This is a genomic window from Neorhizobium sp. T25_13 (assembly GCF_002968675.1).
Classification (GTDB): domain Bacteria; phylum Pseudomonadota; class Alphaproteobacteria; order Rhizobiales; family Rhizobiaceae; genus Neorhizobium; species Neorhizobium tomejilense.
Map to the genome: position 1 here is coordinate 1 of NZ_PVBI01000015.1, position 114,065 is coordinate 114,065.

103 protein-coding genes, 1 pseudogene and 1 riboswitch (1 of these 105 running past the window's edge) are annotated in these 114,065 nt (G+C 62.3%); of the genes and pseudogenes, 37 read left to right on the plus strand and 67 right to left on the minus strand.

Annotation, left to right across the window (positions count from 1 at the left end):
* The 3 genes from C5J22_RS25990 to C5J22_RS26000 form a co-directional block, all read right to left on the minus strand.
* Positions 1-1,218, minus strand: a 1,218-nt coding sequence (locus C5J22_RS25990; RefSeq protein ID WP_105440593.1) for a GMC family oxidoreductase N-terminal domain-containing protein, incomplete at its 3' end; no start/stop codon positions are given.
* 12 nt (positions 1,219-1,230) lie between these two features.
* The gene (locus C5J22_RS25995; RefSeq protein WP_105440594.1) at positions 1,231-1,983 is read right to left on the minus strand and encodes a gluconate 2-dehydrogenase subunit 3 family protein; all 753 of its coding nucleotides are present in this window, start codon (positions 1,981-1,983) and stop codon (positions 1,231-1,233) included.
* Positions 1,984-2,131: 148 nt separating this feature from the next.
* A complete protein-coding gene (locus tag C5J22_RS26000) occupies positions 2,132-2,944 on the minus strand; it encodes an IclR family transcriptional regulator (protein ID WP_245440546.1) in 813 nt (270 codons plus the stop codon).
* A gap of 251 nt (positions 2,945-3,195) precedes the next feature.
* Between C5J22_RS26000 and C5J22_RS26005 the strand changes: the two genes are divergently transcribed.
* A complete protein-coding gene (locus C5J22_RS26005; protein WP_172746784.1) occupies positions 3,196-4,617 on the plus strand; it encodes a DHA2 family efflux MFS transporter permease subunit in 1,422 nt (473 codons plus the stop codon).
* A 225-nt stretch (positions 4,618-4,842) separates the two neighbouring features.
* Here the strand turns inward: C5J22_RS26005 and C5J22_RS26010 are convergent, their stop codons facing one another.
* The 3 genes from C5J22_RS26010 to C5J22_RS26020 form a co-directional block, all read right to left on the minus strand.
* Entirely contained in the window at positions 4,843-5,046 is a 204-nt protein-coding gene (locus C5J22_RS26010; protein ID WP_046635934.1) for a hypothetical protein, read from the minus strand.
* A 186-nt stretch (positions 5,047-5,232) separates the two neighbouring features.
* Positions 5,233-5,460: a hypothetical protein gene (locus C5J22_RS26015; protein WP_105440693.1), complete on the minus strand. Its 228-nt coding sequence runs from the start codon at positions 5,458-5,460 to the stop codon at positions 5,233-5,235.
* 10 nt (positions 5,461-5,470) lie between these two features.
* Positions 5,471-5,653 carry a hypothetical protein gene (locus C5J22_RS26020; protein ID WP_046665973.1) on the minus strand — a complete coding sequence of 61 codons (183 nt, stop codon included), beginning with the start codon at positions 5,651-5,653 and terminating at the stop codon, positions 5,471-5,473.
* Positions 5,654-5,798: 145 nt separating this feature from the next.
* Between C5J22_RS26020 and C5J22_RS26025 the strand changes: the two genes are divergently transcribed.
* A complete protein-coding gene (locus C5J22_RS26025; protein ID WP_105440596.1) occupies positions 5,799-7,493 on the plus strand; it encodes an alpha-glucosidase in 1,695 nt (564 codons plus the stop codon).
* A gap of 96 nt (positions 7,494-7,589) precedes the next feature.
* Here C5J22_RS26025 and C5J22_RS31780 read toward each other — a convergent pair.
* The 3 genes and pseudogenes from C5J22_RS31780 to C5J22_RS26040 all read right to left on the minus strand — a co-directional run.
* Positions 7,590-7,685 (minus strand): annotated as a pseudogene (locus C5J22_RS31780) (type II toxin-antitoxin system RelE/ParE family toxin); the annotation flags it as partial.
* A gap of 113 nt (positions 7,686-7,798) precedes the next feature.
* A complete protein-coding gene (locus C5J22_RS26035; protein ID WP_105440597.1) occupies positions 7,799-8,074 on the minus strand; it encodes a type II toxin-antitoxin system ParD family antitoxin in 276 nt (91 codons plus the stop codon).
* 72 nt (positions 8,075-8,146) lie between these two features.
* The gene (locus C5J22_RS26040; protein WP_105440598.1) at positions 8,147-10,504 is read right to left on the minus strand and encodes a heavy metal translocating P-type ATPase; all 2,358 of its coding nucleotides are present in this window, start codon (positions 10,502-10,504) and stop codon (positions 8,147-8,149) included.
* 114 nt (positions 10,505-10,618) lie between these two features.
* Positions 10,619-10,714: riboswitch (TPP riboswitch) on the plus strand.
* A 38-nt stretch (positions 10,715-10,752) separates the two neighbouring features.
* On the opposite strand from C5J22_RS26040, the gene thiM reads away from it, so the two are divergent.
* Genes thiM through thiD form a run of 3 tightly spaced genes read left to right on the plus strand, consistent with a single transcriptional unit; the run spans position 10,753 to position 13,000 of the window.
* Positions 10,753-11,565, plus strand: a complete 813-nt coding sequence (thiM, locus tag C5J22_RS26045; protein WP_105440599.1) for a hydroxyethylthiazole kinase — start codon at positions 10,753-10,755, stop codon at positions 11,563-11,565.
* A complete protein-coding gene (gene thiE / locus C5J22_RS26050; RefSeq protein WP_105440600.1) occupies positions 11,562-12,200 on the plus strand; it encodes a thiamine phosphate synthase in 639 nt (212 codons plus the stop codon). The genes thiM and thiE overlap by 4 nt, the downstream gene beginning before the upstream one ends.
* Positions 12,197-13,000 carry a bifunctional hydroxymethylpyrimidine kinase/phosphomethylpyrimidine kinase gene (thiD, locus tag C5J22_RS26055; RefSeq protein ID WP_105440601.1) on the plus strand — a complete coding sequence of 268 codons (804 nt, stop codon included), beginning with the start codon at positions 12,197-12,199 and terminating at the stop codon, positions 12,998-13,000. The genes thiE and thiD overlap by 4 nt, the downstream gene beginning before the upstream one ends.
* Positions 13,001-13,018: 18 nt before the next feature.
* Here thiD and C5J22_RS26060 read toward each other — a convergent pair whose 3' ends face one another.
* The 5 genes from C5J22_RS26060 to C5J22_RS26080 form a co-directional block, all read right to left on the minus strand.
* Complete coding sequence (locus C5J22_RS26060; RefSeq protein WP_256386170.1) at positions 13,019-16,120, minus strand: response regulator; 3,102 nt, start codon at positions 16,118-16,120, stop codon at positions 13,019-13,021.
* Positions 16,121-16,261: 141 nt separating this feature from the next.
* Positions 16,262-16,654, minus strand: a complete 393-nt coding sequence (locus tag C5J22_RS26065) for a type II toxin-antitoxin system VapC family toxin (protein WP_105440602.1) — start codon at positions 16,652-16,654, stop codon at positions 16,262-16,264.
* Positions 16,654-16,896 carry a type II toxin-antitoxin system VapB family antitoxin gene (locus C5J22_RS26070; RefSeq protein WP_105425371.1) on the minus strand — a complete coding sequence of 81 codons (243 nt, stop codon included), beginning with the start codon at positions 16,894-16,896 and terminating at the stop codon, positions 16,654-16,656. Before C5J22_RS26070 ends, C5J22_RS26065 begins: the two co-directional genes overlap by 1 nt.
* Positions 16,897-16,960: 64 nt before the next feature.
* Positions 16,961-17,476: an invasion associated locus B family protein gene (locus C5J22_RS26075; protein ID WP_172746788.1), complete on the minus strand. Its 516-nt coding sequence runs from the start codon at positions 17,474-17,476 to the stop codon at positions 16,961-16,963.
* Between the two features lie 309 nt (positions 17,477-17,785).
* Positions 17,786-18,571 carry a methyltransferase domain-containing protein gene (locus C5J22_RS26080; protein ID WP_105440603.1) on the minus strand — a complete coding sequence of 262 codons (786 nt, stop codon included), beginning with the start codon at positions 18,569-18,571 and terminating at the stop codon, positions 17,786-17,788.
* A gap of 115 nt (positions 18,572-18,686) precedes the next feature.
* Here C5J22_RS26080 and C5J22_RS26085 point away from each other — a divergent pair, with 115 nt between their 5' ends.
* The 3 genes from C5J22_RS26085 to C5J22_RS26095 are packed head-to-tail and all read left to right on the plus strand — an operon-like array spanning position 18,687 to position 21,652.
* Entirely contained in the window at positions 18,687-19,823 is a 1,137-nt protein-coding gene (locus C5J22_RS26085; RefSeq protein ID WP_105440604.1) for an ABC transporter substrate-binding protein, read from the plus strand.
* 6 nt (positions 19,824-19,829) lie between these two features.
* A complete protein-coding gene (locus tag C5J22_RS26090) occupies positions 19,830-20,906 on the plus strand; it encodes an iron ABC transporter permease (RefSeq protein WP_105440605.1) in 1,077 nt (358 codons plus the stop codon).
* On the plus strand, positions 20,900-21,652 hold the full coding sequence (locus C5J22_RS26095; protein ID WP_046665963.1) for an ABC transporter ATP-binding protein: 753 nt from the start codon (positions 20,900-20,902) through the stop codon (positions 21,650-21,652). Before C5J22_RS26090 ends, C5J22_RS26095 begins: the two co-directional genes overlap by 7 nt.
* Positions 21,653-21,698: 46 nt before the next feature.
* Here C5J22_RS26095 and C5J22_RS26100 read toward each other — a convergent pair whose 3' ends face one another.
* From C5J22_RS26100 to dctP, 13 genes are all read right to left on the minus strand, one after another.
* On the minus strand, positions 21,699-22,418 hold the full coding sequence (locus tag C5J22_RS26100) for an ABC transporter ATP-binding protein (protein WP_105425284.1): 720 nt from the start codon (positions 22,416-22,418) through the stop codon (positions 21,699-21,701).
* A complete protein-coding gene (locus C5J22_RS26105) occupies positions 22,415-23,164 on the minus strand; it encodes an ABC transporter ATP-binding protein (RefSeq protein WP_105435163.1) in 750 nt (249 codons plus the stop codon). Before C5J22_RS26105 ends, C5J22_RS26100 begins: the two co-directional genes overlap by 4 nt.
* Positions 23,164-24,201: a branched-chain amino acid ABC transporter permease gene (locus C5J22_RS26110; protein ID WP_105440606.1), complete on the minus strand. Its 1,038-nt coding sequence runs from the start codon at positions 24,199-24,201 to the stop codon at positions 23,164-23,166. Before C5J22_RS26110 ends, C5J22_RS26105 begins: the two co-directional genes overlap by 1 nt.
* Positions 24,198-25,055, minus strand: a complete 858-nt coding sequence (locus C5J22_RS26115) for a branched-chain amino acid ABC transporter permease (protein ID WP_105440695.1) — start codon at positions 25,053-25,055, stop codon at positions 24,198-24,200. The genes C5J22_RS26110 and C5J22_RS26115 overlap by 4 nt, the downstream gene beginning before the upstream one ends.
* Positions 25,056-25,305: 250 nt before the next feature.
* On the minus strand, positions 25,306-26,484 hold the full coding sequence (locus C5J22_RS26120) for an ABC transporter substrate-binding protein (RefSeq protein WP_105440607.1): 1,179 nt from the start codon (positions 26,482-26,484) through the stop codon (positions 25,306-25,308).
* A gap of 284 nt (positions 26,485-26,768) precedes the next feature.
* A complete protein-coding gene (locus C5J22_RS26125) occupies positions 26,769-27,980 on the minus strand; it encodes a LysR family transcriptional regulator (protein ID WP_105440608.1) in 1,212 nt (403 codons plus the stop codon).
* An 80-nt stretch (positions 27,981-28,060) separates the two neighbouring features.
* Positions 28,061-28,993 carry an MYG1 family protein gene (locus C5J22_RS26130; RefSeq protein ID WP_105440609.1) on the minus strand — a complete coding sequence of 311 codons (933 nt, stop codon included), beginning with the start codon at positions 28,991-28,993 and terminating at the stop codon, positions 28,061-28,063.
* A gap of 125 nt (positions 28,994-29,118) precedes the next feature.
* A complete protein-coding gene (gene greA, locus C5J22_RS26135) occupies positions 29,119-29,601 on the minus strand; it encodes a transcription elongation factor GreA (protein ID WP_105440610.1) in 483 nt (160 codons plus the stop codon).
* 197 nt (positions 29,602-29,798) lie between these two features.
* Positions 29,799-30,968, minus strand: a complete 1,170-nt coding sequence (locus C5J22_RS26140) for an ABC transporter substrate-binding protein (protein WP_105440611.1) — start codon at positions 30,966-30,968, stop codon at positions 29,799-29,801.
* Positions 30,969-31,441: 473 nt separating this feature from the next.
* Entirely contained in the window at positions 31,442-31,882 is a 441-nt protein-coding gene (locus C5J22_RS26145; protein ID WP_105440612.1) for a type II 3-dehydroquinate dehydratase, read from the minus strand.
* A 4-nt stretch (positions 31,883-31,886) separates the two neighbouring features.
* Positions 31,887-33,188 carry a TRAP transporter large permease gene (locus C5J22_RS26150; RefSeq protein ID WP_105440613.1) on the minus strand — a complete coding sequence of 434 codons (1,302 nt, stop codon included), beginning with the start codon at positions 33,186-33,188 and terminating at the stop codon, positions 31,887-31,889.
* Complete coding sequence (locus C5J22_RS26155) at positions 33,185-33,703, minus strand: TRAP transporter small permease (RefSeq protein ID WP_105440614.1); 519 nt, start codon at positions 33,701-33,703, stop codon at positions 33,185-33,187. Before C5J22_RS26155 ends, C5J22_RS26150 begins: the two co-directional genes overlap by 4 nt.
* 97 nt (positions 33,704-33,800) lie before the next feature.
* Positions 33,801-34,784 (minus strand): TRAP transporter substrate-binding protein DctP, encoded by a 984-nt coding sequence (dctP, locus tag C5J22_RS26160; RefSeq protein WP_046631907.1) that lies wholly within the window; start codon positions 34,782-34,784, stop codon positions 33,801-33,803.
* Positions 34,785-35,022: 238 nt separating this feature from the next.
* Here dctP and C5J22_RS26165 point away from each other — a divergent pair, with 238 nt between their 5' ends.
* Positions 35,023-35,697 (plus strand): GntR family transcriptional regulator, encoded by a 675-nt coding sequence (locus C5J22_RS26165; protein WP_046665951.1) that lies wholly within the window; start codon positions 35,023-35,025, stop codon positions 35,695-35,697.
* 71 nt (positions 35,698-35,768) lie between these two features.
* Here C5J22_RS26165 and C5J22_RS26170 read toward each other — a convergent pair whose 3' ends face one another.
* Positions 35,769-36,551 (minus strand): helix-turn-helix domain-containing protein, encoded by a 783-nt coding sequence (locus C5J22_RS26170; protein ID WP_105431036.1) that lies wholly within the window; start codon positions 36,549-36,551, stop codon positions 35,769-35,771.
* A gap of 119 nt (positions 36,552-36,670) precedes the next feature.
* Here C5J22_RS26170 and C5J22_RS26175 point away from each other — a divergent pair, with 119 nt between their 5' ends.
* Together C5J22_RS26175 and C5J22_RS26180 are read left to right on the plus strand one after the other, a co-directional pair.
* Positions 36,671-37,618, plus strand: coding sequence for a DUF6282 family protein (locus C5J22_RS26175; RefSeq protein ID WP_105440615.1), 948 nt, complete (start codon positions 36,671-36,673; stop codon positions 37,616-37,618).
* Positions 37,619-37,643: 25 nt separating this feature from the next.
* Positions 37,644-38,648 (plus strand): NAD(P)H-quinone oxidoreductase, encoded by a 1,005-nt coding sequence (locus C5J22_RS26180; RefSeq protein ID WP_105440616.1) that lies wholly within the window; start codon positions 37,644-37,646, stop codon positions 38,646-38,648.
* A 48-nt stretch (positions 38,649-38,696) separates the two neighbouring features.
* Here the strand turns inward: C5J22_RS26180 and C5J22_RS26185 are convergent, their stop codons facing one another.
* Both C5J22_RS26185 and C5J22_RS26190 read right to left on the minus strand, forming a co-directional pair.
* The gene (locus C5J22_RS26185; protein WP_245440548.1) at positions 38,697-39,545 is read right to left on the minus strand and encodes a hypothetical protein; all 849 of its coding nucleotides are present in this window, start codon (positions 39,543-39,545) and stop codon (positions 38,697-38,699) included.
* Between the two features lie 206 nt (positions 39,546-39,751).
* Positions 39,752-40,645: a 3-keto-5-aminohexanoate cleavage protein gene (locus C5J22_RS26190; RefSeq protein ID WP_105440618.1), complete on the minus strand. Its 894-nt coding sequence runs from the start codon at positions 40,643-40,645 to the stop codon at positions 39,752-39,754.
* Between the two features lie 218 nt (positions 40,646-40,863).
* Between C5J22_RS26190 and C5J22_RS26195 the strand changes: the two genes are divergently transcribed.
* The 9 genes from C5J22_RS26195 (at position 40,864) to C5J22_RS26235 (ending at position 49,892) form a co-directional block, all read left to right on the plus strand.
* Positions 40,864-41,637, plus strand: a complete 774-nt coding sequence (locus C5J22_RS26195; RefSeq protein ID WP_105440619.1) for an HpcH/HpaI aldolase/citrate lyase family protein — start codon at positions 40,864-40,866, stop codon at positions 41,635-41,637.
* 33 nt (positions 41,638-41,670) lie between these two features.
* A complete protein-coding gene (locus tag C5J22_RS26200) occupies positions 41,671-42,432 on the plus strand; it encodes an SDR family NAD(P)-dependent oxidoreductase (protein WP_105440620.1) in 762 nt (253 codons plus the stop codon).
* A gap of 236 nt (positions 42,433-42,668) precedes the next feature.
* Positions 42,669-43,130 (plus strand): tripartite tricarboxylate transporter TctB family protein, encoded by a 462-nt coding sequence (locus C5J22_RS26205; protein WP_105440621.1) that lies wholly within the window; start codon positions 42,669-42,671, stop codon positions 43,128-43,130.
* A gap of 18 nt (positions 43,131-43,148) precedes the next feature.
* Positions 43,149-44,654, plus strand: a complete 1,506-nt coding sequence (locus tag C5J22_RS26210; protein ID WP_105440622.1) for a tripartite tricarboxylate transporter permease — start codon at positions 43,149-43,151, stop codon at positions 44,652-44,654.
* A gap of 48 nt (positions 44,655-44,702) precedes the next feature.
* On the plus strand, positions 44,703-45,326 hold the full coding sequence (locus C5J22_RS26215) for a nuclear transport factor 2 family protein (protein WP_105440623.1): 624 nt from the start codon (positions 44,703-44,705) through the stop codon (positions 45,324-45,326).
* Between the two features lie 134 nt (positions 45,327-45,460).
* The gene (locus C5J22_RS26220; protein ID WP_105440624.1) at positions 45,461-46,435 is read left to right on the plus strand and encodes a tripartite tricarboxylate transporter substrate binding protein; all 975 of its coding nucleotides are present in this window, start codon (positions 45,461-45,463) and stop codon (positions 46,433-46,435) included.
* Between the two features lie 75 nt (positions 46,436-46,510).
* Positions 46,511-46,990: a (2Fe-2S)-binding protein gene (locus tag C5J22_RS26225; protein WP_105440696.1), complete on the plus strand. Its 480-nt coding sequence runs from the start codon at positions 46,511-46,513 to the stop codon at positions 46,988-46,990.
* Positions 46,990-49,095 carry a molybdopterin cofactor-binding domain-containing protein gene (locus C5J22_RS26230; protein ID WP_105440625.1) on the plus strand — a complete coding sequence of 702 codons (2,106 nt, stop codon included), beginning with the start codon at positions 46,990-46,992 and terminating at the stop codon, positions 49,093-49,095. The genes C5J22_RS26225 and C5J22_RS26230 overlap by 1 nt, the downstream gene beginning before the upstream one ends.
* A gap of 116 nt (positions 49,096-49,211) precedes the next feature.
* Positions 49,212-49,892, plus strand: a complete 681-nt coding sequence (locus tag C5J22_RS26235) for a glutathione S-transferase family protein (protein ID WP_105440626.1) — start codon at positions 49,212-49,214, stop codon at positions 49,890-49,892.
* A gap of 34 nt (positions 49,893-49,926) precedes the next feature.
* On the opposite strand, the gene C5J22_RS26240 is transcribed toward C5J22_RS26235, so the two are convergent.
* The 9 genes from C5J22_RS26240 to C5J22_RS26280 form a co-directional block, all read right to left on the minus strand.
* A complete protein-coding gene (locus C5J22_RS26240) occupies positions 49,927-50,364 on the minus strand; it encodes a CoxG family protein (RefSeq protein WP_105440627.1) in 438 nt (145 codons plus the stop codon).
* A 73-nt stretch (positions 50,365-50,437) separates the two neighbouring features.
* Entirely contained in the window at positions 50,438-51,142 is a 705-nt protein-coding gene (locus C5J22_RS26245; RefSeq protein ID WP_046629602.1) for an ABC transporter ATP-binding protein, read from the minus strand.
* Positions 51,135-51,890 (minus strand): ABC transporter ATP-binding protein, encoded by a 756-nt coding sequence (locus C5J22_RS26250; RefSeq protein WP_105440628.1) that lies wholly within the window; start codon positions 51,888-51,890, stop codon positions 51,135-51,137. The genes C5J22_RS26245 and C5J22_RS26250 overlap by 8 nt, the downstream gene beginning before the upstream one ends.
* Positions 51,887-52,885: a branched-chain amino acid ABC transporter permease gene (locus tag C5J22_RS26255; RefSeq protein WP_105440629.1), complete on the minus strand. Its 999-nt coding sequence runs from the start codon at positions 52,883-52,885 to the stop codon at positions 51,887-51,889. The genes C5J22_RS26250 and C5J22_RS26255 overlap by 4 nt, the downstream gene beginning before the upstream one ends.
* Positions 52,886-52,895: 10 nt before the next feature.
* Positions 52,896-53,771, minus strand: a complete 876-nt coding sequence (locus C5J22_RS26260; RefSeq protein ID WP_046610268.1) for a branched-chain amino acid ABC transporter permease — start codon at positions 53,769-53,771, stop codon at positions 52,896-52,898.
* Positions 53,772-53,792: 21 nt separating this feature from the next.
* Positions 53,793-55,043 carry an ABC transporter substrate-binding protein gene (locus C5J22_RS26265; protein WP_105440630.1) on the minus strand — a complete coding sequence of 417 codons (1,251 nt, stop codon included), beginning with the start codon at positions 55,041-55,043 and terminating at the stop codon, positions 53,793-53,795.
* Positions 55,044-55,078: 35 nt separating this feature from the next.
* Positions 55,079-57,448 (minus strand): xanthine dehydrogenase family protein molybdopterin-binding subunit, encoded by a 2,370-nt coding sequence (locus tag C5J22_RS26270; RefSeq protein ID WP_105440631.1) that lies wholly within the window; start codon positions 57,446-57,448, stop codon positions 55,079-55,081.
* Positions 57,445-57,942, minus strand: a complete 498-nt coding sequence (locus C5J22_RS26275; protein ID WP_105440632.1) for a (2Fe-2S)-binding protein — start codon at positions 57,940-57,942, stop codon at positions 57,445-57,447. Before C5J22_RS26275 ends, C5J22_RS26270 begins: the two co-directional genes overlap by 4 nt.
* Positions 57,939-58,799 carry a xanthine dehydrogenase family protein subunit M gene (locus C5J22_RS26280; RefSeq protein WP_105440633.1) on the minus strand — a complete coding sequence of 287 codons (861 nt, stop codon included), beginning with the start codon at positions 58,797-58,799 and terminating at the stop codon, positions 57,939-57,941. Before C5J22_RS26280 ends, C5J22_RS26275 begins: the two co-directional genes overlap by 4 nt.
* A gap of 263 nt (positions 58,800-59,062) precedes the next feature.
* Between C5J22_RS26280 and C5J22_RS26285 the strand changes: the two genes are divergently transcribed.
* Positions 59,063-59,686 carry a TetR/AcrR family transcriptional regulator gene (locus C5J22_RS26285; RefSeq protein ID WP_105440697.1) on the plus strand — a complete coding sequence of 208 codons (624 nt, stop codon included), beginning with the start codon at positions 59,063-59,065 and terminating at the stop codon, positions 59,684-59,686.
* A gap of 57 nt (positions 59,687-59,743) precedes the next feature.
* Here C5J22_RS26285 and C5J22_RS26290 read toward each other — a convergent pair whose 3' ends face one another.
* Genes C5J22_RS26290 through C5J22_RS26310 form a run of 5 tightly spaced genes read right to left on the minus strand, consistent with a single transcriptional unit; the run spans position 59,744 to position 64,325 of the window.
* Positions 59,744-60,475 (minus strand): ABC transporter ATP-binding protein, encoded by a 732-nt coding sequence (locus C5J22_RS26290; RefSeq protein ID WP_052754667.1) that lies wholly within the window; start codon positions 60,473-60,475, stop codon positions 59,744-59,746.
* The gene (locus C5J22_RS26295; protein WP_105440634.1) at positions 60,468-61,181 is read right to left on the minus strand and encodes an ABC transporter ATP-binding protein; all 714 of its coding nucleotides are present in this window, start codon (positions 61,179-61,181) and stop codon (positions 60,468-60,470) included. The genes C5J22_RS26290 and C5J22_RS26295 overlap by 8 nt, the downstream gene beginning before the upstream one ends.
* A complete protein-coding gene (locus C5J22_RS26300) occupies positions 61,178-62,128 on the minus strand; it encodes a branched-chain amino acid ABC transporter permease (RefSeq protein ID WP_105440635.1) in 951 nt (316 codons plus the stop codon). Before C5J22_RS26300 ends, C5J22_RS26295 begins: the two co-directional genes overlap by 4 nt.
* On the minus strand, positions 62,125-63,003 hold the full coding sequence (locus C5J22_RS26305; RefSeq protein WP_105440636.1) for a branched-chain amino acid ABC transporter permease: 879 nt from the start codon (positions 63,001-63,003) through the stop codon (positions 62,125-62,127). The genes C5J22_RS26300 and C5J22_RS26305 overlap by 4 nt, the downstream gene beginning before the upstream one ends.
* A gap of 53 nt (positions 63,004-63,056) precedes the next feature.
* Positions 63,057-64,325 (minus strand): amino acid ABC transporter substrate-binding protein, encoded by a 1,269-nt coding sequence (locus C5J22_RS26310; RefSeq protein WP_105440637.1) that lies wholly within the window; start codon positions 64,323-64,325, stop codon positions 63,057-63,059.
* 120 nt (positions 64,326-64,445) lie between these two features.
* Here C5J22_RS26310 and C5J22_RS26315 point away from each other — a divergent pair, with 120 nt between their 5' ends.
* The 7 genes from C5J22_RS26315 to C5J22_RS26345 all read left to right on the plus strand — a co-directional run bounded on the left by C5J22_RS26315 (position 64,446) and on the right by C5J22_RS26345 (position 70,805).
* The gene (locus tag C5J22_RS26315; protein ID WP_105440638.1) at positions 64,446-65,261 is read left to right on the plus strand and encodes an IclR family transcriptional regulator C-terminal domain-containing protein; all 816 of its coding nucleotides are present in this window, start codon (positions 64,446-64,448) and stop codon (positions 65,259-65,261) included.
* A 136-nt stretch (positions 65,262-65,397) separates the two neighbouring features.
* Positions 65,398-65,973: an NADPH-dependent FMN reductase gene (locus tag C5J22_RS26320; protein WP_105440639.1), complete on the plus strand. Its 576-nt coding sequence runs from the start codon at positions 65,398-65,400 to the stop codon at positions 65,971-65,973.
* Positions 65,974-65,994: 21 nt separating this feature from the next.
* Complete coding sequence (locus C5J22_RS26325; RefSeq protein WP_105440640.1) at positions 65,995-66,807, plus strand: citryl-CoA lyase; 813 nt, start codon at positions 65,995-65,997, stop codon at positions 66,805-66,807.
* Positions 66,808-66,816: 9 nt separating this feature from the next.
* Complete coding sequence (locus C5J22_RS26330; protein WP_105440641.1) at positions 66,817-68,001, plus strand: CaiB/BaiF CoA-transferase family protein; 1,185 nt, start codon at positions 66,817-66,819, stop codon at positions 67,999-68,001.
* Positions 68,002-68,040: 39 nt separating this feature from the next.
* Positions 68,041-68,901 carry an extradiol ring-cleavage dioxygenase gene (locus C5J22_RS26335; RefSeq protein WP_105435190.1) on the plus strand — a complete coding sequence of 287 codons (861 nt, stop codon included), beginning with the start codon at positions 68,041-68,043 and terminating at the stop codon, positions 68,899-68,901.
* Positions 68,898-69,281: a hypothetical protein gene (locus C5J22_RS26340; protein ID WP_105440642.1), complete on the plus strand. Its 384-nt coding sequence runs from the start codon at positions 68,898-68,900 to the stop codon at positions 69,279-69,281. The genes C5J22_RS26335 and C5J22_RS26340 overlap by 4 nt, the downstream gene beginning before the upstream one ends.
* Before the next feature lie 81 nt (positions 69,282-69,362).
* Positions 69,363-70,805, plus strand: a complete 1,443-nt coding sequence (locus C5J22_RS26345; protein ID WP_105440643.1) for an amidohydrolase family protein — start codon at positions 69,363-69,365, stop codon at positions 70,803-70,805.
* A 17-nt stretch (positions 70,806-70,822) separates the two neighbouring features.
* Here the strand turns inward: C5J22_RS26345 and C5J22_RS26350 are convergent, their stop codons facing one another.
* Together C5J22_RS26350 and C5J22_RS26355 are read right to left on the minus strand one after the other, a co-directional pair.
* Positions 70,823-72,052, minus strand: a complete 1,230-nt coding sequence (locus tag C5J22_RS26350; protein WP_105440644.1) for a flavin-dependent oxidoreductase — start codon at positions 72,050-72,052, stop codon at positions 70,823-70,825.
* Between the two features lie 53 nt (positions 72,053-72,105).
* Entirely contained in the window at positions 72,106-73,257 is a 1,152-nt protein-coding gene (locus C5J22_RS26355) for a DJ-1/PfpI family protein (protein ID WP_105440645.1), read from the minus strand.
* A 95-nt stretch (positions 73,258-73,352) separates the two neighbouring features.
* On the opposite strand from C5J22_RS26355, the gene C5J22_RS26360 reads away from it, so the two are divergent.
* Positions 73,353-74,285 carry a GlxA family transcriptional regulator gene (locus tag C5J22_RS26360; RefSeq protein ID WP_105440646.1) on the plus strand — a complete coding sequence of 311 codons (933 nt, stop codon included), beginning with the start codon at positions 73,353-73,355 and terminating at the stop codon, positions 74,283-74,285.
* Positions 74,286-74,318: 33 nt separating this feature from the next.
* Here C5J22_RS26360 and C5J22_RS26365 read toward each other — a convergent pair whose 3' ends face one another.
* Complete coding sequence (locus C5J22_RS26365; protein ID WP_105440698.1) at positions 74,319-76,241, minus strand: methyl-accepting chemotaxis protein; 1,923 nt, start codon at positions 76,239-76,241, stop codon at positions 74,319-74,321.
* A 347-nt stretch (positions 76,242-76,588) separates the two neighbouring features.
* Between C5J22_RS26365 and C5J22_RS26370 the strand changes: the two genes are divergently transcribed.
* Positions 76,589-77,629, plus strand: coding sequence for an SMP-30/gluconolactonase/LRE family protein (locus tag C5J22_RS26370; protein ID WP_105440647.1), 1,041 nt, complete (start codon positions 76,589-76,591; stop codon positions 77,627-77,629).
* Between the two features lie 545 nt (positions 77,630-78,174).
* Positions 78,175-80,466, plus strand: a complete 2,292-nt coding sequence (locus tag C5J22_RS26375; RefSeq protein ID WP_105440648.1) for an autotransporter outer membrane beta-barrel domain-containing protein — start codon at positions 78,175-78,177, stop codon at positions 80,464-80,466.
* 36 nt (positions 80,467-80,502) lie between these two features.
* On the opposite strand, the gene C5J22_RS26380 is transcribed toward C5J22_RS26375, so the two are convergent.
* Genes C5J22_RS26380 through C5J22_RS26390 form a run of 3 tightly spaced genes read right to left on the minus strand, consistent with a single transcriptional unit; the run spans position 80,503 to position 83,876 of the window.
* Positions 80,503-81,324, minus strand: coding sequence for a galactosyl transferase (locus C5J22_RS26380; protein ID WP_105440649.1), 822 nt, complete (start codon positions 81,322-81,324; stop codon positions 80,503-80,505).
* Between the two features lie 31 nt (positions 81,325-81,355).
* On the minus strand, positions 81,356-82,354 hold the full coding sequence (locus tag C5J22_RS26385; RefSeq protein ID WP_105440650.1) for a polysaccharide pyruvyl transferase family protein: 999 nt from the start codon (positions 82,352-82,354) through the stop codon (positions 81,356-81,358).
* A gap of 40 nt (positions 82,355-82,394) precedes the next feature.
* A complete protein-coding gene (locus C5J22_RS26390) occupies positions 82,395-83,876 on the minus strand; it encodes a lipopolysaccharide biosynthesis protein (protein WP_105440651.1) in 1,482 nt (493 codons plus the stop codon).
* Positions 83,877-84,399: 523 nt separating this feature from the next.
* Here C5J22_RS26390 and C5J22_RS26395 point away from each other — a divergent pair.
* Positions 84,400-85,353, plus strand: a complete 954-nt coding sequence (locus C5J22_RS26395) for a formylglycine-generating enzyme family protein (RefSeq protein WP_105440652.1) — start codon at positions 84,400-84,402, stop codon at positions 85,351-85,353.
* 73 nt (positions 85,354-85,426) lie between these two features.
* On the opposite strand, the gene C5J22_RS26400 is transcribed toward C5J22_RS26395, so the two are convergent.
* Genes C5J22_RS26400 through C5J22_RS26425 form a run of 6 tightly spaced genes read right to left on the minus strand, consistent with a single transcriptional unit; the run spans position 85,427 to position 93,896 of the window.
* Positions 85,427-87,088, minus strand: a complete 1,662-nt coding sequence (locus C5J22_RS26400; RefSeq protein WP_105440653.1) for a glycoside hydrolase family 3 protein — start codon at positions 87,086-87,088, stop codon at positions 85,427-85,429.
* Between the two features lie 12 nt (positions 87,089-87,100).
* A complete protein-coding gene (locus C5J22_RS26405; RefSeq protein ID WP_105440654.1) occupies positions 87,101-88,861 on the minus strand; it encodes a sulfatase-like hydrolase/transferase in 1,761 nt (586 codons plus the stop codon).
* Positions 88,862-88,864: 3 nt separating this feature from the next.
* The gene (locus C5J22_RS26410; protein WP_105440655.1) at positions 88,865-89,677 is read right to left on the minus strand and encodes an ABC transporter ATP-binding protein; all 813 of its coding nucleotides are present in this window, start codon (positions 89,675-89,677) and stop codon (positions 88,865-88,867) included.
* Positions 89,674-91,437, minus strand: coding sequence for a dipeptide/oligopeptide/nickel ABC transporter permease/ATP-binding protein (locus C5J22_RS26415; protein ID WP_105440656.1), 1,764 nt, complete (start codon positions 91,435-91,437; stop codon positions 89,674-89,676). Before C5J22_RS26415 ends, C5J22_RS26410 begins: the two co-directional genes overlap by 4 nt.
* A complete protein-coding gene (locus C5J22_RS26420; RefSeq protein WP_105440657.1) occupies positions 91,434-92,375 on the minus strand; it encodes an ABC transporter permease in 942 nt (313 codons plus the stop codon). Before C5J22_RS26420 ends, C5J22_RS26415 begins: the two co-directional genes overlap by 4 nt.
* 12 nt (positions 92,376-92,387) lie before the next feature.
* On the minus strand, positions 92,388-93,896 hold the full coding sequence (locus tag C5J22_RS26425; RefSeq protein ID WP_105440658.1) for an ABC transporter substrate-binding protein: 1,509 nt from the start codon (positions 93,894-93,896) through the stop codon (positions 92,388-92,390).
* Between the two features lie 170 nt (positions 93,897-94,066).
* On the opposite strand from C5J22_RS26425, the gene C5J22_RS26430 reads away from it, so the two are divergent.
* Positions 94,067-95,017, plus strand: coding sequence for a LysR family transcriptional regulator (locus C5J22_RS26430; RefSeq protein WP_105440659.1), 951 nt, complete (start codon positions 94,067-94,069; stop codon positions 95,015-95,017).
* A 131-nt stretch (positions 95,018-95,148) separates the two neighbouring features.
* Complete coding sequence (locus C5J22_RS26435; RefSeq protein ID WP_105440660.1) at positions 95,149-96,672, plus strand: sulfatase; 1,524 nt, start codon at positions 95,149-95,151, stop codon at positions 96,670-96,672.
* 9 nt (positions 96,673-96,681) lie between these two features.
* Here the strand turns inward: C5J22_RS26435 and iolB are convergent, their stop codons facing one another.
* The 5 genes from iolB to C5J22_RS26460 form a co-directional block, all read right to left on the minus strand.
* Complete coding sequence (iolB, locus tag C5J22_RS26440) at positions 96,682-97,491, minus strand: 5-deoxy-glucuronate isomerase (protein WP_105440661.1); 810 nt, start codon at positions 97,489-97,491, stop codon at positions 96,682-96,684.
* Positions 97,488-98,399, minus strand: a complete 912-nt coding sequence (iolE, locus tag C5J22_RS26445) for a myo-inosose-2 dehydratase (RefSeq protein ID WP_105440662.1) — start codon at positions 98,397-98,399, stop codon at positions 97,488-97,490. Before iolE ends, iolB begins: the two co-directional genes overlap by 4 nt.
* A 1-nt stretch (position 98,400) precedes the next feature.
* Complete coding sequence (gene iolD, locus C5J22_RS26450) at positions 98,401-100,224, minus strand: 3D-(3,5/4)-trihydroxycyclohexane-1,2-dione acylhydrolase (decyclizing) (RefSeq protein ID WP_105440663.1); 1,824 nt, start codon at positions 100,222-100,224, stop codon at positions 98,401-98,403.
* Positions 100,221-102,149: a 5-dehydro-2-deoxygluconokinase gene (gene iolC, locus C5J22_RS26455; protein WP_105440664.1), complete on the minus strand. Its 1,929-nt coding sequence runs from the start codon at positions 102,147-102,149 to the stop codon at positions 100,221-100,223. The genes iolD and iolC overlap by 4 nt, the downstream gene beginning before the upstream one ends.
* Positions 102,150-102,274: 125 nt before the next feature.
* On the minus strand, positions 102,275-103,087 hold the full coding sequence (locus tag C5J22_RS26460) for a MurR/RpiR family transcriptional regulator (RefSeq protein WP_105440665.1): 813 nt from the start codon (positions 103,085-103,087) through the stop codon (positions 102,275-102,277).
* Between the two features lie 166 nt (positions 103,088-103,253).
* Here C5J22_RS26460 and iolG point away from each other — a divergent pair, with 166 nt between their 5' ends.
* Together iolG and C5J22_RS26470 are read left to right on the plus strand one after the other, a co-directional pair.
* Positions 103,254-104,249 (plus strand): inositol 2-dehydrogenase, encoded by a 996-nt coding sequence (gene iolG, locus C5J22_RS26465; RefSeq protein WP_105425329.1) that lies wholly within the window; start codon positions 103,254-103,256, stop codon positions 104,247-104,249.
* Between the two features lie 239 nt (positions 104,250-104,488).
* Entirely contained in the window at positions 104,489-105,529 is a 1,041-nt protein-coding gene (locus C5J22_RS26470) for a LacI family DNA-binding transcriptional regulator (protein ID WP_105440699.1), read from the plus strand.
* Between the two features lie 3 nt (positions 105,530-105,532).
* On the opposite strand, the gene C5J22_RS26475 is transcribed toward C5J22_RS26470, so the two are convergent.
* From C5J22_RS26475 to C5J22_RS26500, 6 genes are read right to left on the minus strand one after another with little or no spacing between them, the layout of a single operon-like run.
* Positions 105,533-106,591: a carbohydrate ABC transporter permease gene (locus C5J22_RS26475; protein ID WP_105440666.1), complete on the minus strand. Its 1,059-nt coding sequence runs from the start codon at positions 106,589-106,591 to the stop codon at positions 105,533-105,535.
* 2 nt (positions 106,592-106,593) lie between these two features.
* Positions 106,594-107,589 carry a carbohydrate ABC transporter permease gene (locus C5J22_RS26480; RefSeq protein WP_105440667.1) on the minus strand — a complete coding sequence of 332 codons (996 nt, stop codon included), beginning with the start codon at positions 107,587-107,589 and terminating at the stop codon, positions 106,594-106,596.
* Positions 107,576-108,694 (minus strand): ABC transporter ATP-binding protein, encoded by a 1,119-nt coding sequence (locus tag C5J22_RS26485; RefSeq protein WP_105440668.1) that lies wholly within the window; start codon positions 108,692-108,694, stop codon positions 107,576-107,578. Before C5J22_RS26485 ends, C5J22_RS26480 begins: the two co-directional genes overlap by 14 nt.
* The gene (locus C5J22_RS26490; protein WP_105440669.1) at positions 108,682-110,046 is read right to left on the minus strand and encodes a glycoside hydrolase family 28 protein; all 1,365 of its coding nucleotides are present in this window, start codon (positions 110,044-110,046) and stop codon (positions 108,682-108,684) included. The genes C5J22_RS26485 and C5J22_RS26490 overlap by 13 nt, the downstream gene beginning before the upstream one ends.
* On the minus strand, positions 110,043-111,137 hold the full coding sequence (locus tag C5J22_RS26495; RefSeq protein WP_105440670.1) for a glycoside hydrolase family 105 protein: 1,095 nt from the start codon (positions 111,135-111,137) through the stop codon (positions 110,043-110,045). The genes C5J22_RS26490 and C5J22_RS26495 overlap by 4 nt, the downstream gene beginning before the upstream one ends.
* A 15-nt stretch (positions 111,138-111,152) precedes the next feature.
* Positions 111,153-113,672, minus strand: a complete 2,520-nt coding sequence (locus tag C5J22_RS26500; protein ID WP_105440671.1) for a hypothetical protein — start codon at positions 113,670-113,672, stop codon at positions 111,153-111,155.
* Between the two features lie 194 nt (positions 113,673-113,866).
* On the opposite strand from C5J22_RS26500, the gene C5J22_RS26505 reads away from it, so the two are divergent.
* Positions 113,867-114,065: the 5' end (the start) of an ABC transporter substrate-binding protein gene (locus C5J22_RS26505; RefSeq protein ID WP_105440672.1), read on the plus strand. Its footprint extends 1,079 nt past the window's final position; 199 of the gene's 1,278 nt are visible here — the first part of the coding sequence; the start codon lies at positions 113,867-113,869; the stop codon falls past the right edge of the window.

Here is a 114,065-nt window from a genome sequence, read left to right on the forward strand (position 1 = left end):
GGTTTGGATCGGCCGCCCGTTCGAGGGAATGCAGTTGATGCCCGCTCCGCCGACGAAATCGAGCGGCCCGTGGTCGAAGGCATCACCGTTAAAGTCGTCCACCGTCTGGCCGAGCGCGCCGGCGGCGACGAACGGATTGAAGTTCTTGTCGTCGAAGAACACCTGCGCGCCGGCATTGGTCTGGTAGCAATAGTTCCGCCCGACAGTCCCCTCGCCGGTATTCGGATCGTAGATCCCGCCGATACCGGAGAGCATCATCAGCCGGACATTATGGAGACCGTAGGCGCAAAGAAGCACGATATCGGCCGGCTGGAAGAATTCCTCGCCCGAGGTATTCACATAGGTGACGCCGCGGGCGTGTTTCTTCGAGATATCCAGATCCACATGCAGAACCTCCGAGTCGGTGCGGACCTCGAAATTCTTCTTTTTCATCAGTGCCGGGAGGATGGTCGTCTGGGCCGAGGATTTCGAATAGTTGGCGCAGCCGAAGCGTTCGCAGAAACCGCACATCGTGCATTGGCCCATGGCGATGCCGAGCGGGTTGATATAGTCCTTGGAAAGGTTGGCCGCCGGCGTCGGAAACGGATGCAGGTTCAGCGACCTGGTCACTTCGGCAAACAGCGTCGGCGCATAGGTCATCTGCAGCGGCGGCAGCGGATAGTCGCGCGAGCGCGGGTCCTCGAACGGATTGCCGCCCTCCTGGATATGGCCGTTGATGTTGCCCGCCTTGCCCGAAATGCCGGCGAGATATTCGAAGCGGTCGAAGGATTTTTCCATTTCCGCGCCGGTCACGCCCCAGTTCTGCAATTGCAGGTCCTGGATCCGGGTTGCGCCGTAGCGATCCCTCAGGTGGTCGGCGATCTGGAAGTCGCTGTCCCAGAACCGCCAGGTATGGCCGTTCCAGTGAACGCCGGCGCCGCCCACCCCGTTGCCAGGCAGGAAGGAGCCGTAATCGCGCATCGGCAGCGCCGTCTGCGAGGTGTTGTTGCGCATCGTCATCGCTTCGACCGCCGGCTGCAGGAAGAGGTCACGGCGGATGCCGTAGCGAAGTTCGTCCTGGGCATAACCGATGTTGAAATCGGTGGCTGTATCGCGCCACGGACCGCGTTCGATCGCCACGACGTCGAGCCCGTCCTCGGTCAGTTCATGGGCGAGGATCGCGCCTGTCCAGCCAAGGCCGACAATCACGGCGTCCTTGCGGGGTAGAATAGTGGTCATATTTTTCAGTCCCTACCTGGTCATCCATTCCGTCGAGCCTGCGATCGAAACCGGAGGCAGGGGATAGGGTTGGTTGTGTTTGGAAACGTGGTCGCGGTAATCGTATCGCGCGCCGGGAAAGCCCAGCATCTTCCACGAGGCCATGTCCTTGTTGCCGCCATAGATCGGGTCGGCGAAGAAGCCTTCCATCACGTTGGCGAGCATCAGGTTGAAGAAGGACTTGGCATCCACCTTGTTCGGCAGGGTAATCTTGCCGGCTTCGAGATCCTTCAGCACGGCGTCCTGCTCATCAGGGGCAAGCTCGGCAAAGCGCTTGCCGCCCTTGGTTTCGCGGGTGAACGCGTTCAGCACGGCAATCCCGGATCGGTAGCGCTGGGCCGGCGTGTCAGGCGCCTGGTACCCTTGCGTCGGCAGGCCGGGCATGAACGGGCCCTTGGTGTAGAGCCGGCTCGACGTGCCGTAGGATCCCACCAGCTGCCGGTCGAGATAAAGCACGCAGCCGGCATCCTTGCCGCCGAGCGACAGATCGTCCGCCGGCACCAGCCGGTCGGCGACCGCCTCCATCGTCTGCGCCTCTTCGAGCGTGAAGAACAGCCAGCCGCCGGGCTTGACCTGTACCGGCGGATCGGCGGAACGCGCCTCCCAAGGCAGGCTGCCGGAAATGCTGCGCGCCATCACCGGTGCGGCGCTGCTGGCGAGAACGGTAAAAGCGACGGAAGAAAGGAATTGGCGCCGCGTGGGGCGCTTAAGACAGTGGGTTTCCATAAGAGACCTCCCCGGAGAGAAAAGGTCGGTGACGCGCCGAAACGACGTGCGCCGATGTGATCGAACCGAACGGTTCAATCAGTGACCTAGAGCAGGTCCGACCCGAGGCAACCCTTCTGGAACATTAAATCGTCACCGCTGCTGTCCGTCAGGCGTCGCCGCCTGCGAGCGCGCCGCGATGCCCGAGGCGGGCAGAGATCGCCCGTGCCGCGACGAGCAGCGGTTCGGCAAAAGCGTTGAGATTCTTCAGCGACAGGCGCTGGACGGGGCCGGCGATGACGACCGCGCCGACCACGTCCGACTGGGCGTCGTGGATGGGTGCGGCGATGGCGCGCATGCCGAGTTCGTTCTCCTCGTCTTCCACCGCGAAACCGAGGCGGCGGACATTGCCGAGCAGTTTCTGCAGCTTGTCGGGATCGGTGACGGTTTTTGGGGTCCTTAGCGGCAGGGTAGCCCCGACAAGGGCAGCGATGCGATTTTCCGGCTGGAAGGCGAGAATTGCGCGGCCGGCAGCCGTCGAATGATAGGGCGCGCGCATGCCGATTTCCGCGCTGATGCGTACCGCCTGCCGGGAAGGCTGGACGCGGACATACATGATCTCCGGCCCGGCCGGCACGCCGAGCAGCACCGTCTCGTCCGTCTCCTGCCTGAGATCCATCAGCAGCGTGCGCGCTTCGGTGGAAAGGTCCATGCGGTTGCGCACCAGCGAACCAAGCCTGAAAAGTTCGAGCCCCAGCCGGTAGCGACCGGTCTCGCGATTCTGCTCGAGGAAGTCTTCGGCCATCAGCGTCACCACCAGACGGTGGACGGTGCTCTTGGCAATGCCGAGACGGCGGGCGAGCTCGGTGATGCCGATCTCTGCATCGTCGCCTTCAAAAGCCTTGAGGATGCGGATCGCCATCGAAACCGAAGAGAGGCGGCCCTTTTGCTGGTCCTCGTTCTGCACACCCGTGATCTTCATGTCCCCACCGTCTTCATTTCGGTTGCCGCTCCCGCGCAATCGGTAAGCGTGCATCATCAACGCGGCAACTGCAAAAGCGCCGTTGACAGCCCGATATCCGAGGGAATATTCTATTTTTGGACCGACATTCCATATAGAAGAACACATGACGACGACTGAAGCAAGCGGAAACACCATCGGTGGCCGCGTGGTTTGCTGGCCTGCCAGGAACCGGGCTTACCGAACAACGACTTGAACCGAAAGCGACCGAATTGGACACCCGCAAGACCGTGCCGTTGATCGTCGCATCGGCGCTCATCATGCAGCAGATCGATTCGACGGCAATCGCCACGGCCCTGCCGACGATTGCCGACGCACTCGGCGAGCCGCCGCTGGCGCTGCATTCGACGATCACCGTCTACGTACTCTCGCTGGGTGTCTTCCTGCCCTTGAGCGGCTGGCTCGCCGACCGTTTCGGCGCCCGGCGGGTGTTCTGCCTGGCAATCGCGCTGTTCACCCTCGCCTCGCTGCTCTGCGCCGCTTCGACCACCCTCACCATGCTGATCGCAGCGCGCGCGCTGCAGGGTTTCGGCGGCGCGCTGATGCTGCCGACGGCGCGGCTGATCCTGGTGCGCTCGGTGCCGCGCGAGGAACTGGTGTCGGCCATGGTGTTGATGAGCATGCCGGCCGTGGTCGGCCCGGCGATCGGCCCGCTGCTCGGTGGCTTCATCACCGGCGTCAGCTCTTGGCACTGGATCTTCTGGATCAACCTGCCGGTCGGCATCGTGGCGATCATCCTGACGATCACGCTGATCGAAAAAATCCCGCCGACGGAGCGCACTTCTTTCGATTTCCTCGGCTTCATCCTCACCGGTGCCGGCATCGGCGCTGTCATCTTCGGGTTCGATTCCTTCGCCCGCGGCATGAATTCCAGCGCATTGGTCCTGGTTGTGGGCGGCGTCGCCCTGCTCGGCCTCTACATCCGCCATGCGCGCAAAACGCAAAATGCCATCCTCGACCTCAAACTCTTTCGATATCCCACGTTCCGATCGAGCGTCACCGGCGGCTCGCTGTTCCGGATCAGCATGGGCGCCCTGCCTTTCATGCTGCCGCTGCTGATGCAGGAGGTTTTCCGCTATACGCCGCTGCAATCGGGCGCCATCACCTTCGTCTCGACGATCGGCGCCTTCGGCATGCGAACCATGACGAGGCGCATCCTGCGTCGTTTCGGCTTCCGCAGCGTGCTCTTCTGGAACGCATTAATCGCCAGTGCATCGATGGCGCTGCTCGCCACTTTCACCCCCGGCACGGCGCCGATGGTCATGGTGGCCATCATTCTGCTCGGCGGCTTCTTCCGGGCCTTGCAGTTCACATCGCTGAACACGCTGACATTCGCGGAAACCGAAGACTCGGAGATGAGCCACGCGACGTCGCTGTCGCAGATGGCGCAGCGCATCGCCCAGAGTACCGGTGTCGCGATGTCGGCCATGCTCCTGCACTATTTTTCCGGCGGCTCCGAGACGCTGAGCAACTTCGCCTTCGCGATGTCCTTCCTCATCATCGCAATCATTTCCGCATCCTCGTGCTTCTCATTCTTCCGCCTGTCCGAGACGGCCGGCGACGTGCTCGCGGGCCGCAAGAAGGAGGCCAAAGAGGAAACGATGGCGGCCGAGCAGGCCGATGCGGCAGAGTAACGATGCGGCCGCTTATGGGGCGTGGCGAATTGAAGCTCGCCGACATTGGCCGGCGAGCCCTCCGTGGCTGCGACCCCGTGTGTGATCGGTTGCAGCCAACGTGAGCAGGCGCGCGCGAACAGGCCATCGGCGGATCCGTCCATGGTTCATGGTCAAGGACGCGCTTGCGGGCCGCTCACGGCGATGAAAGGGTTTTCGCTCTCGGTCCAGTCCAGTCTGAGGGGACTATTGGATCAGCGAGGCGACGTTGCGTGTCGTTGGAGCTTTGGTAGGTTTTGCGTCGACCGGGACGATATCGACGACCTCCGAAAGCAGGAACTGCTTTGGAGAACCACAGATGGTGGCGTAGACGATCCGGTCTAATATTTTCAGGCTTTCGGACACGAAGGTCCGTTGGTCGCCATTGTCGAGCACCGATACAACGTACATGTTGATCCCACAGAGGTTAGGCGCGCAGTCATTCGCGCACCTGCATTTTTAGCCACCCATGGTTAACGGGAGGTTAAACCCGCCACGGCGCCAGTATGTCTCGGTCGCAACCGCCGGCCTATCAAACTAGAAGCGCCCTCCCGGCGCTCCAGGAGGGCGTTTCTTCATCCGGTCCGACGCGGCGGATCAGTGTGCCGTGTTGACCTGTCCGCCCTTCTTCTTCGCATCGTGGGTGTGGTGGCTGTCGCGTTCGCCGCCGCCGCCCGAGACCCGGCTCTTGGAGCGCAGGTCGTCGTCGGCCGGTGGCTTCTTCACGTCGAGCGACACACCCTTTTTCGCATCCGGGGCGTTTTCATGGGACGCGCCCGGCCCGCCCTGGCGGATGCTTGCGGGTGTCTTCTGCGATGTCGACATCATGAACTCCCTATCGGTCCTGCTGATAACCCTGGTGGGTCGTGTTGACCTTGGTATTGCCTTGCTGGCCCTGCTTGCCGGGATCGTTCGCCGCCTGCGGTTTGCCGCGCTTGATGTCGGACGCATGGGTCTGTTCGCCGGAGCCCTTGTGGCTCAAGTTTTCCGAGGGCGTCGGGGGAAGTTTGCTGCTCATGAAGGGTCTCCTTTTCTTGCGGTTTCCCACTGGTCTAACCCGCAGCGAGTCACGATGTTCCATCCGACGAGTTGTTGCCGCCGGGGTGAGGAACCCTGGCCGCACTCTCGCGTTCGAACAGGTTAAAGAGGCAGGGAGGGCTTCGATGAACGACTTTCAGGATCAGCTTGCCGCAGCGATCAAGCAGGCTGAATTGCCGATAGAACGCAAATGGTGGCACACCGCCACCGTCTACCAGGTCTATCCGCGCAGTTTCTGCGATCTCAACGGCGACGGCGTCGGGGATATCCCCGGCATCACCTCCAAGCTCGACTATCTGAAATCTCTCGGTATCGACGTGATCTGGCTATCGCCGATCTACAAGTCGCCGATGGACGACAACGGCTATGACATTTCCGACTACCAGGACATCGCCCCGGAATTCGGCACGCTTGCCGATTTCGACAGGCTGGTATCGGAGGCGCGGAACCGGGGCATGGGCATCGTCCTCGATCTCGTCGTCAACCACACGTCGGACGAACATCCGTGGTTTCTCGAGAGCCGCAAGGGGCCGGGCAACCCGTTCCGCGATTTCTACATCTGGCGCAAACCGGCGCCGGACGGCGGGCCGCCGAACAGTCTCAAATCCTCCTTCGGCGGGCCGGCCTGGACGCTCGATCCCCTGAGCGGCGAATATTACCTGCATCTGTTCTCCACCCGCCAGCCGGATCTCAACTGGGAAAACCCGGCGGTCCGGGCCGAGATCTACAAGATGATGAACTGGTGGCTGGAGCGCGGCATTGCCGGTTTCCGCATGGACGTCATCGATTATATCGGCAAACAGGTGGACCGGGAAATCGTCCACGACGGTCCGCACCTGCACGACTACCTGCAGGAAATGAACCGCAGAACATTCGGTAATCGCGATATCCTGACCGTCGGCGAGACCTGGAGCGCGACACCCGGTTCGGCTCTCCTCTATTCCGGCCGCAACCGCCACGAACTGTCGATGGTCTTCCAGTTCGAGCATGTGACCCAGCAATGGGATGAGATGTTCGGCAAATGGCGCTCGAAACCGTTCGACCTGGTGAAACTGAAATCGGTGCTCGGCAAGTGGCAATACGCGCTGTCGGACGACGGCTGGAATTCGCTCTTCTGGGGCAATCACGACCTGCCGCGCGCCGTCTCCAAATATGGCGATGCGACCGGTTATCCGGCAGAATCGGCCAAGATGCTGGCGACCGTGCTGCACCTGATGAAGGGCACGCCCTTCATCTACCAGGGCGAGGAGATCGGCATGACCAATGTGCCGTTCACGACGATCGAGCAGTATCGCGACATCGAAACGCTCAACATGCACCGGCTGCATATCGAAGCCGGCTTGTCGCCCGAGGAATTCATCAAGGGCGCCAACGAAAACGCCCGCGACAACGCCCGCACCCCAATGCAATGGAGCGCCGCGCCCTATGGCGGCTTCTCGACCGGCGTGCCGTGGATCGAGGTCAATCCCAATTATCCGACGATCAATGCCGAACGCGAAATGACCGACGAAAAGTCGATCTGGAACCACTATCGCAAGCTGATCGCACTCAGGAAACGTCACCCGGTGATCGTCTATGGGATTTATCAGAGCTGGCTCGACAGCCATCCGGACGTCTTCGTCTACTCGCGAACGCTCGACGGGGAGCGCTTGGTGGTGGTCGCCAATTTCAGGGCCCGCGAGGTTCCCGTCGAGCTGCCGGGCGAATTGAGGATGCCCGGCGAGTGCCTGATCTCGAACTATGAACCGGTCGACCGGCTGGATGAAAACCTGACGCTGAAGCCATACGAGGCTTTCGCGGTTTTGGCGCGGACGCTTTGAAAAGGAGCGGCAATCATCCGTGGACCAGTCCGAGGGAAAATCCATGCCCCGCGGTAAAATACGCAGGATATTAACCCTGTCCTGCTCGACGACGAACACTATGGCGGCACTACGCTCAAACCCTATGACGCGCAGGCCCGGATGGATATGGTTCCGGACCGCGCCGCGCTGGGGAAATGCCGCGAGGCTCATGCAGGCCGCTTCAATTCGATCGATATAGTTTCCAGCGCTCGTGCCCGGCCTCTTGGGCAATTCTCAGGTAAATCCGCCGGAGGTCAGTGACGGCTGCCGGTCGAAACTCGACATTATGAACCACGCTTGTCGGCTTTCGCCTGGCTGGCATGGAATTCGCGAAGTTCCGCGAATACTTTGGCTGCGGGAATACTGGGGCGCGGATCGTCCATAGCTTCCTGAACCTTCAGGCGCATGATTTCGTCCAAGGCGTCCCGTTCCCGTTCAAGTGCGCGCAGAGCAGCGCGCACCGCCTCGCTGGCGGAGTCATAGTCCCCCGATTCCACCATGGCATCGAGAACTTCCTGCTGTTTACCGAGTGTCAGGGTGATGGATCTGTTGGTGCGCATGTCAGCCAATCCTTTTACGCTGTCCTATCTTGTAACACGACAGTGTCTTGCGCAACTTTCCGTGGGCTGGCGCTAGTTCCTCACCCGCAGCAGCCGCAACGCATTGATCGTCACCAGCACCGTCGCGCCGGTGTCCGCGAGGATCGCCGGCCACAGGCCGGTGATGCCCAAAATGGTCGTGACCAGGAAGACGGCCTTCAGGCCGAGTGCGATGGTAATGTTCTGGTAGATATTGCGCATCGTCCGCTTCGACAGTTCGATCATGGCGGCGATGTCGCCGACCCGACCGTGCAACGTTGCGGCGTCGGCGGTTTCGAGCGCCACGTCGGTGCCGCCGCCCATCGCGATGCCGACATCGGCGGCGGCAAGCGCGAGCGCGTCGTTGATGCCGTCGCCGACCTTGCCGACCACGAAACCCTGGCTTTTCAGCTCGCCGACGATGCGGCTCTTGTCTTCCGGCATCAGCTCGGCACGCACCTCGATGCCGAGGTCCTTGCCGATTGCGGCCGCGGTGCGGGCATTGTCGCCGGTCAGCATCACGGTCCGGATGCCGGCATCGGTCAGCGCCGTCAGGCCGGCCCTGGCGTCGGGACGCGGCTCGTCGCGCATGGCGATGGCACCGGCGAGGACCCCGCCGACGATCAGCACCGAGACGGTCTTGCCTTCGTCGTTGAGGCCGGTGATCCGCCGGCCGTGCGCCATCGGCAGCGAAACCCGCTCGGCTGCGGCCTTGGGCGAACCGAGGAAAACTTCCTCACCTTCGACCACGGCCGTGACACCCTTGCCGCCGAGCGCCCGGGCATCCGTCGCGGTCGGAATCTCGACCTCGTCATCGGCAGCCTTGGCAAGGATCGCGACGGCGAGCGGATGGCTGGAGCCGGTTTCGAGCGCAGCGGCAAAGCGCAACACGTCTTCCGCATTGCGGCCGAAGGCGATGACATCGGTCACCTGGGGTCTGCCGGCCGTCAGCGTGCCGGTCTTGTCGAGCGCGACGGCGGTGATCTTGCCGAGCGTTTCGAGCACCGCGCCGCCCTTCATCAAGAGGCCGCGGCGGGCACCTGACGACAGCGATGCGGCGATTGCCGCCGGCGTCGAGATGACCAGAGCGCAGGGGCAGCCGATCAAGAGGATCGCCAGGCCCTTGTAGACCCACTCGCTCCAGGACGCGCCGGCAGCGAGCGGCGGCAGGATGGCGACCAGCGCCGCAACGGCGACGACACCCGGCGTGTAATAGCGGGAAAACCGGTCGATGAAGCGTTCGGTCGGGGCCTTGCTTTCCTGCGCCTCCTCGACCAACCGCACCACGCGGGCAATCGTATTGTCCTCGGCAGCTGCCGTCACGCGAACCCGCAAGGCGGCATCACCGTTGATCGTGCCGGCAAACACCGTGTCGTCGATACCCTTGGCAACCGGCGTGCTTTCGCCTGTCACCGGCGCTTCGTCGATCGCGCTTTCGCCGGCGATGATGACGCCGTCCGCCGAAATGCGGTCGCCGGGACGCACGAGGATGGTCGCGCCAACCGCAAGGCTCTCGGCCGGCACTTCGCGGGTCTGGCCGTTTTCTTCGAGCAGCGCGTTCTTCGGCGCGAGCGCCGTCAGGCTCTGGATGCTCTGGCGCGCCTTGCCGGCCGCGACCCCCTCCAGCAGTTCCCCGACGAGGAAAAGGAAAACCACTGCGGCCGCCTCTTCCGACGCGTCGATGATGACAGCGCCGACGGCGGCGATCGTCATCAGCATCTCGATCGAAAACGGCGTGCCGGCAAGTGCTGCCATGATCGCGCGACGGGCGATCGGCACGAGGCCGACCAACATCGCGGCGGTGAAGATATAGAGGCCATAGGCAGGGACGAGGTGGCCGAGCCCGTAAGCCGCCGTCAACACGAACCCGACCAGGATGGTCAAGCGCCCCTTTGTCGATTTCCACCACGGCCCGTCCATCGGCCCGTGATCGTGGCCGTGCAGGTCTTCGATGTCTGAGGCAGCGTGGTCGTCATCATGATGGTGGGGGTCGTGGCCACAACTCTGCCCATGTTCGTGGCTGTGCCCGCCGCCCCCCTCATCCGACCGCTCCGCGGCCACCTTCTCCCCGCTAGGGAGAAGAAGACTTGCCGCACCGTCTCCGTCCTCCTCTCCCCTCGGGGAGAGGTCCGCCGAGTGAAGCGGAGGCGGGATGAGGGGGCCGCTCGCTCCGACGTTGGCCGGCGCTCTCTGCCCCAGCGCCCTCAGCGTATACCCCAGCCCGACGACCTTCTTCTCGATCGCTCCAAGATCGCCCGTCCCATCATGTTTCACAGTCATCGTGCCGGATGCAACCGAAACGGACACGTCCGCGACGCCCGGCATGCGGCGAACCGCGGTGTCGATCTTCGTCGCGCAGCTGGCGCAATCCATGCCGCCAACCTTGTATCGTGCCTGTGTCGTGGCGCTCATCATCTCTTTCCCGTTTGGACCGAGCCCCGTCTCTACAACCTCTAGCGACTAGAGCTGCAAGGCCCAAAATCAGAAAAAATCACTGGCGAAGCGCATTCTCTTTGCTGTAAGCCATGGTGAAGACAGGGGCGTCCGGCAGAGCCGGGCTGAGAAGCACCCTTAGAACCTGAACCAGATCATGCTGGCGGAGGGAGTCGTCCGGGCGTTCAACATTGCGCCCCGCGCCTGCCCCGCCGAACGAGGCAGACATGCAGACGACAACGCTCCTTGCGGAAACCCCCGGCCAGCTGTTGACGGCGATGCGCGCGAAAAATCCGCTTGTCCAGAACATCACCAATTTTGTAGCGATGAACATCGCAGCCAACGTGATGCTTGCCGCCGGCGCCTCGCCCGCCATGGTGCATACGAAGGAAGAGGCCGGCGAATTCGCCCGCATCGCTTCGGCCCTGACGATCAATATCGGCACCCTGTCGCCGGATTTCCTGGCCGGCATGAAGGCCGCGGCCGCCTCCGCCACGGAAGCTGGCAAGCCATGGGTGCTCGATCCCGTCGCCCATTATGCCACCGCCTATCGCCGCGTGGCGCTCGCCGAACTCATGGAACTGAGGCCGACGATCATCCGCGGCAACGCGTCGGAAATCATCGCTCTGGCCGGCAGCCAGTCGAGCGGCCATGGCGTCGACAGCGGCGACAGCGTCGCGGCGGCCGAAAGCTCCGCCATCGCCATCGCCCGGCAGCAGGCCTGCGTGGTGGCTGTTACCGGCGAGGTGGATTTCGTCACCGACGGCCGGCGTTCGGTCCGCATCCTCGGCGGTTCTGCCCTGATGCCGCGGGTCACAGCGCTCGGCTGCTCGCTCACCTGCCTGGTCGGCGCCTTTGCCGCCACCGCGGACGATCCCTTCGAGGCGACGGTCGCCGCGCTCGCGATGTTCGCGGTCGCGGGCGAGGAAGCGGCCTTCACCGCCTCGGGTCCCGGCTTCTTCTCGCCGATCTTCCTCGACCGCCTCGCGGCGCTGACCGGCGAGACGCTCGATGCAAAGGCAAGGATCGCCGCAGCATGAAAAAGACCTTCGACCTTTCCGTCTACCTCGTCCTTGATCCCGATCTCTGCCGCGAGATCGGCATGATCGAGACGACAAGGCTGGCGGTCGCCGGCGGCGTCACCATCGTCCAGCTCCGCGACAAGCAGGCGGACACGGCAAAAATGATCGAAACCGGCCGGGCGCTGAAGGCGGTACTGGCCGGTACCGGGGTTCCCCTGATCATCAACGACGACGTGGAGGCGGCGATCGCGATCGGCGCCGAAGGCTTGCATGTCGGCCAGAGCGACATGGTGGCAGTGATGGCGCGGCAGCGCGCCGGCCATGGCATGATCCTTGGCCTCTCGGTGGAGACCGAGGACCTGGCGCGGCGGGTGGATCCTTCCATCGTCGACTATGTCGGCATCGGTCCCGTCTTTGCGACCGGCACCAAACCCGACCATAAACAGCCGATCGGTTTCGACGGGCTTGCGCGCATCGCCGCCATGGCGCCGGTTCCGGCCGTCGCGATCGGCGGCGTCAAGGCGGAACATGCCGGACCTGCACTCGCCGCCGGCGCCAAGGGCATCGCGGTCGTCTCCGCTATCTGCGGCCAGCCCGATCCTGAAGCCGCAGCCCGCAGAATTGCCGCGGAAATCGAAAGGGCGCGCGCATGAGCATCAAGAATGTCCTGTCGATCGCCGGCTCGGACCCTTCCGGCGGCGCCGGCATCCAGGCGGACCTGAAAACCTTCGCGGCGCGCGGCACCTATGGCATGGCGGCGCTGACCGCGCTGACCGCCCAGAATACCCGAGGGGTCACCGGGATGCATGCGGTGCCCGCCGCCTTCGTCGCAAACCAGATCCGCACCATTTTTCTCGACGTGCGCGTCGACGCGGTGAAGATTGGCATGATCGCCAATGCCGAGATCGCCGAGGCGGTCGCCGACGTGCTGCGGCCCTATCGCGATACCGTGCCGATCGTGCTCGATCCGGTGATGATCGCCAAGGGCGGCTCGCCGCTGCTGGCGCTCGACGCGGTGGATGCCGTCACCTACAAGCTGATGCCGCTCGCCACCGTCGTCACCCCCAACCTCCCCGAAGCCGCAGCGCTGCTCGGCGAAACGATCGCCACGACCCGCGAAGGGATGGCAGCTCAAGCCGAGCGACTGCTGAAGATCGGGCCTAAGGCAGTCCTGGTGAAGGGCGGTCATCTGGAAGGCGAAGACAGCCCGGACGTATTGGCGGACGTTATCGGCGTCCACTGGTTCGAGGGCAAGCGCACCGCGACCAGAAACACCCACGGCACCGGCTGCACGCTGTCCAGCGCAATCGCCGCCGAGCTTGCAAAGGGCGCATCGCCCGCGCAGGCGGTCGCCGTCGCCAAGACCTATCTCGCCGGCGCGATCGCCGCCGCCGATACCCTCACCGTCGGCACCGGCCACGGGCCGGTATCGCATTTTTACGAGTGGTGGTAAGGGCGAGACGACTGGTTCTCAGCCCTTCTGCACTGCAATCTTCTCGAAGGCTATTGCGATCTCCTGGCTGCCGTAGGGCTTCTTCAGAAGCACCGCGCCTTCTACTGCCGCTTCGTCCGGAATGCGGTCGTTGCCGGTCGCGAATACGATACCGACATCGGGAGATAGCTTGCGCGCCTGTTGTGCAAACTCACCGCCGGAAAGACCAGGCAGGCCGAGATCGGTAACCACAACGTCAAAGCTACGCGCCTCGATCATGGTAATCGCCTCCTCCGCTGTCGAGGCTTCGGAAACCTGGTGCCCCAGTTCGGCCAGCAGATCGGCGGTGCTCATGCGGATCAGGAAATCGTCCTCGACCAGCAGCACGGAATAGCGCGGCAGAACCGGCCGCTGTCCGATCGGCGGGGCGGGCGGCTTGGCTGCGAACGACGCCCTCACCCGGTTGCGATGCTGCTGGCCGTTCAGCACATGGCGGATCTTTCGCGCCAGGGCTTCGCGGGTATAGGGTTTCGAGAGCAGTTCGACGCCGGGATCGAGCCTGCCGCCGTGCACGATCGAGTTTTCCGTATAACCCGAGGTGAACAGCACGGCGATATCCGGCATCCGCTCGCGCGCGTGCCTGGCAAGCTCGGTGCTCTTCAGCGGCCCGGGCATCACAACATCGGTGAACAGAAGATCGACCGGCACGCCGCTTTCGATGATACTCAGCGCACCCGCAGCGTCCTTCGCCTTCAGCACCGCGTAACCGAGATCGCCGAGCAGCTCGACGACGGTGGCGCGCACCTGCTCGTCATCCTCCGCCACCAGAATGGTCTCGGTGCCGCCTGTCACCGGACCGAAATCGGCATCAGTGACGAGATCCTCGCTACGCTGGATGCGCGGGAAGTAGATCTTGACGGTCGTGCCCTGTCCAAGCTCGCTGTAGATCTTGATATGGCCGCCGGATTGCTTGACGAAACCGTAGACCATCGAGAGGCCGAGGCCGGTGCCCTTGCCGATGGGCTTCGTCGAGAAGAACGGCTCGAACACCTGTTCCATCACCTCCGGCGTCATGCCGGTGCCTGTGTCGGTCACCGCCAGCATGACATATTGGCCGGCCGGCACGTCCGCATGCTGGCGCACATAATTGTCGTCAAGAAAAGCGTTGCCCGCCTCGATCGTCAGCTTGCCGCCGCCTTCCATCGCGTCGCGGGCGTTGATCGCGAGGTTGAGGAGCGCATTCTCGATCTGGGTCGGGTCGACCAGTACATTCCAGAGGCCGCCGGAGCGGACCGTCTCGACCTCGATATCCTCGCCGAGCGTTCGGCGCAGCAGCTCTTCCATGCCGGTCAGGAACCGGCCGATATTAACGACCTTCGGCTCCAACGGCTGGCGACGGCCGAAGGCGAGCAACTGACTTGCGAGCTTGGAACCACGCTGCACCCCGGCAAGCGCATTCTCCACCCGGCGCCCGGCGCGCTCGTTGCCGGCAACGTCCTTGGCGAGAAGCTGAAGATTGCCGGAAATCACCTGCAGCAGGTTGTTGAAGTCGTGCGCGACGCCACCTGTCAGCTGGCCGAGCGCTTCCATCTTCTGGCTCTGGCGCAGCGCCTCTTCCATCTTCATGCGCTCGGAGATTTCGGAGGCGATCTTCTGTTCGAGGCCGGCGTTCAGCACCTGCAGCGCCTCTTCGGCGCGCTGGCGTTCTGTCAGGTCGCGCTCCGCCGCACGGAAGAGCCGCGCATTATCGATGGCGATCGCCACCTGGCCGGCAGCCCCCACCACCAGCCGCTCATGCTCCTCGCGGAACTGAGCCGGCTCGGCATGGCCGAAGAAAAGGCCGCCGAGCACTTCGCCGGAGCGGGAGATCACCGGAACCGTAAGATAGCTGCGCACCGGCAGATGCCCCTTCGGCATGCCGAAATACGGATCATTCCGGCCGTAGCGTGGGTCCGCCATGATATCGTCGGAGCGGATAACGCCCTCGCCGCTGAATGTCGGCGCGAAAACGGCCGTGTTGCGCGGCATCGGAAAATTCTCGAAAGCCGACCGGGGAACGCCGGACAGCGCATAGAGCATGTAGCTCTCGCCGCGGTCGTTGACGACGTTGTAGAAGAAAGCTCCGAGCTGGGCGCCGGTTAGCTCGACGCCGGCGTCGGTGGTCATCTGCACCACCTTTTCGAGGTCGAGTTCGGCGGAAAGTTCGGCCCCGAGCCGGTTCAGCACCTCGAGATGCCGGGTCTCCTTGAGAAGCGCGATCTCCGCCTTCTTCAGATCGGTGACGTCGCTGCCCTGGATGAAGATGCCAGTCGGCTGGCCGGCGTCGTCGACGATCGGCTGATAAACGAAATCCACAAAACGCTCTTCCGGCGGCTGTCCGGGACGGCGCGCCAACATTACGCTCACCCCTTGGCCGAGATGGGGACGGCCGCTTCTGCGAACCTCATCGAGCAGATCGGAAAAACCCTGCTCCGCCACTTCGGGCAGGGCTTCGCGGATAGGCCGCCCGAGCAGTTCGCGGCCGCCGACAAGGCGCATATAGGCGCCGTTCGCCATTTCGAAAACATGGTCCGGGCCGCTCACCATGGCCATGAAGCCCGGCGCCTGGTCGAACATCAGTCTCAGACGCTCGCCCTCGCCCTGCAGCCGTCGCTCCGCCCGCACCTTGGCAGTGTTCTCGACGACGATCGCCACCACGCCGAATGGCTTTCCGGCCTCGTCGTAGACCGGGGAATAATAGAGGTTCATGAAGGCGGAGGCCGGCACGCCGGAGCGGTCGAGCACCATCTCCTGGTCGGAATAGGCAAGCGTGCCGCCGGCGAAACAGACCTTCATGACGTTGTCGTTGAAGTCGGCGACTTCAGGCCAGCCCTCGCGCACCTTGGAGCCGAGGATGCCGGGATGGCGCCGTCCGGCAAAATCGGAATAGGCGTCGTTATAGATCATCACCCCGTCCTCGTTCCACAGCGTGACGATCGGGACCGGCGAACGGAGCATGAGGGAAATCGTGGTCTTGAGGCTCTGCGGCCAAGTGGCGATCGGCCCAAGCGAGGTGCCCGCCCAATCGAAAGCCGCGATAAGACGGGCCATTTCGCCGCTATGGGAAAGAAAGGCTGTCTCGGCAGTCGAATGATTCATCATCGGGCTTTCGGCGGCGATCGGCTATGCCGTCTTACATGACAACGATCACCTGAGACAGCCTTTTTGACAATCGTCAACTAGGGCATTGCCACGAAAAAGCCATGGGCGCAGAGGGCTATTTTCGACGTAGTGCGAAGGACTTCAGGCGAGGTCCGTACGGGCAAAGTCGTCGCCCTTGTAGAGTAGAGAGAGGCCGCGGTTTTTGGCGCAGGCGTAAGAGAGGCAATCGGCCAGGTTAAGCTGCGCCGGGTGTCCCCTGCCCTTGCCGTAATCCCGGAAAGCCCGGATCGCCAGCTCGCCATCGGCTTCCTCGATCGGGACGATCTGGATTTTCGTCTCTTTGAAGAAATCAGATAGACCCTGCTCGATGATGATGGGATCCTCATCGAGCTTCGTCGACAGCCTCATGGTGGTCTCAAGTACGACCAAGGCGCTGGTGCAGAGGTTTTCCGCCGCTTCGATCTTGCTTATCCACTGTGGGGCATCCTCCTCCTTGGAAAAGATTGCGACGATGACGGAAGTATCGACGAACACTAATGGCCCCACATTTCGTCGATTTCTTCTTTGGTCATGTCCCGTCCCTCGCCACCCTTGATGGCGTGAAGGCGATCGACGATTTTCATCACACGTTCCTGCAGGGGCGCTTCCGCCTGTTCCTCTTTTGACAGCTTCTCCTCAAGCGCCTCGATTACCGCCTCGGTCATGCTGACGTTACGTTTTTTTGCAAGCCGTTCCGCGAGTTCGCGGGCACGGGGATCCCGTATCTGCAGGTTCATGGCAGTCGCTCCGGTCTTTGTCATGACAGATACCACATCCGTCATGACAAAGCGAGCGAAACCCTCAGCTGCAACGCCCTGCCTGGGTCAATGCCGCGCTCACGCCGGAAAGCGAGAAGGTGTAGCTGGTCTGCGTGCCGCGCTGGGAGACCGCCTCGAGCGTCATGCTGCTTCCCGATTTCATCGCCGCGATGAGTGCGGCATCGATGCTCTCCTGCTTCGTCCACCCGGAATTGCCCTTCGGCTCCAGGGCGAAGGTCCGGCCGTCGACGGTGACCGTCATCTGCGATCCGCCCTTGAGGTCGTAACCCATGATCGCCTGCGGATAGAAGCCCGATCCGGAAGGTTTCGGCGCCACCAGGAAAAAGTTGTCGCCGTGATCGACATTGGCGGGCTGCATCTGGGTCGGCGTGGTCAGCACGTAACAGGTCGTACCGCCGTCGCCCTTGTAGGAATAGAGACCCCAGGCATCGAATTTTCTCACCATGCTCGGGGTGGGCTGGGCAAGGACGGGTGCTGCGATTGTGGAAAGAGCGAGCGCGGAAAGGGCGAAAAGCTTGATGGACAATCTTGTCTCCATGGTCGGAAATGGCGAGGGAGCCGCGGCGGCGATGACCGCGCGCAGAAGATAGCCCATTCAAAAATCGATCGGTTATCACAAGGTTAATGCATCGGGCGCAGATCCCGAAACGAGGCACTCGCAAGGCCCGGATGAGGCCAGATCGTGATCCGCGTTACTTTGCGCTTCCCCCGGGTTTCGGGGGAAGCGGTCAAAGGTTAATGCCCCACGGTCACAGCCCGGTCACAATCATGTCAGGCGGCCATAAATGCTGTGCACATTTGCCGTGGGTCGAAAGGTGGCCGCCAGGGGCCACCTCATATCGGGAGATTATTCCGGCTTCGTCGCGCAGATCGCGAAGCGTTCCTGCACCATACGTTCGAGACCGCGCAGGAAGGGCATCTTTCGGGCCTGGGCCCAATGGATGTCGGACAGCTTACGGTCGACGACGATGTTGACGAAACCCGCCTTGGTCAGCAGATCGACCACCGCTTCGGCCGGCATCGCGTCGGAGAAATAGACGCGCGAGCGGATGTTCTGGTGACGCGCCGCCATGGCAGGGCTCATGTGGCTTGGCGCAGGCTTGCCGGTGATCCTCGACCAGAACTTCTGCAGGCCCTTGACCCAGGTCTCCTTGCCCATGTTGCCGTCGAGGATCAGCAGCTTGCCGCCCGGCTTCAGGACGGAGAACCATTCCGCAAAGGCGGTCGGCGGATCGACCAGCGTCCACACCAGATGCCGGTTGGTGATGACGTCGTAGCTGTTCTTCGGCTCCATGGTGTTTTCAGCATCACCGGACACGAAACGGATATCGGTGCCACGCTTCGCGGCCTTCGCGCGCGCCTGGCCCAGCATCGCATCCGACCAGTCGAGACCGGTGACCTTGAAACCCACGTCGTTCATCAGATGCGAAATGACGGCAGTGCCGCAGGCGAGATCCAGAGCAGCGCGGCCGGTGCCATCGCCCAGATGCTTGCGTATCAGCCGCTGCCAGCCCTTGCGTTCTTCCTCCGAGAAGATTTCATGGCCGACGCTCTCGTCAAACGTCGCCGCTCTTTCCGACCAGAAGTCGCGGATTTCATCACGGATGGAATAGTTGGAGTTCATCGAATTCATTATAGGCGCCCCGACAGTCAGACTACTTTGGAAAAGCTCTAAAACATAGAACTTGATTCCAAAAGTCATATTTCATATGCATGCGGACATTATCAGACATCGGGGGAGTTTCCAGATGAATTTCGCGAAAATGCTTGCAACATCAACGGTTGTGCTGGCGAGCCTTCTGCCCTTTTCCGTGCTGGCGCAGTCCTTCACCGTCAAGGACGTGGCCGGCCGCGAAGTGAAGTTCGACAAGCCGGTTGAGCGCGTCATTCTCGGGGAAGGCCGGATGCTTTATTCGGTTGCTCCGATCGAAAAGGAAGATCCCTTCGCCAAGATCGTCGGCTGGCGCAACGACCTGTTGACCACCGACAAGGACGGTTACGACACCTATCTCGCGAAATTCCCGAAGGGCAAGGAACTGCCTTTCCTCGGCAATCTGACCGACGGCACGCTTCAGACCGAGACCGTCATCAAGCTGAACCCGGATGTCATGCTGCTGCCGATCGGCAACAAGAAGGCTGCCGACGAGGTTAAGCTCGAGGAGATGCTGAACAAGATCGGCGTGAAGATCGTCTATATCGACTTCCGCGAGCAGATTCTTGCCAATACCGAACCGAGCCTCAAGGTGCTCGGCAAACTTTTCGGCCACGAGGACCGCGCCGAAGCCGTCGCCGGCTATTGGAAGCAGCAGATGGCGCGGGTGACGGACAAGCTCAAGACCGCCAACCCGAAGAAACCCAATGTCTTCATGTATCGTGCGGCCGGCCTGGTTGAGTGCTGCGGCACGTTCGGTCCGGACAATTTCGGTTTGATGGTGGATTGGGCCGGCGGCCATAACCTCGGTTCGGACTTCCTGCCCGGTTATACGGGCTCGATCAATGCCGAGCAGGTCGTCGCCTCCAATCCGGATGTCATCGTCGTCACCGGTTCCAACTGGAGCCAGACCAAGAACGCCAGGGACTTCGTGAATGTCGGCCCGACGGCCGCCGCAACCGCCGAGAACAGCGGCAAGGCGCTGGACGCCCTGATGCAGAACGCCGCCTTTACTGGTTCCAAGGCGGTCGCGGGCGGCAATGTGCATGCCATCTGGCACCAGTTCTATACGAGCCCCTACCAGTTCGCCGCCGTCCAGCAGATGGCAAAATGGTTCCATCCCGATCTGTTCGCCGATCTCGATCCGGACGCGACCTTCAAGGAATTCCACGAAAAATTCCTGCCGGTCCCTTATCAGCCGGGTTACTGGCTGGATGCCAAGGCAGCGAAGTAAACCGATATGGCCGAGATCGCCGCATTGCCATTGCCGATCGAAGCTGAAGCGGGGCGGGAGCGCTACCGCGCCCTCGCCCGCCGGAAGCTTCTGATCCTCGCCGCCATGACGGCCGCTCTCTGCCTGTCATTTGCCGTCGATCTCGCCTGGGGGCCGGCCCGCTACAGCCTCGGCGAAGTCGTCGCGGCGCTGATAAACCCCTCGTCCGTCTCGGCCCAGATAAGGGCGGTCGTCTGGGATATCCGCATGCCGGTCGCCGTGATGGCTATCGTGGTCGGGGCCGCGCTGTCGGTCGCCGGTGCGCAGATGCAGACGATCCTGGCCAATCCGCTCGCAAGCCCGTTCACGCTCGGCATCTCGGCGGCTGCCAGTTTCGGGGCGGCGCTGGCGATCGTCACCAGCGTCTCCATCCTGCCGGTTGCGGCCACCCTGCTGGTGCCGGTCAACGCCTTCATCATGGCGCTGATCGCCACGCTGTTCATCCATTTCATCTCGCAGATGCGCGGCGTTTCGGTGCAGACGGTCGTCCTGCTCGGTATCGCGCTGGTCTTCACCTTCAACGCGCTGCTCGCCTTCCTGCAATATCTCGCTTCCGAGCAGGCGCTGTCGGCCGTCGTCTTCTGGACCATGGGCAGCCTCACCAAGGCGACCTGGCCGAAGATCGGCATCACCCTTGCCGTCCTGCTGATCGCGCTGCCGCTGTTTGCGCGCCACGCATGGGCGCTGACCGCGATCCGGCTCGGCGAGGACAAGGCCGCGAGCTTCGGCGTCAATGTCCGGCGCATCCGGCTCGAAACCATGCTGATCATCTCGCTGCTCGCCGCAGTCCCGGTCAGCTTCGTCGGCACGGTCGGTTTCGTCGGCCTGGTCGGCCCACATATCGCCCGCATGATCCTCGGGGAAGACCAGCGGTTCTTCCTGCCGGGCTCCATCCTGTCGGGAGCGCTGCTTCTGTCGGTCACGTCGATCGTCTCGAAGTCGATCATCCCGGGCGTCGTCTTCCCGATCGGCATCATCACGGCGCTGGTCGGAGTACCGTTCTTCTTCTCGCTCATCCTCTCGAACCGGAGCCGGTCATGGTAGCGATGCAACTGCAATCGGTCGGCGCCTATCACGGCCGCAAGCTGTTCGTGGAAGACGTGACGACGCCAGTCATGAAGGCGGGAGAGCTGATCGCCGTCATCGGCCCGAACGCCGCCGGCAAGTCGACGCTGTTCAAGCGCATCACCGGTCTTCTGAAGGGGCCGGGCAATATCGTCATCGATGGTGCCAGGACCAGGAACGCCATCACCTACATGCCGCAGGACACTTCGGCCAATGCGGTGCTGACCGTCTACGAATCCATTCTTCTCGCCCGCAAGCAGGGCCAGTCCTGGAGCGTCAGCGATAGCGACCTTTCGTTCATCGACGAAATCATGAGGGCGCTCAACATCACCTCCATCGCGTTTCGCGATCTCGGCGCGCTCTCCGGCGGCCAGCGCCAGCTGGTGTCGATCGCCCAGGCGCTCGTGCGCGAACCGGAAATCATGCTGATGGACGAACCGACCAGCGCGCTCGACCTTCACCGCCAGGTCGAGGTGCTGGATTTCATGCGGCGTCGGGCGCGCTCGAAAGGCATGATCGTGATGATCGCCATCCATGACCTCAACCAGGCCCTGCGTTTTGCCGACAAGGTCCTGGTGATCGCCAACGGCCGCATGCGCGCCTGCGGCAACGCGCGCGAAGTCGTCACCGTCGACATGCTGCGCGACGTCTACAAGGTCCACGCCCGCATCGAGAAATGCTCGATGGACCACGACCACGTGATCGTCGACGGGACGGCACACTAATCGGCGATAGGGAAGAGGCCTTTGTCTCCCCCGGCAACTTTCTGAACTAGTGCGGTGCACCCTTTTCCACGGTCAGATGCTTTCCGAGGATATCCTCGTTGGCGAGCAGGTCGGCGCTGGTACCCTGGTAAACGATCGCTCCGCGATCGAGGATGACGGCGTCGTCGGAAAGCGGCAGGACCTTGCGGGCCTTCTGCTCGATGATGATGGCCGACATGCCCTCGCCCTGGGTAATGCGCTGGATCGCCGAAAGCAGTTCATCGACGATGATCGGCGCAAGGCCTTCGGTCGGCTCGTCGAGGAGAAGCAGTTTCGGATTGACCATCAGCGCCCGCCCGACCGCCAGCATCTGCTGTTCGCCACCGGAGAGCTGGTTGCCAAGGTTCTTGCGGCGCTCTTTGAGGCGTGGGAACATCGTATAGACCCGTTCCAGCGTCCAGACGCCGGGGCGCGCGATCGCCGTCATGTTCTCCTCGACGGTCAGCGACTTGAAGATGTTGCGCTCCTGCGGCACCCAGCCGATGCCTGCCGCGGCACGTCGGTCGGCCCGCAGTTTCGTCACGTCGCGTCCCATCAGGTGGATCGAGCCGGAATGATGCGTGGTGACGCCGGCAAGCGTATTGACGAAGGTCGTCTTGCCGGTGCCGTTGCGGCCGAGCAGCGCCAGCGTCTTGCCCTCTTCGATCGTCAGGCTGATGCCGGCGAGAACGCTCGCCTCGCCATAACCCGCGACCAGCTTTTCGGTGACCAGAACCGGGGCGCTCATGCGTTTTCTCCAAGATAGACGGCCTTGACCCGTGGATCGCTGGAGATTTCCGCAACCGTTCCTTCGACAAAGACCGCGCCCGCCACCAGAACCGAAATCCGGTTGGCGAACGAGAAGACCAGATCCATGTCGTGCTCGATCAGCAGCACGGTGACGTCGGCGGGAAGGTCGGAGACGATCTGCAGCACTTCGTGCCGCTCGTCCTCCGGCACGCCGGCCGCCGGTTCGTCGAGCAGCAGCACGCGTGGCTTTGACGCAAAGGCCAGCGCGATCTCGAGCAGGCGCTGTTTGCCATAGGGCAGGATCACGGTGCGCTCGCCCATCACAGAGGCAAGGCCGAAGCGCGCCAGCAGGTCTGCCGCCTCGTCCACCACCTTGCCGTAACCGGCGATCGATCGCCACAGATTGTGGCCAACGCCTTCGCGTTCGGCGATCGCCAGCGCCACCGTTTCGAGCGGGGTGAACTCGTTGAACAGCTGGTTGATCTGGAAGGTGCGGGTCAACCCGCGCTTGACCCGCCGGAACGAGGCCATCGAGGTGATGTCCTCGCCTTCGAGGAAAACCTGGCCTTCCGACGGCGGCAGGACGCCGGTCAGAAGGTTGATCAGCGTCGTCTTGCCGGCGCCGTTTGGGCCGATCAGGGCATGGCGAGCGCCGCGTTCCACCTTCAGGCTCACATCGTTGGTGGCGAGGAAGGCACCGAAGCGGCGCACCAGATGCCTGGTTTCGAGAACGATCTCGCTCATCAGCGGTCCTCCTTCTTCGAGAGGCGCTCGGGCAGGTATTCGACCCACCGCGACAGCCGGTCACGGCCGATCAGCACCAGGATGACGAGCAGCAGGCCGATATAGAACATCCAGTATTGCGGCGTGATCACCGACAGCCAATCCTTGACCAGCGTGAACAGGATCGCCCCGAAGATGCCGCCATAGAGATAACCGGTACCGCCGATGACGAGCACCAGCAGAACATCGGCCGAGCGGTGGAAGGCGAGCACATCGGGGGAAACGAAGGCCGTCGTCTGGGTGAGCAGCGCCCCTGCCATGCCGGCAAACACCGCCGCGATCGTATAGGCGGTGACGATGCGCTTGCGGCCAGGCACGGCGACCATGGCAGAGCGCATTGAATTGCCCTTGATCGCCTTCAGCGACAGGCCGAAAGGCGAAAAGGCGATGCGGCGCATGATCATCGTGCCGATGAAAAGAACCCCGACGCAATAGAGATAGCCGACCTTGCCGAACAGATCGAACTCGAACATGCCGAGGATCGGGCCGGGCGAAAAACCGCTGAGGCCGTCGGCGCCGCCGGTCAGCCATGCCATCTGGTTGGCGACTTCCGCCATCATCAGGCCGATGCCGAGCGTGGTCATCAGGCGGGTAAGGTCGGAGCCGCGCAGGATGAGGAAGCTGGTGAGCAGGCCAAGCACGCCGGAAGCGGCGCCCGCGACGATCAACCCGGTCACCGGTTCGGCGAAATAATGCTGCGCCATCAGGCCCGCCACATAGGCGCCAAGTCCGAAGAAGGCGGTGTGGCCGAGCGAGACGATGCCGGCGAAACCGAGCACCAGGTCGAGAGACACGGCAAACAAAGCCAGAATGGCGATCTCGGTGAGGATTAGCATCTTCGACGGCAGCAGGAAGTAAGCGGCGATCGCGGCGATCCAGACGATGATCTCGTAGAAGCGGATGCGGCTTCTGCGCTTCATCAGCTTCGCAGCGCGGGCCTCGGCTGCAGCAGTGGAGGAATTTGCGGACACGGTGGTTTCCTGCGGAAGAACGCTCATCGGCCGCCCCTTGAGAACAGGCCGTTCGGCCGTACGATCAGCATGATGATCATCAGCGCGTAAATGACGAAGGGACCGATCGCCGGCACGTAATATTTGCCGGCCACGTCAGCAATGCCGAGCAGCAGGGCGGCAAGGAACGGGCCGGAGACGGTGGACGTGCCGCCGACGGAGACGACGATGAGGAAGTAGATCATGAATTTCAGCGGGAAGTTCGGATCGAGCCCGAGGATTTCCGCGCCCATCGCCCCGCCGAGACCGGCAAGGCCCGAACCGAAGGCGAAGGTCAGCGCAAAGACCAGCGGCACGTTGATGCCGAGGCCCATGGCGACACGCCGGTCGTCGACCGCGGCGCGCAGTCGGCTGCCGAACCGGGTCTTCGAGAGGATGAGCTGCAGCGCGAGCGCAAGTGCCGCGCAGACGATGATAGTGAAGAGCCTGTAGCGGCCGACGCCGACGCCGAACACGTCCATGCGGCCGGAGAGTTCCGGCGGCAGGTTGATCAGCTGCTGCTGGCCGCCCATGAAATAGTCTGTCGCTGCAATCGCCATGAAGACGATGCCGATCGAGAAGAGCACTTGGTCCAGATGCGGCGCCTGGTAGAGCCACTGGTAGAGCGTCCGTTCCAGCACGAGGCCGATCAGCGCCGAAACGATGAAGGCCGCCGGCAGGCACCAATAGAAGGAGATGCCGTAGCGGTTCATCATCACCACGGTCACATAGCCGCCGGCCATGGCAAACGCGCCATGCGCCAGGTTGATGAAGTTCATCAGACCGAGCGTCACCGTCAGCCCGCAGGCCAGAATAAAAAGCAGCATGCCGTAGGCGATGCCGTCGAACAGGATTGTCAGCATGTAACTCTTCTCTGCGAGGCCCTGCTGCGAGCGATGATGTTGCCTGGCATTGTCGCCGGGAAAACGAAGGGGCTCAAGTGCCTTGACCTTCTTGTTATGAACCTGCCCCCTCATCCGCCTGCCGGCACCTTCTCCCCGTCAAGCCGGGGAGAAGGCATATGCTGCGCCGGTTGCGGGTTCCCCCCTCGCCCCGTTTACGGGGAGAGGGTGCGCCGAGCGAAGCGGAGGCGGGGTGACGGGATATCCTTGCTTACTTGGCGTCGGCCTTTTCAGGATCCTTGAGATCCTTGAACGTCTGGAACTCGACGTTCTGCAGCTCGCCGTTCACATCCTTGACCTCGCGCATGTAGATGTTCTGGATGATGTCGCGGGTTTCCGGATCGATCGAGACGGGACCACGCGGGCTCGTCCAGGAGAGGCCCTTGACGGCCGCCATAAAGGCCGGGCCGGTGACATCGCCCTTGGTCTTTTCGAGCGCTGCATAGATCAGCGCCATACCGTCGTAACCGCCGACCGACATGAAGTTCGGGCGCATGTCGGCATTGGCCTTCTTGAAGGCCGCGACATATGCCTTGTTTTCCGGGCTATCGTGCGCGGTCGCGTAAAAATGGCCGGTGATGGTGCCGATTGCCGGCTTGCCCATCGAGTTGAGGATATCGTCGTCGGTGACGTCGCCGGTCGCGATCAGCTTGATGCCGGCATCGGCGAGGCCACGGTCGGCGAACTGCTTCATGAACAGCGAACCGGCACCCGACGGCAGGAAGACGAATACGGCATCGGGCTTGGCGTCACGGACGCGCTGCAGGAAGGGCGCGAAATCCGGGTTGGCGAGCGGCACGCGCACGGCCTCGACGATCTCGCCGCCCTTGGCCTTGAATTCCTTGGTGAACCATTTTTCGGCGTCGATGCCCGGGCCGTAGTCGGAAACGAGGGTCACCACCTTCTTGATCTTGTTGGCGGCAGCCCAGGTGCCGACCGGCAGCGAATATTGCGGCAGGGTGCCGGAGGTGCGGGTGATGTATTCCGACGCCTTGGTGATCGAAGCCGTGCCGGCAGCCATGACCACCGACGGGATCTTCGCCTGGGTGGCGACCGGCGCAACCGCCATGGCAAGCGGCGTCAGGCCGAAACCGGCCAGAACCTTGGCGCCGTCGTTGACCACCAGTTCCTGGGCAATGCGGCGGGTCTGGTCGGCCGTGCCGGCGTCGTCGCGGATGACGAGTTCGATCTTCTTGCCGGCGACCGTGTCGCCCTTCATCGCCATGAAGGTCTTGACGCCGGCCGAAACCTGACGACCGGTCGATGCAAAGGGACCGGTCATCGGCAGGATGAGGCCGATCTTTATGGTTTCCTGGGCGGCTGCCGGAATGGCAGCAAGGCAGCTGAGCGCTATGCCCGCCGCTGCGATGAGCGTTCTTCTGTTCAGCATGTATTTCCTCCTCCGAGTGCAGAATTTTCTTATGGAGGCCTTGCCGGACTTCAGCCCAGGCCCGCCAAAACCGGTAGCCTATATCGTTGACTGCCGATATGTCAGTCAACGGGTGGAGATACTTCGACGTCCCACCACTTTCAATTTTTCGTTAACCTCCATGGGCCCCGACACGGCGATCCCCGTGCCAACACCAGTCTCTCCACCTGCCTGGCACATTTGCACCTTAGCCCGGCCACGTCTCCACGCTCAATCAGTTCATCTGCCGGACTCATAAGTTATGGTTATAGCGGCCGATCGGACCAGGTCGGCAGAAGCTCCAGGAACGCCTGCTGCGCGGCCGTCGGCAGCCAGTCCCTTCTCGTCGTCACTCCAATCGGCCGCGACGTGTGGCTGAGGTCGAAAGGCAGCGCCCGCATCAGCCCGCGGGCGATCTCCGCTTCCGCCTGGAGACGGGAGGTGCAGCCGAGATGGTCGCTGGAATCGAGCAGCTCGCGCATCAGGATCAGTGAGCCGGTCTCGACGATGCTCTTCGGCGGCCCGCTTGGCGAACCGGCAAAGACGCTGTCGAAATACCGGCGCATCGGCGTGCCGCTCTGGTTGACGACCCAGGGGAAGGCGGCAAGCTCCTCGACGGTCAGTTCCTCACGGCCGGCCAGCGGATGCGCCTGCCCTGAAACCATGACCACCGTGTCGTGGAACAGCACCTTCTGGTCCACATCGCCGATCGGGGCCGGCACCCGAAGCGCGCCGAGCATGAAATCCACTTCGCCACGACGGAGAGCGCCCAGCAGGTCCGGGTAAGGACCCTCCTGGATCTGGATCGGCAGGTTCGGCCGGATCTTGCGGAAACTGGCGATCGCCTTCGGCAGGACATAGGATTTGGCAAGCGGCGTTGCACCGATGACGATCTGGCCGATCTCGGCCGCCGTCAGTTCCGCAAGATCGGCATCCGCCTGTTCGAGCTCGACGAAGGCGAGCCTTGCCGCCTGAGCGAGCGCATGGGCCGCGCGCGTGGCGACGATACCGTAGGACGTCCGTTCGAACAGCGGACGCGCAGCCTCCTCCTCGAGCTGACTGACGGCGCGATAGACCGCGGGCTGGCTGAGGCCCAGGCGGTTCGCGGCCAGCGTAAAATTCTCGGTTTCGCGGACCGCGATCAGCGATTTCAGCTGCGCGGTCGTCGTCGTTACCCGCAGTCGCGGCGACAGTTCCGACAAGGCGGGATCAAGATATCCGAAGGCGCGCTTGATGCGCAGCGCCAGGATCTCGCCGGCGCCATTGGCAAAGATCCGCTGCGGCGTGCGGGAAAACAGCGGCAGGCCGGCGGTCTTTTCGATCTTCGACAGCGCCTGGGTGACCGCCGGCTGGGAGACGAAGCAGAGTTCCGCCGCCCTGGTCACCGAGCCGGTATCGACGACCGCGAGGAACGCCCTCAGGTGCCTGAGGCTGTGATGCAGGATGGTGGATGCCGATGCGGCCTGCGAAGAACTCATGATGGGCTCTTCTAGCACATCTGGTCGACGCCGGAAGCGGAAGGCCGGCCCCAACGGAGCCTCTTCGGCTGCAGCCGCCTTTACTTGGTCCCGTTGGCGACAGCTTCCCTAACCGCGAGCTCCGCCATGGCGAAAGCGGCTTCGCGAGTCCTGGCTGCGGCGATGAACCGGCCATTATGACAGAAGCTGGCGCCTTCGACGCCGCAGACTGCCTCGAGATCCCGATCGGTCAGGCCGGCCCAGGCCGCCGGCAGATCGGCGCGCACCTCGAAACCTTCATCCGCACGGCGGATGGTCGTGAGGCACCAGTCCTTGTCGCGCGGGTGAACGACGAACAACAGATGATCGGCGCCTGCCTTGATGATCGCCGGGCGGAATGGCATTCCCACCGGCAATTCCAGAATGCGCCCTTCACCCGTATCCACGATTGCCTGGTGCACGAGCGCCTCGGCCCGCAGTTTGGCAGCGCTCTGGGCAATCCGTGCCTCGACGAAACTGCGGGCAATGGCGAGTGCCGCGTGAAAGCTGCGGTTTTCAGCTTCCGGGTCTTTTTCGTCGAACACGGGTTTCAGGGTTTCCAGGAGAGCGGGCAGAGTGAGCCCAGCCAGCGGCCCCGCAATCGAGGGGCTGAGCGCGCCATTGTCCATCAGATCGATCGGAAGCACGAAGCTCGCATCGAAAGAGGCGTGCAAAGCCTCGATATGAGCGCCGGGAAGGCCCAGGGCTGCAAGGTAGTCACGGCCATAGTGCTTCCAGACCAGCCCGAACGAGCTGTAAGGCTGGCCATCGTCGCGCAGCGGCGCACCGCGCTGGTGGTGATCGAAGACCTGCGCCGCAGCGTCATAGGCGCCGCCGACATCGTAGATGATGCGGTCGGCACCGGGCGTGATCCATTCGGGCGCCCGGCTGCGAACGATCCGAGCCTTTGGGAAAAGCCGGGTCAGGACGACGCTCGACAGCAGTTCGTCGGCATGGAAGCCACCCGAATGGGTGACGAGAAAATCTGGGGTCATGCCGGGATGCGCCTTGTGGTTCGCTGAAGGTCGGTTTGCAGTCAGCACCTGATAACCATTGCCGGACGGCTGCTCAACCCGTCATTCACCGGTTTGAACACGGATACAGCGGCTATATGAGTATTTCAGTAGATTGCGAGGATCTCCAGCTCCTGACCGCCGACGCTGACGACATCTCCGACAGCCTTGCCCACAAGCAGCCTTGCGACCGGCGAAACGAAGGAAATCGATCCGGCCTTGGGGTCCGCTTCATCCTCTCCGACGATCCGATAGGTCTGGACGCGCCCATCGTCGCGGCTGAAGGTCACGGTGCTGCCAAAGGCGACATTGTCGGATGAGATCGGGTCCGGGACGAGCTTGGCCGTGTGAACTCTCGCTGCAAAATAGCGCGCGTCGCGCAACGGATTTGCCTGCTGGCGCCGCCGTTCATTGATGTCCTCGATCGCGCTCGCCGCGCCATAGGCCTCGCGCGCCTGCGCGAGCTGCAGTTCCAAGGCCTTCAGCCCCGCTTCCGTCACCAGGTTCGGATGCGGCGAAATCGGACGATCCGGCAGCAGGGTTTCCGAAGCGGTTTCGGAACTCTCTTCCTTGGTGAAGGCAACGCTCAATTTTAAACTCCGTCTGGTACGGCGCCCTCGCAGCGCATGGAGCGCCTGGCTCGCCCGTTTTTCGGCCCATGCATACGACAACAACGGAAGAACTGCCAATCTCGATCCATCGGCCCCGATCCATGCTCTAAGCAGACCCGAAACCAAAAATGGCGGACCTAGGCCCGCCATTCCCATGTCGAAAGTTCCATCCCGCCTTACTTGGCGTTCGGGTCCTTGATCTTCGGGAAGGTCGCGAATTCGACATTGTAGAGTTCGCCGTTCACTTCCTTGACTTCGCGCATGTAGATGTCCTGGACGATATCGCGGGTGGCCGGATCGATGGTGATCGGACCGCGCGGGCTCGTCCAGGTGGCACCCTTCATGGCTTCGATGAGCTTGGTACCGTCGGTATCGCCATTGGTCTTCTTCAGTGCCAAATAGGCGAGCGTCATGGCATCATAACCGCCGACGCCCATGAAGTTCGGGCGCATGTTCTTGGCGGCCTTCTTCACCTGGGCGACAAAAGCCTTGTTTTCCGGGCTGTCGTGCAGGGCCGAGTAGAAATGGCCGGTGATGACGCCCTTGGCGACCGCGCCCATGCCGTTCAGCAGGTCGTCGTCGGTGACGTCGCCGGTGGCAATCAGCTTGATGCCGGCGTCGGCAAGGCCGCGGTCGACATACTGCTTCATGAACTGCGCACCGATGCCGGCCGGTACGAAAACGAAGACCGCGTCAGGCTTGGCGTCACGGACGCGCTGCAGGAAGGGGGCGAAATCCGGGTTCGCCAGCGGAACGCGGATCGCCTCGACGATCGTACCGCCGTCTTTCTTGAACTGGTTGGTGAAACCCTGCTCGATATCGATCCCCGGACCGTAATCGGAAACCAGCGTCACCACCTTTTTCAGGTTGTTCTGCACTGCCCAGGTGGCAACCGGAACGGCGGACTGCGGGCCGCCCATCGAGGTGCGGACGTAATACTGCGACTGCGGCATGATCGCCGAGGTCGTTGCCGAGGTGATGATCGCCGGGATCTTCGCCTGGTTGAGAACCGGCGCGACCGACATGGCGAGGGGCGTCAGGCCGAAGCCCATCAGCATCTTGGCGCCGTCATTGACGACGAGCTCCTGGGCGATGCGGCGGGTCTGGTCGGCGACACCGCCGTCGTCGCGCAGCACGACTTCGATCTTCTTGCCGGCGACGGTATCGCCGTTCAGCGCCATATAGGCTTTGACACCCGCCTCGACCTGACGGCCGGTGGACGCGAACGGGCCGGTCATCGGCAGGATAAGGCCGATCTTGACCGTTTCCTGCGCGGATGCCGGAATGGCAACGAGGCCGCCCATGGCGAGACCGGCCGCAGCCATCAATGTTCTTCTGGTAATCATTTCTCTTTCCTCCTCAAAGACGAACTGTTCTCAAAGCTCCCGGTGACAGACCGCGTCCTCCTTGCGGCGTCCGGCCCATCACAGCCTGTCGGATATATCGGGGAGATCGCGATCAACAGTCAACGGGCGCGATAGTTTGGCGCCTGACTATTTTCCGCGTTCGTCAGCCGGCTGAGCGTGGCTAGGCGTTTCCCGAGAGCTGGGCCTGGATTTCGCAAATCCGTGTATACAGATCCGCTGCTTACGTCGCGTTTTGCCAAAACCTGCTCCCGGAAATGACTAACTTCGAGCCAGACATCCAAACCGCAAGAAAAACCGGGATAAAAGGCATGCCCTGCGCTGCCAAGAAAACCGCCGGCCTGCTGCTCCCCCTCCACGCCGTTATACCAGCAATAAGTCTGTATACATTGCCTGTCAATATTAGCCTTTGGGCCGAGAGCGTTATTTACCCGAACGCGAACCGCTCGACCTGGTTATCGTCTCTGCTCTTCGATCAGTCGCTCCAGGGCCTTCACCGCCAGCGGATAACCGGTCGCCCCGAGGCCGGCCATCACCGTCGTCGCCGTCATGGAGACATAGGAGTTGTGATAGATCGGTTCACGGCGATGGATATTGCTGATGTGAAACTCGATGATCGGCCTGGTGAACATCTTCAACGCATCGAGGAGCGCCAGCGACGTGAAGGTGAAGGCGGCGGGGTTGATGATGATCCCCGCACCCTCGTCGATCGCCTCATGCACCCAGTCGATCAGCTTTTCCTCGCTGTTGGTCTGGCGGAATTCGACCGGGCGTTCGCCCGCCGCCTCCCGGCACCACGCCTCCACTTCGCCAAGCGTCGTGGTGCCGTAGATTTCCGGCTCGCGTTTCCCGAGCCGATTGAGGTTCGGACCGTTGAGAATATAGATCGGTTTCATCGGTTCACCCCTGATAACCCATTAGGCGCGGAAGCCAGAGGACGACGTCTGGCACGAAAGTGATGATGACCAGGCTGACCACCATCCAGAAAAGGAAGGGTGCCGCGTCCTTGATGATGTCCTTCACCGGCACACCGGAAATGTTCGTCATGATGAAGAGCAGCAGCCCGTAAGGCGGCGTGACAAGGCCGAGCATGATGTTGACGACCACCACGACCCCGAAATGCACCATGTCGATGCCGAGCGCCTGGGCGGTCGGAATGAAGACCGGCACGATGATCAGGAGGATCGCTGTGCCTTCGAGCACGCAGCCGAGCAGAAGCAGCAGGATGTTGACGAGGATGAGAAAGCCGGTGGGCGTCAGGTCCCAGCTGGTCAACAGTACCCGCAGCGTGTCCGGGATATTTTCGATCGTCACGACATAGTTGAAGACCAGGGAACCGGCGATCAACATGCCGATCGACGCCGTCGACTTGGCGCTGAGCAACAGCGAATCGTAGAACGCTCCGAAGCTGATGCTCCGATAGATGACCAGCGAGATGACCAGCGCATAGGCGGCGGCGAGCGCGGCGGCTTCGGTCGGGGTCGTAATACCTGAATAGATGCAGCCCAGCAGCACGACCGGCATCATCAAGGCCGGGAAGGCCCGCCCGGTGATGCGGGGAATATCCCGCAACGGCACCGGATCTTCGACGGGGAAATTTTTGCGCCGCGCGGTGATCGCCACCTGCATCATCTGCAGGCCGGCCATCAGCAGGCCAGGCACCATCCCCGCGAGGAAGAGGTAGCCGATCGAGGCATCCGATACGAGCGCATAGATGACCATCGGGATCGACGGCGGAATGATCGGACCGATGACGGACGTGACGGCCGTCAGCGCCGCGGCATAGCTTGGCGTATAGCGCCCGTCGCGCGTCATCATGTTCTGCATCATCCGGCCGCTGCCGGCGGCATCGGCGATCGCCGACCCGGACATGCCGGCGAAGATGATGCTCTGGACGATGTTGATATGCGCAAGACCGCCGCGGAAACGGCCGACCAGCACGTTGCAGAACGCCAGCAGCCGCTCGGTCATCGAACCTATATTCATGAATTCCGCGGCCAGCACGAAGAGCGGTACCGAAAGGATGACGTAGTTCGAATACATGCCGTTGAGGAACTGTTCGGCCACCGTGCCCATGTCCGCCCCGGCGAGGAGCAGGTAGAGGATCGAGCCGCACATCATCGAAAGGCCGATCGGCAGGCCAAGGAAGGCGAGCGCCGTGATGACGACGAGCGCGATCGAAAAGGGGCTTGTGAAGTTCATACGCCCGAGCCCGCCTTGGTGGGATCAAAGGCTTCAGGCGCCCTGCCGCGAACCGCGAGCACCCCAAGCCAGATGTAACGCACGATCATTGCGACAGCGAAGACGATGTAGATGGAATAGAGGTAGTCGAAGCGGATCTTCAAATAGGCGGTGCTTTCCACCTTCATGAAGGTCACGTAGTCGATCACCGCCGGCAAGGATATGCCGAACAGGACGACGAGTGTCATGGCGCAGATGATCTGCATCACCCGCCGCGCCCTGTCGCCGGCGCCAGCCCAGAAGAAGTCGAAGCGGATCTCCTCCACTTCCCGCACCACGAAGGCAGCGCCGAACAGCACGATCCAGATCCACAACACGACGCTGATCTCGTTGGTCCAGCCAACCGACAGGTTCAGGATGTAGCGAAAGATGATCTGCAGAACGAAGGCGACAAACATCCCGAGCAGCATCAGTGCCAGGAGATTTTCGGCGCGGCGCCGCAGCCACCCGCCGGCAGCGATAAGTTTCGAATTCATCTACCCCCTCCCCCGGAGGTTCGGCCACCAGGCCGGGCGTTTAACCGCTCCGGCCTGCCGCCGCATTTGTGAGGTGCCCGCCCATGGGCGGGCTATTTCAGATTGCCGCGACCTTTTCGAGGACGCCTTTCGGCCAGGACTTGGCAAGGTCGGAGGCCAGGTATTTTTCCTGGGCAAATTTGCGGAAGGCGGCGATGTCCGGCTCGTAAATATTGAGGCCGGCCTTCTTGAATTCGTCGACCAGCGTCTTCTCCTGCGCAAGGTGCTGGTCCTCGCTCCACTTCATCGCCTTGTCGGCGGCTGCCTGGAAGGACTTCTGCTGATCGGCGCTCATGCCCTTCCAGATCTTGCTGGAAATGGTCAGCAGATCGTAGCCGATGAGGTGCGAGGTCATGACGATCTGCGACATGACTTCATAGAACTTCATGTTCTTGACGTTCGGCAGCGGATTGTCCTGGCCATCGATCGCACCGGTCTGCAGTCCGGTATAGACTTCGGCATAGGCCATCGGCGTGGGGTTGGCCCCGAGCGCGGCGCCGAGGAACTGCCATGCATCGCCACCTGGCATGCGCAGCTTGATGCCCGCCATGTCCGCGGGCGTGGTGATCTTCTTGTTCGGCTTCAAACCGATCTGCCGGGCGCCGAAATAGGTCGGGCCGAGAATATGAACGCCGAGTTTCTCGTCGGCCATCTTCTTGAATTCCGCGCCGGCCTCGCTCTGGAAGAACTTGGTCACATGCTGCGCGTCGCGGAACAGATAGGCCGAGGTGAGCACCGACCATTCCGGAATCTGGTTGGAAATATCCTGCGGAGCGATATTGCCCATCTGCAGATTGCCGCGTTGGATGGCGACGAGCTCGGTGCCCTGCTTGAAGAGGTTGCCGCCGTAATAAGGCTCCAGCTTGTAGGAGCCGGCAATCGCCTCGGCGAACATCTTGGTCATCTGGGCGCGAATATCCTGTTCGGAAAATACCGCGGAAAACTTCAGGACCGGCTTGTCCTGTGCCAGCGCCGGCACGGACAGGGCGGCGGTTGCCAATGTGGCGCCGAGAAAGTGTCGGCGGGTCAGATCGAATGTCATGGGCTGGTTCCTCCTCCTCACGGCGCGCCGCTTACCTGCGACGAAGCCTCCCTTGTGCAGGCCATTCCTCCCGAGAATGCGCACCTTTGTATTGTACGAAATAGTTCGTATAAGTCAATTCCGTCTTTGCCTGACTTCTCGATCTTTCGAGCTGCAATCGCAAAGCATCCTATTAACGGCATTTTGCCCTGTATTTTCTGTTTCATCAGCTATATACGATCTGCTCAAAGGGGGAAACATGCTGAAATCAGGAAAAGAGGCAGCCGAGACGATCGGCGAGACCGTGTTTCGGCGGATACGCCAGGATATCATTTCCGGCGCACTGCCCCCTGGTTCCAAGATCAGGCTCGAGCAGACCAAGGAGCGTTATTCCGTCAGCGTCTCGACGCTCAGGGAAATATTGAGCCGGCTCACCACAGAGAACCTTGTTATCGCCGAAGGGCAGCGTGGGTTCGAGGTGAGCCCTGCGTCGCGTCAGGAACTCCTGGAACTGGCCGACCTTCGCATCCTGCTCGAAAGCCATGCGATCGGCCTCTCCTTCGCAACGGGAGATCTGGACTGGGAAGCGCGGATCGTCGCGGCGCATCACAAGCTTTCGGCGATCGAGCGCCAGCTTCTCGAAGGCGATGCCTCACGCACCGTCGATTGGGTCCGTTACGATTGGGAATTTCATCAGGCTCTCGTCTCGGCCTGCAATTCCGAGACGCTGATGGCGACGCTCTCATCCGTCTTCGACCGCTTCCTGCGTTACCATCTGCTGGCCGAAAGTTTTCGCGGCAAGCCGGTGGTGGACGACCACCGGCGGCTTTTCGAGCTTGCCATGAAACGGGATGTCGGCGGCGCTCAGGATATACTGACGCGGCATGTCCGCAACGGCACCGAACATGTTCTGAAAAGCGGCCGTATCCGCTGATATGGCAACAGGTTTGCCGAGACGGTTCAGCATGTCCTTTCGGCCTCGATCCGGCAGACGACGCTAGCGGATCAGGTGGCAAAACTGTTGGAGAGACGGTCCAGATCTTCCGAGATTGCAGCTGCGGCCGACTGCAGGATCGGAGCGTAGCGTTCGCAAGCTTCCCGTTCCGAGCCGAAGGCCGACTTGAAGTAGGTCAGCCCTATGCTCGCCAGGACCCGCCCGCCCTGGCCGATGATGGGAACACCGATGGTATTGGAGTTCTTTGGCTCCACGAGAGACGACCGGGTGGCGTAGCCGTCTCGATGGACCTTGCTGACAACCCGCTTCAGTTCGGCCGGATGATGACTGAGCGCGTTCTCCGGATCGTCCGACCTCTTCAGCACGTCGATGATCAGGTCGAATTCATCCTTGTCGAGGAAGGCAAGGTAGGCGAGGCCCAGTCCGCGCGTAAGCAGACAGAGACGTTTGTTGACCGTACTGTGAAACGGCGAAATAAAGCTGTCCGGCACCGTGCTGAACCGCACCACCATCCCGTCATAGTCCGGCAGGGCTATCGCTATCGGCCATTTGTGCTTGCGGGTCATTGCGATGGCCCAGGCGCGCCCTGCTTCCACGACCAGCGGTCCCTTGTGAAAGCCGGAGCTCAAGGATGTCACCAGCGCGCTGACCTGATAGCCTCCCTGCCGCGTATCATTTTCCACATATCCGGCTTCCTCGAGCGTCCGCAGGATACGAACGAGAGTAGGTTTCGGGAGCTTTGTCCGGGCATGCAGTTGGGCAATTGTATTGATTGGGTGAAGGTTCAGCTCTTGCAGAACATTCATCGCGCGTTCGATTGCTCGAATGCCCATGGATCCTCCTCCCGTAGAATCTAGATGGCTGTTTCGACTAGCGAAATGCCGGGGATGATAGGTTGTCGCAGTCTGGAGTCAAGCTTTAGGGAGGTCCAGGATGTAAGTAGGAGATTGCCATGGCTTCGGCAGACGATGTGAACCGCAATAGACAGGAAGTCAGAAGGCTTATCGCCGGTGTTGACGATGAATTGGCCAGCAGGTTGCTGCGTGGCGCAGTCGATCTTCACGTTCACTCCGGCCCCTCGACGATGCCCCGAAAACTCGACCACATGGAGGCCGCCGAAGAGGCAGCGGCGGCGGGTATGCGCGGGCTTCTGTTCAAGGACCATCATTATTCGGTCGCGCCGGTGATCCCGATGATGGAGCGGCTGCTTGGAGACCGTGGCCTGTCGATGTTCAGCGGCCTCGTGCTCAATAATTCGACGGGGGGATTGAACCCGTTCGTCGTCGATGCCCAGCTGAAAATGGGCGCGAAGCTGATCTGGATGCCAACTGCACAGGCAGCCAACCACATCCGGAGCGCCCATCGCAAGACGCGGCTTGCGTCGAATGTCCAGCTTAGACATTCGCCGGCGCTGACGCCTGTCGATGCCTATGGGAATATTCTGGACGAGGTAAAGCAGATCCTCGACATGATTGCGGAGTTCGATGCCATTCTGTCCTCGGGACATCTGCATGTCTGGGAAATCTGGAAGCTCTTCGATGAAGCGCGGGCCCGCGGCGTCAAGCGCCTGCTCGTCAATCATCCGATGTACGGGCTCCACTTCACCCCCGACGACGTTCGCGACCTGGCTCAACTGGGTGCCCTCATCGAACAGTCCGCCGGCCTCTATGTCGATTCCCGCTTCAACACCTATACGCCGGAAGAATTCAGGGAACACATCCTGGCTGCAGGCGTCGAACATTCCTCGATCGGCTCGGATCTCGGGCAGATCGACAATCCTACGCCGGTGGAAGGCATGCGCCAGGCGATCAAGCTCTGCCTGGCATTGGGTTTCAGCGAAACGGAGGTGCGGACCATGGTTGCAGACAATCCGGCCAAGCTGGTCGGATTGCCGACGTGACCATTCCATTCCGCTGACCCAGCACATGCAAGTCATCGAGATCGAACGTCCGGGCGGGCCTGAAGTTCTTCGGATCGTTGAACGCCCGCGACCGCGGCCGCAGGCCGGAGACGTGCTGATCCGTGTCGTCGCGGCCGGGGTCAATCGGCCGGATGTCCAGCAGCGGCGCGGTCTCTATCCACCGCCACCAGGCGCCTCCGAAATCCCCGGTCTCGACGTTGCCGGGGTCATCGACGACGTCGGTGAAGGCGTAGACGGGCTTCGGGCGGGAGACCTGGTCTGCGCGCTCGTCAACGGCGGCGGTTATGCGGAGTTCTGCGTGGCGCCGGCCGTGCAATGCATGCCGATCCCGAAGGGTTTGAGCTTTATCGAGGCTGCTTCGCTTCCGGAAGTCTTCTTCACGGCCTGGAACAACCTGATCTGGCTGGCGCGACTGGAATATGGGGAGACCCTGCTGATCCAGGGCGGCACCAGCGGGGTTGGAATGGCTGGCATCCAGATCGCCACGCAGCTTCGAGGCGCAACCGTTTTTGCGACCGCCGGCACCGACGAGAAGCGAGTGGTCTGCAAGGCCGTCGGCGCGCAAGCCGCAGTCGACTATCGTGACACCTGGGACGAACAGATCCGCAACCTGACCGGCGGTGAAGGGGTCGATGTCATCCTGGACGGGCAAGCCGGAACCGAAACGCAGCGCCAGTTGGACCTCTTGAAGGACGACGGCCGGCTCGTCTTCATCGCCAGCCATCAAGGCAGCATGGCGCAGGTGAACATCCGCATGCTGGTACGCCGACGGCTGACGATCACCGGATCGACGCTGAGACCAAGGCCACCCTCCTACAAGGGGCGGCTTGCGAAAGACCTGGTCGACCACGTTTGGCCGCTGCTCGAGGACGGCCGCATTGTCACCCGCATTCATCAGGCCGTCCCGTTCGGGCAAGTGCGGGAGGCTCATCGCATCCTCGACGAAAACCGCCAGATCGGCAAAGTCGTCCTTGCCGTTGACCCGGCGCTTGCCCACACCGTTCCATAGCCGCCGCCGACACCTGAGACCCGGAGCCGACGGCGAGCCGATCGGTCGTCAGGCCTGCGGCATCGGGTAGTCGTCCGCGTTGAGGACCCAGCCCGGCTTTTGCGAAAAATCCATCCGCGGCGGCGCGAAGATGTCCACCAGTTGATTGACGCCAGGGGATTCAGCGGTTGTCGTGTGGATCGCGGGCGGTGGGATAACGCAGATCGACGGCGACTCGCAGTAGAGGTGCTCGTCCTCCCGCCAGATGTTCATGTTCGTAGTCCAGGGCCAGCGCAGATGGTGCGTAAAGGAACCGCTTACCGCCAGCGAGCACTGCTCGAAATCGTCATGATGGTGCGGGGACACCTTGTCCCGCTCGCGAGGACCGATGCGCGGCGACAGATAGTTGATCATGAACGTCGTGCAGCGGTAGATGCGCCCGAACCGGGACGGATCGTCCGGAACCTCCAGCGTATACCACTTCAACTTCAGCCCGCCGGGCGGCTCCGGCCAGGCTTCGAAAGGAGGGACATTGGGATGCGCGCCGAGGAAGGCATCCGCGTTCGAAGCGGCGCCAGCCAAGTCCTCCGACTTCGGGGTAAAAAGGCGAACGATGCTGCCGCCCGTCGACACCCGGATGGAGCTGTCGCCCGGCGGCACGAAGGCGACGGAATAGCCCGGAACGACGGTGGTTCCCTCCGCGGTGGTGATTTCGACCGAAGTCTCCTTGTCGGGAATGATCAAGGCATATTCATCGGGCTGCGACCGGCGTGAGAAGATGCCGCCCTCTTTCGCGTTGCTGTATGCGACGACGAAGTTCTGCCCGCGGCTGATCCATGTGTCGCCGTTGGCGTCGGCGATCTGGGGCGCGGTTTCGTAGAATAGGGCAAGCTGCGAGCCGAAATAGCTGTTGTGCACCTTCGTGCCGCTCGGTTTTGCAGCGTTGGACAGATTGGATCGTGGGTCACTCTGAACGTACATTGGCATCTCCGCTTTTCTGCCAGAAATTGCTGGCCGTAGTCGAAATCATCTGGCTCCGCGCCAGGAAACCGGATGGCGTTGAGGCAGGGCTGCGGCCCGCGCTTCCGGGAAGCCGGCCGAGCGACATGCACCGCCGACAGGATCTAGCGTGGCTTCGGAAGCTGCTTCTTCAGCCCCAGAATTTCTCGCGCCTCGCCGGCGGTCGCGATTGTGCCTCCCAGCTCTCTTAAAATGCGCACGGCCTTCTCCACGAGCACGGTGTTGCTCGCAGCGAGGACGCCTTTTTCCAGATAGATGTTATCCTCCAGGCCGACCCGAACGTGACCGCCCAGAAGCCAGGCCTGCGCCAGCATCGGAAATTCCCAACGCCCTACGCCAAAGGCCGCCCAATGAGCGCCTGCCGGCAGAAGCGACTTCATGTACATCAGCGTTTCCGGCGTGGCGATTGCCCCGTAACGCACTCCGAGCACGATCTGGAATAGCGCGGGCTCCGCCAGCCTCCCTTCCTGAAGGAACTGATTGGCGAGCTGGATGTCTCCCGTATCGAATACTTCGATCTCCGGCAGTACGCCCGCATTGCGAATGATGTCCGCCATGACCGCGAGATTGCGCGGCGTATTAATGACGACGGAAGAACCGGAATACATCGTATTGAAATCGAGGCTGCAGATCTCCGGCCGCAGGGAAGCGATATGTTCGACCCGGTGCTCCGGTCGCATCAGCGTGGTCCCCGGTGCCGCGATCCGCGGTTCGTCTTCGCTGGGGATGAACCGCCCGCCAGGGCCGGTCGTCAGGTTGATGATCACGTCCTCGTCCGCTGCCCGCAGGCGCTCGACAACCTCGCGGTAGTGCTGCAACTCCATGCTGGGCCTGCCGTCCGGATGCCTCACATGGATATGAACGATCGCAGCACCCGCCCGCGCAGCGTCGATGCAGGCAGCGGCGATCTGCTCCGGAGTGACCGGCAGATAGGGGGTCTGATCGATCGTCGTGATATTGCCTGTGACGGCGCAGCTTATGATGGTCGGATTGGCCAAGGCTTTTGTGTTCCTCGTTGAGCGTCACGCGCGAATGAAGTCGCACTGTCCTGAGTTATTGGCTCGCACCCGAAGCTGCGGATCACAATCGTTATCGCCGCCCGTTTCGCGAGAAGAAACGCCAGCCGGGTGGGAATGTTTCGCAGGGAGAAACGGGGCCGCAATTGCCTTCGTTCCTGGCAAGGGAATGCTAGGGATCGGCATCGAAAGGTGGCCAGATGACAGAACAGCGTCCCGATTTTACCGCATTCCGTGAACGACTGCTGACGCGCCAACGGATGCTCGGCACATTCCTCAAGCTTCCCACGACGCAGGTGGTCGAGATATTGGGGGCGATCGGCTATGATTTCGTGGTGATCGACCAGGAGCATGCCGCGCTCGGGCGCGACATAACCGACCTGATGATCTTTGCCGCGCGTGCATCGAATATCGCGCCCGTGGTGCGCATCGCCGAATTCAGCGAAGCAAACATCCTGTCGGCGCTCGATTCGGGCGCGATGGGGATCATGGTTCCGCATGTAAGCACCGTCGAAAAGGCTCGGGCAATTGCACGCAGTTGCCGATATACGGGAGGCAGCCGAGGTTTTGCCGGGCTGACGCGCGCCAGCAACTGGGGAAGTATCGACGCGGTGCATCATATGTCGCTGCAGGACAGCCGGGTCGCCTGCATCGCCATGATCGAGGATTTTGAAGCCGTTGACCGGACGGCGGATATCGCCAGGGTAGATGGCATAGACGCTTTGTTCATCGGCCGGGGAGATCTGACTGCAGCACATCGAGGTGATCCGCAGGCCGGTGCCAAGGTGGCAGAAATAAGCAGGCAGGTCGCGGCGGCGGCACGAGAGGCCGATATCCCGCTCATGATGTTGCCGACCAGCAAGGCCGACTTCAATTTTGCGACCGAACTCGGCGCGAGTGCGATGTTGGTATCGAGCGACCATGGCTTCATCCGATCGGCCGCCGCCGCCGCTCTCAAGGAATACTCGGCTTGAATTCATTGTCGGCAGGTCTTTTCGGGAGGAAAAATGCCATTGATCGAAGTTCCGGAACTGGCAGTTCCAAGAGTTGCGCTCGTGACCGGTGGAAACAGCGGGATCGGGCGGGCGATCGCCGCGCGGCTCGCCCAGATGGGCACCACCATCGTCGTCGGCTACAACAGCCGCCCGGAGATGGCTGATGACGTCGTCAAAAGCCTTCATGGCAACGGCCACAGCGCCCTGCGCATCGCGATCGACGATCCGGCATCCGTCGCCGAGGCAGCCGTCGCCGTCGGTGAAAAATTCGGCAGCCTCGATGCCCTGATCAACTGCGGGGGTGCGACAACCCCGGTCGCGGCAAACGACCTCGACGCACTCACCGACGACATATTCGATCGCGCGGTAGCGATAAACCTCCGGGGACCCTTCGCGATGGTTCGGGCGTTCCGCCCGATGCTGGAGCAAGGCAACAACGCCGCCGTCGTCAACATCTCCTCCATTGCGGCCCGGACCGGTGTGGGAAGCAGCCTGGCCTATATTGCGGCGAAGGGCGGATTGGATGCGCTGACAATTGCCCTCGCCAAGGTGCTGGCACCCAAAATTCGCGTTTTCTCCGTTTCACCCGCCGGCGTGGATACGGATTTCGTTCCTCACCGGACCCGGGACCAGCTGCAAAAAGTCGCGGAACGCCTTCCTCTGGCCAGGATCACCGCTCCCGACGATGTCGCGCGGGCAGTGACCGCCTGCATCGTCAACCTCACCAGTTCGACGGGAATCGTCATACCGGTCGACGAAGGCCGCCATCTCTAGCCGCCGAAGCCGCAGATATTTTCACAGGCGGCGGCGCCTTCGGGCGCGGCCTTCCCGCTGTTTCCGCATCATTGGTCAATCGTCTGGCGAAACAGGTTGCCTGCGACATTGCCAGCTTGAGCCGGCTTTGTATTGTGAACAGCTGCGACGTGGCGAGGGCATTGGTCCGGTTGTTGGAGACAAATGGGCGCGCATAGTTGCAAATCGACTGAACAACTTTTGGATGGGAGCCTCGGATGAAGCTGAGCCAAGACGTTCTACTGGGACTCTTTTTCGTTGTTTTTGGCGTCCTATCCGTTTCCGTTGCGATGAGTTACCCCTTCGGCACATCCGGTCGGATGGGGCCGGGTTATTTTCCTGTCATCATTTCGAGCCTGCTGGTGTTGACGGGCCTCCTCGTCCTCTTTCGTTCGCAATTCGTCCAGCCGGAACGGCTGCCGGCCATTCGGTGGAAGCCGCTCTTGCTGATCCCCGGTGCGGTCGTGATTTTCGGGCTGGCGGTCGAGACCCTCGGGTTGCCGCTGGCCGTTCTCCTGCTGACGATCTTAACCGCGGCGACGAGCATCAAATTTCACATCGGATGGAAGGCCGTCGCAGGGTCTCTCGCCTTTGCCGCGCTCTGCTCCGTCGTCTTCATCGAACTCCTCGGCCTACCCATCCCCATCGTGGGAAGCTGGCTACGGGTTCTCGGTTTCTAACCGCTTTGCAGGATTGACATGGACATTTTCAATGGACTTCTCCTGGGGTTTTCGACGGCAACGACGCTGTCCAATTTCGCCTATTGTTTTGCGGGAGTGCTTCTTGGCACCGCGGTCGGCGTCCTGCCTGGCCTCGGGCCGATCGCGACCATTTCCATGCTCTTGCCGTTCACGTTCGGGCTGCCGGTCGACACAGCGCTGATCATGCTGGCGGGCATCTTCTACGGATCGCAATATGGAGGCTCGACGACTGCGATCCTGATGAATCTTCCGGGAGAGGCCTCATCCGTCGTCACCACGCTCGACGGGCACCAGATGGCAAAGCAGGGCAAAGCCGGGCGCGCCTTGGCGGCGGCCGCAATCGGCAGCTTCTTCGCCGGGACGGTGGGAACGCTTTTCATCGTGATAGCAGCGCCACTGCTGGCAAGTCTTGCCCTCACCTTCGGACCTGCGGAGTATTTCTCGCTTATCATGCTCGGCCTCATCACCTCGATGGTGCTGACCAGCGGATCGCTGCTGACAGCCTTCGGCATGGCGCTGTTCGGCATCGTCCTCGGAATGATCGGAACCGACATCAATACAGGGGCCGCACGGTACACGTTCGGCTCGCCCTACCTGCTCGACGGGGTGGATTTCGTCGTCGTCGCCACGGGCATATTCGGTCTGGGCGACGTCCTCATGAACCTGGAAAACGAACGTTTGCGGGTGGTCGGGGTCGCACCCGTCAGCAGCCTGTTCCCGACGGCCGAGGACTGGCGCCGGATGTCTGCACCGATTCTGCGCGGCACCGGTATCGGGGTCCTGCTCGGAGTCTTGCCCGGCGCCGGCGTCCTGCTCGCGTCCTTCTCGGCATATGCGCTGGAGAAAAAGATCTCGAAGCATCCCGAACAGTTCGGCAAGGGTGCGATCGAGGGCGTAGCCGCGCCAGAGGCCGCGAACAACGCCGCAGCGCAAACCTGCTTCATACCGATGTTGACGCTCGGCCTTCCGGGAACCGCGACCATGGCTCTGATGATCGGAGCGCTGGTCGTTCAGGGCGTCCAGCCCGGGCCGGAAATCCTGTCTCAGCAACCTGCCCTGTTCTGGGGCCTGGTCGTGTCGATGTGGCTTGGCAACCTGATGTTGCTTTTCCTGAACCTTCCGCTCGTGGGCATGTGGGCAAAGCTGATTTCGGTGCCATACCATTTTCTGTTCCCGACGATCTGCGTGTTCATGGCAATCGGCGTCTACAGCATCAACAACAGCGTTTTCGACGTGTACATGATGGCGCTGTTCGGCGTGCTCGGATATTTCTTCAAGAGGATGGGAGCAGAGCCCGCGCCGCTCATCCTCGCCATGATCCTTGGTCCTATGGCGGAAGAATATCTGCGCCGGACGCTTTTGATCTCCCACGGGGATGCAAGCGTCTTCTTCACGAGCCCCCTCAGTCTCGGAACATTGGTCGTCGCCGCCCTGCTACTCCTGTCGATCGTGTCGCCGCGCCTTCGCAAAGTGCGCGAGGAAGGGCTGCAGGAAGCCGACTGATCGGCACAGCACGGATCCATATACGCACCAACTTTTGAGGAGATCCCTATGCAACAGGACGACGGCACGCGCCTAAAGACCCTTCTAGACAGGGAGGAACTCTTCGATCTCGTGCGCCGCGAACGCTTTGCCCGTGACCAGCGCCGTTTTGATGTGATGAGCGCATGCTTCCACCGCGACGCCTATATCCGGACAAGCTGGTACGAGGGACGTGGTGGTCAGGCCTATGTGGAGGCGACGCGCGAATGGATGAAGGCGACCGGCAACAGCAAACACTGGGTCTTTCCCGCCTTTGCGCAAGTGACCGGGGACCGGGCAACGGTGGAAAGCCCGGCGATGATCTTCAACCGCGCGAGGCCTGAAGGCGTCGAGATCGACCTTCATGTCTTCTGCCGGTTCTTCTCCCGCGCCGTGCGGGAGGCTGGCACCTGGAAACTCCTCACCTTCGAAGTCCTGTTCGAAAGGGACATCGCCAAGCCCGTCAACCCGGCGGAGACACTTCCCATCGACTGGTCCGTCCTGTCGACAATGCGTCCCTCCTACAAGTTCCTGGCATATATCCAGCACACGCGCGGGGTAACGGTAAAACCCGATCTGCTGGGCGACGATCAGCCGGACCAACTGAGCGCTTTTCATGAGGGCGAGGAACGCTGGCTTGCCGGCGCTGACTGACGGCCATCGAGGCTTGCGATTGAGCGGACCATTCCAAGCAGCGGAATGGTCTCAGTCAGAGGTTCGCGGTGGCAATCCGGCACGATAGTGTTGCGCCTATAGAACTCGATTCAACGGGTGGGAGGAGACTTGCAATGAACAGGCGGGAATTTATCGTATTGGGCGGCACAGCTGCCATGCTGGCGTCCAGAGGAATTGCGCTGGCCGACAGTTGGCCGAGCAAACCGGTGGTGGTGATCTCGGCCTATCCTCCGGGTGGCACCAGTGACATCATTGCCCGGCTGGTCGCGGACGCCTTGACGGCCAAATACGGCCAGCAATTCGTCATCGAGAACCATGCTGGCGCAGCCGGGGCTTTGGCCGGCGGCAGGCTCGCGCGCGCCGCGCCCGACGGCTACACGATCATGATCAGCGGCAGCGCGCCGATCGCGGCCAACAAGGTGGTGCAAAAGAACCTTGCATACGATCCGCAGGTGGACTTCACACCGATCTCGATTGTCGCAGAAAGCCCGGCGCTGCTCAGCGCAAGCGCTTCGGCTCCGGCGAAATCGGTCCAGGAACTGATCGCCTATGCAAAGGCAAACCCTGGAAAGCTGAATATCGGAAATCCGGGCGCGGGGACCAAGGGGCACATAGCCGCTGCCATCATCGGCCAGATGGCCGGCGTGCAGATCAACCATATTCCCTACAAGGGGTCGCCGCCGCTGCTGGCCGACCTGCTGGGTGGACACATCCACTTTGCACTCGACGCGCCGTCCAACTATCTCCCCCATATCCGCGACGCGAAAATCCGCGGGCTTGCGGTCACCTCGGCCAAGCGAATTCCGGAACTGCCCGAGGTGCAGACCGTCGCAGAACAGGGTCTCAACGGCTACGAGCAGACCCTCTGGTTCGGCGCTGTCGGCCCAAAGGGGATGTCCAAGGAGATTGTCAGCAAGATCCATACCGCCATCAAGGAGTGGAGCGATACGCCGGCAGCACAGAAGAAGTTTGCGTCGCTCGGACTGACCTCCGTCGTCAATTCGCCTGACGAAATGGCCGGCTCGATCGAACGCGAGATCCGGTCGATCGAGCCGCTGGTCAAGGCCGGGCTTGTTGAGCCAACCTAAGCTGCTCGTCGCAAGCGCAGTAGGGCCTTATCGGCGGGACTTGGAGTTGCTGGCGCAAGGATGGAATTGAACTGGATGAACGAATGCCTCACTCTGACTATCAATGGGCAGGTGCATGAGCTGGACGTGCCTTCGGCGGCGCCGCTTCTGGACGTGTTGCGCAATCACCTGGGGCTGAAAGGCAGCCGGTATGGCTGCGGCTTGGAGCAATGCGGCGCCTGCATGGTCCTGATCGACGGCGTTGCCGCCTATTCCTGCAGTCGGGAGATCGGCACGCTTTCCGGCCGCACGATCACGACGGTCGAAGATTTGGGCTCGGCGGATGCATTGCACCCGCTGCAGCAGGCATTCCTCGACGAGCAGGCGGGACAATGCGGTTATTGCCTATCGGGCATTCTGATCGCGGCGAAGGCTTTCCTCGATCGCAATCCCGACCCGACGCGGGCCGAAATCGCCGCCGCGCTCGACGCAAATCTCTGCCGCTGCGGTTCGCACCCCCGCATTTTGCGCGCCGTGCTCAAGGCGGCAGCCGACATGCGTGAGAAGGTAGCCTGATGACCGCGCTTAGCTTCAGCCTGAAGGACAACCCCCGGCTCGACCGCTGGCTTCGCTTTCAGGACGACCACACGGTGCGGATCGGCACCGGCAAGGTGGAACTCGGCCAGGGCGTGCTGACAGCTCTTGCGCAGATCGCGGCCGAGGAACTGGATCTTCACATTGACCAGGTGCGGATGATGTCCGGCAACAGCGTCGAGGGTCCGGGCGAAGGTTATACCGCCTCGAGCTGGTCCATCGAGCATTCCGGTGCTGCGATCCGGCTTGTCGCAGCGGAAGTCCGTGCACTTGCCCTGGCGCGGGCGGCGCTGCGCCTGAACGCGGCACCCGACGAGCTGACCGTCGCGGACGGCGCCTTCCTGAAGAACGGTGCACCGAGCGGCATCGACTATTGGAGCATTGCCGGAGAACTCGACCTTTCCGCCGAAGCCACCGGCGCGGTTGCGCCAAAACCCCAAAGCGCTCACCGCTTCGTCGGCAGATCTGTCCCACGGCTGGACCTGCCGGCCAAGCTCACCGGATCCGGCTTCATCCAGGACATGATGCTTGCAGGAATGCTGCACGCGCGGACATTGCGCCAGCCCGGGCCAGGCGCGGTGCTTCTGCAACTGGATGAGACGATCATCCGGCGCAGAGCGGGAGTCGACGTCCGCATCGTTCGCCTCGACAATTTCGTGGCGTTCGTCGGCACCGACGAGACCGTGGTCCGCGCTGCCGCCATGGCTGCAACGGAATGCGCCGTCTGGGACAATGCCCTCAGTCTCTCAACCGAACAGGCGACGCCGGACTGGGTCGCCTCCCAGCCCTCAGACGACCGTCTCATGGGCGATCCTGCGCCGGAAAAGGCGACGGATCGTGTCTCCGCACGCTTCACTCGCCCGTTTCTTTCGCACGGCTCCATCGCGCCCTCCTGCGCGATCGCGCTCTACCGTGACGGCATCCTTACCGTCTGGTCCCATGCACAGGGCATGCACCCGCTGCGGGAGAATATCGCAAGGACGCTCGGATTTTCTCTCGACGCGGTTGCCTGCCATCATGTCCAGGGTGCCGGCTGTTATGGCCATAACGGTGCCGACGACGCCGCCCTGGACGCTGCCCTCGTGGCACGCGCATTGCCCGACCAACCGATCCGCCTCATGTGGCGGCGCGAAGAGGAATTCGGCTACGAGCCGCTCTCCTCAGCCATGACCGTCGCCGTCCATGCAGAACTGGACGCGGCCGGCCGGCCCGTCGACTGGACCACGGAAATCTGGAGTGCCACCCATGGCCAGCGGCCCGGTGTCGGCGGCGCCAGCCTGCTTGCCGCCCACGCCATGAAGACGCCGCCACCTGACCGCAAGCCCTTCGACATTCCGCTTGAACGCGGCGGTGGAGCTGCCCGCAACGGCATTCCTCTTTACGATATCGGCCCGAAGCGGATCGAATTGCATCTGATCCACGACGTGCCGGTACGGACCTCGTCGCTGCGTGGCCTCGGCGCGACGCTGAACGTCTTCGCCATCGAAGGCTTGCTCGATGATCTGGCCGGACACGCAGGCGAAGATCCGGTTGCATACCGGCTGGCCATCCTTTCCGACCCTCGCGCCCGTCGCGTCCTCGAGAAAGCAGCCGCGATGGCGAACTGGTCATCCCGCGGTGCCGGAGGTGCCGGAAGCGGTCTGGGTATCGGCCTCGCCCGCTACAAGAATTCTTCAGCCTATGCGGCGGTCGTCGCCGCCGTCGACGTGGACGAGGCGGTGCGGGTCACGGATATCTGGTGCGCCGTCGATGCCGGGCTCGCCATCAATCCCGACGGAATTCTCAACCAGATCGAAGGCAATATCGTCCAAGCCATCAGCTGGACGCTGATCGAGGAGGTCCGCTTCGGCCCGCAGGGTATCGCGACGCTCGACTGGGAAAGTTATCCGGTCATCCGCTTTTCGCAAATACCCGAGATTCGCGTCGAGCTTGTCGAGGCCAGCGAATACCCGCCGCTCGGCGTCGGTGAATGCGCAGGTGGTCCAACGGCAGCCGCCATCGGCAATGCGGTCGCCCATGCCCTGGGCACACGCATCCATCATATGCCGATGACCCGCGACCGGATCATGACGGCCCTCATGGCATGACGGGACAGCCGGCGACGACGGTTAGATGCGCCACGGCGGCATCCGTCGCGTTCGGATTGGGGCACCGACTTTGGGATTACGCTTCTGCTGGCGTCGAATAAGAAGGGCAATTGAAAATGACGGATCTAACTGCAGCATCTGGCAGGATATCGAACCCGACAGGCGAATTGATACTGTTTTACAGTCCCGGAGCCTGTTCGCTGGCATCGCATATCGCCCTGGAGGAAACCGGCAGGCCGTTCAGGCCGGTGAAGACGCTGCTCTCGGAAAACCAGCATCTGACTCCGGAATACCTGGCAATCAATCCCCGCGCCAAAGTGCCGGCACTCATCGCGCCGGATGGGAGGGTGATCACCGAGAACACCGCGATATTGACGTTTATTGCCTTGACCAGTCCGGACGCCGGCCTGTTTCCGGCCGACATTCTCGACCAGACGCTGTGCATCTCCCAGATGGCCTGGTTCTCGAACACGCCGCATATCTTCCAGAGAGCGAAGTTCAGGCCTTATAGATTCGTCGAGAGAAAAGAAATTTATGACGATGTCCGCAGCAAGGCAGTGTCCTCCTATTGGGAGAGCATGCAGGAGATAGATGGGCTGATTGCCGGCAACGAGTGGATCATGGGCGACCGGTATACGGTCGTGGATCCCTACGCCCTCGTCTTCTATGGCTGGGGAAGGAGCAACGGGCTGCCAATGGACACCTTGAAAAGTTTCACGCGGCATCACAACCAGATGCGCGAGCGGGCGGCCGTAAGGGCGGCGCTGGAGCGGGAGGATAACCCCCACTTCAAGTAAGGTGCATCTCCGTTTCAGGCGACGTAAGCCCGCGTTATCCCTCACGCGAGGAGAATGAAACAAAGAACTGGTCGGCAAGCTTTTTCGATGTCGCCTGCACCAATCTGCCGCCGAGCGCTGCAATCTTTCCACCGATGTCCACATTGGCACTGTAGGCCAGGATGGTGGCGTTGCCATCCTGCACAAGCTTGACAACGCAGTCTCCCTTGGCGAAACCGGCGATGCCGCCATTTCCCTTGCCGATGATGCGGCAGCTCTCCGGCGCCTCGATATCGATGATCTCGACGGTGGCTGCAAAGGTTGCGGAAACCGGGCCTATCTTGAGCACGACCTTCGCGTCGAAGCTGTTCTCGGCCGTCTGCGTCAGTTCCTTGCATCCCGGAATGCAACGGCGCAGGACATCGGGATCGAAGAGCCTCACCCACACGTTGTCGCGTGGCTCTTCCAGCCGGTATTCTCCAGTAATTTCCATAGGAATATCGCTCTTCGCCGCGCAAGCGACGAAGCCCTGTGTTCGATGATGATCGGATCGGTGGGTTGCGGGCTCAGACCGCGCAGTATCGCTCCTGAATGTCCTTGTCCGCCAGAAGTGTTGCCGCATCGCTGCGGTAGACGATCTCGCCCTGGTCGACGATAACCGCCCGGTCCGCAAGGTTCAGCGCCCATTCGACATTCTGCTCGACGAGGAGCAGCGTCGTCCCCTCCTCCCGCAGCCGCCTGAACAGTGCGCCCATCTCCTCGACCAGCACGGGCATGATGCCTTCCGACGGCTCGTCGAGCAGGATCATCTTCGGCCGGGCGATCATGGCGCGGGCTATCGCCAACATCTGCTGCTCGCCGCCCGACATCGTTACACCTTCCTGGTGCAAACGCTCCTTCAAGCGCGGGAAACTGCGGGCGATCTCGTCGATCGCAGCCGCCTCGTCGATCCGCTTGCGGTCGGCGACGAGCCCCAGCTGCAGGTTTTCCAGCACCGTCAGCCCCCGCACGATACGGCGTTCTTCCGGAACATAGGCGAGGCCGCGGACATAGCGGTCATGGGCCTTTAGCCGGGATATGTCTTCGCCGTTGAACCGGATGGCGCCGGTGGTGCGCGGCATGAGCCCCATGATCGAACGGATGATGCTCGTCTTGCCCGCGCCGTTGCGGCCGACAAGCGCGACGATCTCGCCCGGTTCCACCGCGAACGATACCCCGTGAAGCACATGGCTCGCGCCATACCAGCCGTTCAGGCCTTCGATTTCAAGCATAGCCATCATTTTGTCCCAGGTAGACGCGACGAACCTCGGAGTTCGCCTGGATTTCCTTCGGTGTCCCGTCGGCCAGCAACTGGCCATGGTGAAGGACGAGCACGCGGTCGCTAAGGCCGAGGATCATCTTCATCTTGTGCTCGACCAGCAGGATCGTGCGTTGGGCCGCCAGCTTCTCTATCAGCGCGACCATCTCGCGCGTCTCTTCCGGCCCCATCCCGGCGGTCGGCTCATCGAGCAGAAGAAGCGCCGGATCAGCCACCAGGGCGATAGCGATTTCCAGCGCACGCTGCTGTCCATGCGCCAGGAACTTGGCCGGCGTCGCCGCCCGCGCCGACAGCCCGACTGATGCGAGCATTGCCGAGGCCCTGTCCTCGCTATCCCTATCGGCACTGCGGTCTGCCCAGATGTTCATCCGGGACCGGAAAGCCTGTGCCGCGACGCGGACATTCTCGAGGACGGAAAGGTTGGGGAAGATATTGGTGATCTGGTAGGAGCGGGCGATGCCGCGGTGCACATAATCGTGCTGTGGCACGCCCGCCATATCCGCACCCCGAAACCTAAGCGTTCCGCTCGAGGGCTTCAGGGCGCCGGACAGGATGTTGAAGAACGTGCTCTTGCCGGCACCGTTCGGCCCGATGATGGCGGTGATCTGGCCTTCCTGGAAGTCGGCCGTCACATCCTTCAGCGCGACCAGTCCGCCGAACTGCTTGCCGATATTGGTGACGCTCATGATGGGTGCGCTCATCGGCTTTTACCCCAGGCTATCAAGGTGCCCCAGATGCCCTTGGGCAGATAGAGGACAAAGAGGATGAAGATCACGCCGACAATAAGCTGCCAGTTGGATGTCCAGAGCGAGAAGATGTCTTCCATCGAAAGAAACGCCAGCGCGCCGATAAAGGGCCCGAAGAAGCTGCCGGCGCCGCCGAGCAGCGTCATCATCACAATCAGACCGGACGTATGGTAGTGGAGTGAGTCCAGGGGCACGATCGAAAGATGCATCGCCGACAGGGTGCCTGCGAGCCCACAGAGAATGCCTGAAAGGATGAAGGACAACAGCTTGGTTCGCTCGACATCATAACCGCAGGCGCGCGCCCGCGTCTCGTTTTCGCGGATCGCCTCGATCACCGCGCCGAAAGGCGAATTCAGTACCCTCGACACAAACCAGAGCGCCGCCGCGACCACGATCATGATCGCGTAATATTTCACCAGGGGATCGAGGAAATTTAGCGAGAAGCCGGGAAGGTGCAGCGTGCTGACAGTAAAGCCGCGCAGACCATTTTCGCCTCCGGTCCAGGAGGAGGCTTGCAGCGCCGCATAATAGACGAGCTGTGCCAGCGCGAGCGTCACCATCGAGAAGTAGATGCCACGTGTGCGGATGGCGAGCACCCCCATGACCGTCGCAAGCAGGCCCGAAACCAGCACGCCGATCAGCATCGCGATGAACCAGTGGACCCCAAAAGCACCGATCGCGATACCCGTTGCATAGGCTCCGGCTCCGAAGAAGGCCGCATGACCGAAGGAAAGCAGGCCGGTATAACCGAAGAGCAGGTTGTAGCCGACCGCGACAAGGCCGTAGATCAACACGTTGACGGCCAGCGCCTGCGAGGGCAGCACCCAGGGCAGGATGCAGAGCGCCAGGATTGAAAGCGGCACCCGCCAGCGGCTGACGTTGGAAAACAGGGTCGCGAAGCTGCGTCGGGCGGGCGCCGGGACAAGTTCCGCATTTTTGATGACGGACATGGCGGTCTCCCTAGAGTCCAGGTGCGGCGCGGCCATAAAGGCCGTTCGGGCGCACCAGCAGAATGAGCGCCATCAGCGCGAACATGACGATCGTCGCCATTTCCGGTGCGAAGAGCGATGTCATGCTGACGGAGACGCCGACGATGAGGCCGGCGATGACGGCGCCGGGAAGCGAGCCCATGCCGCCGATCACCGTCACCACGAAGGCTTCGGCCAACACAAGCGTGCCCATTTCCGGGCTGACATTGCGCATCGGTGCAGCAAGAACACCGCCGAGTGCGGTGATGCCGACTCCGATACCGAACACGACCAACCACAATCTGCTGATATCAACACCCAGCACGCGCATGATCAGCGGATCGGCGGAACCTGCCCTGACGATCAGGCCGAATTTCGTCTTTTCGAGGCCGATCCACAACAGCAACAGGACGGCGACAACCACGCCGATGACGAAAAGCCGGTAGAGCGGGAAAAAGCCGATGCCGAGGTTCACCACGCCGCGAAGGGCTGCCGGCGTCGAGAACGGAATGCCGTCGGTGCCGAAAAATATGCGCACCGCCTCGACCAGCACGTAACCAAGGCCGAAGGTTAGGAGCAGCGGATCGTCCGGCGAGCGGCCATAGAGAGGACGGATGAGGAAACGCTCGATCAGCATGCCGAACAGGCCGATCATGACCGGCGCGATCAGGAGAGCCCACCAGAAGCTCCCCGTCAGGCCGGCCACGTAAAGGCCCGCATAGGCTCCCACCATGAACAGCGCACCATGCGCGAAGTTCACGATGCCGAGCATGCCGAAGATGATCGACAGGCCGAGCGCAACCATGATCAGGACCGCGCCCAGCGCGAGGCCCGAAAACAGCTGCATTGCAATCAATTGGACAGTCATGACCTCATCCGTCCCAGGGTATCAGCTCTTGAAGCCGAGTTCGGAGCAGGTTCGCAACACGCTCTCCGATGCAGGTTCCGCGGCGACGATCTTGAAGAGATCGGCATCCGATTTCATCGCCTTTTTCGCCTTGGATTCCAGGACGAGTACCGATTGCATCGACTGGTGGTCGCACTTGCGGTAGGACTGCTCTCCCTTGGCGATATCATATTTCAGCGCTTCCAGAGCCGCGATGACCTTCTGTGGCTCCGTCCCACCTGCCTTTTCGATGGCCATCAACAACGAAGCGACGCCGGTATAGCCGTAGGCCCCGTAGTCGGTCGGGATCGTGCCCTTGTACATGGCTCTGAAGGCGTCGTTGAATGCCTTTGCGGAAGGCACCGTTTCTTCCAGGCCCCAGTAATAGTTCGCGCCGCCGATGACACCTTCGAAAACTTCGGGATCGACCGCAAGCCGCTGGTTGTGCAGCAGAACCGGCACGACGATCTTCATCTGATCCTTCACGCCGAAATCCACCGCCTGCTTGATGGAATTGGCCTGGTCGCGGCCGAAATTGCAGATGCAGAGGATGTTTGCGCCTGATGCCAGGATGGTCGGGATGAAGGTCGAATAGTCCGCCGCGCCGAACGGGTGCAGGGTTTCGCTGACTGTCTGCGCACCGATTTCCTTGGCCGCTCGCTTGAAACCGCGCAGCATCTCGTGGCCGTAGGCATAGTCGGCAACAAGATAGGCGACCTTCGAACCCTTCTTGAAACTGTGCTTGGCGACAACCGCGGTCGTCATCGTCGGATTGAGCGCCTCATGGAACGTATAGGGGCTGAAATCCTTGATCTCGTTGATGGTGTCCGACTGGCTGATCGAGATGTACAGCATGCTGCGGGCACGGGTCACCTCGTTGACCGCAAGCTGTACGGCGCTCGAAAGTGCGCCGACCACCGCCTGGACCTTGTCCTTTTCGATCAGTTCGAGCGTGCGGGTGGCGGCTTCACCGGCATTCAGCTTGTCGTCGCGCACCAGGAGCTCGACCTTGCGGCCGGCAATTCCGCCCTTGTCGTTGGCGAGCTTTACCGCCAGCTGGGCGCTGCGGACCTGGTCGTTGGCCTCGGCGGCGAATGGGCCGGTCAAAGGCGTCGGAAACCCGATGCGGATGGTTTCCGCCTGCGCCCGGGCTATCCATGGCATCGAAAGTGTTCCGGCCACGCCGGCCAACCCGATAAGGGCTGCACGGCGGCCGATTGGTCTTAAAGCCAGCTTCTCAATTCCGTTTGTCATCCTGTCCTCCTCCTGACATCGGATCGTTATTGCATTCAGATCGTGCCGAGCGCCCTCAATATGCGCGTCGGCGTCATCGGTATCTGCGTCAGCACCGCGCCGTGACCCACAAGCGCATCGTTGACGGCATTCATCGCAGCGGCGGAAGCCGCCGCCGTCCCTGCTTCGCCGCAGCCCTTTGCACCGAGTTCGGTGTCCCGGGTCGGCGTTTCGACGTGGGAAATCTCGATATCCGGCATCTCGCAGGCCATCGGCACGAGGTAATCGGCAAGCGAACCGTTGGTGAGCTGACCTTCCTCGTTGTAGAGGCATTCCTCGAAAAAGGCCGCGCCCAGCCCCTGCACCACGCCGCCCCGCACCTGTTCGTCCACCAGCAGCGGATTGATGATGCGGCCGCAATCCTCGACCACCCAGTGCTTGAGGATTTTTACGAAGCCGGTCTCCGCATCCACTTCGACCAGGCAGCCCTGGGCTCCGTTCGTGAATGCGAACGGATAACCCTGCGGCGCATAGTGATGCACGACGGAAAGCTGCGCCTGGGTTTCGGGCGGCAGCGTGTCCGACCGGAAGAAGGCGATGCGCGCGACTTCCGCCAGGCTGACGCGCTGCCGGCCCGTGACCGCCTCGACGATCCAGTCCGCGCGGATATCAAGCTCGCCCGGTTGCGCCTGCAGGATGAGGCCTGCAATGGCGAGCAGATTTGCCTTCAGCTTGCGCGCCGCCTGCAACGCCGTTTCGCCGCCGATGCCCGCGCCACGGCAGGCCCAAGTGGCGCCACCATGAGGTGTCGTATCGGTGTCGCCGGTCATCACCCGCACTTTTTCACGATCGATGCCGAGCTGGTCCGCGACGATCTGACCGATGACGGTCTCCGTCCCCTGGCCCTGTTCGGTCACGGAAATCGAACAATGCACCTCGCCGGACGGCGTGAGTTTGAGGATGGCGCCGTCCTGTGCGGAAATCCGCGCGCCGCCGACACCGTAAAACGCCGGGCTCGGGTTGGTGATCTCCACGAAAAGGGCGATACCGATGCCGCGCAGGATACCTTTCTGCCGCAGAGCTGCCTGCTCCGCGCGAAGAGCGTCATAATTCATGATCGACTTCAGCCGCGCGAGACAGACCTGGTGGGAGAGCTTTTCGAACTGGTACCCGGTCGGCGATGTGCGGGGATAGCTGCTGTCCGGAATGAGATTGCGTTCGCGTATTTCAAACGGATCGAGGCTGAGTTCGCGCGCCGCGGCATCGACCAGACATTCCGTCACCGCGCAGGCAATCGGGTGCCCGACGGCACGATACTGGCTGGTCTGCACCTTGTTCTGGAACACGACCGAAAGACTGGCGCGATAGGAAGAGAAGTCATAAGGGGCGCCCATCAGGCGGATGACCTGGTTTCCCTCGACCGCGCTGGTGCGCGGATAGCTCGAAAAGGCACCGATCGCGGTTAGGTCGTCTACATCCATGGCGGTAATGCGGCCGTCCCTGTCGAGGGCAAGGCGCCCGGTTACCCGGTGATCGCGGGCATGGATATCCGAGACGAAGGATTCCATCCGGTCGGCGACGTATTTGATGGGCCGACCCAGCAGGATCGACGCGCCGACGACCGCCATCTCCTCGTGATAGACATGCAGTTTCATTCCGAACGAGCCGCCGATGTCCGGCGCGATGACGCGGACATTGGCTTCCGGAATGCCGAAGTGGCGGGAATAGACATCCTGGAACTGATAGGGTGTCTGTGTCGCGTGGTGGGCGGTCAGCCGGTTCTCGCTCGGATCGTAGTCGGCAACGATGGCGCGCGGTTCGAGTGTCACCGCCGTGTGCCGGCCGAAAACGAAGCTCTCCTCGACCGTCGTGTCCGCTGCATCGAATGCCTCCTCGACGCCGCCGCTGTCGAGTTTCGTGGCAAAGCAGATATTGTCGGCGAGCTCTTGCGACATCGCCGCGGCAGACATGGCCTCGACCGGGTCCGCCAGTGCCGGGAGCTCCTCGATATCGACGATCACCAGCTCGGCGGCGTCTTCGGCGATTGCCCTGCTGTCGGCAACGATGAGAACGACCGGCTGCCCTGACCACATCACCTTTCCAAGAGGTAGCGGCACTTGCGGCGGAGACTTCATGTTGCTGAAATGCTCGAGTGTTCCGGTCCAGGGGGCACAGATCGATGCCAGGTCCTCGCCCGTGAAGACGGCGCGAACGCCGGAGAGGGCCTTTGCCTCCTCGATATCGATCGAAACAATTTTTCCATGCGCATAGGGACTGCGGACGAAAGCCGCATGCAGCATGCGCGGCAGCACGAGATCGGTCACGTACCGCCCCCGACCTTCGAGCAGACGCTTGGCATTCGGTCGCGATACCGAACGGCCGATATAGGAGTTAGGCCTGTCGATGGAGCCGGCGAACGCGTTCATGCCTTCTCCTCCTCCAAATGCTGCCGGCGCTGTCTCGCCGTCGTCTCGATCGCGTCGACGATCGATTCGTAACCGGTACAGCGACAGTAGTTTCCCGAGAGCGCGTCACGGATGCCGTCCCGATCGGGCTCGTCGCCGGAAGCCAGAATCCCGTAGGCGCTCACCAGCATGCCCGGAGTGCAGAAGCCGCATTGCAAGGCATTGCGCTCATGAAATGCCTCCTGGAGGTCGTCGATCGCTCGGCGATGGGTCAGGCCCTCGATCGTCTCGACGGCGCAGCCATCGGCCTGCACCGCAAACATCAGGCAGGCATGCACCGGCCGGTCGTCCAGCAATACCAGGCAGGCGCCGCAGACACCCATTTCGCAACCCGTATGGGTGCCGGTGAGCTGGATGTCCTGCCGCAGGAAATCGGCAAGCGTGGTGCGCGGCGCAACCAGCGCCTCGATTGTCTCGCCGTTCACGGCCAGCGAAATCGCCACCTTGCCGCTCATAGGTTCGCCTCCAACCGGCCGAGCAGCCTTCCGAGCAGCACCCTTGCAAGATGCCGGCGCATCTCTGGAGGCGTGTGCTCGTCGCCGACCGGATCAAGCTCCGTGCCGAGTACGTCCTGTGCCTGCCGGATCGTCTCCGGCGTCAATTGCCGCCCGGTCAGCGCGGCTTCGACCGCACGCATCCTGACCGGCGTCGAGCCCACCGAAAGGAAAGCGATCCGCATGCGTTCGACAAAATCGCCCTGCATCTCCGCATCGATGCCCGCCCCGACGATCGCATAATCGCCGCGCCGGCGAGCCAGTTCGTCGAAGGCCGTCCGGGTTTTCGCGGTTGCCAGGGGTACGTATACCGCGGTGATGATCTCGCCCGGCTGAAGCGTCGTTTCATAGAGATCGATGAAGAAATCGCCGGCACCGACGCGGCGGTTGCCTTCAACGGAGGCAATTTCAATGATCGCATCGAGCGCCAGCGCCATGGCGGGAAATTCCGATGCGGGATCGGCAAGCGCCAGGCTGCCGCCGAATGTGCCCTTGTTGCGGATCGCCGGGTGCGCCACGAAAGGAGCCGCCTTCGCAAGCAGTGGCGCATGTTCCCGCACGAGATCCGAACAGAGAATTTCGCAGTGGCGGGTGGTTGCGCCGATGCGCAGATGTCCGCCGGCAAGGGAAAGACCCCGCAGCTCGTCCAGGCGAGCGATATCGATGAGAAGGCCGGGGGCCTGCAGCCGAAGTGCCAGCGCCGGGACGAGACTCTGCCCTCCCGCAATATAGCTCGCATCACCATCCGCGCTGACGAAAGCTTCCAATGCTTCCTGCACGCATTTCGGGCGCATGTAATCGAAAGCTCTCGCCTTCACCGGCTCCTCCCACGTGGCCCTCCGGATTTGTGACCACTTGGTTACAATATTTCGCAGGTTGCCCCACCGGTCAAGAAAAATAACCAACTGGTCTCAAATAAAATTACCACTTGGTCTCAAACGCCGGTCGCGGTATCGCTATGAGAAATGGGTTGCCGGTGACTCGGTGACGGGCATGGCAGATCAGGGCAGGCATGACGGATCAGCAGAAGAGCCTTGAACGCGAAGGTGGCGGAGAAAAACCGCGGCGTCCCAAGCAATACATGCGGGCGAACGAGCGCGAACAGTTCATCCTGGAAGAGGCCGTCCGCTTCTTCGCCGAGCATGGCTTCGAGGGCCAGACCCGCGAGCTTGCCAAGCGCATCGGCATCACCCATTCGGCGATCTACCGTCATTTTCCCAGCAAGGAAGCCTTGATCGAGCGGGTCTACGAACATGTCTATCTCAGCCGCTGGGACGATAGCTGGGCCGGGCTGATCATCGACCGCCGCCGGTCACTGGAAAGCCGGCTGACGGAATTCTATCTGCGATATGTGGAACGCGTCTTCCACTACGACTGGGTCCGGATCTTCGTCTTTTCCGGCCTGAAAACCTTCGACATCACGACGCGCTATCTCGACATCGTGCGCCGGCAGATCATCGAGCCTGCCTGCCTGGAGCTCCGCCACGAACTGGGACTGCCGGGCCCGGACGAGGCGCCGCTTTCCGAGCGGGAGACAGAATTGTTCTGGGGTCTTCACGGCCGCATCTTCTATCTGGCGATCCGTCGGTTCGTATATGCGACGCCCACCCCGGAATCTCTCGACGACATCGTCCGCGACGGCGTCAGAAGCTTCATGCTCGGTGGCCCCGCAATCGCAAAGGCGATCGTTCAACGGAAACCCTAGCGCGCCTCCGCCTGAATGCGCCGTCCCCAGGATCTCGGCGGTTCCGCCGTGCCTCCCCTAATGTGCGCCCAGCATGGCGCGGCGGATCTCGTCATGGGCGATCTCGCCGTCCGAGCGCTTGAACTCCCGTTGAATGCTGCCATGGGCCAGCACATAGGCGCGCGACGACACGTCGATCGCCTGGAAGAAACTCTGCTCCGCCATAAGGATCGTCATGTTGCTCTTCTCGCGCAGCTGGGTAATGGCATTCAGGACGTCGCGCACGACGATCGGCGCCAGGCCCACCGAGGGTTCGTCGATGATGATGATCTTCGGCGCCGTCATCAGCGAACGGGCGATCGCCAGCAGTTGCTGCTGCCCGCCGCTCATGGTCGAAGCGATCTGCTTGCGGCGCTCCAGAAGCAGCGGAAAGGTTTCGAAACAGTAGGCAAGGTTCTGCTTCATCCGGTCGCGGACCAGGGGGTTGCTGCCCGCGAGCTTGAGATTGTCCTCGACCGAGATGTTCGGCACGAGGCGGCGGCCTTCCGGGACGATCGATAGGCCGAGGCGGACGATCTCGTGCGGTTGAAGTTTCGTGAGGTCTGTGTTCTTGCCGTTCCATTCGAGCACGATCCGGCCCGCGCTTGCCCGCACGAAACCGAGGATGCAGTTGAGCAGCGTGCTCTTGCCGTTGCCGTTCATGCCGAGCAGCGCGACCATCTCGCTCTCATTCAGTTCCAGCGAGACCTTTCGCAGGACCGAGACGGCACCGTAACCGGCCGACAGGTTTTCGATAATCAGCCTATTCACCGAAATACACCTTCTGAACGAGCGGATTTTCGGCGATCTCGGACGAAGTTCCCGCCGCGATCAGGCGGCCGGTCTCAAAGCAGACGACCCGTTCCGAGAAACGCATGACCGCATGCATGATATGTTCGATCATGATCACCGCGACGCCCGACCGGTTGAGCGCGAAAAGGATCGCCAGCACTTCGTCGATCTCTTCCTCCGACAGGCCCGCCATCGCCTCGTCGGCGATCAGGACCTTCGGGTTTCCGACAAGCGCGCGCGCCAGTTCCAGCTTGCGCAATTCGAGCTGGGTCAGCTTTTCGGACGGATCCGAGATGCGGCCCGACAGCCCGACGCTCGCAAGCACCGACCTTGCCCGGTCATGCTTGCTGCCCTCGACCTGGCAGTAGTCGAGTGGAACGAGCAGGTTCTCAAACACGGTCATGCCGGTGAATGGCCGCGGGATCTGAAAACTGCGGGCGATGCCCATCCGGGCTCGCTTATGGGCTTGGAGATGCGAGATGTCCCGGCCTTCGAAAAACACCGATCCGCTGTCGGGGCGGTAGACGCCGGTGATGCAGTTGATGAGCGTCGTCTTGCCGGAACCGTTCGGGCCGATGATGCCGAGCCGCTCGCCGGCGCCGACATCGAGATCGACGGGACCGAGCGCGCGGAACGATCCGAACCGTTTTTCGACGCCCCTGAGGGAGAGAACCGGCTCCGTCATGGTCTTGTCCTGCCTTTATTGCGGCCGAAGAGATCGGAAATGCCACCAGGAGCAAAGGCCACGAAGGCGATCAGCACCGCGCCGACGAAGAGAATGTTGAGTTCGGAGGATATGGTGACCGTGGCGATCTGCTGTACCGAAGCGAGCAGAAGAGCGCCGATCACCGGACCGACCCAGGTTCGGGTACCGCCGATCAGCGGCATGGCGATGGCGTTCAAACCGATGATCAGGCTGAAGGCGGTGACCGGTTCGACGAAGGACGTGTAGAACGGATATGGCGCACCGGCTGCGGCAAGCACCGCGCCGCTCAGTGCGCAGGCGACCAGCTTGAGGCGAAGCGTCGGCACGCCGGAGCATTCCGCGGCGTCCTCGCTTGCCCGCACGGCCCTCAGACCACGACCGATCCAGGAGATCTCCACCCAGCGGGCGAGCGCGACGCTGGCGGCTGCGATCACCACCATGACGGTGAAATTGTATTGCGATGGACCGGGGCTCCAGGCAGGCGGCCGCGGGCCATAGACGGCCATGCCGCTCGCCCCGCCGAGCCCGGAGATATTGTGCACGATGGTTTCGAGGACGACGACGAGGCCGAGCGTGGCGATGGCAAAATAGACGCCCTGGATACGCAATGTCAGGTAGCCCATCAGCACGCCGAGAATGGCGCCGACAATCGCGGCGGCCAGGATGCAGAGCGGCAGCGGCAGGCCGAATGTGGTGAACAGGAATGCCGACAGATAGACGCCGGCGCCGAAGAAACCGGCCGCGCCGAAATTGATATAGCCGGCGTAGCCGCCGAGAATGTTCCAGCCGGTGGCGATCGTCACATATTGAAGGACCACGTAGCCGGCAAAGAAATAGAACGGGTTCCTGAGCAGCCACGGCATCAGGAAGCCTAACGTAAGCACGATGATGGCGCCCGCGAGGAACAGGAGGGAATTCTTTTTCATCGCGCCGCTCCGAACAGGCCCTGCGGGCGGAGGGCGAGGCCTAACAGCAGGATCGCAAAGGCGACGCCGGGGGACCAGGAGGGATTGAGGTAGCTGGAGACCAACGCCTCCGCGATACCGATAACGATGGCGATCACCAGGCTGCCGGGAATGGACCCCATGCCGGCGAGCACCACGATCGCGAAGACGCGGCCGATCTGGTAGCGCCCGGCAAAGGGCTCGATCGGGCCGACCATGATCAGGGCCGCTCCGGCGATGACGGCGGTCGCGGTGGCGATGCCGAACGCGTGCCGCTTGACGGAGGCCGGATTGAGCCCGGCGATCGAAAGCGCCCGCTCCTCATGGGCAACGGCGCGGATTGCCGTGCCGGAACTGGTGCGGCTGAGATAAAGCCAGACGGCAGCGATCGTCACGGGGGCGAAAAGCGCGGGGATCAGCAGCCGGTAGGGAACGGTGAGAACGCCGAGCTTGAAGCTCGAGCCGACATAGGAAACGCTGACGGACTTGAGCTCGGAACCGAAGCCGAGCGACAACAGGATCTCGATCACCAGCGAAAGGCCGAAGAACAGCGTCAGGCTCTGCAGCACGTTGGCGCCGCCCTTGCGTTCGAAAACAGCCGAGTAGAAGGCGTAGAGCACGACCCCGAGCAGATAGAAGGGCACAAGGCCGATCACCGCCGCGACGATCGGATCGAGCCCCCATTGGGCCAGCGTGTAGACGAAGAACGCGCCGGCGACGACGAGCGTCGGATGGGCGATATTGGGGATGTGGAGAATGCCGAAGGTGATCCCGAGCCCCAGGGCGAGCGATGCATATACGCTCCCCAGCAGAATGCCCGTCACGATGGCGTTCAGCAGAATGTCGATCGATAGCATTGATAGGGGCCCTTGAGCCGGCCTTGCGCCGGCTCTCTGGATCGGTTGAAGGATTAGCTGGCGCGCGCCTTGTTATAAGGCGCGGCAAGATCGCCCGTCTTCAGGGATGGCGGGTCGAGAATGACCTGGTGGCCCGGATTGCGGAACTGTTCGAGATCGTTGCCCTTGATGCCGCGCAACTGCACCATCAGGACGCGGCGTTCCTTCCAGTCGCCGATCTCGGTAAAGGCGATCTTGCCGGCGATGGTCTCGACGGCGTTGGCATGCAGGAAGGCTGCCATCTTGGCCGGATCGACGGAATTCGAACCCTTGATCGCAGCCGCCGCCAGCTGGCCGGCGACATAATAGAAGGGCGGAATGTAAAACCCGAGCGGATCGACGCCCTGCTTGACGGCGATGGGCGTATACCGGTCGAAAAAGCTCTTGATCGCCGGTGTCTGCATGGTGGGCTCCGGAACGAAGGTATGCGAGTTCACCAGCCCGTTGAGTTCGGGACCGAGCGAACCGAGCAGCGCGCCGTATTGCGGGCCGATCATGGCACCGCCGAAGAGTTTCACCTTGTCGGAAATGCCGATTTCCTTGACGCCGCGGATGATCGCCGTGCTGTCGGCCGGGTAGGAGGCGATGAAGATCGCCTCCGGGTCCCCCGCATTGATGTTGCGGATCATCGAAGAGAAGTCGGACGTGTTCGGCGGGTAGCTCTGATTGAACACCACCTCCATGCCGTATTCCTTGGCGACTTCCGCGCCGCCTTTGGCGGCGTTTTTCGAAAATTCGAGGTCGGCATTGATGATGGCGATCTTCTTGACCCCTTGCGCCTTGGCAAGGTCGAAGAAGCCGCGGGCCCAATCCCGTCCGGAGTTCGGTCCCCACGGGCCGCTGTGGAAGAACTTGTCGTGCTTGGCGACATCGTTGCCGGCGAGGCCGAACATGCCGATCATGAACAGGTCGCGCTGCTTGATGAAGGGCATGACCGGCGCAGAAAGGTTGGCGCCGTAGGGCGAAAACAGCACGTCGCAGGCATCCACATCGACAAGCTTCGAATAGATCGCCGGCACGTTGGCGGCACTGCTCTGATCGTCGTAGATGACCAGTTCGACCTTGCGGCCGAGAAGCCCGCCTGCCGCGTTGACATCGTCGCGCCAGAGTTCGTAGCCGATCTGGCCGTTCTTGGTGCTCGCCAGCGGACCGGTCAGCGACACGCTGGCGCCGACCCGGATCGGCTTGTCCTGCGCAAATGCCTTGCTCCCCAGCATTGCCGGCGCGGCAAGACCCGCAGCCGTCGCCGCCATGAGCTTGTGAAACTGACGCCTTGTCTTCATAGCTTTTCCCTCCCAAGAAAATTCGCTAGACGAATAAATATTCGCATAACGATAGGCAGCAGGTCTTGCGCTTGTCAATCCCGTGTGCGAACGAAATGCCGTGCAGCAGGAGAAATTCCGATGATTGACAGCAATTCGCCCGAGTTCGTCGAGGCGTTGGCACGGGGATTGTCGGTTCTGGAGGCTTTTGACGCCAAGGACCCGGAGATGACGCTCGCCGAGCTTTCCCGCAAGGTCGGCATGTCCATCGCCACCGTCCGGCGGAATGTCCTGACGCTCGAAGCGCTCGGCTTCATCCGCCGGCACAACAAGCATTTTCTCCTGGCTCCCCGCATCCTCACCCTCGGCTCCGCCTACCTGAACGCCTTCAATGTCGAAGAAGCGGTCACTCCTGAACTGCACCGGATCACCTCGCTTTTCGGCGATGCCGCCAACATGGCCGTGCTCGACGGGACGAACGTGCTCTACATTGCCCATCTTTCCGAAAGCCGCGGCGTGCGGCGCAATGCCAGTCTCGGCGTCACCTATCCCGCTTACGCGACCTCGATGGGCCGGGTATTGATGGCGGCCCTTGCGGACGAGGAGATGGACCGGTTTTTTGAGGCCTATACGCCGGTAAAGCTGACGGACTACACGGTGACCGACGAGACGGAACTCCGGGAGATCCTGGTCGAGACCCGCGCAAAGGGCTATTCGATCACTGTCGACCAACTCGATTACGGCATCACCGCGCTTGCCGTGCCGGTCAAGGACAATACCGGACGGGTCGTCTGCGCGATCAACAGTTCCGGCTATACGCCCCGGCTGACGCCGGAGGAACTGGTCGAACAGCGCCTGCCGGAATTGCGGCTGGCAGCCAACCGGCTCTCTCAGTTGTTCAGCCGTTTTCCGGCGCTCGTGCATTCACTGGCGCCGGCCAACCCCGCCACCCGCTGATCCCTCGCAGCCAACTCCTCCTCTGAAATTTTTCAAAGCCCTTGCGTCAGGGCTTGACACCCCGCGCCATCGAAATTCATTATACGAATATAAATTCGCCAAGCGAATACTTTTAAGAATGGCATGGGAGGGATTCATGGCGCGATTGCAAATCGCAGTCATCGTCGGAAGCGCACGGCAGGCGTCGCTCAACAGACTGCTCGCCCTTGCCCTGACGCGGCTCGCGAAGCCCGACGTCGAGTTCGAATGGGTGACGATCCGTGACCTGCCGATCTTCGACCAGGAAGTGCTGGACGCCGGCACACCCGCGCAGGTCGAACGGCTGAAGGCTGAGATCCGGCGAGCCGATGCGCTGCTTTTCGTCACGCCGGAGCATAACCGCTCGATCTCGGTGATGCTGAAGAACGCCATCGACTGGGCTTCGCGGCCCAGAGATACCAGCGTCTGGGCTGGCAAGCCGGCGGCGATCACCGGCGCCTCCTATGGCCGGATCGGCACCGCGGCGGCGCAGCAGCACCTGCGTGCCATTCTCGGCTGCCTCGACGTTGCCGTGATGGGGCTGCCCGAAGCGTTCATCCACCTGCCGCCCGGCCTCATTACCCCCGAAGGCGATGTGACCAATGAGGAAACCCGCCTCTTCCTGCAGCAGTTCATGGACCAGTTCGACCGATGGGCCAGCCGCTTCGCGGGCAAGGCGAGCGCTGCAGCCTAACCATTTTCCAAGGACATCAGCATGAAAATCGGCAAGCAATCCGCGCCCTACCAGGCGATCTGCACCTCTAATCCGGAGACGATCATCGTGCGGGGCCACGACCTCGTCGACAACCTGATCGGTTCGATCTCGTTCACGGACTATACCTGGCTGCTGGTCGCCGGCTCTCTGCCGGACGAAAAACAGCGCCGCATGCTCGACGCGACGCTGGTGGCGATCGCCGAACACGGCCTGGTGCCGAGTGTGCAGGTGGCGCGCATGACGCTCGCCGCCTCTCCTGAAGCGGTTCAGGGCGCCGTCGCCGCCGGCCTTCTCGGCTGCGGTTCGGTCATCCTCGGCGCGTCCGAGACCTCGGGGGCCTTCTTCCGCGATATCCGCGAAGAGGCGCAGGCAAGCGGCCGATCGGTGGAAGCTGCCGCCGAAAAGCTGTTGCGCGGCTACAGGGAACAGAAGAAACCGGTGCCCGGCTACGGTCATCCCCTTCACAAGGGGCATGACCCGCGGGCCGAGCGCCTGCTCGCAATCGCCCGCGAACTCGGCGTCGCCGGCATTCATTGCGAGATCGCCAAGACGGTCGAACGGCTCATCCCCGAGATCATCGGCAGGCCGCTGGTCATGAACGTGTCGAGCGCCATCCCCTGCGTGCTGCTCGATGCCGGTTACCCGCTGCTCGCCCTGAAGGGCGTGCCGCTTCTTGCCCGCACCGCCGGGCTGATCGGTCACCTGCTTGAAGAACAGACAAGGCCGATCGGCTTCGTCATGTCCGCCGCCGCCGCCAGCGCCATCGAATACGACGGCCCTGCGCCTGACGGCTTCGTGGCAAACGAGAACTAGGACCCGGACATGCTGAAAGCTCTGGACCAAATCCGCATCGTCGAACAGGGCACGTTCATTACCGGCCCCTGCGCCGGCATGATGCTCGCCGATCTCGGCGCCGATGTCATCAAGATCGAGTCGGCCGGCAATGGCGATCCCTATCGCAGCTTCAAGACAGGTTTCTACAGCGCCCATTTCCAGGCCTATAACCGCAACAAGCGGGCGATCGGGCTGGATCTCAAAAGCGAGCAGGACCGCGAGGTCTTCTACCAGCTGATCGCCCAGGCCGATGTTTACATCCAGAATTTCCGCCCCGGCGCGGCGGGCCGCATCGGCGCCGACTATGAGACGCTGTCGAAGATCAATCCCAGGCTGATCTACTGCTCGATCAGCGGGTTTGGTCCCGACGGCCCCTATGCGCAGCGGCCGGTCTACGATTCCGTCGCGCAGGCCGTCAGCGGGTTTCTCAGCGTCTCGATCGACCCCGAACAGCCGCGCTTCATCGGCCCGGCGCTCGCCGATGCGATCACCGGCATATACGCGTCGCTCGGCATCTCGGCAGCGCTGATCGAACGCGGCCGCACCGGCAAGGGCAAGCGCATCGACATTTCCATGGTCGAGGCCATGATGCATTTCGCAGTCGAACCCTTCATGGGCTATTTCGCCCTTGGCGAAGAACCGAGCGGTGTCGATCGTCCGCGCCTCGCACAGGCCTTCATCGTCCGCTGCAAGGACGACAAGCTGTTCGCCTTCCACCTGTCCTCGCTCGACAAGTTCTGGGATGCGCTGGTCGAGGCGATCGAGGGTGAGGCACTCGCCAGGGACGAACGGTTCTCGCAGCGGCTGAAGCGCATCGACAACTACGATGCGCTGAACGCCGAGCTCAACGCGATCTTCGCCACCAGGACCCGGCCGGAATGGGTGGAGCGCTTCTCGAGGTTCGACGTGCCCTTCGCGCCGATCAACTCCATCCCGGATGTGGTGAACGACCCGCAGGCGCAGCATCTGGAAATGTTCGTGCCAGTCGCCGGCCGGATCGAAGGTGCCGAGCAGACGGTTCGACCCGCCTATTCGTTCGATGGAGAACACGCAAAGACGGTGCGGGCCGCGCCGGTCGTCAACCAGCACGGGGACGAGATCCGTTCGGCGCTGCAAGGCAATCCGACAGCCTGGCCGGCGCTGGAAACGGAGACGGCAGCTGTGGCGAGTTAGGAATTCGGTCTAATAGACAGGACAAATTCGGAGGAGAAGATGGCAACCCTGGCAGCGGTCCTTGCGACCACCCACCACCCTTTTTACCTGAAGGCGACAACCATGCCGCCGGAACAGCAGATGCCGCAGGCGGCGGAATGGAAACGCAAGGTCGAGGCCTATCGCGAGACCCTGACCCGCGCCAAGCCGGATATCCTGGTGATGGTCGGCGCCGACCATTTCCACCAGTTCTTCCTCGACAACTATCCGACCTTCCTGATCGGCAAGGCGCCGCGCTACGACGCGACCTTCTATAATGAGGAGCGTGAGTTCGGCATTCCGAAATATGTGCTGGAAGGCCATGAGGAACTGTCGAACTTCATGCACCAGGGCCTGATGGACCGCGGTTTCGACTTCGCCTTCAGCCATGAACTGAAGCTCGACCATTCGATCATCTGCCCGATCATCACCACGCGCCCCGATGCCGACCTGCCGGTCGTGCCGATCTACACCAATATCTTTGCGCCGCCGCTGCCTTCGCCAAAACGCTTCTGGGATCTCGGCCGCGCCATCCGCGAGATCATCGACGAGTTCCCGTCCGACAAGCGCATCGCCGCCGTCGGCAGCGGACACCTGTCGCTCGAACTTGGCGGACCGCGCCAGTTCAAGGAGACCGGTCCGGATCCGGAATTCGACCGCAAGGCGATCGAATGGCTGTCGACCGGCAATATCGAGGAAATCCTCGCCAACGTGACCCATGAAAGCATGGCGAAAAGCGGCAACGCGACCCATGGTTTCATGGACCTGATCCTGATGATGGGCATCGCCGGGCCGGTCCCGACCGCCTATCATGACAATCTGGACCTCTTCCACACGATGGAAGCATACTTCACCTGGTACCCGGAAGGAGCAGCGGCATGAGCAAGTATTATGTGAACAAGTTCCTCTTCACCGTCGACCGGGACCCGGACCTGCTTCGCCGCTACAAGGAAGACCCGCGCTCGCTCGTCGCCAGCTGGGAACAATCGATCGGCCCGCGGCTGAACGATGCGGAAATCTCGACCGTCAACTCCCTCACGGACACGGAACGCGAGGCGCTCGTCAACCACGATTATGTGGCGCTGTTCGAGATGGGCGCACATTTCTTCCTGTCGCTGACGATCTTCATCGCGATCTATGACGAGGATTACATGGCGAAGCACGGTCCCCTCTCCTTCCAGCGCGAATTCGCGGAGAAGCTCAAGCACTGGAACGGCAAGGATTACCCGTCGATAGCGCTGTGGCAGGCAGCCGCACCATAAGAGAGACGCGTCGTAGCGAAACCCTCCGATGCCGCATCGGCGACGGAGGACATCATCAGTTTAGGCCGGGAGGGGAAGACCATGTGCAGATTCTGCAATAACCGGACGCATGCGCCGGCGGAACTCGGTAGCGGCTCCGGCAAGATCATTGCCGTCCCAGCCAACATGCCGGCCGGCGTTGGCGATCCCGATCGCCTGACCCTGATCCGCGGCGGCGCGGTGCTCTCCATGGATAACGCCGTCGGCAATTTCGCCAAGGGCGACGTGCTGATCCGCGGATCGCGGATCGTCGAGGTCGCGGCTTCGATCAACGCGCCGGATGCCGCCGTTATCGACGCTTCCGGCATGGTCGTCATGCCCGGCTTCGTCGACACGCATCACCATCAGTTCGAGACCGCGCTTCGAAGCCTGCTTGCCGATGCGATCCTGATCAATGACGGGCGGCCGGAAAGTGCCGCCAACTATTACGAATGGATGCTCCAGAAGTTCTCGGTCCTCTACCGGCCGCAGGATGTCTACATTTCGGAATTGTTCGGCGGCCTGTCCCAGATCGATGCCGGCGTGACGACTGTCATGGACGTCAGCCAGATCCACCATTCGCCGGAACATTCCGATGCGGCGATCACCGCGCTTCGCGACGCCGGGCGGCGCGGCGTCTTCGGTTATTTCGAGGGCTGGGGCGACGCAGCGAAATATCCGGGCGATGCCCGGCGCATCAAGGCCGAACATTTTGCGAGCGACGACCAGTTGCTGACCATGGTCATGGGCGGCGAAATCTACCTGCCGTTCCATGAGGAGGCCTGGGCGCTTGGACGCGAACTCGGCATCCCGATCGCGCTGCATGTGGTCGGCACTTTCGGCATGCAGGCGGTCTTCGACCAGCTGGCGGAGGCCGGCCGTTTCGGACCGGACAATATCTTCATCCATATGACCGGCATGAGCGACATGGCCTGGAAGCGCGTCGCGGACGCGGGCTCGCATATATCGCTCTCGGTACCGATCGAGATGCAGATGCGGCACGGCAACCCGCCGCTGCAACAGGCACTCGATCTCGGCCTTCAGCCGTCCCTGTCGACGGATGTGGAATGCACCATGACCGCCGACATGTTCACCCAGATGCGCTCGGCGATCACGCTGCAGCGAATGCTGGCGAACGACAAGGCGTTGCGCGGCGAGGAATACCCGAGGCTGCTGTCGGCGATCGACGTTATCCGCTTCGCGACGATCGAAGGGGCGCGGGGCCTCAAGCTCGATCACAAGACCGGCACGCTGACACCCGGAAAGGAAGCCGACATCATCCTGCTCGATGCGAATGCCATCAACGTCGCCCCGCTGAACCACGTCCCCGGCGCCGTCGTGACGCTGATGGAGCGGTCCAACGTCTCAACGGTGCTTTGCGCCGGCAAAATCCGCAAATGGCAGGGCACGCTGCTTGGCCATGACATCGCCAGGCTCAGGTCGGAACTGGAAGCAAGCCGCGACTTCCTGCTGGACGCCGCCGGGATCAGGCCGGATCTGTTCTGAGTGATCCGCCATCATGCTCACCGGTTCCGACCACGAGCGAGCGAAGCGTAGCCGCGGACGACCGCCTTGCGTTCTTCGAACGAGGCCACCGCGTCGATGTCGTCGAAACCGTCAGGCGCACGGGCCTCGACCATGTCGATGACACCCTCGGGTCCGCCGCGGCGGTTCGCCAGGACGATTTCCGATGTGGCAGGCCGGCGCTCTGCGTCGTAGCGGGAAAGGGCGGCCTCGATTTCATCCTGCGTCCGAAGATGTCCGGCAAGGCATCGGGCATCGAGGATCGACTGGCTCGCGCCGTTGGAGCCGACCGGATACATGGCATGGGCCGCATCCCCGAGCAGGGTGACCCGCCCGAACGACCAGCGGGGCAAAGGTTCCCGGTCGCAATTCGGGTATTCGTAGAAATTTTCGGTCGCCTGGATGATGGAGGCGGGATCGACGAAATCGAGATGGAAACGGTCACGCACGAAGGGCAACACCTCGTCCGTCAGGCCGGACCGGCTCCAATCCTCGCGGCGTAGCGGTGATGTGCCGGGCTCGCCCACCTTGGCCATCACGGCCCAGTTCGTCAGCCGCATTTCAGGCTCCGCAGGATCGGCTCCGATCGGATAATAGACGAATTTTGCGAAATTGCCGCCTGATATCACCATCGTCCGGCCATCGCGCCAGATCGGCCAGCGTGTTGCGCCGCGCCATAACATGATCCCGCTCCAGATCGGCGGACCCTCATCGGGATAGAGCTGCGCCCGGATCGCAGAATGGATGCCGTCGGCGCCGATCAGCAGATCCCCCCGGGCCGTGCCGCGCCATCCGTCCGTTCCGCTGAAATGAACCGCGACCCCATCTTCCGTCTGTTCGAAGCCCTCAACCCGGCAACCGGTCCTGATGACGTCGGGTCCGAGACGGGCGATCACCGCCCTATGGATCACGCCGAGCAGCTTGCCGCGATGGATGCTGACCTGCGGCGCCTCCTGACCGGCATCCAGGCCGCGCAATTCCTGCCACACGACCTGACCGAAACGGTTGGTATAAATCAGTTCCCGCATACGGATCCCTGCAGCGTCGAGGCCTGCCTGCAGCCCGAGATCGGCCAGCACCGCCACGGCATGCGGCAGCATGTTGATGCCAACCCCGAGTTCACGAACCTCGCCGACGCGTTCGAAGATCTCGACCTCGATCCCGGCTTCGTGGAGTTGAAGCGCGGTCGTCAATCCGCCGATGCCGGCGCCTGCGATGAGTGCCTTCATGACTGGTTCCTTCCTCCCGTTTCGAGACGCGCGAAACCGCAGGCCGCGACTATCTACTGCGGCGTCACTCGTCTCCTGTATTCGAGCTGCATGGCGACGAAATTGGCCGTGTTTTCCCGATAGCGCTCGGCGATGGCCTTCAGCGTCTCATCCAGCGCATCCGCCGGTTTGCGGCCAAGCGGCGCTCCGGGCACGCGCACCGCTGACGCGCTTGCGGTCACCTCGTCGGGAATGATGCGGAGACCGCTGCGGCTCTCCACCGCATCCGCGCCGGCCGCGAAGGTCGTCACGCGCGAGCGATAGGTGCGCGACCAGGCATCGGCGACGAGAGCGAGCGAAACTTCATCCACGCCTTGAGACAGTTCGATACCGAGCGTTTCCCGGCTCCAGAAGGCGAGCGAATTGCCGATTGCCGTCAATGCGAAGGGCCGCGTGAACGCGAAGGCGCCGCTGTCGTGTTGCGCATCCCAATCCGCGACGCCCAGATCGGCCGCGACAGCCTGAGCTTTCTCCCGGCCCGCGATCGCCTCGATCAGCGTCAGCGACATCGGCATGGAGGCGCTGATGCCGGTCGTCGTCGCAACGCGACCGTCGACGAGGAAGCGGCGGTCGGCGACATGGCGGATGCTCGGATGTTCCTTCAGCATGACGTCCAGCGAATACCAGTGGGTCGTGGCTTTTCGGCCGTCGAGAAGGCCGGCGGCCGCAACCACCTTGGCACCGACGCAGACGCCGATGATCATCGCACCTTTGTCGGCCTGGCTCCTGATCCAGCCCAATGCTACCGGATCATCCTCGCGCACCATGGCCGGGACGATGACGTAATCGGCGCCTTCCGGATGCTGTCTGTCGAACTCCGAGATCGTTGCCTGCGGTTCGACCTTCAACGCCGGATAGAGCACAATCGGCCCGGGCTGCGTCGCCAATGCCACCACGTCGGCCACATCGGCGCGCCGCAGGATGCCGTAGGGCATCAGGTAGTCGGTGATCTCCGTCCCGTCATTGATGCCGACGATGGCGATCACGGGACGGACGCGTTTGGGCGGCTTCAAGGCCTCGACCGTGGCGCGTGTCTCCTCGCCCGGAATGGGTTTGAGAACCCCGGCGGAAGAGCCGGACGGCAGAGAGACTATCCAGCCCCCGGCGACTGCCAGGAAGACCACCGCAAGCCCCAACCCGCCCGCAAGAACAAAGCGCCACTTCATGATAGTTTCGCCGATCGATCGGTTGCCTCTGTTTGCAGGGAAAGTTACCGCTGCTATCGTCTGACTGAAATGACATTAATCGGGCAAAAACTGCCATGGCTCGCACAGTTGCTCTCGTGGTGCATCCGGGTTTCCAGCTTCTCGATGCGGCCGGGCCGACGTCGGCTTTCGAGATGGCGGAGCGATTCCGGCCGGGCAGTTACGACCTGGTGCTGATGGCGCCGGGCGGCGGCGAAATCGAGAGCTCGTCGGGCCTCAAGCTTTCGGCTGCCCCGCTCGCGGATGGACCGTTCGACACGGTGATGGTCTCGGGCGGCGAGATCATCCGCTCCATGGAGGCCGTGCACGAAATTCTCGAATGGCTGAAACGCACGGACGCGCGGCGCGTGACGAGCGTTTGTTCCGGAGCCTATCTGCTCGCCGAGGCGGGGCTCCTCGACGGACGCCGCGCCACCACCCATTGGAACAGTTCGCACGATTTTTCCCGCCGCTACCCAAAGATAGAGATGCACGCCGAACGCATCTATGTCCAGGACGGTCACGTCTGGACCTCTGCCGGCATTTCCGCCGGTATCGACCTGGCGCTTGCTCTCATAGAAGATGACCTGGGGCCGGATATTGCGCGAAGGGCGGCACAGCAGCTCGTCGTTCATCAGCGCCGGCCGGGCGGCCAGTCGCAATTTTCGGCGCTCGTCGACCTTGGAGGGCACACGGGCAGGTTCTTGGCCCTGATCGGCTGGATGCGCGAGCATCTGGCCGAACGGCTGACCGTCGAGCGCCTCGCCGACCAGGCCGCGATGAGCCCGCGCAACTTTGCCAGGGCGTTTGCAGCCGAAACCGGCACGACACCCGCCAAGGCCGTGGAACGCCTGCGGCTCGAAACGGCGCGGATGGCGGTCGAGACCAGCCACGCGCCGCTCGAACATATTGCCGAGGCCGCCGGTTTCGGCGACGCCGGGCGAATGCGGCGGGCGTTCCTGAGAAGCCTGGGACAGCCCCCGCAGGCGCTCAGGCGTGGCTACAAATAGCCCCCGGATGCAGATGGTCGGTCAAAGACGCGCCTAGAACTCCTGCCAATCATTGCTGACCGCAGCGGCCGAGGAGCCGCCGGAGAAGGCAGTGGCAACCCTGCGGGCCAGATTGCGGGCCGGCGAGGCAGCCGGCGTGTCGCGGCGATCGGCCGGACGCGGAATGTGGCGCTGACCGGGCAGCTTGAACTGGGCCAGCAGTTCGTTGAGCGATGCCGCATCCCGGGCCAGACCATGGCTTGCGGCGGTCGATTCCTCGACCATCGCGGCATTCTTCTGGGTATCCTGGTCCATCTGGTTGACGGTCGTGTTGATCTGCTGAAGGCCCGAAGACTGTTCCTGGGCCGACTCCACGATCGCGTTCACGTGCCGGTTGATTTCCTGCACTTCCGAAACGATCGTTACCAGCGCCTGCCCGGTCTGGCCCACCAGCTGCACGCCGGCGTTGACCTGCTCGTTCGACGTCGTGATCAGCGCCTTGATCTCCTTGGCGGCCTTGGCGGAACGCTGGGCGAGTTCGCGCACTTCCTGGGCGACGACAGCAAAACCCTTGCCGGCATCGCCTGCACGGGCCGCTTCGACGCCGGCGTTCAATGCCAGAAGATTGGTCTGGAAGGCGATATCGTCGATGACGCCAATGATGTTGGAAATCTCGCCCGAGGACCTCTCGATCTGTTCCATCGCCTTGACGGCGCGCTGGACGACCTCGCCGGAGTTTTCCGCACCGCTGCGGGTGCGGGCAACCAGCGCGCCGGCCTCCTGAGCGCGCTTGGTGGCGTCCTTGACGGTGGTGGTGATTTCCTCGAGAGCCGCTGCGGTTTCCTCGACGGAAGCTGCCTGCTGCTCGGTGCGCTTGGCCAGATCGTCGGCGGCTGCCTTGATCTCTGCCGAACCGGCCTGGATGCTGCGGGCATTCTCCGCCACCTGCTCCAGGGCCGTCTGCAGCTTGGTCGCCGAGGCGTTGAAATCGTTGCGGACACCGTCCAGCGTCGCGGTGAACTGCTTTTCGATGCGATAGGACACATTGCCGTCAGACAGATGACTCAGGCCTTCCGCCAGATTGTCGACGGCGAACTTGATCTCGGCGGCTTCGCGCGTCTTCTGGGCTTCGCGCTCCATACGCTCGCGCTCGGACAGGCCGCGATTGTCTTCGGCTTCCCGTTCCAGGCGGGCACGCTCCAGCGCGTTGTCGCGGAAGATCGCGACGGCCTTGGCCATCTCGCCGATTTCGTCCTTGCGGTCGAGGCCGTCGACGGCAGCTTCCGTCTGACTGGCAGCCAGCGAAGCCATACGCTCACGCAGGCGGGCCATCGGCGCGGTGATGCCCTTGTGGGCGATGGTCATGGACAGGACGGCAGCGATCGCGATGCCGAAAAGCATGCCGCAGATCGCATAGGTGATCGTGCTGGAGACCGATTGGCTCAGCGTCTTGGCGCCGTTGTTGAGGATTTCGGCCATGGCGCCGTTGTTAGCGCCGAATTTCGGCGAGAGATCGACGATGGCCTGATCGAGCTTCGCTGAGAGCGTACGGACTTTTTCCTTGTCGCCTGCAGTATGGGCCTTGAGAAGATCGTCACCGACCGCCTTCAGCGCGTCGGCGCCGGCAAGCAGTTCGTCGATCGCGGCCTTGCGGCTCGGCACCAGCGCCGGGATCTGGCTCAACCGGTCGCGGGCGCCGGCAAATTCCTTGGAAAACCGGCCGGAAAGATCCTGGAACGCCGCGCTTGCCGGCTCCTGGGCCAGCGCGCGGCTCAGCCATGTCGTCGCGGTCCACATGCCGGCAGCGCCGCGGGGTCCGAAGGTGGCAGCGTTGCTTTCCTTCTGCAGGAAGCCGGAATAAGCCTCGTTGGCGGCGCTGAACCTGCTGGTGACATACATCAGGCCTGCAAGGGAAATGACCGCGAGGATGGCAATCGCCATGAGAAATTTTGTTTTAATCTTTAAATTCTTGAGCATCAGATACCTCGAAAAACGCTGAAAGAGCGACAGTGCATCGAAAAGTGAAAAATGCCGGAGCCGTGCCGGACGGTGCACATCATGCGCAGGGTGATCAAACTTGATCCTCCGTTTGTCATAAGCGCTTTTTCATAATAAAATCTTACTCTTGCCGCAGCGCATCAACGACATATCCGGACCTCCAGGGTGGCTTTCACCACTGCTTAACCAAAGGCGGCAGAAGGCAATCTTGTTTGTTGCGACGCACAATGGACTGCCTTTAATTGGGAGGCGGGCCATCGTCTCGGTTCCCCGTCAAACCGGCAAATTGATATGAAATCAACTATCCATAATCAAAGGACTTCAACGTGAATTTCTCACGCCGCAACATCATGACGCTTTCAGCGGCCGCCCTGGCAACCACCTTCCCGAAAATGGCATCCGCGCAAGCGATCGGCTTTACGCCGAGCCCGATCTACCCCGATCCGGCTATCCAGATCCTCGATCCGAGCTTTGCGAAATATCGCGTCGCCAGCAGCTCGCTCGAACAGGTCGCAACCGGCGCCCGCTGGCTGGAAGGTCCGGTCTGGTTCGGCGACGGGCGCTATCTGCTCGTCAGCGACATTCCGAACAACCGGGTCATGCGCTATGACGAAGCCAACGAGAGCTGGAGCGTCTACAACGCCAATTCCAACTATGCCAACGGCCACGCCCGCGACCGCCAGGGCCGATTGCTTTCCTGCGAACATCTGACACGCCGGGTGACCCGCACCGAATATGACGGTTCGATCACCGTGCTCGCGGACAATTACAACGGCAAGAAGCTCAACTCCCCGAACGATATCGTCTGCAAATCGGACGGCTCCATCTGGTTCACCGACCCGCCCTTCGGCATCGCCGGCGAGTGGGAGGGCGAGAAGGGCACGGCGGAGCTGCCACACTCCGTCTACCGCATATCGCCGGACGGCAAGCTTAGCCTTGTCACCGACGAGCTGAAAGGCCCGAACGGCATCGCATTTTCGCCGGATGAAAAGAAGCTCTACATCGTCGAAGGCCGCGCATCGCCATTCCGCATCATCTGGAGCTACGATGTCGGCGCAGATGGCGTGAAGCTGTCGAACAAGGCGGCATTGGTGACGGCCGACGACAATGGCGCTCTCGATGGCCTCAAGATCGACGTCGATGGCAATCTCTGGTGCGGCTGGGGATCGAACGGCGCTGCAGGCGCCAGGCCCGAGGATCTGAACGGCGTCAAGATATTCAACCCGGCCGGCAAGGCGATCGGCTTCATCAAGCTTCCGGAGCGATGCCCGAACCTTGTCTTCGGCGGCCCGAAGAAGAACCGCCTCTATATGGCGAGCAGCCACTCGGTCTACGCGATCTACGTGGAAACCCGCGGCGCCGTTTAATCACCGCGACCAAATCCGAAGCGGCCGGCCGTCAGGTCCGGCCGTTTTCGCCGGCTGGCGCCTTGCGGTACCGGGCGCCGCGTCGCCGCTGCTCCTGCCTTCAGACCCCCCTATTTGCCCGGGTCGTTCATGTTTTCTTAACATTCGTCATTTCTTATCAAGCCAATTGCGAATCTTGATCAAATTATCCGAAATCAATCTTAGAGTGTATTTTACGGGGCGGCATCATGCGGACTGGCTGCGCGTTTCACGGAACCGGGAAACAGACGCTACTTTCGGGTGTCTGCGGGACGGCGCTCCTTCTGGGCTTCTGCTTCGCAACGCCGGCCTCGGCTCAAACGGTTGATTGGAAGGGAACGACAAGCAGTGACTGGACGGTCGGGAGCAACTGGTCAGGCGGCATAGCGCCCGGTGCCGGTGCAACCATCAATATCAGCACGTTTGGCGCACCGGCGCAGAGCCCGGCCGTCCTCGGCGTTAACGGGCCGGTCAGCGTCTCGGTGAACATACTACAAATCGGCCAGAACCCTACTGTGCCTGCAAATTTGGTAATTCAGAATGGTAGCACTCTGACAAACACAGGCCAGGCGCGGCTCGGAGTTACGGCTGGCAGCACCGGCATGGCGACCGTCACCGGACCGGGATCGCGGTGGAATATGTTAGGGCTACCTCTTACAATCGGCGCTCTTGGAAGAGGCACCCTCAACATCGAAAACGGCGGGCAAGTCACCGCCGGAACCACAACACTAGGCAGCAACACCACCGCATCTTCCGGCACGCTTAATATTAGCAGCGGCGGCACGCTACAGGCTCAATCCTTGCGGGTCGGCGCCGGTGCGGGTCAGGCCAATTTCGACAATGGCATTCTGCGCGCGACGGCCGCCAACCCGACCTTCATCAACGGATTTTCCGGCACCGAACTCAACCTGCTCGCCGGCGGGCTGACGATCGATACCGGCGGCTTTGCCGTGGGAACCGACGCAACGTCGGGCTTCAGCGGCGTCGGCGGCCTGACCGTCACCGGTGGCGGCGGGATTTTCAACCTACTGGCAAACAGCATTTATTCAGGCGAGACGCAGATCGACTTCGGCAGCAGCCTCGCCCTTACGGGTACCGGCGCCGTCGCCAATTCCAGCCGGGTTGTCGCAAACGGCGCTTTTGACGTTTCGGCAGCCGCGGCGCCAGCCATCCGCAGCCTCGCCGGCAGCGGCACCGTGCTGCTCGGGGCGCAAACCCTGACGATCACCAATGCCAACGACACGTTCGCCGGTGTCATCGGCGGCACGGGCGGACTAATGGTCACCGGCGGCAACCAGACGCTTTCGGGCGTCAACACCTATACCGGCGCGACGACGGTGAGCGGTGGCCGGCTGGCCGTCAACGGTTCGATCACCAGCCCGGTCGCGACATCTGGGGCCGGCATTCTCGGCGGCACCGGCACGATCTTCGGCGATGTGACCAATGCCGGCACGATCGCGCCCGGCAATTCGATCGGCACGCTGACCATCGCCGGCAACTATACCGGCACGGGCGGCACGCTTGAAGTCGAGGCCGTGCTCGGCGGGGATGCCTCCCCGACCGACCTCCTCGTGGTGACGGGCAATACGGCAGGCACGACCAACGTCACGGTCATCAATCTCGGCGGCGGTGGCGCGCAAACCGCCGAGGGCATCAAGATCGTCGATGTCGGCGGCGTGTCCGCCGGCTCTTTTTCGCTGCTCGGCGACTATGTGTTCGAGGGCGATCAGGCCGTGGTCGGCGGAGCCTATGCCTATCGGCTCTACCAGGGCGGCGTCAGCACGCCTGCCGACGGCGACTGGTATCTCCGTTCGGCCCTGCTCAATCCTTCGGGCGTTGGGATCGGGATGGTCTATGCGCCGAGCGTTCCTCTCTACGAGACCTATGCCGGCGTGCTGCAGACGCTCAACGAATTTGGCACCTTGCGCCAGCGCAGCAGCGGACGGGCGACCGACGATGGGCAAGCGGAGAGCGACCCCGCCAAGGCCATCTGGACCCGCATCGACGGCACGCATGCGCATTTCAATCCGAGGACTTCGACGACCGGCACCGAATATGATGTGGACACCTGGACGATGCAGGTGGGCATCGACGGAATGCTGCATGAAAGCCGGAGCGGCGCGCTGATCGGCGGCGTCAGTTTTCACTTCGACACGGCCTCGGCGGATATCTCCTCGCGCTTCGGCAGAGGCAACATCGATACGACAGGCTATGGCTTCGACGGCACCTTGACCTGGTACGGCAATAGCGGCTTCTACGTCGACGCCCAGGCTGCCGTCACCTGGTATGACAGCAATCTCAACTCCAGGACGCTGCAATCCACGCTTGCCGATGGCAATGACGGCTTCGGTTATGGCCTGAGCGTCGAAGCCGGACAAAAGATCGCGCTGACGCGCCAGTGGTCGCTGACGCCGCAGGCGCAACTGGCCTATTCCTCCGTTCGGTTCGACGATTTCACCGACGCCTATGGCGCCGCCGTCTCGCTGGACGATGCCGACAGCCTGACCGGCCGCCTCGGCATCTCGGCCGACTATGACAGCGACTGGAAGGACGCCACCGGAAAGATCGGCCGCTCGAAGTTCTACGGCATCGCCAATCTCTACTACGATTTCCTCGACGGCTCGAGGGTCGATGTCTCCGGCCTCAGCGTCGTCAGCAAGAACCAGCCGCTCTGGGGCGGCCTCAGCCTGGGCGGCTCCCGAACTTGGGCAGACGACAGATACACTGTCTACGCAGAGGCCTTCGCTCGCACCAGCCTCAAGGACTTCGGCGACAGCAACGCCATTGGCGCCAAAGTCGGGTTCAGCGCGAAATGGTAGCGTGATCGGTGCCTGTCGACCGGGACACCGCGATATCTACTCCATCTTTCCGGTGGAAAGCCCGAAAAACTCTTTCCTGTACGCCGCCGACAGCGGTCGGAGCTTCGTCAAATTCTTGAGGATCCGGACAGGCTGCTTGAGAACGTTCCTGTTCAGGAAATACATATGGATCAGGCTGGGCGCCTTGCTGTGCGATCCCTTGTGGGCGACACGATAGACCGCGCCCCGGAACGGCAGCGCGTTCAAGGGCGTACCGCGTTCGGCCAGAATGGATTCTATGCGGACATGGCTGCCCAGCATGTCCTTGATCCATGGGAGGGAAACGTCTTCCGCCTTTGACGGCAGTCCGTAGAGGTCCGAACGAATGATCAGCGACGTTCCGCAATAGTGGTTGAACTGGTCGCGGCACAGCAGAATGCTGCCGCCATCGTCCCAGATATAGCCCTTGTCGATTGTCCAGCCGTTCTCGTCTTGGTGCCGGGCGGCATATTCGGTAATTCGGGCGCTGACAAAATCGTCGTCGTCGACGATCATGAAGAAGCGACAATCGCGGGCCGTCAGCATGCCCGCAAGCACGCGGCGACCTTTGTCGGCGCGGAATGAATCGAGAAAATCCTCTTCCGTCGCATCGCCCCGCTCGTGGATGTCGTTCGGCGGAAAGTCCACCCATGCCACCGAGAACTTCTCCGGCAGGACAGGAAGATCGGCACCCCTGTTGGCGACGATCACGCCCCGCCAGTCGGGATTGGTCTGGTTTGCGATGGATGCCACGGTCTGCGTCAGGTTTCGCTTCAGGATGCTCCAGTCGCGCGCGTTGTCCTGGTGCCGTACAGGGATGATGAAGGTCACAACACTCATGACAGCCTCCGGTCGTTGATCTCAGGCAGCATCATGCCGCGACACCCGCCTGTTCTTTTGCCCATCTGATGCCGTCGTCGAGCGAAGTCGCCTTGTAGGAGAGATCGGTGCCTCCGGAAAAGGCGTTCATGAATCGGCGGATTTTTCCGTAATTATTGTCGAGCACAGCATGGCTGCGTCCGATGAGAAGCGAGCAGATATGCACATGCAGGCGGTCCGTCACGATGGCCTTGCCGCGGGAAATCTGGCTTATGCCGCGCTGGAAGCGGTTGTTGGCCGCGGCATCCAGTTTGCGCAGCCGCATTTCGGAAGGGGTGAGATGCAGCAGTGCGGAGGCCGCCCCGAGCGCTTTTGCAACGCGCACCTTCGATCGGCTCTCGGTAATCCAGTCCTCCTTCGGGATGTCCGGATAGGCGGAAAAATCGACCGTTCCGACCTGTTCCTTGTCCTGGCGGAGCATTGCGAGGACCGGAAACTGCGGCGCAGCGGGCTCTATCTTGCCGATGCAGAAGGCCATGTCCGGGCACAGATAGACCTGGCAATCAAAATTTTCCTTCGCGAACTGAAACGACTCCTCGTCGCGCACCAGGAGCACGAAGTTCTTGTGCCTGCCGATCGCGCGTTTGCTCTGCTCCAGCCGTTCTGCGGACTTGTAGTGAATCGATTGCGGAAACTGGACGATCTGCCGGTCGGGAAACAGCTCCATCACGCGCTCCCGGAAATCCTGGTGAAACACCCATATATCGCCGAAATTGCCGCCCCCATGGATGAAGATCGGGCCGTTCGGGGCAGAGCTCTTGAGCTCATCCGGTGAAAAATCATCGGTCGTGCAAACGTAGGAAGGCCGCTTTGCATACCGCTGCTTCAAATAGGCCATCTCTCCCAGCCAGATCGCGGAATCTCCGCAATTCCTGATGTCGGGAAAGTCCAGTATCGCAATCGGTTCATCAGGGCGGATGAACTCTTTAAGGCAATCGTGGGTCCTGTCCTGAAGCTTGGTGATAAGTTCGGATTGCTGAGCACCTGACATTATGCCTCTCTTTCAAAGTTTAGAAGAACAAGCCCCGCGATCAGGCGTGACTGACTTTGGACAAGACCTTGGCGGCGATCTTTCTGACTTCAGTCTCCGGACCGTTTGGACGATCCATAACCAGCCAGAGAAAGATGCTGGAGCCGCAATAGAGAACGCCTCCAAGGCAGATAAGGGCGGCCAGTTGTAGGACCAGCCCGGTATGTGTGGTTTCGACTCCCATGTAGCGATCGGCAAGCGAGACGCCGGCAGCCATGACGGCCGAACTGGCAAGCGCCCGGAAATTTGCCCATAGCTGTGCGGAGACCGAAACGCTGATGAAGCGCTTGACGATGATCATGTTCACGAAAGCGCTGAAGAGGCCGGTAAGCACACGGCTGAATATCAACCCCGGAAGCCCCCAGAACACCAGGCCGATCGTGATCACCGGGATCCGGACGAGAAGCATCTGCGCGTCGCGGATGAACAGGGTCCGGGTTTGCCCGAGCGCCATGCCGAGAGGCTGATTGAGAGATCCCAATGTCTGCAGCGCATAAACGGAGGCCAGCGCCTGGATGATGAAAATCACCGGAAGCCACTTTTCGCCAAGCACGAGCCTGACCAGGGGATCCGCGATGACCGCCATTCCGATCCCGGCCGGCAACGCGACCGCCGTCAGCAGCGCCTGCGTTCGCTGATAGGCCGCGGCGAGACGCGCGGGATCGTGGCGGACATTGGCAAAGGCGGGATAGATGGTGGCGGTCAGCGGCGCGGTCGCTTCGCGCGTCGGCGTCATAGCGAGCTGCCCGCCCAGCGAATAAAATCCCAGAGCGGAGCCGGTCAGCACCTTGCCGATGAGCAGATAGTCGAAACGCCAATTGAGCGTGTTGACGATCTGCCCGGCGGTAATCCAGATCGAAAACGAAAAGAATTCCCGCATATGGGAGAAGGTGATCCGGGGGCGGAACGGCAGGATGAAATAGGACGCCACGACATTGGTGATCTGCATCACCAATGTGCCGACCACCAGCGCCCAATAGGTCTGATAGATGACGGCGATGGCGACGGTCGCCACAAATCCGGCAATCTTCTGGGCAACATTCAGGACGAATTCCTGCCGGAAGATCAGCTCCCGCTGGAGCATGATCCTTCGCGGATTTGCAAACCCGTTGATGAGGAGGCTGAGGCTCAGGACAAGGAGGACGCCGAAAAGGCGCGGGTCGTCGTAGATGAGGGCAGCCGGATAGGCGAACGCGGCGAATAAGGCGCATAATATCAAGCCGCGGGTCGCAGCCAGTGTCCATGCGGCGCTGAAATGGGATTCTCCCGGAGCTTCGTGACGGATAAGAGCTTCGTTCAAAGAAAGCTCGGTGATCGTCGTCACGATGGCGAGCATAGTCGTCGCAAGCGCGACGAGGCCAAAATCCGACGGCAGGAGATACCAGGCCAGGATGATGGTACTGAGGGTCGACAACCCATTGACGATGACCCTTGAGAGGGAGACCCAAAGACTTCCGGTTACCAGGCGGTCAGCGATACTCATGACCGACCTCTTCGCGACAAATACCGATCGTACGTGAGCGACATCATTCCGTAGCTACCCTTTTTCGCGGAGTTCCGGCTCCTTTTCAAGCCGCAGGTTCCGCGCCCGTGATGCGTGAGATTTTCTTGCCGCATTAAAATGGGCGGGCTATCTGCTGGACACTTCGGTCATCGATCTCTCCATGCAATTTTCCCCTGGTAGCTTAAGCGCATTCTCAGTGACCGGACGAGTCGATTGTCTCGCCCGACGGCGTGATCGGCAGCCCTGGCCGGGGCTGCAGACCGCCGACGATCTAGTTGGCCGGAAATGATGTTGGTTTTGTGGTGCCCTTCGCAAGTGCGAAGAGCAGGTGCACAACGTCGAGAGGATGGACGCGTTTCCGGCATTCATCGTCCGATTGCTTTTGGCATTCCCGCGATCGGGCGTTTATACATTTGCCAAGGCGAAAGCCGCCGATGCGGACGATCGGGAGGCTGACGCCTGAAAGTCAGTAAAAAGAATAAACGCATATCAGGAAAACGCGATGAGTGAATGCTGTTCAGGATCGAGACGGGAAACGGAGCAGGGAACATTCGACACACCTGCAAACACGATCTCTCGCGGCATCCGGGGGAAAACGATTGCCGTCAAGGGTGGCGAGACGTTCGTCGGAACCCATGCGCCGGTGCTTTCCGCCGATGGCGAGGGGCCGGAGCGCAAGGTCTCGCTGCAGGATTATTACCTCGAAGCCGAGACGGTCACGGTTCGTCGGTTTGCCGAATTCGTCGAAGCGACCGGGTATGTGACGGAATCGGAGCGGTTCGGCTCGTCGGCCGTATTCGCATCGCTGCTCGGTGACATGAGCCTCGCAACGGGTGGTGTCGTCGGCACCCCTTGGTGGACGCGCATCGACAATGCCACATGGCGGCAGCCGGAAGGTCCGGGCAGTTCGATCGATGATCGGCTTGACCATCCGGTTACCCACGTCTCTTGGAACGACGCACTCGCGTTCGCGCAATGGGTCGGCGGCCGCCTGCCGACGGAAGCGGAGTGGGAACACGCCGCGCGCGGCGGCAACCGCCGCCGGCGGTATCCCTGGGGCGAGGACGAGCCGACCGACAAAGCGATCTTCTGCAATATCTGGCAGGGCCGCTTTCCCGACACCAACACGCTGCAGGACGGATATTTCGGCACCGCGCCGGCGCGCAGCTTCGCCCCGAATGAGGCCGGTTTCTACAATCTCGCCGGCAATGTCTGGGAATGGACCGCCGACCCTTTCAAGGTCCGCTCGCTGTCGAAACAGGCGAAGACGCGGAACGAGCATGCCAAGCGCTTCTCCGACAAGGTGCTGAAGGGCGGCTCGTTCCTCTGCCACAAAAGTTACTGCTATCGGTACCGGATCGCAGCGCGAATGGGCCTTTCCCCGGATAGCGCCTCGAGCAATACAGGCTTCCGGATCGCCTATGACGTCGCAGCTGGAAAGGGTGATGGTCCTTGATCGCGGATGGTCCCCCGTCTGGTCGATCGGTGAGCCCCACATGTCCTACATCCGGCATGCATGCCGGATGCCATCAGTATCGCGCGTCAGACGCTCCGGCAAAGGGATCAACGGGACTGTTGCGGTTCCACGGCCTCCGCCCCATCAGCGCCTCCACCACGGCGGCCTGCATCGCCTCGTGGGTGGAATAGGCGTTTATATAGGTCGGCACCCGGGGGGCATCGTAGAGATAATAGGGAAAACCGAAGGAAATCATCACGGTCGGCAGGCTCGTCCACGGCCGTTTCATGGCGGCTCTGAAATCCCCGTGAAGTGCCCGCCAATCCAGAAAAATGCGCCCGCGCGTCAGAAGCGTCTCTTCGCCGAACAGATAGAGGACGAGGTCGTGCCCGTCCGTATCGAGCGGCGTGCCATAGGGATTGAGGGTGACTTCGAAGCCCTCGGCTGCCAGCATTTCCGGCAGCTTGAAATCCAGCCCCGCATTCTGCATCGGTTCGACGATCCCGCCGGAAACGACGAGGATGCGACGATGCTTTTCGGGATCGAGCGGCAGCGTACCGTTCCTGTCCTTCACCAGCGTGGGCGCGCGAGCAAAAGCTTCGTTGGCCAATTTTTGGGAGGACGTTTCACCTGCAGAGACCGGCATTTCGACGCTGCGATGCAGGCCGAGCGACGCCTTGAGGGCCAGGACGCGTGTGACCGCATCGCGGAAACGCTCCGCCGGAATGCGCCCGGAATGGGCGGCGTCACGCACGGCCGCGATTTCCGCCTCCGGGTTGGACGAGAAAAGAACCATGTCGCAGCCGCTCGCGATGATCTCGATCTTCGCATCATGTGCCGGCATCACGCCTGAAAGGCCAGCCATCTCGCTGGCGTCGGAGACGATCAGGCCATTGAAGCCGAGTTCGCCCCGCAGCAGTGCGGTATTGAGCGGCGCAGAGACCGAAGCCGGCAGATAGGCTTCTTCGCCTGCGTCGGGATCACGCTCCAGGACATAGGCCGGCAGCGCGATATGCGCCGACATGACCGACTTCACCCCCTGATCGATGGCGGCCTTGTAGAGCAGGCCGAAGGTGGCGCGCCATTCTTCCATCGATAGCGGATTGATGGTGGTGACCAGGTGCTGGTCGCGCTCGTCATAGCCTTCACCCGGCCAATGTTTCACGGTTGCGGCAAGGCCGAGGCGCTGGAAGACGCGCATCTGCGCCAGCGCATGACGTTCGATCAGCGCCGGATCCGAGCCATATCCGCGGGTTGCAACGATCGGGCTGCGAAAGGCCGCGTTGATATCCAGCACCGGCGTGAATGACCAATTGATCCCGACGGAACGGGCTTCGCGCGCCATCAGGTCGGAGATCGCCTCGGTCAGCGCGACATCATCGACGGCGGCCAGCGCCAGCGGGTTGGGAACGGCCGTGCCGAAGGAAAGGCTCATGCGTGAGCCTTCGAGATCGGCGGAAACCAGCAGAGGGACCCCAGCCTGGGCCTGGATCGCTGCCATATGCGCACGTTCCCCCGTGCCGTCGGCGCCGAAATAACGGGTGATGCCACCCGGCTGAAGCTCGCCAAGGCGGGCGATCTCCGTCTCGCGGTCGTCGCCGCGCGAATTGAGATTAAAAAGCTGGGCGGCGCGGGCGGTATCGTCCAGGGCCTGGAACGTCTGCGTCACCCAGTCGAGGGCTTCGCGATCGAGATTGAAGGGTGATTTCGTCAGATGATCCAGTCTCGATGGCATCGATCTCTCCGTTCAAACCTGCTCTGTGAGCGCCCGCTCGATCGCCTCGAGCTTTTCCCGGTCCAGCTCCGGCCAAGCCGTTGCGGCCTGCACGAGCGTCTTTGCGGCGAGCGGGGCGGGCAGCGGCCTGTCCGCAAGACGAGGAACCTCCGCGATCAGGATGCGGCGCGTCGTTTCGTCGGCCATGAGTTTCGCGATCGGGATATTCGCCACACTGGCCCCTTGTGGGAAATCGCTTGCCCGCGCCACGCTGCGCTGGCCGGAAACGACCTGCGCCCATTGTCTTTCAATGAGCAGATGTTCGTCGCGCACCGGCCCCGTCTCCGGAAGGCCGAGCCGCTCGAACTGGTCGGAGGGTGCATCGGAGGCCCGCATCAGATCGACAAGCAGGTCGGCCATCCGCAATTCGATCCTATCGTCTCTGAGCGGATTTTTCTGCTCGGGATCTGTCTCAAGGTCGTAGAGCAGCGTCCCGAACACCCAGGGTCCCCGGATCGTCCATCCTGGGACCCGCAGGACAGGAGCCCCTTTGGTGAAGGAGAAAGGCTGCGCAAGCTCCGCCTTGGACAGTTCGTCCGGAGAGAAGCGGGCACGCATATGGGTCGGCATCAGCGTATATTCATGGAGCGGCGAATTGTCCTCGGTGGCGCAGCATCGCATGTAGACGTAACGGCCGTCGGTGACACACACGTGCCCCCCGAAATTCCCGAACAGTCCCGCGTTGCGGACCGGAACATCGTTTCTGACCGTCTCGAGAAGCGGTTTTCCCTGGATATCGGGCGTCGGCCGGAGGTCGAAGAGGTCGAGGAGCGTCGGCGCTATGTCTATGGTCTGAACGAGCGCGGAACGCCGTTCGCCGGCAACCCTGGCCCGCGGATCCCAGATGAAGAAGGGCGTGTGGATCGTCTCGTCGTACCACGGCATGACGGATTTACCCCACCAGCCCTTTTCGCCGAGCATATAACCATGGTCCGTGCAGACGATCAGCATCGTATCGTCCCACATGTTCTTCTCGTCCATCATGTCGAGCAGCCGGCCGAGATTTCGATCGCACATCGAAAGCAGCGCCAGATATCGATGCCGCGCCTGGAGGACCCGTTCTTCCGCCTCGGTGACGCGGTCGTAGGGCGGCCAGTCGAAATCCTCGCCGGTATCGGGATAGAGCGCGTGATATTCGGCATAGCTGAAAAATGGCTCATGCGGATCGAAGGTCTCGATCTGCAGCATCCAGTCGTCCTGGCCAGCATTGGTTTCGATGAACTGCAGACCGGCATCGAATGTCCGCGTCTGCGGGTGGTCACGCTCGTCTGCGAGATAGGTCCGGTTGATGGGGTCCTGCCGCCTCATCTGGTAGAGGAAATCGACGAGACGGGTGCGATCCACACCTTCGACCAAGCCTTTCCAGAGGTCGCCTTCCTGGCCGCGAAAGAACTCGTGCGAAGAAAAGCGCGTGTGATAGGTCGCGCCCCCATCCTCCCAATAATGCTGATGGTCGGTGACGAGGTGGGTGTAGATACCGGCGTTTCTCAGCAATTCCGGCACGCTGTCGTCGAACGGCTCGATCGGTGACCAGGACCGGTGGAGAAAGTTGTACCTGCCGGTATGCATTTCGCGCCGCGCCGGCATGCAGGGCATGGACCCGGCATAACAGCGGTCGAACGTGGCCGTCTTTTCCGCAAGCCGCTCGAAATTCGGGGCATGGGCCGTCCTGTCGCCATAGGGCGGCAGAAGGCGGCGGTTGAGGCTGTCGAACATCAGGACGATGGCGCGCATGGTTTAAGCCGTCATTGCAAGGGCGCGGAACGCCGCGCGCCGTTCCGCCTGCCTTGCGGGATCGGCAACGGGCGCGGCGAGAAGCAGACGCTTGGTGTAGTCGTGAGCGGGGCGCGCCGTCACCTGATCGCATTCTCCGAACTCGACGATCTCGCCGAAACGCATCACCGCAACACGATGCGAAATGTGGCGCACCGCCGCCAGATCGTGTGAAACGAAAAGATAGGCGACGCCCGTCCGCTCCTGGATCTCGATGAACAGATCCATGACCCGCGACTGGGTGGAAAGATCGAGTGCGGAGACCGGTTCATCGCAGACGATGAGGCGCGGAGAGAGCGCCAGCGCCCGGGCAATGGCGATGCGCTGACGCTGGCCGCCGGAAAACTCGCGGGCGAACCGTTCCGCCGCGTCGCTTGGCAGCGCGACCTGATCGAGCAACTTGCGGACCTGCCGGGAGGCATCGGCACGCGAGGCGAGCCGGCGCGCAACAATCGGTTCCGTCAGGATGTCCTCGATCGTCATCGACGGGTTGAGCGAACTATAGGGATCCTGGAAGACCGCCTGGATGGCCGCCTGGACTTTGCGGGCGCGGGGCGGTACCCCGGCGATATGCTCGCCGTCGAACAATATCTGGCCGGAGCTGACCGGGCCGATGCCGAGAATGGCGCGCCCGAGCGTCGTCTTGCCCGACCCGCTCTCGCCCACCAGCCCGACGGTTTCACCGGGGCGGATGGTGAGATTGACGTGCTTCAGGACATGATGGGCGCCGAAATGGACGTTGACGTTGCGGCAATCGACGAGGATCTGATCGTTCATGCGCGCATCCCTTCCGTCATCGGTGGTCGATATGTCCGCGTCATGCCATCTTCGAGAACGGATCCGAGAAGCATGCGGGTGTAGTCGTGCGCCGGAGCGGCGAAGAGGTCAGCCACGGTGTTGATTTCCACGATCCTGCCGTCCTTCATGACGGCCACCCGGTCGCAGCTGTCCGCCACGACACCGAAATTGTGGGTCACCAGCATGACCGCCATGTTGAACTCCTTTTGCAGGTCGCGCAGAAGGTCGAGCACTTCGGCCTGCACGGTTACGTCGAGCGCGGTGGTCGGTTCGTCGGCGATCAGAAGGTCGGGACTGCAGGCGACAGCACCGGCAATGAGGACGCGCTGCGCCATGCCACCCGAGATCTCGTGCGGATAGGCGCGAAACACCCGTTCCGGGTCCGGCAGCTTCACGCGGGCAAGCAGTTTCAGCGCCCGCCGCGTCGCGTCCGCCCGCGAAATCCCGAGCACCGTCATCATCGGCTCGACGAGCTGGAAACCGATCCGGAACGCCGGGTCGAGATTGGCCATCGGCTCCTGGGGAACATAGGCGATGCGCTTGCCCCGAAGAGCCCGGACCTCATCCCCGGAGGATTTTCCGAGATCGATACCATCGAACCGGATGGAGCCGGAAAGAACCCGGCCTCCGGGCGACAAAAGTCCGAGGATGGCAAAGGCCGTCTGGCTCTTGCCCGATCCGCTTTCGCCGACGAGCCCCAGGACTTCGCCGCGCCTGAGGCTGAGGCTCACGCCCTTGACGACTTCGCGCCAGCCTTCGCTTGCAGGATAGGCAACAACCAGATCCCGCACGTCGAGGAGCACGTCGGATGCGGTTTGCGGCAGCGGTTCGCTCACCGCCAGGGGAAGGATCTTCGGCGCCCTGACCTGAACGCCGCCCTGCTGCATGCGGTCGCGGATGGCATTGGCAAGCAACACCAGCGACGCCACGGTCGCCGTGATTGCCAGCCCCGGCCAGAGGATCGCCTGTGGCGAGACATAGATGTTGGAGAAGGCGTCCTGGAGCATGCCGCCCCAGGTCGGCGTGCTGGGGTCGCCCAGCCCAAGGAATTCGAGACCGGACTGGACGACGATGGCGATCCCGGCGACGATGGAGGTCTGGATGACCACCGGCGCCCGCACCGAAAGCAGGATATGCCTGGTGATGATCCTGAGGTCGCTGAGGCCCGAGACCCGTGCCGCATCGATATAGAGTTCGTGTTTGACACCGTTGACGAGATTGCGCGTAAGCCGGAAGAAGCCCGGCGACAGCATCACCCCGAAAACCGCCATCGACAGGTAGATCGAGGCCCCGAGCGCCTGATAGAAGGCGAGCAGTACGATCAGCGCCGGCAGTGCCATGATGCCGTCGGAAATCCAGCGGGCCACCAGATCGAGCTTCCTGCCGTAAAAGCCGGCGAAGAGCCCCGCCGTCACCCCGATGGATGCGGCGATGACGACCGTGATCAGCGCGCCGAGGAAGGTGTTGCGGCCGCCATGGACGAGACGGCTCCATATGTCGCGGCCCGAACCGTCGCCGCCGAGGAGATAACCGTCGCCGGCGACGGCATTGACCTTGAATATCTGGACGGCGGACGGATCGTTGGGGGCAAGCAGAGGCGCGAAGATCGCCGATGCGATGACGATCAGCAGCGCCAGCGCAGCGACAAGGCCTGTCGGATTGGTGAGCACCGAGCGGACGAAATGACGGCGCTGCGAAGCGGCGGGGATTGGCGGCTGGGCGGTGTTGATATCGCTCATGACATCCTCACCTTCGGATTTGCCCATGCGTTGAGGAAGTCGATCAATATGTTCACCAGAACGACCACGATGATGAGGGTCACGACCACTCCCATGAGCACGGGAACGTCGCCGATCAGCGCGGCCGAGACCGTCAACGACCCCATGCCGGGAATGGCGAACACGCGCTCGATGACGGCGGCGCCGCCGAGAAGCGCAATGAACTGTACGGAAAGAACGGTCAGCGCCGCCGGCATCGCGTTGCGCAGCGCATGGCGATAGAGCACCGAACGCGGGCTGACGCCGCGGGCGCGGAGTGTGCGAACGTAGTCCTGCTTGAGCGCATCGATGACCGCGCCCCGGATCTGCTGGGAGGCCGAGGCTATCCCCGAAAGCACCAGCGACGTCACGGGAAGCACCAGGGAAGCCGCCCAGGCGGACGGTGAGGCACTGAACGAAACGTAACCGGTTGCAGGCAACAGGCCGAGCTCGACCGAGAAGGTGAGGACCAGCAGCAGGCCAAGCCAGAAGTTCGGCATGGCAAAACCCGCGACGCTGACGATCTGGATGGCGCGGTCCGCCCAGCCGCCGCGCACAGCCGCGGCGATGCCGAGAATCGCCGAAAGCAGCGCCATCATCGCCACCGCGATCGTCACCATCGACAGGGTGACGGGCAGCCGGCTCGCCAGTGCCGACGCCACGCTTTCGCTCATCGTCCATGACGGACCGAGGTCGCCGCGGACGGCATGGCTCACCCAGTCGCCGAACTGGACCATCAGCGGTCGGTCGAGCCCCAGCCGGCTGTTCAGCGCCGTCACTTGGTCGGCCGTGGCGTTTTCACCGAGGATGTTGCGGGCGACGTTGCCCGTGGCGCCGAAAACCATCATGAAGGTTATCGTCGAGACCAGGCAAAGCAGCGCGATGCCGGAAGCGACCCGTTTCAGAAGATACCGTATCATCGGCGTCCGAGCTCACTTTGCGGGCGCATAATTGCGCGGCCAAGGCACGATGTTCTGTGCCTGCATCTGGACCTTCACCTGCGCGTTGGAAATGTAGATGCTGTCGATGCGGAACCAGGGCGCAAAGAAGGCATTCTCGACCATGTATCGATTGGCGGCCTGCATCGCGGCATTCTGATCCTGGCCCGGAGGCGTATACTGGGCGGTCTTCAGCAGAGCCTCCAGCTTTTCGTCCTTTGCCTTGGAGGTATTCCAGGGAGAGTTTGCGAAGGCAAATTTGTTGAAGTCGGCCCAGGGCGACTGGCTGCCCAGACGGAAGAGGAACATCGGGTATTTACCAGACAGCAACTCGGCGATCGTGACGTTCGGCGGAACTTTCACCCAGCTGACGGTGACGCCGATATCCTTGAGCTGCTGTGTGATGATCGGGGTGTAGGGAGCAAGCGTGCCGATATCCGGCATCGTGACGCTGAAACCGTTTGGATAACCTGCTTCGGCAAGCAGGGCACGGGCCGCCTTCGGGTCATATTGATAGGTCCCGTCGAGCGACGGATCAAATGCCTCGCTCGGCGGGACGAAAGGCTGATCCGTGACCTCGCCATAACCCCTGGCGACGAATTTCAGGATCGCTTTTTCATCGAATGCCATATTGAGCGCGCGCCGGACGCGGACGTCGGACAGCGCCTTCACCATTTTTCCGTCGCGGTCGGAGAGAAACAGACCCAGCCAGTCCACGGGCAGTCTGGAAACCGTCAGCTTGCTCGCCTCGGCCTCGGTGACGACCTGCCCTTCGCCCGCGGCCGCATCCACCTGACCGGATTTCAGTGCATTCATCCGCGCGCTGAGATCGTTGATCGGCGTCATCGTCATGGTTTCGAACGGGAAGGCGCCGGCATTCCAATAATCCGGATTGCGCTTGTAGACGTATTGCCGCCCGGTCACCGAGCGCGCCGTGTCGTAGATGTAAGGCCCGGAGCCGATCGGGAGCATCTTGGAATCAGCCTTGCCGAGCGTCGCAGGGCTCGCCATCGCGCCGCCGACGGTCGCCAGATTGAAGAGCATGCCCGGATCCGGCTCCTTGAGGTGCAGCTTTACCTCGGCAGGGCCTACGATCTCGACATTCTTGATGGCGCCAGCCATCCAGGTGTTCTGCCCGACGCCATCGCGCAGGTATTCGAGGTTTGCCTTCACCGCCTCCGCGTTGAAGGATGTCCCATCGGTGAACTTGACGCCTTCGCGCAGCTTGAGCGTCAGCTCCGTGCCCTCGCCGTTGAAGCGCCATTCGGTGGCCAGGTTCGGCATCGTCTTGCCGTCTGGGGCCGTATAAAGCAGCGTGTCGAAAACCGGCATCCAATATTGGGCGCGATGGCCGATGGAAAGGCCGGCACGGTCGAAGGTGTCGTTATCCAGAATGCCGGCGAGCGCAAGCGTCTCGGGATTGTTCCCGACCTCTGCTTGGGCGACTGGCGGCACGGATAAAAAAGCCGCCGTCAAGGCGGACAAAATCAATCGGTTTCGCATGCTCTCCTCCCCGAGAGCCTGACTTGCCCGCTCCCCGGCCAGACAGGCTGCATGTAGCGAATAAGATTCTGCCAGATACATATTCTTGGCGTTCCGAAGCCATACCAGTTGAGGCAATGCACGAAAAATGCAATTAACGGCGTGACCGATAAACGAAGCTTATCACTGCCATGCTGGATCAGATCACCCACCTCTTCCGTCTGCAGGCGATCGTGGAGGAAGGCAGCCTCCGTCGTGCTGCCGAGCGGCTGAACCTCACGCAGCCCGCTTTGTCTCGATCTCTCGCCCAGTTGGAGGCCCATTTCGGGCGGCCGCTTCTGGAGCGGCACGCTCGCGGTGTCCGTCCGACGCTGTTCGGCGAGAGGGTTTTGTCGGAATCGCTGCGGATGATGCGTCACTGGGAAGTGGCCGAGCAGGAACTGATGTCCGACAGGGCAATAGGCAAGGCCTATCTGCGGATCGGCGCCGGACCGATGTGGCGCCCCGCAATCCTGCCGGAACTGCTCGTCGACATGCAGCGACGGTTCCCCAAGATCGTGTTCGAGCTCAGGAACAGCCGTTATGCGACCTCGATCACCGATCTCCTAGAGGGGCGCCTCGACATGCTGTTCACGGGAATGACGGTCGATGATCCGCAAGACTTCCGCCTCGTCGCGCTTCCGCTGACGAAAGTGATCAACAATGTCATGGCCCGCGAGGATCATCCGATCTTCGCCGCGCGCGATGCGGCAGGAGCAGTTCCGCCGGAGCGCCTGCTCGATTATCCCTGGCTCGTGCATTCCGAGCTCCCGATCTATCAGGCCACTACGCAGCACGGTCTTTTCGAGCGGCTGGGACGGGAGCCCGATATCCGATTGAGCTGCGAGAGCCTGCATTCGACATTGTCCATCCTTCAGCGGAGCGATTGCCTCTGCCTGCTGCCCGATGCGGCCGTACTTGCGACGTCCTGCCCGCGCATCGTCCCGGTGCCGGTCAATCTCAGTTACAGGCACACGCGGACGGGGGTGATCTATCGCGAAGAACTCGGCGACTGGGCTCCGGTGCGCCGGCTGATCGCACTCTGCAGGGAGCTCTTTCATCTCGATAATCCACCGGAGGCCGGGCAAGGCGGTCAGCAGTGATCAGTTTTCAGCATCGCTTGCTTCTGAAATTGCATTATTTGGGCATGACCTGACGCTGTATCCTTGACCGAGGCGGACGGGTTCGATGGTTGCGACCATACGTATTCCTGCCGTATGCGAGGGAGGAAGACTTGCGACCGAATATCCTTTTCATCATGTCGGATGACCATGCCGCGCGGGCAATCTCGGCCTATGGCGCTGGTCTCAACCACACCCCCAATATCGACCGACTGGCGAAGGAGGGTGTGAGACATGACGCGACCTATGTGACCAATTCGATCTGCACGCCGTCGAGGGCTGCGATCCTGACCGGCACGCACAACCACGTCAATGGCGTCACGACGCTGGTGACCCACATGAACAATCGTCTTCCCAACGTAGCCAAGCTTTTGAAAGCGGCAGGATATCGCACCGGCATCTTCGGCAAATGGCATCTCGGCGAAGGGCCTCTCCACGAGCCGAAGGGGTTCGATGACTGGGCCGTCGTTCCAGGGCAGGGCGATTATTGGGACCCAGCCTTCATAGATCGTGATGGCCGGCGGCGAATTTCGGGCTATGTCACCGATATCATCACCGACAAGTCGATCGATTTCATCGAACAAGGCGACGGCCGGCCCTTCTTCCTGATGTGCCACCACAAGGCGCCTCACCGTAATTTCGTGCCCGACCACAAACACAATCATCTCTGGGCGGAGGAGGATCTTCCGCTGCCGTCGACGTTCAACGACGATTATTCCGGCCGGGCGGCGGCGGCCGCCGCCGCACGCATGCGCGTTCGCTCCGACCTCAACTGGGAGGACCTCGGGCTCGTGCAGCCGGAAGGGCCTGCCACCGTCACGGGCGAGCTGATGCTGGATCAGATCCCGGTTCGCCGCGTGCCGGACCTTAAAAGTGGCGAAAGCATCACCGTGGTATGCGCTTCGACCGGCCGGAACTACACCTTCACTGATCCACAGGCTTTCGCGGAATTCAAATACCAGCGTTATATGAAGCGCTACCTCCGGACGGTTCAGTCGATCGACGACAATGTCGGCCGCCTGCTCGACTATCTCGACGAAAAAGGCCTGAGCGAGAACACGCTGGTGATCTACACCTCCGACCAGGGCTTCTTCCTTGGTGAGCACGGCTGGTTCGACAAGCGTTTCATGTATGAGGAAAGTCTGCAGATGCCGTTTTTGGCGCGTTACCCGGCGGCGATCCCGGCCGGCACGACCAGTCGCGATCTCGCCTGCAACGTCGATTTTGCGCCCACCTTCCTGGACTATGCCGAGGTGCGGACGCCTTCCTTCATGCAGGGTCGGTCGATGCGACCCGTGCTGGAGGGGCGGACTCCGGACGACTGGCAGCAATTGGTGTACCATCGCTATTGGATGCACAACGATGCCATTCACGGCGCCTGGGCGCATTACGGGGTGCGCGACGCCCGCTACAAGCTCATCTACTGGTACAATGACGATCTGGGACAGCCAGGCGCTCGACCGAACGGCGCCCCGCCGGAATGGGAATTATTCGACTGCGTGGAAGATCCGCACGAGTTGCGGAACGTCGCCGACGATCCGGCCTATGCGGGCGTTTTCCGCGAGATGCTCGACAAGCTCGACACCCAGATGGCCGAGATCGGCGACATCGCCGAGCATCCCAGGGAACTGATTTAGCCAACCGGCTTAGGGATTGTCCCTTCTGAAGATCCAGTCATGGTCCGGGTGGTTCTTGAACCGCCATTTGCGGATCGGGCCGGCCATGACGTTCAGATAATACATCTCGTAGCCATAAGGCGCGCCGCAGGGATGATGGCCCTTCGGCACCAGCACGAGATCGTGGTCCGAAACGGCCATGGTCTCGTCAAGCGAGCCGTCTTCGGTGAAGACCCGCTGGAAACCGAACCCCTGCGCCGGGTTCAACCGGTGGTAATAGGTTTCTTCCAGATAGGTCATGTCGGGGAAATTGTCCTCGTCATGCCGGTGTGGCGGATAGGAGGACCAATTGCCGGGCGGGGTGAACACCTCGGTCACCAGAAGGCTGTCGGCGACATCCCGCTCTTCCATGGCGATCGGGAAGATGTAACGGGTATTGGCATCCCTGCCGCGGGTATTGAGGGAAAGCCCTTCCGGCCCGATCACCGCCGCTTCGCGTCCGGGCTTGGCCGGCGCGGTGCAGACCGCGAGCGTGCATTCGGTGGTCGCTTTGGCGCTCCAGTCGGAACCAGCGGGCACATAGACGCAGTGCGGCGGCTTGCGCTCGAAGACGTTCATCCGGTCGCCGAGTTCGCCGAAAGCCTTGCCGCCTCCAGAAATATCCGCCCTGCCCTCGACCAGCACGAGGATGACTTCCGTCTCGCCTGTCTTTTCGGCAGCACTTTCGCCCGGCTTCAGGCGGTAGAGGCCAAAGCCGACATAACCCCAGCCGGCATCCTTCGGCGTGACGTCATGCACCTTGCCGGATACGCCCTTCGGCTTGCGCAGCAGGATCGTCATGCTTTGCCCCTCCCCTTGTCGAGGCCGGCTGCCTGCGCCATCGCCTTCAGCGAGGAAAGACCCATGCTCTGGTATTCGAAGGGATTGCGCACGTCCGGATCCTGTTCGGCCTCGATCACCAGCCAGCCCTCATAGCCGTGCTCGGCGGCGATCTTCAGCACCGGCGGAAAACTGACGCCACCTTCCTTGTCGCCCGGGACGGTGAAGACGCCACGGCGAACGCCTTCGAGAAAAGAAAGCCCTTCGCTCCGCACCTGCGCGGCGATGTCGGGGCGGACGTTCTTGGCATGGATATGCCCGACGCGGGCCATGTGGTTTTTTGCAGCGCGCTCGGGATTGCCGCCACCGAACAGGCAATGGCCGGTATCGAGCAGAAGTTTCGCGTGCGGGCCAGTATTTGCCATCAGCCTGTCGATCTCGTCTTCGCTTTCGACAATCGTGCCCATGTGGTGGTGGTAGACAAGCGTGACGCCCTGCCCGGCCGCAAACTCCGCCAGCGCCTCGACGCCGGCGCCGAAGGATTTCCACGCGCTGTCGGGGAGTTTCGGGCGGTCGTTGACCGCCCTGCCGTCGTCGCCGTGGATGGCGTTCGAGGTCTCGCAGACGATGATGACTTTCGAACCCATCGCCTTGAGGAGGTCGAGCGCCGGCTGCATCGCTCGTTTCTCATCCTCGACCGAGTTGACGAGCAGGTTCAGCGAATGCCAGCCGGAAACATAGCGCAGCCCGCGCGGCTCCAGCACGGCCTTCAATGCCCCCGGCTCCTGCGGGAACTTGTGGCCCTTCTCGATGCCGTCGAAACCGATCTTCGCGGTCTCGTCGAGGCACTGGTCGAGGCTGATATGGGCGCCGAGCGAACGGTCGTCATCATTCGACCAGGCAATGGGGTTGGTACCGTAGAGGATCATGTCAGCGTCTTTCCTTGAGTGCCGCCTCGTAGGCGGCGCGAGCTTGCGTGACTTCAGCGCGGTCCGAAACCTCCGGCACAGCGACGTCCCACCAGTACCCCCCGCCTTCGGGCGTCGGATAAGGATCGGTGTCGATGACAACAACGGTTGCGACCTTGGCTTCCCGCGCGCCGTTCAATGCCGCTTCCAGATCGGCGATCGAGGAGACCTTGCGGGCATCGGCGCCCATGGCGGCGGCATGGGCGGCAAAATCGATCTGCATCGGGTTTGCCTGGTTGGTGTGCGCATAGAGATTGTTGAACTGCTCGCCGCCGGTCGCCATCTGCAGCCGGTTGATGCAGCCGTAGCCGCGGTTGTCGGTGATCACGACGGTGATCTTGACGCCCATGGCGACGGCCGTCGCGAGCTCCGAGTTCATCATCATGTAGGAGCCGTCGCCGACCATGACGATCACGTCGCGATCCGGCTCCGCCATCTTGATGCCGAGCCCGCCGGCGATCTCGTAGCCCATGCAGGAGAAGCCATATTCCATGTGATAGGAGAGCGGCCTGCCTGCCTTCCAGAGCTGGTGCAGCTCGCCCGGCATGGTGCCGGCGGCGCACATGACGACCGTATTGTCGCGCGAGGCGCGTTGCACCGCGCCGATCACCTGCATGTCGGTCGGCAGAAGATTGCCGTCCTTGGGGGCAGCGGTGACCGCATCCGCCTTGGCGAACCAGTCCTCCTTGAGGCCGGCACCCACTCCCCGGAAACGGTGATCGCCGAGCGCCGCACTCATCAGCTCCAGCCCGACCTTCGCGTCCGAGACGAGCGGGATCGCTTCGTGCTTGGCGCTGTCATAGGGCTGGACATTGAGCGACAGGATACGGCGCGTGGGATTCTTGAAGAGCGCCCAGGAGCCGGTGGTGAAATCCTGGAACCGGGTGCCGACGCCAATCACCAGATCGGCACTTTCGCAAACGGCATTGGCGCTCGAAGCGCCGGTCACGCCGACTGGGCCGAAATTGGATGCATGGTCCCAGGGCAGCGCCGACTTGCCGGCCTGCGTCTCGACGACCGGGATATTGTGCCGGCTCGCAAACGCCGCGAGCGTCCCGGTCGCGCCGGAAAAATGCACGCCGCCGCCGGCAACGATGACCGGGTTCTTTGCGGCCCTGATCGCCTCGACCGCACGCCCAAGCTCGTTCTCATCCGGCCGCGGCCGGCGCCAATGCCAGGTCTTCGGCTCGAAGAAGCTTTCCGGATAATCATAGGCCTCGGCCTGTGTGTCCTGGCAGAAGGCCAATGTCACCGGTCCGCAATCGGCCGGATCGGTCAGGGTCCGCATGGCACGCGGCAGCGCGGTCAGAAGGTGTTCCGGCCGGCTGATGCGGTCGAAATAACGGCTGACCGGCCGGAAGCAGTCGTTGACGCTGGCAAGACCGTCGCCGAAATCCTCGATCTGCTGCAGGACAGGATCCGGGCCGCGATTGGCAAAGACGTCGCCCGGAATGAAAAGCACCGGCAGGCGGTTCACATGTGCCAGTGCCGCCGCCGTCACCATGTTGAGCGCACCCGGTCCGATCGACGAGGTCACCGCCATCGCTCGGCTGCGGCGCAGCTGTTTGGAATAGGCGATCGCCGCATGGGCCATCGACTGCTCGTTCTGGCCGCGATAGGTCGGCAGGTCCGACCGGATACCAGCCAGCGCCTCGCCCATGCCGGCGACGTTGCCGTGTCCGAAGATCGCCCAGACGCCAGCGATGAAGGGCACGCCCTCCTCCGTCATCTGGTTTGAGAGATAGCGTACCATCGCCTGCGCGGCGGTCAGTCTCACTGTTGTCATCGGCCGCTTCCTCCTCCGCTGCCGGCTCTTGCGCGCGCCGTGTCCCAGGCCGTGCAGAGTTCGCGGTATTTTCGCACCATGTCGGCCACTGCCTCGTCGTCGCCGATCGCGCCGGCAAACCAACGCCGCGCCGCATCTCCAAAAATCGTCCGACCGACGGCAAATCCCTTCACAAGATCAAAGCGTGCCGCCGTGGCAAAGCTTTCCTCCAGCTCCGCCATCGGCGCATCGAGCCCGAGCACGACGATACCGCGCACATAGGGATCATGCTTCTCGATCGCGGCGCAGGCATTCGCCCAGGCGGCCTCGCTCTTCATCGGTTCGAGCTTCCACCAATCGGGATAAACGCCGATCTCGTAGAAACGCCCGATGATATCGGCAACGGTCCGATCGCTGACCGGTCCGACCTTGGAGGGGATCACCTCCAGCAACATTTCCAGCCGGTTGCGGCGGGTGGCGGCAAACAGGCGCTGGATCACCTCTTCCTGTTTTTCCCGCATCTCGACCGGATCATCGGGATGGTAGAAGCACAGAACCTTGGCGACATTTTCGACCGGCCATTCGGTGATGCCACCGAAATCGGGACCAAGCTCGGGCTCCAGGGTCAGCGGGCGAGAGCCCGGCCATTCCACCGGCCGGCCGATCCACAACCCCGTGCCGGTTGCCTTGTAAAGCGTCTCGCGGCCGAGCCGCCCGTCGCAGAGAATGCCGTAGCCCTGCCTGCCATCCGAGACGTCGAGCGCGGCCTTCAGGCAAAGCGCCTTGAAATCGTCGATCCGCTCCGAACTCTGGCCCGCCTCATCGGCAATGGTTTCGAGCTGCATGCGGTGATCGAAGGCGAAGACCCGCAATTGCGGCCACTCGCCCGTCCGGTTGGTCGACCAGTGCACCTGCTCCAGCGCGCCGTCCTTGCGCAGCGCCCTGTCCCGGATGCCGGTGCGGAAGAAATACTGCAGCTCTTCCCAGCTCGGATAGGCCGGCGTGCAGCCGTGACGCGAGACGGCGAAGGCGCCGCAGGCATTGGCGTATTTCAGCGCCGTCGGCCAGTCCTCACCGGTGAGCCAGCCCTTCAGCAGGCCTGCCATGAAGCCGTCGCCGGCGCCGAGCACGTTGAAGACCTCGATCGGAAAACCCTGCCCCGTCTGGCCTTTGTCGAGGCTGTCGGGAATATCGCCTTCGAAGACGACGGCGCCCATCGGGCCGCGCTTGCAGACCAGCGTCGCGTTGGAAACGGTGCGAACCGCTCGCAGCGCCCCAAGCGTATCGGTCGAACCGCCGGCGATATGAAATTCCTCTTCCGTCCCGACCAGCAGGTCGAACAGATGCAGGCTCGATTGCAGCTTGGCGGTCACCTTGCCGGACTCGATGAAGCGGCTTTCGCCGGCCTCATGGCCCGCAAGGCCCCACAGGTTCGGGCGATAGTCGATGTCGAGGGCCGTGCGGGCGCCATTCTCGCGGGCGAGCCGCAGCGCCTTCAAGACGGCAGCCTCGGTGTTCGGGTGGGAAAGATGGGTACCCGTGGCGCAGACGCAGCCCGCCTCTGCAATAAAGCCCGAATCGATATCGTCTTCGCAAAGCGCCATGTCGGCGCAGTTCTCGCGATAGAAAATCAGCGGAAACTGGTGCTGGTCGCGGATGCCGAGCAAAACGAGCGCCGTCAGGCGCTCCGGATCGGTCTTGACGCCGCGCACGTCGACTTTCTCGCGAATCAGCTGCTCGCGAATGAACCGGCCCATATGCTCGGCACCGACGCGGGTGATCAGCGCCGATTTCAGCCCGAGCCTTGCCGCACCCGCGGCGATGTTCGTCGGCGAGCCGCCGATATATTTGTTGAAGGAGGCCATATCCTCCAGACGCCCGCCGACCTGCACGCCGTAAAGATCAACGGACGAACGGCCGATCGTGATGAGATCCAGTGACGCCAAGATTTCCTCCCTCGCGGCTGGGCTTTATGCCCGTCGATACCGCCCGGAACCGGCCGATCCTCCCCGGCCGCCTCCAATCAGAAATGGACTATAAATTCCATTTTTCTATTTTTCAACATAAACATTCACTCGGATCGTTTCGTGCCCACAGCCACCGACAGCACGATGGCCAAACAGAGCGTCGCCGACAGCGAGCGGAAAGCGCCGAAATCAACCTCCGAGATGGAAAGTGTGATCGCTTCGAACTTCCGCAAGGGGCTGACGATCGTATCGGTCAGAGCCACGACCGGGATGCCCCGCGCGCTCACTGCCTCGACCAAATCGACCGTCTCTGCCGAATAGGGGGAAAAGGTGACTGCCAGCAGCACGTCGCCGGTGCGGATGGCATTGTGATTGTCGAGCCCGCCGACGCCGGAATGCAGCATGGCCGGAACGTTCATCTTCTCGAATGCATAGGAGATGTAGCTTGCGACCGGAAACGAGCGCCTGAGGCCGATGATGTGGATCATCTGGGCCTTCGCCAGCGCCTCGACGGCGTCGTCCAGGGTCTTCGCGTCGATCGTCTTCAGGAGGTTTTCGAGCGAGGCGCGGCCGGCATCGACGAACTCGCCCAGCAGGGCGGAAGCGCTGCCCTCGGCCTTTTCCCGCAGATTTTTCAGCCGTGTCGAATAGTCCGGCCAGCCGCCGGCGTAGGACTCGCGAAACAGCCGCTGCATTTCGGAGAATCCGGAAAAGCCGAGGATCCGGCAGAAACGCATGAAGGCCGAAGGCTGCACGCCGGCCCCTTCCGCCATCTCGGCCACCGTGGACACCGCGATCCGGTCCTTGTTGGCCGCGACATACTCGGCGCATTGCCGCAGCCGTTTCGGCAGGCTCTCCGAAACGTCGATCAGCCGTTCTTCGAATTGCTTGATGCTGGCGGGCGCCCTGTCCTCCATTCGGTCCTTCCGTTTTCCTTGACATGGATGAAATCACAAACTAGCAAAATAGAACATATATTCCAAATTTCGATTTGGACAGTCTGAAACGCAGCAGGAAAAACGGCTGCGACGCCCGCGCAGGCGGGTCTGGCTGAAACAGCGGACAATGTCACGGGAGGACATCATGGTCACGAAACTGGCGCTTCTCGGCGCAGGCCGCATCGGCAAGGTCCATGCGCGCGCCATCGCGGAGGACAAGCGAGCGAAGCTCGTCGCGGTGGTGGATGCCATGACCGACGCGGCGCAGGCAATTGCCGACAGCACCGGCTGCAAGGTCAGCACGATCGACGCGGTCGAGGCTGATGGCGATATCGATGCCGTCATCATCTGCACGCCGACCAACACCCATGCGGACCTGATCGAACGCTTCGCCAAGGCCGGCAAGGCGATCTTCTGTGAAAAGCCGATCGACCTCGACGTGGACCGCGCCAAAGCCTGCGTCGAGACGGTTCGCAGGACCGGCGCCAAGGTGATGCTCGGTTTCAACCGCCGCTTCGATCCGCATTTCCGGGCCGTGCGACAGGCGATCGACGACGGCAGGATCGGTAAGGTGGAAATGGTGACAATCACCAGCCGCGATCCCGGCCCGCCGCCGGCGGAATACATCAAGGTGTCCGGCGGCATTTTCCGCGACATGACGATCCACGACTTCGACATGGCGCGTTTCCTGCTCGGCGAGGAAATCCACAGCGTCATGGCGTCCGGCGCGGTGCTGGTCGATCCGAAAATCGGCGAGCTTGGCGACTATGACAGCGCAAGCCTCATCCTGACGACGAAAAGCGGCAGGCAGGCCATCATCTCCAACTCCCGCCGGGCGAGCTACGGTTACGACCAGCGCATCGAGGTGCACGGATCGCTCGGCTCCGTCGCCGCCGAAAACCAGCGGCCGGTCTCGATCGAGATCGCCAACAAGGACGGCTATACCCGCCCGCCGCTGCACGACTTCTTCATGACCCGTTATACCGAGGCTTACGCGGCGGAAATTTCCGCCTTCATCGACAGCCTCGAAAGCGGCTCGGCCCCCTCGCCTTCCGCCGAAGACGGTGTGATCGCGCTGATGCTGGCCGACGCAGCCGTGCGGGCCGTCAAGGAAGGCAAGTCGATCGTCATCGACGAATAAAGTCCGGGGCATCTGAACAACACGGCGCGGCTTTCGACGAAAGGCCGCGTCAAGATTGTCTTGCGTTGAAGCCCCGTGAACATGCATGATGGACGGAGTTCATCGCATCAGGGGGATGAAGCATCGCTCCGGCAACGGGTCGTGCGCGGAGATATCCAAATGGCCTGCACGAACAATGCGAGACATTGTTTGCTCGCATCGGCGCTTCAAAAACCCAGCTTAAATCGAAAGAAATTCCGTTGAAAGCCAAGCTAGGCTTGAAAGATGTGGCTCTGGATGCCGGTGTTTCGCTCAGTACCGCGTCCCATGTTCTCAACGGAACCGCGCCGATATCCATAGAGGTTCGCGAGCGGGTGCTCAATTCCGCACAAAGGCTGGGATATCTGGAAAAGCGCAGGAGCCGGGCGACGATCGCCACGCTTCGCACCATCCTCCTGGCGATCACCAGCGATGCGGCGCCTCACAGCGACGTCAATCTCGTCAGCTGGACGATGCTCAACAGCCTGCGCCAGGAATGCGAACGCCTCAGCATCCGGATCGTGCCTTTCGTCAGCGCCGGCAGCCGGATCGACGCGAACGAGGTGCGCCGCATGGCGCAGGCCGAAAACGTCGACGGCATCGTCATCCTCAACGACGACCGGCCGGAACTGATCCGCGCCCTTGCCGCGGGACGTGCGCCGCTCGTCATCCTGAACGGCGAGGACCCTTCGATGCTCGTCGATACGGTCACCGGTGAAAACCGCTTCGGCGCCAGGCAGGGAACCGAACACCTGCTGTCGCTCGGCCATCGCCGCATCCTGCATCTGACCTGGAAAGGCAGGACCACCATCCGCCGCCGGTATGACGGCTATGCCGATGCGCATCTCGCGGCCGGCCTTGCCGTATCGCCGGAGATGATCGTCGAGGCGGAGGGATACGAGCCCCACCAGGGCGAGCAGGCGATCCGCCAGCTGCTTTCCGAAAATGGCAGCCTGCGCGGCGCGACGGCGATCTTCTGCGCCGCCGACAATCTGGCGCTCGGCTGCCTGAGGGCGCTTGCGGCATTCGGCATGCGCGTGCCGGAGGAAATGTCCGTGCTCGGCTTCGACGATATCGTGCCCGGGGAATTCAGCACGCCGCCGCTCTCGACCGTCCAGTTGCCGACCGACCGGCTGGGGGCGGCCGCAATCAGCCTTCTGGAACAGCGGCTCGTCGCCAACGATCCGCTGCGGCCGGCCTACCGGCTGGAGCTCGGCTGCAAGCTGGTGCTGCGGGGCAGCGTCGCGCCGCCCCGCAGGTGAACCTCACTTCATTCCGGTGCCGGCGATGCCGGTGGTGATGTATTTCTGCAGGAACAGGAAGACGACCGTCACCGGCGCCAGGCTCAGGAAGGTCATGGCGAGGATGTAATTCCACTGCACGGAGAACTCCCCCTGGAAGGCGTTGAGCCCGACCTGCAGGGTGAAATTTTCGCGGCTGCTCAAGACAATCAGTGGCCAGAGGAAGTCGTTCCACCGCCAAAGGACGGAAAAGATCGCCAGCACCGCGAGCGCCGGCGCCGTCAGCGGCAGCACGATGCGCCAGAAGATCCGGAACTCGCTTGCCGCGTCGACACGGGCCGCCTCGATGAGTTCGTCGGGAATGGTGAGTATGTATTGGCGCAGCAGGAAGACGCCGGTCGGCGAGGCGATCGTCGGGATGATGATGCCCCAGAGACTGTCCACCAGGCCGACACCGACGACGACGAGATAGGCTGGGACCATGACCACCGTCAGGGGAATCATCAGCGTCGAGATGATCAGCACGAAGATCGCCTTCTCGCCGCGGAACCGGTATTTCGACAGCGCGAAAGCCGCAAGCGCGTTGACGACGAGTGTCAGCAGCGTCGCGACGAAGGTGACGAAGACCGAATTCTTCAAAAAGGTGAGGAAGTCGAACCTGGTGAGCGGATCGGTATAGTTCTCGGTGGCGATGGTGAGGCGCTGGACCGGCGACATGGTCTTGACGTCGACGCTGACCGGCGGTCCGGGATTGCTCGGATCGACCATCTGGGCCTTCAGCCCGATGCGCCGGACCATCGCCATCTCGCGCCGTTGGCCGTCGACGTCGACGGTCCAGAGGCTGAGCGGGGCGTCGAAGCCCGGTACGGTCTGCTGGACCGCCGCACGCGGCAGCAGCGTCGGCGGAAAGCGGGTGATCTCCGCGGCAGGCTTGAACGAGGAAAGCCCCGCCCAGACTACCGGAATGAGCACGGCAAGCGTGCCCAAGATCAGCCAGGCCCAGGAGAGAATATCGGTGACGCCAATCCGCCCCGGTCGGCGGGTGCGGGTCAGGAAGGCGATGGGTGAGAGGCCTTGCGACATGGTCAGGACTCCATCTTGCGGCCAAGCCGCAGCTGTATGAGCGTCAGGGCCAGCAGCACGAGACCCATCAGCACCGAGGCCGCCGAGGCGAGGCCGAAGAGGCGCAGGTCGCTGCCGAAAGCCATCTGGTAGATGTACTGCACGATAAAGCTGTTTGCGGTGCCGGGCCCGCCGCCATTGGTCAGCACCCAGGCTTCGTCGAAGATCTGGACCGAGCGGATCATCAGGAGGATCAGCACGACGAGCAGGTTCGGCCCGAGAAGCGGAAGCGTGATCCGCAAAAGCGTGCGCCGGGGCGAGGCCGCGTCGATCGCGGCAGCCTCGTAGAGATCCTTCGGAATGGCCTGCAGGCCGGCCAGAAGGATCAGCGTATAAAAACCCATGTGGAACCAGACCGAAACCACCACCACGAAGAAACGCGACCAGCCGACGTCCAGCAGGAAGATTTCCGGCGGTACGCCGAGCATCTGCAGGAAGGCGTTGAGCAGGCCGTTGCGGTCCAGGAACCACTTCCAGATCAGGCCGATGACGACCGGCGACAGCAGGACGGGATAAAAGAACATGGCCCGGAAGAAACCGCGCGCGGCCATCGCCCGGTTGAGGATGAGAGCCGTCACCAACGCCACGAGCAGGGTCGCGGCGACATTGAAGCCGACGAACCACAGTGTATTCCAGACCGCCGTCCAGAACAGGGATTCGCGGCAGCTCCCCGGACGAAGATAGTCCTCGCACTGCAGGAGCTGACGGAAATTGTCGAAGCCGACGAAAGGCCGCTCCGACACGAAAAGGCCGGTGCCGCCGGTAAAGGCGTAACCAACCGCAATCGCGATCGGCAGGAAGGTGAAGATGCCGAAAAGGATGAGGTTCGGCGCGAGGAACAGATAGGGCATCCGCTTCCTGCCCATCAGCCGCTCGAACCCGTTGATGGGCGCCTCGACGACGCCCATGACGAAGTCGAGGGCACGGCCGCCGAGATCTGTCGCCTTAGGCGTGCTCATGGACATCACTCCGTTGGCTAACGGATTGCGGCAGAGCCAAGCCGCTATCGGGATCGAAGACGTGCACCCGGCCGGATAGCGGCATGATCCGCAGAAGGTCGCCGGGCCGCGGCGCGAAATGGCCGGTCTGGTGGACGATGATCTGTTCGTCCCGCCCCTCGAGCGTCCCGTAGACATAGGTCTCGGTCCCAAGGCTCTCGTGATACTGGACGACGAACGGCAGTCCTTCATCGCCGACCGCAAAATGCGCAGGCCGTATGCCGACGAGCACAACCTGGCCTACTTTCGCCGCAGTGGGATCGATCGACGCAGTGAGCGGCGCGCCGTAGCCGACATCGACCGTCACCCCCGCCTCGCCGACCGCAGTCACCTTGCCCTTCAGCATGTTCATCCGCGGCGAGCCCAGGAACCCCGCCACGAAGAGGTTCCTCGGGTTGTCGAAGAGTTCGAGCGGCGTTCCGACCTGTTCGATCCGGCCGGCATTGAGCACGACGATCTCGTCGGCCATGGTCATCGCCTCCACCTGGTCGTGGGTGACGTAGATCATCGTCGTTCTCAGCTGCCGATGCAGCCGGGTGATTTCCGCCCTTGTCTGCACGCGCAGCGCCGCGTCGAGGTTCGAGAGCGGCTCGTCGAAGAGGAAGATATCGGGGTTGCGCACGATGGCGCGTCCGATCGCGACACGCTGGCGCTGGCCGCCGGAAAGCTGCCGTGGCTTGCGATCCAGATAGGGCTCGATCGCCAGCATGCGGGCCGCCTCCCCGATCCGGGTCTCGATTTCGCTGCGCTTGAACTTCAGGTTCTCGAGCCCGAAGGCGAGGTTCTTGCGCACGCTCATATGGGGATAGAGCGCATAGGACTGGAAGACCATGGCAATCTTCCGTTCCGCCGGCGAAAGCTGGACGACATCGCGCCCGCCGATCTCGATGCCGCCGGCGCTGATGTCCTCCAGCCCCGCGATGATCCTCAGAAGGGTCGACTTGCCGCAGCCGGACGGACCGACGAAAACGACGAACTTGCCGTTGTCGATGGTCAGGTCGATGCCGTGCAGAACGGTCAGCGCGCCGAACGCCTTGGTGACATTCGTAAGTTTCAGATTTCCCATTCCCTGCTCCCGTCAGGTTCGGTCACTTTATGGATGACGCTTTCGACGTTCCAGCCTTCCGGTATCGGTTGCGGCCTCTCGAAATGCGTCTCCTCGATCGTAATCTCCTCTATGCCGGCGGTAAAAAGCGCCGGCATGCCGCCCGGGTAGTCGACGAGGCCGACTACCCGTCCGTCCGCGCCCTTCGTCCATGCATTCGCACGGCCGGCAGCGTCCGCACTCGGTGCGATATCCGCGTTGGTCGGCCTCAGATCATAGCGAAGTCCGGTGCCGAGCGGACCTTTTCGCTGCCGCAGTCGCAGCCGCGAAAGCCTGACGCCCTCGATTCCTGCGGCGGAAGTCGAAACGAGCGCGATCGCTCCGTCCATTTGGCCGTGGAGGTCCTCGACGACGAGGTTTCGAACGACACCGGCCCGGCGGGTGGGGATGCGATCCACCACCGTCACCGTCAGCGCTTCGCCCGATCCCCAGAAGCCATCGAGCGTCTCGTGGCAATCGACCTCTATCCGGGAGAAGCGGATATTGGTCATATGCCCGCCGTCGCGCGAAAACAGCCCCAGTCCTCGGCTTGAATCGTGGATGCGGCAGTCCTCGAAGACGACATCGGTGAAATCGCCATAGGATTCCGTGCCGATCTTGAGCGCGCAGCTGTTGCTTTCGACCAGGCAGCGGCGCACGAGCACGTTTTCGCATTCTCCGATCGCCTGGCCGTCCGCCCCGGCGCTGGTTTTCAGGCAGATGCCGTCATCGGCCGTCGATATGATGCAGTCTTCCACCACCGCATGCCGGCAGGCGTCGAGCACGAGGCCGTCGGTATTCGGCATGCGCCGATTGTTCGATACCTTCACACCGCCGACATAGACGTCGTCGCAATTGACCAGGTGCAGCGTCCACATCGGCGAATCGACAATTTCCAATTGCTCGATCCGCACGCCGCGGCAGGATTCGAAGACCACCACCCGCGGGCGGAATTCCGCCGGGACAAAGGTGCCCATCGCCTCGTCATTGCCGGCGATGAAATGTTCGCCGCCTGCCTCGATCCATCCCGGGCCGGTCAAGGCTATGTCCGTCGCGTCTGCTGCGACGATCATGGCACGGTTCGACTTCTCGGCGACAACCGCAACCGATGTCTGCACGTAAGCCCCGTAGTCGGCAGCCGGGCGCAGGATCGCGCCGCTGGCCAGATGAAGCTCGACGCCGGATTGCAGCCGCAGGCCGCGCGTATTGTGGATGCCTTCGGCAAGTTCGACGCAGCCGCCGCCGCGCGCGGCCATCTGGTCGATCGCCGCCTGAATGCGCGCCGTCTCATCCTCCTGCACGGGCTCGATGAGAAGGGACGGGAACCTGTTCATGCGCCCTCCTCGCCCTCGAGCAGGACTTCCGTCAGCAGCAGCATCGTCAGCGCCTGCCCGTAAGGCGTCGGCAGGTTGGGGATCCGACGATAGAAATCGAGATCGTGCCCCATCGGCGTGCCATCCGAAACGCCCTGGACGACGCCCTCGTCATCGACCTGTGAGAGCACGGCCGCCAGCGCGAGCTCCGCATGCACCCGGTTGGAGGCATCGAGGATGCCCGCATCGATGCCGCGAAGGATGCCGTAGGCGATCCCGGCCGTCGCCGATGTTTCAAGAGGAGATGTCGGGTCGTCGAGCAGCGTATGGAACATGCCGTCGGGGCGCTGCAGTCGCTTCAGCGAGCGCACCTGGCTTGCAAGCACGTTCGACAGGAAACGCTTGTCCTTTTCCTCGAGATCGGGAACGAGCTCGAACAGTTCGGGAATGGCGACCGTGATCCAGGCGTTGCCGCGCGCCCAGAAGGCCTTGGCGAAATTGTGCCGGCCGTTGAAGGTCCAGCCGTGATACCAGAGCCCGGTGACCGGATCGGACAGATAGCGGGCATGCACCATGAACTGGTAGACGGCCTCGTCGATCCAGTCGCGACGCCCGCAGGCGACGCCCGCGCGTGCCAGAAACAGTGCGGCCATGAACAGCGTATCGTCCCAGAGCTCGCCGTCGTTCAGCCGTTCCTTGACGACGTGCTGAAAACCGCCGTCCTCGGTCTTCGGAAGCCGGTGGACAAGCCAGTCCGCCCAATCCTCCACAAGCGCGCGGAAATCCGGCCGGTCGACATGTTCGATAAGGATGGCGAGCGGCAGCATGGGTGCCGTGCTGTTGATCTGCCGCGGCGGCAGGCCCCGGCCGATTTGCCGGCCGTACCAGGCGACGAGATCGTCGATGGCCTTGCGGTCGCCGGCGGCAAGCGCGCGGCGCAGGAAGCCGTAGAGGCCGACGCCGACTTCCCAGTCCCATTCGTCGAACTGGATACCGCCGTCCGCATCGGCACCGGCAAGGCCTTCCTTGATGCCTTTGAGGCGGCTGAACGCAACCGCGACCTGATCGATCGTCTCCTGCAGGACCGGTTTGTTGAGGGTCATCGAATCCATCGTTCGGAATGTCCTTTATGCATAGAATGGATGGGCGCCATCGCCGGCGGTCGTGCTGTCATAGGTCAGGATCGGCACGGGCTGGTCGTGGAGGAAAGGTCGCGGCTCTCCGCCGACGGTGAATTCGCCAGCATAAGAGAGCACCAGTGTTTCGCGGTCCGGCGGCGAAAGACTCAGCATTTTGCTGTCGGTGTCGAACGAGATGGAGGTGGCGCGGATACGTTCGGCGAAACGACGGAAAGCGGCTTCATCGCCCGCGCCCACCACAGCCGCCCAGCCTGTGAGGGCACCCTCGGAGCGCACCTCGCGTCCGGCGGTCGCGCCGTCGGTCACGAGTTCAAGTCCGTTCGTGGCGTAGAGTGCCGCAAAGCCCCGGACCGAGCGGGTCAGGAGCCAGTTTCCGTCCATGACGACCTCGTCGAGGCCGTCGCGACCGAGATAGGCATGGGTCCAGGCGTGGCGCGTGCCTTCGGTGGCGGCAATCAGCAGGGCGACGTCGCGATATTGCATGACGCGCGGCAGAACGCCGTTGCCGGCCCAATAGGACGGGCGTTGTGTACCCCAGGGGTCGTCTTCGCCGGGATGGTTGACCCAGAGCCTCGCCATCGGGTGGCCCGCAAGCCGAATATCGAGCACGTGCTGCTGGTGGCCCCGCCGGCCGGTCTTGTGATCGACCACGGTCGAGAGCTGCGAGGCTTCCGTCTTGAAGAGCACGAGCTTGCCGCTTTCGAGCCCCTGGGCGTAACGTGCTTCTATCGAGCGTCCGGGCGCCAACTGGGCAAACTCCGGCAGGTCGGCTGGCGGCGCGTAGGAGCCGGCGCAGAACATCGGCAGGGACGCGACGCCGCCGTTCAGCCAGCCGCTGCCGAACGCTACGCGGGCGAATGGCGCCAGTTCCGTGAGCGGCCCGGCCCGCAGCTCCTTGTCGTAGGCCCGTCCCTGCGAGCCGGCGGGAACACCCGCCAGCGTATGCAGCGCGATCATCCGGAAGATCAAATCCAGCTGATGGCGGGCACGCGGGGCGATATCGTCCCCGCCCCAGCGTTCGAGGGCGAGCAGCCCGATGAAATCCACCGGATAATAAGCTGCGGAATTCCATTCGGCGAGGCCATGCGCCTCGACGCTGTCGAACCAGCGGCGAAGCCGGCCTTCCGCCAGCTGCGCTTGCTCGCGGCCCGTCCTGCCGGAAGCGGAGAACACGGTATCCCGCATCAACCTACCGGCGATCAACTGGCTGGTGTGGAAGCACAGGACGTGGTTCTCGCTCCAGAACCACATGACGTCGTTGCCGGGCTCGTCCACCCAGTAGCGGTAGCCGGCGACGGAGGCGCGGATATTTTCCACCGTCTCCGGTGCCAGGACATGCTCATATTCGCCGAGGAGCCAGAGGAGCGGCACCATCACGAAATCCGAGCAATCCTCCCGCCGGTCGATGATCTCGAGCGTGGCGGCGATGATCCTGTCCATCGCCTCGCGGTCGATCTCGCCGGTTGCAGCCATGGCAAGCACGCGGCCGATCCGCTCGGCGCCGAAACGGGCGCCGAAGATCAGCGCCTCACGCTTGCGCTCGGCAAGGGTGGCGGCGGCTTGCGGCAGGAGGAGGCCGCTCATGAAGGCGGCGTCGATATGGCGGGCGACGGCCGCGGCGCCGGAACCGATCTTCAGCCTGATGCCGTGATATCCGTCCGGCAGGCCTTTGATTGCAGGAGCGACAAGCCGTGTCTCGCCGGCACCCAGCATCAGGTCCGCCTTCGCCAGCACGGCCCGGTCATGACCATGACTGTAGACCTCGATGCCGACGAGCAGATCGGTCTCTGGCGGGGTGTCGAAGAGAATTTCCAGCGGGCGATCGACGAAAACGTCGACGGCGGGCCGGATGGCACGCGCGAGGAGCTCGAGCCGCCGAACCTCCTGCCGGTCCAGTGCGGTCGGCAGGGCGATGTCCAGCGGCTGGGTATCGGCCAGTTCCAGCTCGAAAAACCAGATCGTGTCCCGCTCCGCCAGGTCTTCGGTCAGCACAAGGACGTCATTGTCGCCGGCCTTCAGCGCCAGGACGATCCCCGTTTCGCTCTCGACATTGCGCCGGAAGGGCTCGAACCGCACCTGTTCCTCGCCATTCACCCAGATCCGCACGCCGCCGCAGGTTCTCAGCCGCATCGGGACGTCTCGGGCAGCCTCGGCGCGAAAACTGCCGCGCAACCAGCGGCCGACATGGGTGGGCACGTGCCAGAAGCCGGTGAACTCGACGCGGCGGTTCGGCCCCGGCAGGTTCAGGGAGACCGGCTTCCAGTCGTGCTCGGCAGGGATTTCCCGTCCGATCATCTGCGTCTGGAAGGCCTTCCGGCAAGGCAGGTCGCCGACATCCACGAAGCCGTTGATGAAGCGGTAGTTGACGCGATCTTCCGCCGGGGCCGGTTCACCTGGGAAATACGTCTGGCGCAAATCCGAGACCACCCACGCGGTGAAGGTTTCGCCCGGGGCGACATGATAGCTGGCACCGTTGGAACGGCCTGCGGCTGCAGGTGAGTGCTCCATGACTGCCTCCCTCAGATCATGAAAATCTTTTCATAAATTGAAACTCGAAGGTCAGCTTTGTGAGCAGTTTCGAATTTAGCGCGACAAGACAGCTTGACGTTTGGATTGTCAAGCTTCAAAAAGGAGAAATTCGAAGGAAAATCCGAAAGGAAACCTTCCGAATTGTGAAAATATTTTCATTGGGAGGATGAAAAATGCAGAGACTTCTATCAGGGATAAGTGCGTTCGTATTCTCGGCCTTCGCTCTTTCGGGCGCGGCCATGGCGGACGCCAAGACCATTACTTTCCTGTTCACCGACGACGACCAGGGTTATGTCGAGCGCATGGCCGCCTTGAGCAAGGAATTCGAGGCGTCACATCCCGACGTCAAGGTCAATTTCGTATCGTCCGGCT

Excerpts from the sequence above, each read along its gene's own strand:
- C5J22_RS26120 (WP_105440607.1), bottom strand. The coding sequence starts at position 26,484 with ATGCTGAACAGAAGAACGCTCATCGCAGCGGCGGGCATAGCGCTCAGC.
- C5J22_RS26340 (WP_105440642.1), top strand. The coding sequence starts at position 68,898 with ATGAGCAAGTATTATGTGAACAAGTTCCTCTTCACCGTCGACCGGGAC.
- C5J22_RS26230 (WP_105440625.1), top strand. The coding sequence starts at position 46,990 with ATGACCGCGCTTAGCTTCAGCCTGAAGGACAACCCCCGGCTCGACCGC.
- C5J22_RS26285 (WP_105440697.1), top strand. The coding sequence starts at position 59,063 with ATGCGGGCGAACGAGCGCGAACAGTTCATCCTGGAAGAGGCCGTCCGC.
- thiM (WP_105440599.1), top strand. The coding sequence starts at position 10,753 with ATGCAGACGACAACGCTCCTTGCGGAAACCCCCGGCCAGCTGTTGACG.
- C5J22_RS26010 (WP_046635934.1), bottom strand. The coding sequence starts at position 5,046 with ATGTACGTTGTATCGGTGCTCGACAATGGCGACCAACGGACCTTCGTG.
- C5J22_RS26090 (WP_105440605.1), top strand. The coding sequence starts at position 19,830 with ATGGCCGAGATCGCCGCATTGCCATTGCCGATCGAAGCTGAAGCGGGG.
- C5J22_RS26400 (WP_105440653.1), bottom strand. The coding sequence starts at position 87,088 with ATGCCATCGAGACTGGATCATCTGACGAAATCACCCTTCAATCTCGAT.
- C5J22_RS26170 (WP_105431036.1), bottom strand. The coding sequence starts at position 36,551 with ATGGGCATTCGAGCAATCGAACGCGCGATGAATGTTCTGCAAGAGCTG.
- C5J22_RS26330 (WP_105440641.1), top strand. The coding sequence starts at position 66,817 with ATGCTGAAAGCTCTGGACCAAATCCGCATCGTCGAACAGGGCACGTTC.
- C5J22_RS26085 (WP_105440604.1), top strand. The coding sequence starts at position 18,687 with ATGAATTTCGCGAAAATGCTTGCAACATCAACGGTTGTGCTGGCGAGC.
- C5J22_RS26150 (WP_105440613.1), bottom strand. The coding sequence starts at position 33,188 with ATGAACTTCACAAGCCCCTTTTCGATCGCGCTCGTCGTCATCACGGCG.
- C5J22_RS26365 (WP_105440698.1), bottom strand. The coding sequence starts at position 76,241 with ATGCTCAAGAATTTAAAGATTAAAACAAAATTTCTCATGGCGATTGCC.
- C5J22_RS26210 (WP_105440622.1), top strand. The coding sequence starts at position 43,149 with ATGGACATTTTCAATGGACTTCTCCTGGGGTTTTCGACGGCAACGACG.
- C5J22_RS26485 (WP_105440668.1), bottom strand. The coding sequence starts at position 108,694 with ATGGGAAATCTGAAACTTACGAATGTCACCAAGGCGTTCGGCGCGCTG.
- C5J22_RS26110 (WP_105440606.1), bottom strand. The coding sequence starts at position 24,201 with ATGAGCGTTCTTCCGCAGGAAACCACCGTGTCCGCAAATTCCTCCACT.
- C5J22_RS26070 (WP_105425371.1), bottom strand. The coding sequence starts at position 16,896 with ATGAACCTGCAGATACGGGATCCCCGTGCCCGCGAACTCGCGGAACGG.
- C5J22_RS26130 (WP_105440609.1), bottom strand. The coding sequence starts at position 28,993 with ATGACCCCAGATTTTCTCGTCACCCATTCGGGTGGCTTCCATGCCGAC.
- C5J22_RS26260 (WP_046610268.1), bottom strand. The coding sequence starts at position 53,771 with ATGACTGTCCAATTGATTGCAATGCAGCTGTTTTCGGGCCTCGCGCTG.
- C5J22_RS26345 (WP_105440643.1), top strand. The coding sequence starts at position 69,363 with ATGTGCAGATTCTGCAATAACCGGACGCATGCGCCGGCGGAACTCGGT.
- C5J22_RS26300 (WP_105440635.1), bottom strand. The coding sequence starts at position 62,128 with ATGAAAAAGAATTCCCTCCTGTTCCTCGCGGGCGCCATCATCGTGCTT.
- C5J22_RS26335 (WP_105435190.1), top strand. The coding sequence starts at position 68,041 with ATGGCAACCCTGGCAGCGGTCCTTGCGACCACCCACCACCCTTTTTAC.
- C5J22_RS26220 (WP_105440624.1), top strand. The coding sequence starts at position 45,461 with ATGAACAGGCGGGAATTTATCGTATTGGGCGGCACAGCTGCCATGCTG.
- C5J22_RS26075 (WP_172746788.1), bottom strand. The coding sequence starts at position 17,476 with ATGGAGACAAGATTGTCCATCAAGCTTTTCGCCCTTTCCGCGCTCGCT.
- C5J22_RS26245 (WP_046629602.1), bottom strand. The coding sequence starts at position 51,142 with ATGCTTGAAATCGAAGGCCTGAACGGCTGGTATGGCGCGAGCCATGTG.
- C5J22_RS26475 (WP_105440666.1), bottom strand. The coding sequence starts at position 106,591 with ATGTCGCAAGGCCTCTCACCCATCGCCTTCCTGACCCGCACCCGCCGA.
- C5J22_RS26355 (WP_105440645.1), bottom strand. The coding sequence starts at position 73,257 with ATGAAGTGGCGCTTTGTTCTTGCGGGCGGGTTGGGGCTTGCGGTGGTC.
- C5J22_RS26020 (WP_046665973.1), bottom strand. The coding sequence starts at position 5,653 with ATGAGCAGCAAACTTCCCCCGACGCCCTCGGAAAACTTGAGCCACAAG.
- C5J22_RS26360 (WP_105440646.1), top strand. The coding sequence starts at position 73,353 with ATGGCTCGCACAGTTGCTCTCGTGGTGCATCCGGGTTTCCAGCTTCTC.
- C5J22_RS26255 (WP_105440629.1), bottom strand. The coding sequence starts at position 52,885 with ATGTCCGTCATCAAAAATGCGGAACTTGTCCCGGCGCCCGCCCGACGC.
- C5J22_RS25995 (WP_105440594.1), bottom strand. The coding sequence starts at position 1,983 with ATGGAAACCCACTGTCTTAAGCGCCCCACGCGGCGCCAATTCCTTTCT.
- C5J22_RS26100 (WP_105425284.1), bottom strand. The coding sequence starts at position 22,418 with ATGAGCGCCCCGGTTCTGGTCACCGAAAAGCTGGTCGCGGGTTATGGC.
- C5J22_RS26425 (WP_105440658.1), bottom strand. The coding sequence starts at position 93,896 with ATGCGAAACCGATTGATTTTGTCCGCCTTGACGGCGGCTTTTTTATCC.
- iolD (WP_105440663.1), bottom strand. The coding sequence starts at position 100,224 with ATGACAACAGTGAGACTGACCGCCGCGCAGGCGATGGTACGCTATCTC.
- C5J22_RS26175 (WP_105440615.1), top strand. The coding sequence starts at position 36,671 with ATGGCTTCGGCAGACGATGTGAACCGCAATAGACAGGAAGTCAGAAGG.
- C5J22_RS26155 (WP_105440614.1), bottom strand. The coding sequence starts at position 33,703 with ATGAATTCGAAACTTATCGCTGCCGGCGGGTGGCTGCGGCGCCGCGCC.
- C5J22_RS26495 (WP_105440670.1), bottom strand. The coding sequence starts at position 111,137 with ATGGATTCGATGACCCTCAACAAACCGGTCCTGCAGGAGACGATCGAT.
- C5J22_RS26420 (WP_105440657.1), bottom strand. The coding sequence starts at position 92,375 with ATGATACGGTATCTTCTGAAACGGGTCGCTTCCGGCATCGCGCTGCTT.
- C5J22_RS26310 (WP_105440637.1), bottom strand. The coding sequence starts at position 64,325 with ATGAAGACAAGGCGTCAGTTTCACAAGCTCATGGCGGCGACGGCTGCG.
- C5J22_RS26215 (WP_105440623.1), top strand. The coding sequence starts at position 44,703 with ATGCAACAGGACGACGGCACGCGCCTAAAGACCCTTCTAGACAGGGAG.
- C5J22_RS26430 (WP_105440659.1), top strand. The coding sequence starts at position 94,067 with ATGCTGGATCAGATCACCCACCTCTTCCGTCTGCAGGCGATCGTGGAG.
- C5J22_RS26250 (WP_105440628.1), bottom strand. The coding sequence starts at position 51,890 with ATGAGCGCACCCATCATGAGCGTCACCAATATCGGCAAGCAGTTCGGC.
- C5J22_RS26240 (WP_105440627.1), bottom strand. The coding sequence starts at position 50,364 with ATGGAAATTACTGGAGAATACCGGCTGGAAGAGCCACGCGACAACGTG.
- C5J22_RS26035 (WP_105440597.1), bottom strand. The coding sequence starts at position 8,074 with ATGCGCACCAACAGATCCATCACCCTGACACTCGGTAAACAGCAGGAA.
- C5J22_RS26165 (WP_046665951.1), top strand. The coding sequence starts at position 35,023 with ATGCTGAAATCAGGAAAAGAGGCAGCCGAGACGATCGGCGAGACCGTG.
- iolE (WP_105440662.1), bottom strand. The coding sequence starts at position 98,399 with ATGATCCTCTACGGTACCAACCCCATTGCCTGGTCGAATGATGACGAC.
- C5J22_RS26460 (WP_105440665.1), bottom strand. The coding sequence starts at position 103,087 with ATGGAGGACAGGGCGCCCGCCAGCATCAAGCAATTCGAAGAACGGCTG.
- C5J22_RS26105 (WP_105435163.1), bottom strand. The coding sequence starts at position 23,164 with ATGAGCGAGATCGTTCTCGAAACCAGGCATCTGGTGCGCCGCTTCGGT.
- C5J22_RS26195 (WP_105440619.1), top strand. The coding sequence starts at position 40,864 with ATGACAGAACAGCGTCCCGATTTTACCGCATTCCGTGAACGACTGCTG.
- C5J22_RS26145 (WP_105440612.1), bottom strand. The coding sequence starts at position 31,882 with ATGAAACCGATCTATATTCTCAACGGTCCGAACCTCAATCGGCTCGGG.
- C5J22_RS26235 (WP_105440626.1), top strand. The coding sequence starts at position 49,212 with ATGACGGATCTAACTGCAGCATCTGGCAGGATATCGAACCCGACAGGC.
- C5J22_RS26325 (WP_105440640.1), top strand. The coding sequence starts at position 65,995 with ATGAAAATCGGCAAGCAATCCGCGCCCTACCAGGCGATCTGCACCTCT.
- C5J22_RS26275 (WP_105440632.1), bottom strand. The coding sequence starts at position 57,942 with ATGAGCGGCAAGGTGGCGATTTCGCTGGCCGTGAACGGCGAGACAATC.
- C5J22_RS26205 (WP_105440621.1), top strand. The coding sequence starts at position 42,669 with ATGAAGCTGAGCCAAGACGTTCTACTGGGACTCTTTTTCGTTGTTTTT.
- C5J22_RS26295 (WP_105440634.1), bottom strand. The coding sequence starts at position 61,181 with ATGACGGAGCCGGTTCTCTCCCTCAGGGGCGTCGAAAAACGGTTCGGA.
- C5J22_RS26015 (WP_105440693.1), bottom strand. The coding sequence starts at position 5,460 with ATGTCGACATCGCAGAAGACACCCGCAAGCATCCGCCAGGGCGGGCCG.
- C5J22_RS26405 (WP_105440654.1), bottom strand. The coding sequence starts at position 88,861 with ATGCGCGCCATCGTCCTGATGTTCGACAGCCTCAACCGCCGCCTTCTG.
- C5J22_RS26000 (WP_245440546.1), bottom strand. The coding sequence starts at position 2,944 with ATGAAGATCACGGGTGTGCAGAACGAGGACCAGCAAAAGGGCCGCCTC.
- C5J22_RS26180 (WP_105440616.1), top strand. The coding sequence starts at position 37,644 with ATGCAAGTCATCGAGATCGAACGTCCGGGCGGGCCTGAAGTTCTTCGG.
- C5J22_RS26380 (WP_105440649.1), bottom strand. The coding sequence starts at position 81,324 with ATGAGTGTTGTGACCTTCATCATCCCTGTACGGCACCAGGACAACGCG.
- C5J22_RS26060 (WP_256386170.1), bottom strand. The coding sequence starts at position 16,120 with ATGATGAATCATTCGACTGCCGAGACAGCCTTTCTTTCCCATAGCGGC.
- C5J22_RS26480 (WP_105440667.1), bottom strand. The coding sequence starts at position 107,589 with ATGAGCACGCCTAAGGCGACAGATCTCGGCGGCCGTGCCCTCGACTTC.
- C5J22_RS26350 (WP_105440644.1), bottom strand. The coding sequence starts at position 72,052 with ATGAAGGCACTCATCGCAGGCGCCGGCATCGGCGGATTGACGACCGCG.
- iolB (WP_105440661.1), bottom strand. The coding sequence starts at position 97,491 with ATGACGATCCTGCTGCGCAAGCCGAAGGGCGTATCCGGCAAGGTGCAT.
- C5J22_RS26500 (WP_105440671.1), bottom strand. The coding sequence starts at position 113,672 with ATGGAGCACTCACCTGCAGCCGCAGGCCGTTCCAACGGTGCCAGCTAT.
- thiE (WP_105440600.1), top strand. The coding sequence starts at position 11,562 with ATGAAAAAGACCTTCGACCTTTCCGTCTACCTCGTCCTTGATCCCGAT.
- C5J22_RS26080 (WP_105440603.1), bottom strand. The coding sequence starts at position 18,571 with ATGAATTCGATGAACTCCAACTATTCCATCCGTGATGAAATCCGCGAC.
- C5J22_RS26315 (WP_105440638.1), top strand. The coding sequence starts at position 64,446 with ATGATTGACAGCAATTCGCCCGAGTTCGTCGAGGCGTTGGCACGGGGA.
- C5J22_RS26490 (WP_105440669.1), bottom strand. The coding sequence starts at position 110,046 with ATGAACAGGTTCCCGTCCCTTCTCATCGAGCCCGTGCAGGAGGATGAG.
- C5J22_RS26140 (WP_105440611.1), bottom strand. The coding sequence starts at position 30,968 with ATGATTACCAGAAGAACATTGATGGCTGCGGCCGGTCTCGCCATGGGC.
- C5J22_RS26040 (WP_105440598.1), bottom strand. The coding sequence starts at position 10,504 with ATGAGCGCCACGACACAGGCACGATACAAGGTTGGCGGCATGGATTGC.
- C5J22_RS26415 (WP_105440656.1), bottom strand. The coding sequence starts at position 91,437 with ATGAGCGATATCAACACCGCCCAGCCGCCAATCCCCGCCGCTTCGCAG.
- C5J22_RS26200 (WP_105440620.1), top strand. The coding sequence starts at position 41,671 with ATGCCATTGATCGAAGTTCCGGAACTGGCAGTTCCAAGAGTTGCGCTC.
- C5J22_RS26225 (WP_105440696.1), top strand. The coding sequence starts at position 46,511 with ATGAACGAATGCCTCACTCTGACTATCAATGGGCAGGTGCATGAGCTG.
- C5J22_RS26395 (WP_105440652.1), top strand. The coding sequence starts at position 84,400 with ATGAGTGAATGCTGTTCAGGATCGAGACGGGAAACGGAGCAGGGAACA.
- C5J22_RS26115 (WP_105440695.1), bottom strand. The coding sequence starts at position 25,055 with ATGCTGACAATCCTGTTCGACGGCATCGCCTACGGCATGCTGCTTTTT.
- C5J22_RS26390 (WP_105440651.1), bottom strand. The coding sequence starts at position 83,876 with ATGAGTATCGCTGACCGCCTGGTAACCGGAAGTCTTTGGGTCTCCCTC.
- C5J22_RS26025 (WP_105440596.1), top strand. The coding sequence starts at position 5,799 with ATGAACGACTTTCAGGATCAGCTTGCCGCAGCGATCAAGCAGGCTGAA.
- C5J22_RS26305 (WP_105440636.1), bottom strand. The coding sequence starts at position 63,003 with ATGCTATCGATCGACATTCTGCTGAACGCCATCGTGACGGGCATTCTG.
- C5J22_RS26095 (WP_046665963.1), top strand. The coding sequence starts at position 20,900 with ATGGTAGCGATGCAACTGCAATCGGTCGGCGCCTATCACGGCCGCAAG.
- C5J22_RS26125 (WP_105440608.1), bottom strand. The coding sequence starts at position 27,980 with ATGAGTTCTTCGCAGGCCGCATCGGCATCCACCATCCTGCATCACAGC.
- C5J22_RS26270 (WP_105440631.1), bottom strand. The coding sequence starts at position 57,448 with ATGAACGCGTTCGCCGGCTCCATCGACAGGCCTAACTCCTATATCGGC.
- C5J22_RS26320 (WP_105440639.1), top strand. The coding sequence starts at position 65,398 with ATGGCGCGATTGCAAATCGCAGTCATCGTCGGAAGCGCACGGCAGGCG.
- C5J22_RS26265 (WP_105440630.1), bottom strand. The coding sequence starts at position 55,043 with ATGACAAACGGAATTGAGAAGCTGGCTTTAAGACCAATCGGCCGCCGT.
- dctP (WP_046631907.1), bottom strand. The coding sequence starts at position 34,784 with ATGACATTCGATCTGACCCGCCGACACTTTCTCGGCGCCACATTGGCA.
- iolG (WP_105425329.1), top strand. The coding sequence starts at position 103,254 with ATGGTCACGAAACTGGCGCTTCTCGGCGCAGGCCGCATCGGCAAGGTC.
- C5J22_RS26410 (WP_105440655.1), bottom strand. The coding sequence starts at position 89,677 with ATGAACGATCAGATCCTCGTCGATTGCCGCAACGTCAACGTCCATTTC.
- C5J22_RS26385 (WP_105440650.1), bottom strand. The coding sequence starts at position 82,354 with ATGTCAGGTGCTCAGCAATCCGAACTTATCACCAAGCTTCAGGACAGG.
- thiD (WP_105440601.1), top strand. The coding sequence starts at position 12,197 with ATGAGCATCAAGAATGTCCTGTCGATCGCCGGCTCGGACCCTTCCGGC.